120 protein-coding genes (1 of these 120 running past the window's edge) are annotated in these 115,343 nt (G+C 34.9%); 35 read left to right on the forward strand and 85 right to left on the reverse strand.

Translation table 11 applies throughout. From position 1 onward, the window contains the following. The 3 genes from DZ60_RS22820 to DZ60_RS0109700 form a co-directional block, all read left to right on the forward strand. Positions 1-1,277 (forward strand): RHS repeat-associated core domain-containing protein (locus DZ60_RS22820; protein ID WP_034229318.1); only part of this gene is annotated, 1,277 nt, incomplete at its 5' end. Further along, complete coding sequence (locus tag DZ60_RS0109695; protein WP_025741884.1) at positions 1,277-1,672, forward strand: hypothetical protein; 396 nt, start codon at positions 1,277-1,279, stop codon at positions 1,670-1,672. The genes DZ60_RS22820 and DZ60_RS0109695, both read left to right, overlap by 1 nt. A gap of 222 nt (positions 1,673-1,894) precedes the next feature. After that, a complete protein-coding gene (locus tag DZ60_RS0109700) occupies positions 1,895-2,449 on the forward strand; it encodes a Yip1 family protein (protein ID WP_025741885.1) in 555 nt (184 codons plus the stop codon). A gap of 25 nt (positions 2,450-2,474) precedes the next feature. On the opposite strand, the gene DZ60_RS0109705 is transcribed toward DZ60_RS0109700, so the two are convergent. From DZ60_RS0109705 to DZ60_RS0109930, 44 genes are all read right to left on the reverse strand, one after another. After that, entirely contained in the window at positions 2,475-2,984 is a 510-nt protein-coding gene (locus DZ60_RS0109705) for a hypothetical protein (protein WP_025741886.1), read from the reverse strand. Between the two features lie 130 nt (positions 2,985-3,114). Then, the gene (locus tag DZ60_RS0109710) at positions 3,115-4,047 is read right to left on the reverse strand and encodes an IPT/TIG domain-containing protein (protein ID WP_025741887.1); all 933 of its coding nucleotides are present in this window, start codon (positions 4,045-4,047) and stop codon (positions 3,115-3,117) included. After that, positions 4,044-4,484 carry a hypothetical protein gene (locus DZ60_RS0109715; RefSeq protein ID WP_025741888.1) on the reverse strand — a complete coding sequence of 147 codons (441 nt, stop codon included), beginning with the start codon at positions 4,482-4,484 and terminating at the stop codon, positions 4,044-4,046. The genes DZ60_RS0109710 and DZ60_RS0109715 overlap by 4 nt, the downstream gene beginning before the upstream one ends. Positions 4,485-4,496: 12 nt before the next feature. Further along, positions 4,497-4,967, reverse strand: a complete 471-nt coding sequence (locus DZ60_RS0109720; protein WP_081740455.1) for a D-Ala-D-Ala carboxypeptidase family metallohydrolase — start codon at positions 4,965-4,967, stop codon at positions 4,497-4,499. 13 nt (positions 4,968-4,980) lie between these two features. Next, positions 4,981-5,121 (reverse strand): hypothetical protein, encoded by a 141-nt coding sequence (locus tag DZ60_RS25105; protein ID WP_161634380.1) that lies wholly within the window; start codon positions 5,119-5,121, stop codon positions 4,981-4,983. Continuing rightward, entirely contained in the window at positions 5,118-5,417 is a 300-nt protein-coding gene (locus tag DZ60_RS0109730; RefSeq protein WP_025741890.1) for a hypothetical protein, read from the reverse strand. Before DZ60_RS0109730 ends, DZ60_RS25105 begins: the two co-directional genes overlap by 4 nt. Position 5,418: 1 nt before the next feature. Continuing rightward, positions 5,419-6,045, reverse strand: a complete 627-nt coding sequence (locus DZ60_RS22825) for a glycoside hydrolase family 73 protein (protein ID WP_025741891.1) — start codon at positions 6,043-6,045, stop codon at positions 5,419-5,421. 3 nt (positions 6,046-6,048) lie between these two features. Continuing rightward, the gene (locus DZ60_RS0109740) at positions 6,049-6,495 is read right to left on the reverse strand and encodes a hypothetical protein (protein ID WP_025741892.1); all 447 of its coding nucleotides are present in this window, start codon (positions 6,493-6,495) and stop codon (positions 6,049-6,051) included. A 56-nt stretch (positions 6,496-6,551) separates the two neighbouring features. Continuing rightward, on the reverse strand, positions 6,552-6,821 hold the full coding sequence (locus DZ60_RS22830; protein WP_025741893.1) for a hypothetical protein: 270 nt from the start codon (positions 6,819-6,821) through the stop codon (positions 6,552-6,554). Then, complete coding sequence (locus DZ60_RS0109750; RefSeq protein ID WP_025741894.1) at positions 6,818-7,168, reverse strand: hypothetical protein; 351 nt, start codon at positions 7,166-7,168, stop codon at positions 6,818-6,820. Before DZ60_RS0109750 ends, DZ60_RS22830 begins: the two co-directional genes overlap by 4 nt. A gap of 3 nt (positions 7,169-7,171) precedes the next feature. Continuing rightward, positions 7,172-7,414: a hypothetical protein gene (locus DZ60_RS0109755; RefSeq protein ID WP_025741895.1), complete on the reverse strand. Its 243-nt coding sequence runs from the start codon at positions 7,412-7,414 to the stop codon at positions 7,172-7,174. Next, positions 7,404-7,841 carry a peptidoglycan-binding domain-containing protein gene (locus DZ60_RS0109760; RefSeq protein ID WP_025741896.1) on the reverse strand — a complete coding sequence of 146 codons (438 nt, stop codon included), beginning with the start codon at positions 7,839-7,841 and terminating at the stop codon, positions 7,404-7,406. The genes DZ60_RS0109755 and DZ60_RS0109760 overlap by 11 nt, the downstream gene beginning before the upstream one ends. Continuing rightward, positions 7,838-8,311, reverse strand: a complete 474-nt coding sequence (locus DZ60_RS24165) for a hypothetical protein (RefSeq protein WP_025741897.1) — start codon at positions 8,309-8,311, stop codon at positions 7,838-7,840. The genes DZ60_RS0109760 and DZ60_RS24165 overlap by 4 nt, the downstream gene beginning before the upstream one ends. A gap of 22 nt (positions 8,312-8,333) precedes the next feature. Continuing rightward, the gene (locus DZ60_RS0109770; protein ID WP_025741898.1) at positions 8,334-8,843 is read right to left on the reverse strand and encodes a hypothetical protein; all 510 of its coding nucleotides are present in this window, start codon (positions 8,841-8,843) and stop codon (positions 8,334-8,336) included. 13 nt (positions 8,844-8,856) lie between these two features. After that, complete coding sequence (locus DZ60_RS0109775; protein ID WP_025741899.1) at positions 8,857-9,348, reverse strand: hypothetical protein; 492 nt, start codon at positions 9,346-9,348, stop codon at positions 8,857-8,859. Further along, the gene (locus DZ60_RS0109780) at positions 9,345-9,803 is read right to left on the reverse strand and encodes a hypothetical protein (RefSeq protein WP_025741900.1); all 459 of its coding nucleotides are present in this window, start codon (positions 9,801-9,803) and stop codon (positions 9,345-9,347) included. The genes DZ60_RS0109775 and DZ60_RS0109780 overlap by 4 nt, the downstream gene beginning before the upstream one ends. Before the next feature lie 6 nt (positions 9,804-9,809). Further along, a complete protein-coding gene (locus DZ60_RS25110) occupies positions 9,810-9,998 on the reverse strand; it encodes a hypothetical protein (protein ID WP_025741901.1) in 189 nt (62 codons plus the stop codon). A 4-nt stretch (positions 9,999-10,002) separates the two neighbouring features. Further along, positions 10,003-10,503 (reverse strand): hypothetical protein, encoded by a 501-nt coding sequence (locus DZ60_RS0109790; protein WP_025741902.1) that lies wholly within the window; start codon positions 10,501-10,503, stop codon positions 10,003-10,005. 39 nt (positions 10,504-10,542) lie between these two features. Next, positions 10,543-12,270 (reverse strand): YncE family protein, encoded by a 1,728-nt coding sequence (locus DZ60_RS0109795; RefSeq protein ID WP_025741903.1) that lies wholly within the window; start codon positions 12,268-12,270, stop codon positions 10,543-10,545. After that, positions 12,270-13,022 carry a hypothetical protein gene (locus tag DZ60_RS0109800; RefSeq protein WP_025741904.1) on the reverse strand — a complete coding sequence of 251 codons (753 nt, stop codon included), beginning with the start codon at positions 13,020-13,022 and terminating at the stop codon, positions 12,270-12,272. The genes DZ60_RS0109795 and DZ60_RS0109800 overlap by 1 nt, the downstream gene beginning before the upstream one ends. A gap of 8 nt (positions 13,023-13,030) precedes the next feature. Next, the gene (locus DZ60_RS0109805) at positions 13,031-13,486 is read right to left on the reverse strand and encodes a hypothetical protein (protein WP_025741905.1); all 456 of its coding nucleotides are present in this window, start codon (positions 13,484-13,486) and stop codon (positions 13,031-13,033) included. Positions 13,487-13,506: 20 nt separating this feature from the next. Next, positions 13,507-13,734, reverse strand: a complete 228-nt coding sequence (locus DZ60_RS0109810) for a hypothetical protein (RefSeq protein ID WP_025741906.1) — start codon at positions 13,732-13,734, stop codon at positions 13,507-13,509. Further along, positions 13,718-13,873: a hypothetical protein gene (locus DZ60_RS25115; RefSeq protein WP_161634381.1), complete on the reverse strand. Its 156-nt coding sequence runs from the start codon at positions 13,871-13,873 to the stop codon at positions 13,718-13,720. The genes DZ60_RS0109810 and DZ60_RS25115 overlap by 17 nt, the downstream gene beginning before the upstream one ends. A 19-nt stretch (positions 13,874-13,892) precedes the next feature. Beyond that, positions 13,893-14,615 (reverse strand): hypothetical protein, encoded by a 723-nt coding sequence (locus DZ60_RS0109820; RefSeq protein ID WP_025741907.1) that lies wholly within the window; start codon positions 14,613-14,615, stop codon positions 13,893-13,895. A 4-nt stretch (positions 14,616-14,619) separates the two neighbouring features. Beyond that, a complete protein-coding gene (locus DZ60_RS0109825) occupies positions 14,620-15,231 on the reverse strand; it encodes a hypothetical protein (protein WP_025741908.1) in 612 nt (203 codons plus the stop codon). 96 nt (positions 15,232-15,327) lie between these two features. Next, positions 15,328-16,257, reverse strand: coding sequence for a hypothetical protein (locus DZ60_RS0109830; RefSeq protein ID WP_025741909.1), 930 nt, complete (start codon positions 16,255-16,257; stop codon positions 15,328-15,330). 94 nt (positions 16,258-16,351) lie between these two features. After that, a complete protein-coding gene (locus tag DZ60_RS25120) occupies positions 16,352-16,516 on the reverse strand; it encodes a hypothetical protein (protein ID WP_161634382.1) in 165 nt (54 codons plus the stop codon). A 266-nt stretch (positions 16,517-16,782) separates the two neighbouring features. Continuing rightward, positions 16,783-17,364 (reverse strand): hypothetical protein, encoded by a 582-nt coding sequence (locus tag DZ60_RS0109840; protein WP_025741910.1) that lies wholly within the window; start codon positions 17,362-17,364, stop codon positions 16,783-16,785. 101 nt (positions 17,365-17,465) lie between these two features. Next, a complete protein-coding gene (locus DZ60_RS0109845; RefSeq protein WP_025741911.1) occupies positions 17,466-17,933 on the reverse strand; it encodes a hypothetical protein in 468 nt (155 codons plus the stop codon). A 4-nt stretch (positions 17,934-17,937) separates the two neighbouring features. After that, on the reverse strand, positions 17,938-18,273 hold the full coding sequence (locus DZ60_RS0109850; RefSeq protein ID WP_025741912.1) for a hypothetical protein: 336 nt from the start codon (positions 18,271-18,273) through the stop codon (positions 17,938-17,940). A 14-nt stretch (positions 18,274-18,287) separates the two neighbouring features. After that, positions 18,288-18,530 (reverse strand): hypothetical protein, encoded by a 243-nt coding sequence (locus DZ60_RS0109855; RefSeq protein ID WP_025741913.1) that lies wholly within the window; start codon positions 18,528-18,530, stop codon positions 18,288-18,290. A 38-nt stretch (positions 18,531-18,568) separates the two neighbouring features. Further along, complete coding sequence (locus tag DZ60_RS0109860; RefSeq protein WP_025741914.1) at positions 18,569-19,024, reverse strand: hypothetical protein; 456 nt, start codon at positions 19,022-19,024, stop codon at positions 18,569-18,571. 4 nt (positions 19,025-19,028) lie between these two features. After that, positions 19,029-19,457: a hypothetical protein gene (locus DZ60_RS0109865; protein ID WP_025741915.1), complete on the reverse strand. Its 429-nt coding sequence runs from the start codon at positions 19,455-19,457 to the stop codon at positions 19,029-19,031. Between the two features lie 10 nt (positions 19,458-19,467). Then, entirely contained in the window at positions 19,468-19,755 is a 288-nt protein-coding gene (locus DZ60_RS0109870; protein ID WP_025741916.1) for a hypothetical protein, read from the reverse strand. A gap of 4 nt (positions 19,756-19,759) precedes the next feature. Then, positions 19,760-19,918: a DUF1737 domain-containing protein gene (locus tag DZ60_RS24685; RefSeq protein WP_081740456.1), complete on the reverse strand. Its 159-nt coding sequence runs from the start codon at positions 19,916-19,918 to the stop codon at positions 19,760-19,762. 55 nt (positions 19,919-19,973) lie between these two features. Then, on the reverse strand, positions 19,974-20,198 hold the full coding sequence (locus tag DZ60_RS0109880) for a hypothetical protein (RefSeq protein ID WP_152537407.1): 225 nt from the start codon (positions 20,196-20,198) through the stop codon (positions 19,974-19,976). A 550-nt stretch (positions 20,199-20,748) separates the two neighbouring features. Continuing rightward, the gene (locus tag DZ60_RS0109890) at positions 20,749-21,117 is read right to left on the reverse strand and encodes a hypothetical protein (protein WP_025741919.1); all 369 of its coding nucleotides are present in this window, start codon (positions 21,115-21,117) and stop codon (positions 20,749-20,751) included. 52 nt (positions 21,118-21,169) lie between these two features. Further along, the gene (locus DZ60_RS0109895) at positions 21,170-21,496 is read right to left on the reverse strand and encodes a hypothetical protein (protein ID WP_161634383.1); all 327 of its coding nucleotides are present in this window, start codon (positions 21,494-21,496) and stop codon (positions 21,170-21,172) included. 222 nt (positions 21,497-21,718) lie between these two features. Next, the gene (locus DZ60_RS0109900; protein ID WP_025741921.1) at positions 21,719-22,663 is read right to left on the reverse strand and encodes a hypothetical protein; all 945 of its coding nucleotides are present in this window, start codon (positions 22,661-22,663) and stop codon (positions 21,719-21,721) included. Between the two features lie 102 nt (positions 22,664-22,765). Continuing rightward, complete coding sequence (locus tag DZ60_RS0109905) at positions 22,766-23,554, reverse strand: hypothetical protein (protein WP_025741922.1); 789 nt, start codon at positions 23,552-23,554, stop codon at positions 22,766-22,768. 14 nt (positions 23,555-23,568) lie between these two features. Next, positions 23,569-23,766, reverse strand: coding sequence for a hypothetical protein (locus tag DZ60_RS0109910; RefSeq protein ID WP_025741923.1), 198 nt, complete (start codon positions 23,764-23,766; stop codon positions 23,569-23,571). Between the two features lie 66 nt (positions 23,767-23,832). After that, on the reverse strand, positions 23,833-23,982 hold the full coding sequence (locus tag DZ60_RS25125) for a hypothetical protein (RefSeq protein WP_161634384.1): 150 nt from the start codon (positions 23,980-23,982) through the stop codon (positions 23,833-23,835). A gap of 414 nt (positions 23,983-24,396) precedes the next feature. Continuing rightward, a complete protein-coding gene (locus DZ60_RS22840) occupies positions 24,397-25,047 on the reverse strand; it encodes a recombinase family protein (protein ID WP_051477621.1) in 651 nt (216 codons plus the stop codon). Positions 25,048-25,400: 353 nt separating this feature from the next. Then, positions 25,401-25,619 carry a DNA cytosine methyltransferase gene (locus DZ60_RS0109930; protein ID WP_025741924.1) on the reverse strand — a complete coding sequence of 73 codons (219 nt, stop codon included), beginning with the start codon at positions 25,617-25,619 and terminating at the stop codon, positions 25,401-25,403. A gap of 176 nt (positions 25,620-25,795) precedes the next feature. Between DZ60_RS0109930 and DZ60_RS0109935 the strand changes: the two genes are divergently transcribed. Further along, positions 25,796-26,866, forward strand: a complete 1,071-nt coding sequence (locus DZ60_RS0109935; RefSeq protein ID WP_025741925.1) for an exodeoxyribonuclease VII large subunit — start codon at positions 25,796-25,798, stop codon at positions 26,864-26,866. An 18-nt stretch (positions 26,867-26,884) separates the two neighbouring features. After that, positions 26,885-27,811, forward strand: coding sequence for an AlbA family DNA-binding domain-containing protein (locus tag DZ60_RS0109940; RefSeq protein ID WP_025741926.1), 927 nt, complete (start codon positions 26,885-26,887; stop codon positions 27,809-27,811). A gap of 503 nt (positions 27,812-28,314) precedes the next feature. Here DZ60_RS0109940 and DZ60_RS0109945 read toward each other — a convergent pair. The 19 genes from DZ60_RS0109945 to DZ60_RS0110035 form a co-directional block, all read right to left on the reverse strand. Then, on the reverse strand, positions 28,315-29,244 hold the full coding sequence (locus DZ60_RS0109945; RefSeq protein WP_025741927.1) for a DEAD/DEAH box helicase family protein: 930 nt from the start codon (positions 29,242-29,244) through the stop codon (positions 28,315-28,317). 12 nt (positions 29,245-29,256) lie between these two features. Next, positions 29,257-30,135, reverse strand: coding sequence for a hypothetical protein (locus tag DZ60_RS0109950; protein WP_025741928.1), 879 nt, complete (start codon positions 30,133-30,135; stop codon positions 29,257-29,259). Between the two features lie 4 nt (positions 30,136-30,139). Then, positions 30,140-30,595 (reverse strand): hypothetical protein, encoded by a 456-nt coding sequence (locus DZ60_RS0109955; RefSeq protein ID WP_025741929.1) that lies wholly within the window; start codon positions 30,593-30,595, stop codon positions 30,140-30,142. A 4-nt stretch (positions 30,596-30,599) separates the two neighbouring features. Then, a complete protein-coding gene (locus tag DZ60_RS0109960; RefSeq protein ID WP_025741930.1) occupies positions 30,600-31,115 on the reverse strand; it encodes a hypothetical protein in 516 nt (171 codons plus the stop codon). 50 nt (positions 31,116-31,165) lie between these two features. Beyond that, the gene (locus tag DZ60_RS0109965; protein WP_025741931.1) at positions 31,166-31,651 is read right to left on the reverse strand and encodes a hypothetical protein; all 486 of its coding nucleotides are present in this window, start codon (positions 31,649-31,651) and stop codon (positions 31,166-31,168) included. A 14-nt stretch (positions 31,652-31,665) separates the two neighbouring features. Next, positions 31,666-31,917: a hypothetical protein gene (locus DZ60_RS0109970; RefSeq protein WP_025741932.1), complete on the reverse strand. Its 252-nt coding sequence runs from the start codon at positions 31,915-31,917 to the stop codon at positions 31,666-31,668. A gap of 15 nt (positions 31,918-31,932) precedes the next feature. Next, positions 31,933-32,586, reverse strand: coding sequence for a hypothetical protein (locus tag DZ60_RS24170; RefSeq protein ID WP_025741933.1), 654 nt, complete (start codon positions 32,584-32,586; stop codon positions 31,933-31,935). A gap of 14 nt (positions 32,587-32,600) precedes the next feature. Next, a complete protein-coding gene (locus DZ60_RS24175; protein ID WP_025741934.1) occupies positions 32,601-33,146 on the reverse strand; it encodes a hypothetical protein in 546 nt (181 codons plus the stop codon). Positions 33,147-33,149: 3 nt separating this feature from the next. Beyond that, positions 33,150-33,488, reverse strand: coding sequence for a hypothetical protein (locus tag DZ60_RS0109985; protein WP_025741935.1), 339 nt, complete (start codon positions 33,486-33,488; stop codon positions 33,150-33,152). 5 nt (positions 33,489-33,493) lie between these two features. After that, positions 33,494-34,501 (reverse strand): hypothetical protein, encoded by a 1,008-nt coding sequence (locus DZ60_RS0109990; RefSeq protein WP_025741936.1) that lies wholly within the window; start codon positions 34,499-34,501, stop codon positions 33,494-33,496. Beyond that, the gene (locus DZ60_RS0109995) at positions 34,498-35,466 is read right to left on the reverse strand and encodes an AAA family ATPase (protein WP_025741937.1); all 969 of its coding nucleotides are present in this window, start codon (positions 35,464-35,466) and stop codon (positions 34,498-34,500) included. The genes DZ60_RS0109990 and DZ60_RS0109995 overlap by 4 nt, the downstream gene beginning before the upstream one ends. A gap of 4 nt (positions 35,467-35,470) precedes the next feature. Next, the gene (locus tag DZ60_RS0110000; protein WP_025741938.1) at positions 35,471-39,742 is read right to left on the reverse strand and encodes a strawberry notch C-terminal domain-containing protein; all 4,272 of its coding nucleotides are present in this window, start codon (positions 39,740-39,742) and stop codon (positions 35,471-35,473) included. Positions 39,743-39,773: 31 nt separating this feature from the next. Then, the gene (locus DZ60_RS0110005; protein WP_025741939.1) at positions 39,774-40,193 is read right to left on the reverse strand and encodes a hypothetical protein; all 420 of its coding nucleotides are present in this window, start codon (positions 40,191-40,193) and stop codon (positions 39,774-39,776) included. After that, positions 40,180-42,873, reverse strand: coding sequence for an N-6 DNA methylase family protein (locus DZ60_RS0110010; RefSeq protein ID WP_025741940.1), 2,694 nt, complete (start codon positions 42,871-42,873; stop codon positions 40,180-40,182). The genes DZ60_RS0110005 and DZ60_RS0110010 overlap by 14 nt, the downstream gene beginning before the upstream one ends. 697 nt (positions 42,874-43,570) lie before the next feature. After that, positions 43,571-43,777 carry a hypothetical protein gene (locus tag DZ60_RS24870; RefSeq protein ID WP_152537408.1) on the reverse strand — a complete coding sequence of 69 codons (207 nt, stop codon included), beginning with the start codon at positions 43,775-43,777 and terminating at the stop codon, positions 43,571-43,573. A gap of 494 nt (positions 43,778-44,271) precedes the next feature. After that, complete coding sequence (locus tag DZ60_RS0110020; protein WP_161634385.1) at positions 44,272-45,360, reverse strand: glycosyltransferase; 1,089 nt, start codon at positions 45,358-45,360, stop codon at positions 44,272-44,274. Between the two features lie 142 nt (positions 45,361-45,502). Further along, the gene (locus DZ60_RS0110025; RefSeq protein ID WP_025741943.1) at positions 45,503-45,784 is read right to left on the reverse strand and encodes a hypothetical protein; all 282 of its coding nucleotides are present in this window, start codon (positions 45,782-45,784) and stop codon (positions 45,503-45,505) included. Further along, positions 45,781-46,257: a hypothetical protein gene (locus tag DZ60_RS0110030; protein WP_025741944.1), complete on the reverse strand. Its 477-nt coding sequence runs from the start codon at positions 46,255-46,257 to the stop codon at positions 45,781-45,783. Before DZ60_RS0110030 ends, DZ60_RS0110025 begins: the two co-directional genes overlap by 4 nt. A 20-nt stretch (positions 46,258-46,277) precedes the next feature. Continuing rightward, the gene (locus DZ60_RS0110035) at positions 46,278-47,549 is read right to left on the reverse strand and encodes a hypothetical protein (protein WP_025741945.1); all 1,272 of its coding nucleotides are present in this window, start codon (positions 47,547-47,549) and stop codon (positions 46,278-46,280) included. 106 nt (positions 47,550-47,655) lie between these two features. On the opposite strand from DZ60_RS0110035, the gene DZ60_RS24875 reads away from it, so the two are divergent. Further along, entirely contained in the window at positions 47,656-47,838 is a 183-nt protein-coding gene (locus DZ60_RS24875; RefSeq protein WP_152537409.1) for a hypothetical protein, read from the forward strand. Positions 47,839-47,845: 7 nt separating this feature from the next. Here the strand turns inward: DZ60_RS24875 and DZ60_RS0110040 are convergent, their stop codons facing one another. Further along, complete coding sequence (locus DZ60_RS0110040; protein WP_025741946.1) at positions 47,846-48,166, reverse strand: hypothetical protein; 321 nt, start codon at positions 48,164-48,166, stop codon at positions 47,846-47,848. A gap of 308 nt (positions 48,167-48,474) precedes the next feature. Here DZ60_RS0110040 and DZ60_RS0110045 point away from each other — a divergent pair, with 308 nt between their 5' ends. The 9 genes from DZ60_RS0110045 (at position 48,475) to DZ60_RS0110085 (ending at position 62,493) form a co-directional block, all read left to right on the forward strand. After that, complete coding sequence (locus DZ60_RS0110045) at positions 48,475-49,152, forward strand: hypothetical protein (RefSeq protein ID WP_025741947.1); 678 nt, start codon at positions 48,475-48,477, stop codon at positions 49,150-49,152. Positions 49,153-49,321: 169 nt separating this feature from the next. Then, entirely contained in the window at positions 49,322-50,071 is a 750-nt protein-coding gene (locus tag DZ60_RS0110050) for a hypothetical protein (RefSeq protein WP_025741948.1), read from the forward strand. 80 nt (positions 50,072-50,151) lie between these two features. Then, positions 50,152-50,511, forward strand: coding sequence for a hypothetical protein (locus tag DZ60_RS0110055; protein ID WP_034229331.1), 360 nt, complete (start codon positions 50,152-50,154; stop codon positions 50,509-50,511). Positions 50,512-50,536: 25 nt separating this feature from the next. Beyond that, complete coding sequence (locus tag DZ60_RS0110060; protein ID WP_025741950.1) at positions 50,537-51,868, forward strand: site-specific integrase; 1,332 nt, start codon at positions 50,537-50,539, stop codon at positions 51,866-51,868. Positions 51,869-52,058: 190 nt separating this feature from the next. Next, on the forward strand, positions 52,059-54,473 hold the full coding sequence (locus tag DZ60_RS0110065) for an ABC transporter permease (protein WP_025741951.1): 2,415 nt from the start codon (positions 52,059-52,061) through the stop codon (positions 54,471-54,473). 39 nt (positions 54,474-54,512) lie between these two features. After that, on the forward strand, positions 54,513-56,933 hold the full coding sequence (locus DZ60_RS0110070) for an ABC transporter permease (protein ID WP_025741952.1): 2,421 nt from the start codon (positions 54,513-54,515) through the stop codon (positions 56,931-56,933). 53 nt (positions 56,934-56,986) lie between these two features. Beyond that, positions 56,987-57,649, forward strand: a complete 663-nt coding sequence (locus tag DZ60_RS0110075; protein WP_025741953.1) for an ABC transporter ATP-binding protein — start codon at positions 56,987-56,989, stop codon at positions 57,647-57,649. A 58-nt stretch (positions 57,650-57,707) separates the two neighbouring features. Next, positions 57,708-58,910, forward strand: coding sequence for a serine hydrolase domain-containing protein (locus DZ60_RS0110080; protein WP_241448738.1), 1,203 nt, complete (start codon positions 57,708-57,710; stop codon positions 58,908-58,910). A 643-nt stretch (positions 58,911-59,553) separates the two neighbouring features. Then, positions 59,554-62,493 carry a PKD domain-containing protein gene (locus tag DZ60_RS0110085; protein WP_025741955.1) on the forward strand — a complete coding sequence of 980 codons (2,940 nt, stop codon included), beginning with the start codon at positions 59,554-59,556 and terminating at the stop codon, positions 62,491-62,493. A 280-nt stretch (positions 62,494-62,773) separates the two neighbouring features. On the opposite strand, the gene DZ60_RS0110090 is transcribed toward DZ60_RS0110085, so the two are convergent. The 6 genes from DZ60_RS0110090 to DZ60_RS0110115 form a co-directional block, all read right to left on the reverse strand. Continuing rightward, positions 62,774-64,285: a carboxypeptidase-like regulatory domain-containing protein gene (locus DZ60_RS0110090; RefSeq protein WP_025741956.1), complete on the reverse strand. Its 1,512-nt coding sequence runs from the start codon at positions 64,283-64,285 to the stop codon at positions 62,774-62,776. Between the two features lie 320 nt (positions 64,286-64,605). Continuing rightward, on the reverse strand, positions 64,606-64,761 hold the full coding sequence (locus DZ60_RS25130; RefSeq protein ID WP_161634386.1) for a hypothetical protein: 156 nt from the start codon (positions 64,759-64,761) through the stop codon (positions 64,606-64,608). A 159-nt stretch (positions 64,762-64,920) separates the two neighbouring features. Continuing rightward, positions 64,921-65,076: a hypothetical protein gene (locus DZ60_RS25135; RefSeq protein WP_161634387.1), complete on the reverse strand. Its 156-nt coding sequence runs from the start codon at positions 65,074-65,076 to the stop codon at positions 64,921-64,923. Positions 65,077-65,102: 26 nt separating this feature from the next. Next, positions 65,103-65,240, reverse strand: coding sequence for a hypothetical protein (locus tag DZ60_RS25140; protein ID WP_161634388.1), 138 nt, complete (start codon positions 65,238-65,240; stop codon positions 65,103-65,105). Positions 65,241-65,590: 350 nt separating this feature from the next. Then, complete coding sequence (locus DZ60_RS25145; protein WP_161634389.1) at positions 65,591-65,749, reverse strand: hypothetical protein; 159 nt, start codon at positions 65,747-65,749, stop codon at positions 65,591-65,593. A gap of 133 nt (positions 65,750-65,882) precedes the next feature. After that, positions 65,883-67,613 (reverse strand): helix-turn-helix domain-containing protein, encoded by a 1,731-nt coding sequence (locus tag DZ60_RS0110115; protein ID WP_081740458.1) that lies wholly within the window; start codon positions 67,611-67,613, stop codon positions 65,883-65,885. A 403-nt stretch (positions 67,614-68,016) separates the two neighbouring features. Between DZ60_RS0110115 and DZ60_RS0110120 the strand changes: the two genes are divergently transcribed. Then, positions 68,017-68,763, forward strand: a complete 747-nt coding sequence (locus tag DZ60_RS0110120; RefSeq protein WP_025741958.1) for a helix-turn-helix domain-containing protein — start codon at positions 68,017-68,019, stop codon at positions 68,761-68,763. A 200-nt stretch (positions 68,764-68,963) separates the two neighbouring features. Here DZ60_RS0110120 and DZ60_RS0110125 read toward each other — a convergent pair whose 3' ends face one another. Both DZ60_RS0110125 and DZ60_RS0110130 read right to left on the reverse strand, forming a co-directional pair. Next, on the reverse strand, positions 68,964-72,566 hold the full coding sequence (locus tag DZ60_RS0110125; protein ID WP_025741959.1) for an ABC transporter permease/M1 family aminopeptidase: 3,603 nt from the start codon (positions 72,564-72,566) through the stop codon (positions 68,964-68,966). Positions 72,567-72,568: 2 nt separating this feature from the next. Further along, complete coding sequence (locus tag DZ60_RS0110130) at positions 72,569-73,450, reverse strand: ABC transporter ATP-binding protein (protein ID WP_025741960.1); 882 nt, start codon at positions 73,448-73,450, stop codon at positions 72,569-72,571. A 293-nt stretch (positions 73,451-73,743) separates the two neighbouring features. Here DZ60_RS0110130 and hemB point away from each other — a divergent pair, with 293 nt between their 5' ends. The 3 genes from hemB to DZ60_RS0110145 are packed head-to-tail and all read left to right on the forward strand — an operon-like array spanning position 73,744 to position 75,546. Then, on the forward strand, positions 73,744-74,718 hold the full coding sequence (gene hemB, locus DZ60_RS0110135) for a porphobilinogen synthase (RefSeq protein WP_025741961.1): 975 nt from the start codon (positions 73,744-73,746) through the stop codon (positions 74,716-74,718). 19 nt (positions 74,719-74,737) lie between these two features. Then, positions 74,738-75,124 (forward strand): tellurite resistance TerB family protein, encoded by a 387-nt coding sequence (locus tag DZ60_RS0110140; RefSeq protein WP_025741962.1) that lies wholly within the window; start codon positions 74,738-74,740, stop codon positions 75,122-75,124. 17 nt (positions 75,125-75,141) lie between these two features. Next, positions 75,142-75,546: a c-type cytochrome gene (locus tag DZ60_RS0110145; RefSeq protein ID WP_025741963.1), complete on the forward strand. Its 405-nt coding sequence runs from the start codon at positions 75,142-75,144 to the stop codon at positions 75,544-75,546. A gap of 80 nt (positions 75,547-75,626) precedes the next feature. On the opposite strand, the gene DZ60_RS22855 is transcribed toward DZ60_RS0110145, so the two are convergent. After that, on the reverse strand, positions 75,627-76,313 hold the full coding sequence (locus DZ60_RS22855; RefSeq protein WP_025741964.1) for a lipocalin family protein: 687 nt from the start codon (positions 76,311-76,313) through the stop codon (positions 75,627-75,629). Positions 76,314-76,669: 356 nt separating this feature from the next. Here DZ60_RS22855 and DZ60_RS0110155 point away from each other — a divergent pair, with 356 nt between their 5' ends. Both DZ60_RS0110155 and DZ60_RS0110160 read left to right on the forward strand, forming a co-directional pair. Further along, entirely contained in the window at positions 76,670-77,755 is a 1,086-nt protein-coding gene (locus DZ60_RS0110155) for a CNNM domain-containing protein (RefSeq protein ID WP_025741965.1), read from the forward strand. Beyond that, the gene (locus DZ60_RS0110160; RefSeq protein ID WP_394332015.1) at positions 77,752-78,231 is read left to right on the forward strand and encodes a methylated-DNA--[protein]-cysteine S-methyltransferase; all 480 of its coding nucleotides are present in this window, start codon (positions 77,752-77,754) and stop codon (positions 78,229-78,231) included. The genes DZ60_RS0110155 and DZ60_RS0110160 overlap by 4 nt, the downstream gene beginning before the upstream one ends. A 528-nt stretch (positions 78,232-78,759) precedes the next feature. Here the strand turns inward: DZ60_RS0110160 and DZ60_RS25150 are convergent. From DZ60_RS25150 to DZ60_RS22860, 4 genes are all read right to left on the reverse strand, one after another. After that, positions 78,760-78,906, reverse strand: coding sequence for a hypothetical protein (locus DZ60_RS25150; RefSeq protein ID WP_161634390.1), 147 nt, complete (start codon positions 78,904-78,906; stop codon positions 78,760-78,762). Positions 78,907-79,182: 276 nt separating this feature from the next. Next, complete coding sequence (locus DZ60_RS0110170) at positions 79,183-80,040, reverse strand: DUF6503 family protein (protein WP_025741968.1); 858 nt, start codon at positions 80,038-80,040, stop codon at positions 79,183-79,185. Positions 80,041-80,122: 82 nt separating this feature from the next. Beyond that, positions 80,123-82,441, reverse strand: a complete 2,319-nt coding sequence (locus DZ60_RS0110175) for an outer membrane beta-barrel protein (protein ID WP_025741969.1) — start codon at positions 82,439-82,441, stop codon at positions 80,123-80,125. A 199-nt stretch (positions 82,442-82,640) separates the two neighbouring features. After that, a complete protein-coding gene (locus DZ60_RS22860; RefSeq protein ID WP_025741970.1) occupies positions 82,641-83,288 on the reverse strand; it encodes a YceI family protein in 648 nt (215 codons plus the stop codon). Between the two features lie 287 nt (positions 83,289-83,575). Here DZ60_RS22860 and DZ60_RS24180 point away from each other — a divergent pair, with 287 nt between their 5' ends. From DZ60_RS24180 to DZ60_RS0110205, 5 genes are all read left to right on the forward strand, one after another. Then, on the forward strand, positions 83,576-84,646 hold the full coding sequence (locus DZ60_RS24180) for a sensor histidine kinase (RefSeq protein ID WP_025741971.1): 1,071 nt from the start codon (positions 83,576-83,578) through the stop codon (positions 84,644-84,646). Further along, positions 84,643-85,365, forward strand: coding sequence for a LytR/AlgR family response regulator transcription factor (locus DZ60_RS0110190; protein WP_025741972.1), 723 nt, complete (start codon positions 84,643-84,645; stop codon positions 85,363-85,365). The genes DZ60_RS24180 and DZ60_RS0110190 overlap by 4 nt, the downstream gene beginning before the upstream one ends. Before the next feature lie 157 nt (positions 85,366-85,522). Continuing rightward, positions 85,523-86,689, forward strand: a complete 1,167-nt coding sequence (locus DZ60_RS0110195) for a serine hydrolase domain-containing protein (protein WP_051477623.1) — start codon at positions 85,523-85,525, stop codon at positions 86,687-86,689. Beyond that, positions 86,679-87,392 (forward strand): 3'-5' exonuclease, encoded by a 714-nt coding sequence (locus DZ60_RS0110200; protein WP_025741974.1) that lies wholly within the window; start codon positions 86,679-86,681, stop codon positions 87,390-87,392. Before DZ60_RS0110195 ends, DZ60_RS0110200 begins: the two co-directional genes overlap by 11 nt. Positions 87,393-87,727: 335 nt before the next feature. Continuing rightward, positions 87,728-89,083: a polysaccharide lyase family 7 protein gene (locus DZ60_RS0110205; RefSeq protein WP_025741975.1), complete on the forward strand. Its 1,356-nt coding sequence runs from the start codon at positions 87,728-87,730 to the stop codon at positions 89,081-89,083. 468 nt (positions 89,084-89,551) lie between these two features. Here the strand turns inward: DZ60_RS0110205 and DZ60_RS24185 are convergent, their stop codons facing one another. The 5 genes from DZ60_RS24185 to DZ60_RS0110230 form a co-directional block, all read right to left on the reverse strand. After that, positions 89,552-93,148: a S8 family serine peptidase gene (locus DZ60_RS24185; RefSeq protein ID WP_161634391.1), complete on the reverse strand. Its 3,597-nt coding sequence runs from the start codon at positions 93,146-93,148 to the stop codon at positions 89,552-89,554. 293 nt (positions 93,149-93,441) lie between these two features. Further along, a complete protein-coding gene (locus DZ60_RS0110215) occupies positions 93,442-97,107 on the reverse strand; it encodes a S8 family serine peptidase (protein WP_081740459.1) in 3,666 nt (1,221 codons plus the stop codon). A 291-nt stretch (positions 97,108-97,398) separates the two neighbouring features. Further along, the gene (locus DZ60_RS22875; RefSeq protein ID WP_025741978.1) at positions 97,399-100,317 is read right to left on the reverse strand and encodes a M4 family metallopeptidase; all 2,919 of its coding nucleotides are present in this window, start codon (positions 100,315-100,317) and stop codon (positions 97,399-97,401) included. Positions 100,318-100,504: 187 nt separating this feature from the next. Continuing rightward, a complete protein-coding gene (locus DZ60_RS0110225; protein ID WP_025741979.1) occupies positions 100,505-101,470 on the reverse strand; it encodes a YheT family hydrolase in 966 nt (321 codons plus the stop codon). Beyond that, the gene (locus tag DZ60_RS0110230; protein ID WP_025741980.1) at positions 101,470-102,471 is read right to left on the reverse strand and encodes a bestrophin family protein; all 1,002 of its coding nucleotides are present in this window, start codon (positions 102,469-102,471) and stop codon (positions 101,470-101,472) included. The genes DZ60_RS0110225 and DZ60_RS0110230 overlap by 1 nt, the downstream gene beginning before the upstream one ends. Positions 102,472-102,905: 434 nt before the next feature. On the opposite strand from DZ60_RS0110230, the gene DZ60_RS24190 reads away from it, so the two are divergent. Both DZ60_RS24190 and DZ60_RS0110240 read left to right on the forward strand, forming a co-directional pair. Next, positions 102,906-104,396 carry a DUF6973 domain-containing protein gene (locus DZ60_RS24190; protein WP_051477625.1) on the forward strand — a complete coding sequence of 497 codons (1,491 nt, stop codon included), beginning with the start codon at positions 102,906-102,908 and terminating at the stop codon, positions 104,394-104,396. 150 nt (positions 104,397-104,546) lie between these two features. After that, a complete protein-coding gene (locus DZ60_RS0110240) occupies positions 104,547-105,023 on the forward strand; it encodes an acyl-CoA thioesterase (RefSeq protein ID WP_025741982.1) in 477 nt (158 codons plus the stop codon). On the opposite strand, the gene DZ60_RS0110245 is transcribed toward DZ60_RS0110240, so the two are convergent. Both DZ60_RS0110245 and DZ60_RS0110250 read right to left on the reverse strand, forming a co-directional pair. Then, positions 105,020-105,910: a DMT family transporter gene (locus DZ60_RS0110245; RefSeq protein WP_025741983.1), complete on the reverse strand. Its 891-nt coding sequence runs from the start codon at positions 105,908-105,910 to the stop codon at positions 105,020-105,022. The two genes, DZ60_RS0110240 and DZ60_RS0110245, sit on opposite strands and share 4 nt — an antisense overlap. 6 nt (positions 105,911-105,916) lie before the next feature. Next, positions 105,917-106,264: an arsenate reductase family protein gene (locus DZ60_RS0110250; protein ID WP_025741984.1), complete on the reverse strand. Its 348-nt coding sequence runs from the start codon at positions 106,262-106,264 to the stop codon at positions 105,917-105,919. A gap of 143 nt (positions 106,265-106,407) precedes the next feature. Here DZ60_RS0110250 and DZ60_RS0110255 point away from each other — a divergent pair, with 143 nt between their 5' ends. Further along, positions 106,408-106,872 carry a DinB family protein gene (locus DZ60_RS0110255; protein WP_025741985.1) on the forward strand — a complete coding sequence of 155 codons (465 nt, stop codon included), beginning with the start codon at positions 106,408-106,410 and terminating at the stop codon, positions 106,870-106,872. 37 nt (positions 106,873-106,909) lie between these two features. On the opposite strand, the gene DZ60_RS22885 is transcribed toward DZ60_RS0110255, so the two are convergent. Beyond that, entirely contained in the window at positions 106,910-107,560 is a 651-nt protein-coding gene (locus DZ60_RS22885) for an RsiV family protein (protein ID WP_025741986.1), read from the reverse strand. Positions 107,561-108,354: 794 nt separating this feature from the next. On the opposite strand from DZ60_RS22885, the gene DZ60_RS0110265 reads away from it, so the two are divergent. The 6 genes from DZ60_RS0110265 to DZ60_RS0110290 form a co-directional block, all read left to right on the forward strand. After that, on the forward strand, positions 108,355-109,494 hold the full coding sequence (locus DZ60_RS0110265) for a cystathionine gamma-synthase (RefSeq protein WP_025741987.1): 1,140 nt from the start codon (positions 108,355-108,357) through the stop codon (positions 109,492-109,494). A 100-nt stretch (positions 109,495-109,594) separates the two neighbouring features. Continuing rightward, complete coding sequence (gene gdhA / locus DZ60_RS0110270) at positions 109,595-110,938, forward strand: NADP-specific glutamate dehydrogenase (RefSeq protein ID WP_025741988.1); 1,344 nt, start codon at positions 109,595-109,597, stop codon at positions 110,936-110,938. Positions 110,939-111,063: 125 nt separating this feature from the next. Then, a complete protein-coding gene (locus tag DZ60_RS0110275; RefSeq protein WP_025741989.1) occupies positions 111,064-111,603 on the forward strand; it encodes a DUF4136 domain-containing protein in 540 nt (179 codons plus the stop codon). A 36-nt stretch (positions 111,604-111,639) separates the two neighbouring features. Then, the gene (gene recO, locus DZ60_RS0110280) at positions 111,640-112,356 is read left to right on the forward strand and encodes a DNA repair protein RecO (RefSeq protein WP_025741990.1); all 717 of its coding nucleotides are present in this window, start codon (positions 111,640-111,642) and stop codon (positions 112,354-112,356) included. Between the two features lie 4 nt (positions 112,357-112,360). Beyond that, positions 112,361-114,766: a TonB-dependent receptor gene (locus DZ60_RS0110285; RefSeq protein ID WP_025741991.1), complete on the forward strand. Its 2,406-nt coding sequence runs from the start codon at positions 112,361-112,363 to the stop codon at positions 114,764-114,766. 137 nt (positions 114,767-114,903) lie between these two features. Further along, positions 114,904-115,343 carry the 5' portion of an Ig-like domain-containing protein gene (locus DZ60_RS0110290; protein WP_025741992.1) on the forward strand. It continues 661 nt past the right edge of the window, so the window shows 440 of its 1,101 coding nt (coding positions 1-440); the start codon lies at positions 114,904-114,906; the stop codon falls past the right edge of the window.

Below are 115,343 nucleotides of genomic sequence, written 5' to 3' on the forward strand. Positions count from 1 at the left end.
AAGTAGAATTGTTTGTAAGAGGGACAGGATTGAGTGCTACAGAAACCGCTCACTTTTTTATAGACAATGTAGATACCGTGTTTTATTCTGATGGAATAAAAATTGTGGAAGAGAAGAATTATTATCCGTTTGGATTACAACATAAAGGGTACAACGCTGCTATAACAGGCAGATCCCACACCCTTAAATACAACAATACAGAACTTGAAGAAGGACTAGGACTTAATTGGTACGAGATGCCACTACGTTCCTACGACCCTGCCATCGCACGATGGAATCGTATTGACCCGATAGTACATCATGGGTTATCTACCTATAATGCCTTTGATAATAATCCGATATTTTATAGTGATCCTTCTGGGGGTAATGCCGAAAATGAAACCACCAATGGCGAAGCATCAAAACCAATATCTGAACATGAAGAACGGTATCTAAATCATGATTTTGCTGTAAATGGGATACGTTCATCACCTTGGAGAGGTCCTAATACACGATCTAATAGAGGTAGAGATTATGCTTCAATGGCTTCTGCAGGAATGTTCGATAATAATGGAGCTAGAAATGGTGGACGTATTACCATAAATTGGGGAAGTATACCCGATGATCAAGGAGTAACATGGACAAGATCAACAAATCACACCACAGATCCTTACGATGCTAATTTTGCAGAAATGATGTTTGGTAGTAGTAGTGGCACTGGAGGCAGTATGGATACAATGTTAGAATTAGATCCTGTATATGTCAAAGAAGGAGATTTTGCTAGTTATGCAAACGCTGCTTTGGATATTTATGGAGATCTTGAACATCATTACACTGGGTGGAACGATATTTTACTCGGATCAGGTTTGACACAAGTTAGGAGTAGATATAATGGAGGCGGATATAAGTCTATTAATAGAAAATATTACAAAGTATACAAGACGATAAGAAATGCAGGTAGACAATTACCCAAGCCCGGAGTGCAACGACAAACTTTGAAAAGAATTCTTTCTACTAGTAAACTGTCTGCAAGCTCTAAACTTATAAGAAGGGCAGGAATTGTAGGGAGTGTTTTAACTGCTGGAAATATATATATAGATGGAATGGATGGTAGTATTAATACATCAAGTCTTGTGGATGCTGGAATATTAGTATTAGCAGGAGCAGCTTCTATTATAGGAGCTCCTGTCGCTGCTGTTGTTGGAGCTGGAATTTTAATATATGGAGTATTAGATTATTCATTTGATATTAGTGGGCAGTTAGATGCAAAATTTGGAGAACATAAAATATTTGATTGATGTTAATAATAAAATGGTTAAAAGTCTGCTATGCAGCAATGATGTTTTCTGAAAAGAGAAAAAGTCCTGAAGGTTGGCAAAATAGAATGGTTTATGTTTTTAATTATTATATATTCTTTATTTTCGCTTCAATTTTTAGTAATATTCTAATGCATTTTAAAGTTTTTTCAAAAGACGATAAACTTTATATATATGGAGTTATGGGAATTCTTGCGATAGTAATTTTTAATAGTAATAAAAAATGGATTCTTAATTATTTAAGAAAAAATGATGTTTCTAAAAATTATAAAAAAAATAAAACCAAGGAACTTTTTTGCCTGATACTATTTTTTCTGAGCTTCTTGCTATTTCTAGGTTTATTTATTTTTTCTCACAGAATACAGAATTATATTTAATCTCCCGTTGGAGTATAAGTTATTATAACTAGCCCGATGACTCCAGACTCGTACCGATTAAGAGTAATTGGTAAGCGTGATAAAATAGAATCCACACTGGTTGATATACTGGTGTGGTTTTTACAAAAATACAATAGCTCCATAGTAATTTGGGTGTTCTTGTTTCCTACATAATTTCTCCCATTTTTTCGAAACCATCAAAAAATAAACAAAACATCATTCATGAAATCAATACTATATACACTTTTTAGAACAAGAAAAGGCTTAGAACTTCTCGATGACGAATTCGAAGATGATCTGAGAAGAAAAAGCATGGTGATTTTTGCCCTCTATGGGATGGTGCTATTTCTTTTCTATTTCGACGAAAGTCAAGAAGCGAATACATTTATAATAAACCTAGTACAATTATGTATCTGTATGTTTTTTTGCATCTTGTTAGGTTTGTTTTATGCTTTTATACTCTTCAAAATTGGACAATGGATTGACGGCAAAGCTAATTATATAGAAGTATTCTCTTTGTTGGCATATGTCTTTATACCTCTTATCATTGGGCATATACTGGTTGCATTTTTACAACATCCTAACTTGTCTGGTTATGAATTCAATACCCACAATACACAAACTGCAATTATATACCTAGGTAGGTTTGTTGCTTTGAAAATTCTTATTCAGGGACTAATGAAATTTAATCAATATGGATTTAAAAAGCTACTAATTAACATAGCTCCATTACTCATATTTTTGATAGGAGGTATAGCTATCAAGGTTCTACAATAGTTTGCAAAACCCTATTTGATCTCCGCTACACCAACTGAGCATCCATCCACTTAATTGCTCTATAATAGGTTGATTTGGCGATTCCGAATTCGATACACGTTTTATCCCTATTCACATCCGGGTATTTTTCGATGTATTTTCGCATAAGAATGGCTTTCTGGATAGATTCCATTTTTGGCGCTGCAGGCCTTCCTTTAGGTTCTTTCTTTTCTACTTTTTCTTTTTTTAATTCCTCAAAATTAAAGATAGCATCATAGTTTTCTAAAAGGCGCATTTCGTTTGGGGTTTTTAATACACGAAATGTCATGGATAGAATTGAATTGTCCGTATGCATTTTGACATGGTTATACACATATATCAACACCTTTGGTTTTTTGAAATCCTGCACCAAAACGGAGCCCCTTACTAATCTAAGTACTATATTTTTTTCACTGCTCAGAAAACCTACCAGTTCTTTAATCTCGCTTTGAGTAGCCAGACGTTGTACAAAATCAAATTTACTTTTTAGACTTTCTTGTTTTTCCTGTTTTCTCATGAATATACTTTAGGTTCTATTGCTACAGTAAAATAGAACGCATCCATTTTCTCTACTTAATTGATAAAGCAAAAATACGTACAATGAATATCAGTTTTTGAAACTCCAACTATGAAATACTTTATAAATTTTATCCAATCTTAAAAGCCGTTAAAAATAAGTTACTGTTATTAACTGCCGACCAATATGGCATTAAAATAGGATCATCGGAAGGACAGCTAGACACCCATTCATACAAAAGTTGTATATCAACATCAAAATCATCAGGAGCTACCTCATATATACCAATGAGTGACCCTTCTATTCCAGAGCGATGAAATTTGAGTTTATAAAACTTTTCATCTTCAAAAGTTAGATCAATTCCGATATTTTGAATCCAATCCACATCCTGTCCTCCTCCATAAAGTTGGGCTGCCCCACCATTATCATAAAAGAGTTGAATTTCCCCTTTAAAATCTGATTGATTCTCCAGGGCAGATACATCGATATGAGACCCCCCGATACCAAACATACTGAAGCCAGATCCTAATCCGGTAAATACAAAATTAAATTCCAGTGCATCGGATCGTTTCCATGTATATTTTTTGAACTTTACACCTCGATTCCAGAATGACCCTTCCCCTCCTGCAAATAAGCCTCTATTAACATCCTGTAATACAAATACTCCTAATGTTTTATCTAATAATTCCGAATCACCAAGGTCAATAGTTCGAAGATCAATCCAGACACCATCTTTTACTTCGACAAGATCCTTACCACTGTCTCCTGAGTCCAAGTCATTATTACAAACCACCACAGTGAACAATCCTTCTACATCACAAGAGGTAATGACAATATCAATTTGCGTAGGGTTAATAAAGTTTACTTCCGCAATCTCTATACTTTGCTCAACTATTTTAACGGTTGATCCGGGATCAAAATGATGCCCCTTTATCGTTACGGTTTGTGTAGTGTTTTTGGGTAATCTTCCTCGTATAACTTCTGTTATATAGGGAGATAAAAACAATCCGCTCTGGGTATTTTGATTCCCTCTTATAAATCGTGCTGTTCTAATCGTTCTCATATTGATGATGCTGTTTGCGCTGTTGTATAAAATTGTACTCGTAAGAACTGGGTTAGCTCTGATTCTATGGCAATAACTTTAAAACGCTGTAAATTTTCGTATCCAACGAGTTCAAAAATATCATTATCCCCAAGTGCAAACCCTGAATCAGGAGTGGGGATGCCAAATTCCTTGAAGCGAACCACTCTAGTTGTGTTTTCCGAAGAAATATTAGCTTCTACCATTATTGTAGCAGAGGTTGCTGCTTCTGGAACTGCTAAACTTGCAAAAACAGAAGAAGTCACTTCAAGGTCTTGATATCCCTCCATTTCTTCAGGGATTGGTAGTAAACCCACCTCCTTTGCATTAATCAATATTAATTCCTCCAAATAATTTAAAATTGTGGCTGTATTTCCTCTGGGATAGGTACGTTTTTGAATCCGATCTAGATAACTCATGAACTGTTTTTTTTAGGTAAAAGGATTAATGGGTGGTTTGGTTCCAGAGGGATACCCCCAAGCTACATTTTGGGATTTAGTAGCATCGACATCAAGATGAACAAAGGTATTTGCGACACCAATCCGTTTAAAACCTACTAATTTGGCAGCAACTACTAATTTATTTCTAATGGCAAGGGTAGGTGCTTTGATATCTACCGCCATACATTTAGGTGTTTTATGAGCAGAATTCGACACTCCTCCAACTTTACGATTCCAAAATGGCGTTCTTGCCCCTGAATTGATCATCTCAAAAATGGGAAGTTTGGTGAGCTTTGCCAACTTGGTCAACATTTCAATCAATCTTTTGTCCATACATATTCCTGATCCCGGACTATCCGGACTATCAAATTTGGTAAGATCAATCTTTGAACGCAGTTTCATTCTTGAAAGCACAATTGCCCCAATCACCATACAAGAAACAACCCCCAAAGCGTAAAGCATATGTACTTTATTCTTAGTTACCACAACCACATTGTTTGTTATTATTTCTTCTTTTCTGCCAGTCGTAAATTGTGATCCCAGTACGTACCATACTTACCAACAAGAAGGCTCCAAAAATGATATTCATAGTTATATTTCCTTTGTCTGGCTTCATTGTTGTTGTTTTTGATATTTTTTTAATTCGGCTTCCAACACATTAATTTTTTCTCTTTGCTTCAAGATGATCTGGCGCATTTCTTTGTTATCTTTCTCTAACTCTTCTATCCTTTCCTCCATTTTATCTGACCACGTAATCCAATTAGAGATTACTTTGTCATTCGACTGCTCATTAAGATTACGGATTTCAGCTTTTTTAAATTTCTTGTTCAACTGATGTTGAAAAAGAAACTCAAGTCCCCTCCAGAATCCCGTTGCACAAAAAAGAGCTATGATTAATTTTAAATATTCCATTTTATTCAAACTTTTGTTGCATTACTACCGTCACAATAGCAAGTAGACTAACACCCATGATAAGGAGTGGTAGTATACTATTCGTATTTCCTTTATTTAGTTTTTTTAGAGCGATAATCTGTTCAATCTCTTTCATAAGCCTTTTAATTTTATCCGCATAATTTGGGTCAGTGGCATATCCAGCTTTTGCTACTTCTTCAGCGAAGCGATACGGGTTCTTTTTATGCTGCATGGCATATCGATAGCGCACATTATTAACCAACAATCCTGCCCAATCTAAAAAGGAGTAAAAGGGGGACGGATAGGCACGAAACACATCTTTAATCTTATACTTCCATTTCCCCTTATACTGAATAGGGTATCCTGGATATATAAAAGGATAGTTTTTTGCAGAAGAGGTTGAATATTCCGTTGTAGTAATTAACTGACTCTGGCCATGTGACCATCCTCCATAATCTCTACCTGAACCTTTTTTAATCCCAAACATCATATTTCCTTTGATAGACTTTCCCCAACCAGTCTCTAATGCGCATTGTGCTAGGGCAAAAACCACAGGAATTCCTGATTTTTTAGATGCCTTTTTTGCATGCGCATAATATTGAATTACAAACCGTTCCTTTATTGTCATAATCTAAGGGATATTAAAAGCAGGAACTGTCGCAAATTCCAGTGGAGTTTTTGCAATATAGCTCGGGAAATTCAACACGATTTCATCTAGATCAGAGGTCAACTGTCCCTCAATAACAACTATTCCGAAGCTACTCATTCGGCAATAGAATTGATTCCCCTCAGTGCTTTGGGTGGTCCATGAAACAAAACCACTTACGCCCTCAGGAGCAGGTAATTTTAAAATAGTTCCTCCTGTTCCAAGAGAACCAAACTCTCCAGCTCCACCAACTTTTCGCAATCGAATGTCGATACAAGTCACCAAATTCTCATTTACAATTGCATATACATTTTGATCATTGAGGTAAAAGACTTTTTCTAAATCAATATTCTGATCATCAATCGTAAGAACTTCTTGCTGGTTTCTGCTAACAACCGTGGGTGTTGCATTTTGATTACTTTGATATCCCATGATTTTTTAATTAGTATATATTCTAATAAATTATTGTATTTCTGGCAGTACCATAATTAATCCAACCATACTGATTTAGATTGATCTAAAGCGAAGTTTTGTTCTTCAATAATGAGGATCAAACTATCATTCTGGTGTTGTAAACTTTTCATTTTTGTATCCTGCACCTCATTAATCTCTAGTAACGCCTTTCTTTCTCTTTGCAACTCATCTATTTCAATTTGAAACATTCGCTCATTATCTTCTTTGGGAATTAAAAAGAAAAGTGTCATAAACAAGGTTAGGCATAAGAATACTGGTAGCGCCCATTGATATTTTCGTTTCATAAGATTTCGTCTTCTGGGTATTCTGCATCTTTTCGTTTTCTCCTTAAAAAAGGGTCAAACAGATTCTCTAATAACAATTTGTGGAATATCATAGCAAACACAAACGATTGAAACAAACGTTGTATTTCCAAAAATTCATAGCCATTGATAAAATAAGTGAGAATTCCATACAAGAAACCAATGACCACCACTTGATACCTTGTTTGTAAAGAAAAGCCTAATCCATGAGCAATAAACTCACTCACTTTGTAATGCGTAAGGGCATAACTGATTAGAATAAAAGTCAACATATACGACCAATCTAAGGCTAAGATATATTGCGAAATTGAATAAAAAACTGCTTGCATGCTTTATGATTTTAGGGTGTTATGAATACTACTAATTTGATTTTGAATTTTTTTTAATTCTTGGTTGGGAAACTGTTTTTTTACCAGTTGAGCAATCACCACCAAACCAATACCACAACCCATGGCTGCAAGAATAAGTTTGATCAAAGTTTGATCGGTCATGGTGATGGTTACCTCGGTTTTTATACCATCCTTATCCACTAGCGCGTCCAAATAGGTTTTTAAATTTTTCTTCTTAGTTTCCATAGGTTTGAGCTTTGATCTGTTCGTGGATAGGGACCCCCATTTTATACTTCTGGTAGGTTGTTTTATCAATTCCATTTTGCTTGAATACTTTTCGCACCAGACTCAGGGTTTGATCATCAAAAACTCCAGTAACTTCTCCTTTCCATCCATGATTACGTAGGAGCCAAATTTGTAGGCGTTCTACTTCCTTACCTGAGCTTCCTGAAGTCAAAAACCATGGGGTCTTTTTAAGGGGTGTAGTTATCGGTTTTTCTGGAGTATTCTTTGTCGTTACATAGGCAAATTCTTTTTGGGGTGTATTAGGTTCGGCATGCTCTTGAAACTTCTTTCTACTCTTGCCAATCTTGTAGCTTGCAAATGCCAATACCCCTATGCCTATAATACTTGCGCCAATAATCCATTCTTTTTTTATGTTGCTTATAGTCATCGTTTTATAATTTTATTTGCCATCTTCATACTTTCAATATCATTACGTGAAAAGGAGGTTTTTCCTAAGTATTTTTTAGCTGCTTTATTGGTTTTATTTCCGAACATCCCATCTACACCATTTTTATGGGGTCCCGAACGTCCCAAATCTGCCTGATGTACTTTTAGTAAATACTGTTGCAACATCTCCACATCTTTCATACATGTTCCGTATGCAAGTGGATAGTTTTTTCTATTGGTGCATCGAAAACGTCCACCCACAGTAGTAGGAGCCGTGGTTCTTTTTGTTAAAGTACTAGTCATTTGACCTAATTCTTTAGATAACAGATCTGTATCGTCCTGACCTCTTTTTTTTCGGTAATACCAATACCCTATACCTCCAAGAGCCAAAGCTGTTACTCCCAAATACACCCATGTGTACTTAGGATCTTTTATTGTATTTCCTTTTAAAAGCGTCTTTTTTGTGTTCATAGCTTTATTATTTTTGTAGTATTTATGCGAGTCTATACTTAGGAAGATTTCTCACAGGTTTTTTTACTAAATCAGTCATTTCTGAACTGCTTAAAAAGGATCTTAAATACTGATACAAGTCTTTTTTGTATTGCACATAAAAAACACGGGATAGATCTGCTACCTGTGTTTTATCCTGTAGTCTTTTGAATACTTGTGCTACAGCTTCTTCATCATCATTAAAGCTTCTTTTGGCTTCTTTGATTTGTTTAGCAAACTTTGTTGCCTGTAGTTGTGAAAGACGCACTATTGGTTTTCCTTGCAACCATTTTTTGACATCATTTACATAATTCATATCAAATGATGCATTCCAATTGGGTTCTACCAGTGCGGTGGCTCTGCCTCCTTGATTGATCTTTACAGGTTTTGCAGTACTCGACATACTTCCTAATGAAATATCCGCTTCCTTTTTAGAGTGTTTGAATAGGAAATATCCCCCTATGGCCAAACCTGCAATTCCAATCACCCATCTCATGTCTTTTGATATATTCATCCTTATATTGTGTTTATGTGATTCTATAGGAAGGCAGTGTCGCTATAATGCTTAAAGCCGTTTTGATTTCATCACCATCCAATCGATTTTGAAGCTGATCTTTAAGATTCAGTTGATAGCTTTTATGGTATGCTTTTGCGACCTGAGATACCTGTACTTTGTCTTTTAGATTCCGCAAAACAGCATAAATTTGATCTTCCTTATCTCCCCCGAAATACCATGCACGAAAAGCATCATGAATTCTTTTGGCATGATTCCGCGCCATCGCATCATTGAGAAAGAGTACGTTTCCATGTACTTGATTTAAGACCTTGTTCATATAGGCGATATCTAATGCTTCTTCGTTTTCAACTCCTTTTGTAGGGTTAAGTCTTTTTGATAATTCAGTATATAAATCAGAGGCGAGATGATCACGCTTTCTGTTTCTGATCGCCACAAAACCCGCACTTAAAAAAAGTACTCCTACCAGTCCTGCTGTGATTTTTAATCCGACTGTTTTTCTCATTTGCTTACTACGTTAGTCCCCAAGCTTATAGATCTTCCTACTGGAGTCAACATGGCTATATCTGCAACATCTACTTTTTTGGAAGTATTCCATAGAATGACTCCTATGCTTGCCAATATGAGTAAGAGTGTCGCTGGGATAGCCACCGAAGCTACTTTAGAGAGGTTTTTAGACATCCCCATAAAGTTGCTCCCGATTTCTGTCACATCTGCAATGGCTCTGGTAGCTGCACTAGACACGTCTATGCTATTTTTCTTCAACCATGTATTAAAATCACCATTGGTAGTGCAGGTAGATGCCCCATTGGATTTCCATGTCAACATCCACAACATGCGCGCATTGGTTATTCCAACAGACTTTTTTAGGCTATTGAAATACGCAACCCATACTTCGCAGGGGTCATTAGATTCCGGGACCAAAAATGATAGATTCTTTATTTTTACTTCAATAGGCATATCGGATCAGGGTTTTAAAATCGATGTACTTGTGATGGAGCTGTCACGCTCTGAAAGCCCTAAATCTTCTAAAGCATCCAACAATCGCTGTTGTATACGAGCTTCTCTATCAAGAGCTTCCTTTTTAGTATGATTTAAGTACATATATCGCCCCAATAAGAAGCCTAGCGCAAAGGGGAACACAAAAGTTTTCATAGGGTCAGTCTTTCAGTTTTTTGTAGATATTTTTTTCCTCTACTCCTATTTCTTCAAGATATATCGCTACATCAAAACCAGGGTTTTCACTGCCCGATTTATGAGGAGCTTCATCAAAACCTAAAACTTGGATATTCGGAAAGTTCAGGGTATAATACCCTATTAAAATTTCTAATGTTCGTAGTTGCTCATTGGTTCGGGTATCTTTAGATTTTGTTTCTTTTTCGGTCCTTCCACCCACAAATGCAATGGTCTTAAAAACACCATTGATCCCTTCTTTACCTTCCGAAAAACCCCATAAGTCCACATCTGTTATATTGGCATCCGAAATAAGCGTATCTATTGTTCCATCAGGCTGAATAAGGATGTCAATACCGGGACGATTCCAACCCATTCCTCCTTGCCTGAGATCACTTGTATGAACCATTACAATTTCCTGTGGAGTAACGGATATACCTTCCCCTGTTTCTGTGCTTTGAATGACTAAAAAATCTATCTTTTTCATGGTCTTATTTTGTTTTTTACGTGTTATACATTGTGTTTTTTAATGGCGTGAAACCCTACGAGACGTACTACCGAGTAGCTCTTTTTTATCAAGCTGCGTATAATAGGTCAGAATAGTAATGGTCTGATAGGCTCCAATTTTGAAAAACCATCCATGCTGCCCATCGATGAGTGATCCTTTCATTTCAAAAACTTCGGCAACATTGCTAAAATTCTGAGGATGGTAATAATTAGAAAATCCGATGGGGATACTTTCCTTAGTACCTGTACTGTTTTCTTTTTCTAGTTTTAGCACCGTTAATCGATGCTGCCCCGACATCACAAACTTCACATGTCGAATTCGTGCAGGGTTGTGCATAAAATCCTCGCGTTTTGCATGATACTCTTCATTGATTAAAACCGCACTGCTTTCTTCTGCATAACTGATTTGGGTGATATCAGACGATAAAGGATCAGTACTAAACACGGTATTGCTATCAGAATCTATGACAATTCCTGTTCCCACCTTGCCTAAAGACAAGGTATAAACCACTTGATCCTCGCTAGAGAGGATACTATAGGTGTTATCTCCGCGATTCCCAACATAAAGAAATTGGTTATTTGGGTGATATACGATTTGATCCGGTGTGTTCCCAACCGCTATTGCTGTTCGAACTGTATTGCTTCCAAGATCTATAGGAATAACTACATTTTCACTCGATGATACCACATATAAAGAATTATTCTCAGGGTGATAGGCTGCTGTTGTAAGACCACCTTCAGAAAGTACAATGGTATCTACAATGTCAAATTCATCGCTGATCACAGTGATACTGTTGTCTTTTGAATTTACAACATACGCAAAGCCTGTCTCTTCAATTGTGGTAATACTAGTGGGGGCTTTCCCCACCACCAATGTCGCATCCACAGTATGTGTTTCAATATCAATCACACTAATGGTATCATCCCCTATATTGGCAACATATAGTTTCTGAGTAAAGGAATTAAAAGCGATGGTAATGGGTCTTCGACCCACCTCAATGGTATCAACCACTTCTAAATCAGTATTAATAACCGTTACGGTATTACCTATACAATTCGCCACGTAGACCCAACCGTATTTGGGGGAATTGGCTAACGTAATGGGAACAAGATCTACGGGCGAATCCCCATAGGGGCTACTACTACTAGTAGTAGATATAGGTATGAAGGAAACTACTTTCGTCATATGCATCACAGTAATATTATGAGATAATTGGTTTGCGATATAGGTATATCCATTCAATGGGTTTACAATCACCCCTTGGGCATATACGCCTGTGCCTTGAACTGAGCTTGTCGAAATCGTGGTTATCGTAGCATCTTCTATATCTTCAGGTAGGGTTGGACTAATCGGAGGTTTTTTATTCCCTGCCCACAGTCTGATGTCTCGCTCAATACCCGATGTATTGGTCAATGTCACTTGGGTGGCTTCATACGACTGTTGTAATTTTTTATAAAATTGCTCTTGCGTTAATTTTGAAACCGTTTTATATCGGGTGGGTACGGATCTAGGTATTTTCAATGGTCTAGCCTTATGGACACTAGATAAAGAAGAAGGCTTCTTTATTTCCGCCGTGAAAAAGTCTGTAGTTTCATCGTCCATCACAAATGAATCTTCTCTAGTATCCGGAATGGTTTGTTTCTTCAGAGTTGCCTTTTTGGATGTATCGTACCAAAGCCACACAGACACTAGCGTCATACCAATGCTTGCAACTGCCATTACTGTTATTTCGGTACTTTTTTTCATTAGGCTGCTGTATATTGATCGATGAATTGAATAATATCTTTGGTGCGTTGCACTTGCGAAGCACCGACGAATTCTGGGTAACGGTTAAATATTTTTGTAGCTGCATATACCGCTTCAATTTTTGGAAAACCATAATCCAAATACTGTCGGATACCGCATAAATCGGCAGTTTTTTGACTACGGGTATTTAAAAACCAATGGCATCCTTCATGGGCAAGAATCACAACACGAATGGGAATCGAAAATGTTTTAAACATACGCTGTGAGATTTGAACTCTTGGCATCTGCCTATGCGTCCTCGCAGGGGTGATCAATTCTTTTCCATGTTCATTGGTAATGGTGGGCAGGTATTGAAATAGAAATTCTTCTTTTGGACTATCATAAAACCCAGGAGGAACATAGCCTGCTTTTTGTGCAAATTGAATGGCAAAATCCATAAAACGTTCTTGTTCTGGAGTTGCCCAAAATTGGGGAGCTGCCATTTTGATAACGTTAAAATCAATAATCTCTATCCCTTGATCACCTCCTGTTTTTTTATCATAGATGTCGATTTCTAATTCCTCTGGAGTAACGGGTAAGGAGATATAGATCTTCCTTTTTTGCCCGTCTTCTAAAAAAGCTTTCCTGCGGAAATAATGGGTATTGGGAACAAAGGGATCATATACCTTAATACCAATAGACATTGCCCAATCAACCTTGATCAGGATGGCAATGGTAAAGCGTTGTTTATTAGAGGGTATCGGAATCAGCATGATGACCTTTAGTTTTTCTGAATGGATATGTATTTGTTTTTTTGAGATTGGTAGATTAATGTTCCTACGCCCCCAACCACAAGTATTCCTATCACTCCATATAAAATCAGTGTGGTTGTACTTTTGCCTTTCTTTTGATCTTCTGGTTCTTTGGCACCGATCCCTACTGCATAATCTGAAGGGGTATTAACAGTAGGTTGACCTTGGATGGGGTCAGAAGTATTCAATAAAGTATCGACCGCACCTCCTATTGCTGTGGCACCACCCAAATCAGTAACGGCTTGCCCTATCTTTTGTAGGGTGTCTTTTCTTCTTTTTCGCCGTTCTATTCGCTTGGGAGCATTTCGCCGTAGGGCACGTTTTTCTTGTCTCGCTTTTTTTCGAGCGGCTCTTTTCTCTTTGTTGCCAAAAATGAAATCATCATATTCTTCATTTAAAAGCATTTCTGTTTCTCCTGCTATCATGGTAGTAGTTTTAAAAGTTATTAATAAACACACATTACATAGAGTGTAGAATCTTGTGGATCGAAGGGTTTCTCCGGGTAGGGTTTGCCCACAAACGGATAATCTTTTGCCTCCCCTGCCTCCAATTCAAGACCATTGACTATGGCAGTGGTCGTTCCCACATTTTTAACAGAAGCATATAAAAAACCCAAGGGGAATACGCCTGATTCTGTAAATTCTTGTTCAATTAATTCAGCCAATACGCTCATTTGCTTTCACTTGTTTGTTCATTAGATACATCACTCCTGTAATAGCCAAAACTGTGATCCCTACACCGATACCAATTTTCATCATCTTCGAGGTATCCTTGGGTTGGTTTTGTTCTTCTTTCATTTTTTTGGGTATCATAGAATTATTTTTTTAGGCATTAGGTTGCCATCATCGGTTGATTAGGCATATAGGTTACTTGAGAGGGTTTTGATCTACTGGTTAAATAAATGGTGCCTCCCACCAGAAAGGTTCCTAAAATCGCTGCTCCTATAATCATGGTCTTTTTGTTTTTCTGTTTTTCCTTTTCTAAAGCTTTCTTAGCTTGTGCCTGTTTCAGTTTATGTTCCTTTTCCATTTTCCTGCGTGCTGCCACGGCTGCCACCATTGCGCTACGATTTTTTTTCTCTAAAATTCGGATCTTGTTTTGTAAATCTTTACGAATCTGAGCTGTCTGAGCGATGGCTTTGGATACTGAATTTGATGAACCGGAAGAAGACTTCCTTCCTTTCTTCCTTCCCTTTCCAATTTTTTTTACACCCTTTTTAATGAGTCCACCAACAGCTTTCAACCCCACTTTAAGGAGTGAACCAAAAAACTCGTCCTCTCCGTTATCGTGATAGGTGATATAGCCGGATTGCTCCAAACTGATCAGCTCCTTACTTTTTTGCTGTGCATGAATCGTAATCTGATCCCCTAATTCTTCTATAAAAGCATCACTGGTTTTCATCAGGTGTAAGACCGATTCTACCAATTCATCATTACTAGGAATGGTCTGGTAGGTAATGCCATGTTTTGCTATTAATCGTGTGATCGCATCGGGTTTGGTTAGAATAATATGGCTTACCAGTTCAATGGTCACGTTATATTGTTGCTGTTGCATACGTTTACTTTTGAGTTATGCTTTTCATTCCAATAAGATACCCTGAGATAAAAGCCAAAGCAATCACCACATATTCTTCCTTAAATAAGTTGGTAAGCCTCCCTTGTACAGTAGGGGCTTGCTTTTCGGGAGTGGTTTGGACTAGTTTTCGTTGTCGTAATTCATTCCATACCATCTGCACCTCAGATGCCAATTTTTGATCATTCGGGTTAGTATTGGATTTTTTGACGACCTGATTGTAATAACTTTTCACTTCCTGATCAGATGCATCCGAAAACTGATCTAAAAAAGCATCTTCATCACCAGATCCATTGTAATTAGAATGACCACAGGTACCACAAAAATTATCTTCCTCGTTATACGTATCCTGATTACAGGAATTACATTTCTTTGTACTTTTAACAAGCCCTAAAATTGCTTTTTTATCTGGGTGAAGCTGTAATAGTTTAGGAAGTACTTCTTTCCCTTTTTGTCGAATTAATGCCTTGGTAAGGCTAACCAATTTATGAGGATTGACAGAAGTCTCACTACCGAAGTCATGGAGCATTTCCTGAACTTTTTTAGGATTGCTGTACACCATATAATCGATGCTATTCTGGGCAAAGTTATTTCTCATAGCTATTGTCTTTTAGAAAGAAACAGCCAAAGCTCAGAATGCTTTGCTTTGACTGTTTCATCAGGGAATTGGGGTTAAAGAGTAGGAATTATTATATTATCTATATCGTGAACGTCTTCTCCTACCGGCTAAAGACATTGGGTATCTTCGTACTCGCCCTCTGGTACTTCTTCTTCTGCGAGAGGAAGGTACTCGTCGTCTTACACTGCGCACTCTCCTTGGTTTTATTCCAAATGCAGATGGACGTTTCCGTCTTCTACGTAAGTCAATTTGAGGCAATCCGGTGGTTCTGGGAACTCTTGATAATTCCGCCACATTTCTTCCTTTTAGAAGATTCCCCATATTGGCTCTTGCCTTAATTGTGAACGTAAATACCGCAGTGACGCCAGCATTGATGGTTAGACGTATGGAATTCTGACCCGTAACATCCATCTCAAAACCTTCTGAATCTATTAATTGTTGTGTGAAGTTTTGAGGTGATGTAGCATTACGTGGCTGAAATACTCTTACTGTATTTGATCCCGCTGCGGTTCTGGTGGTTAACTTAAGAACATTATCAAATTGCAAGGGGTCACTCACCGAATATTTCATCCCCGAAATCATAAACGGGTTGGATTTCGATTCTTCCCGGACTTCCTTGTGCGAACTTTCCTCCACAGTAACCGTAACTCCTGTAGGTTGGGCTGCTTCTTCATTACCTCCAAAAACAATGGCTTCGGCTGATTCTCCTGAAGTGTTTTTAATCACCACCGTTAGGGTACGGTCATTTGGGTCAATTTTACCGACTGAGGTCGTTCTATAGTCATCATAGGCTTCTTCTGGGTACTCTTCGATATATTCATCTTCATATTCTTCGTCATAATCATCGTAGGCATCTTCATTGCCTTCGAAACCACTATCGAAATCGTCTTCATCCTCCTGATCATCGTAACCGTCATAGATTTCCATATCACCACTATCATAGTCATCAAAATGATCTTCTGCATCATTCTGATATCGCATTAATTCATCATTATAATCACTCATCTTGTTTTGTGTTTAACTGTTCAGGACAGTGTTTACCTCCAGATAACTGGCAGCTCACAACGTAAAGTGGTTTCAACCACACCTGTTCAAAGGGTTATGAGGTCTTACCGGATAGTTTATGTTTTGCAGATGCTAACTCTTGTTTTTTTCTAGCTTGCATTGGTGCTATTCCATAAGTGCCTAACATTGCTCCTATGAAAATACCCATCACTCCAACAGTGATCATGCCACCAAAACTGTAACCTTTGGATTTTACCATGTGTCCTATTTGTTTTAAAAATTAATATCAAAAGGTGTCTAAACCTCTGGCTAAATTCAGAAGGTATTTTTACAGTTTTTTGAGTTCTTGGAAGTGAAAAGTGACGTGGAAATCGTGTTAAAGCAAGGATAGAAGGGAATACGGAATGATTAAAAGGGTACGAATTTTTCCTGTACAAAATTCGCTAGGTAAAAAGCCAGATATAATACTCCCTATCCTTAGGAAAAGGCTTTACATAGAAGAAGTCAATGTTAGCTGTAGGTGTTTTATAAAGTTCCGTTTAACTTGTGGTATTCAGATATTGCATTGCTAACCTGAGTCAGTAGTCTAAATAACTTATTGTTGATTAGAACAACGTCTGCTGTTAAATCCATTATTTTTTCATCGTCAATTTCGAACACACTTTTTATTAAGATCTCAGTATTCTTTGTTTTATGTGCACCAAGTTCATTTCTAATATATTTAAAGGTATTAAGGTTTTCATTTTTAAAATCGCTGAATTCTTTATTGATAGATTTTGAGACTTCAGCAAGTTCAGTCATATCATTTTTAATAAGTTCCTTTCTTAACTTATTTCCAAGCAAATAATTTACGTCAGACAAATATTCAAATACAATAATGGCAGAAATTCGTGAATAAAATTTCTTTTCTATTTCCTCATCGGCAGATTTATAATTCAAAATCAGTAAGGATAAGTCACTTTGAACTATTTTAGAATGAATCGATAATTCTGCACTTGCTTTATATCTATCTGATTTTTTTGCCTCCAATCCTTTTAGCATAGCAAAATCAAGGATTAAAGACTCAGGGATTTGTTTGTTAATACTTTTCTTTAATTTATCTAACATTTATTTTCTATGTCTTATGGTGAACTTATAGCTAATAATGGAATAAAGAAAAAGAATATATGTGTTTTAAATTCCATATAACTAATCGTTTATTTGAACTTTTAATTATATTCTATTTGAATTCCATATGAATTTTCCATTTCGAGCATTGATTTGCTCAAATCTGAATAAATTCTGTTACTTTCTTTAGATATTTCAAGTTCTTTTTGCTTAATTTCTTCTTCACTATAAGTTGGCGCATAAGCTTGTGCCTCCATATTACTCATACCATAATGGAATCCTTTTGGGGGCTCTGTTTTATACACTTCATTTTTAACATGCTCATAAATGAGTTTTTTTATGTTATCGACGCTTACGATGATAGAAATCTTAATTGTCTGATTTTTTAAAAAGTACCCTAATCTATTATCAAATTCCAAGTAAGGTTGAATTTTTCTTGGTGAAAGAATTTTATTTATATCTGAAGTATAAGAAACATTGGGGTTGTCCATTTTTAGTTTATTAAGGATAGTACTTTTTATATCATCAATATCTAAAGCACTTATAATTTTAACTATAACTTCTTCCATCGTTTTATTGAACTTTATTTTTGTATTCCTGATCATAGTATTCGAAAAGTTCTTCTCTATAAATCCTTATTTTGTCTAAATCCTGGATTTTAAACGATTTTCTACTAACAATCTTAACATATTTAAGATAATACGTAATATAAGTCTCCAGAGGTCTAATAATAGTACCCGGTATATTACTATAAAGGTTAATTATTGCTTGGTATTCTTCTTTAGCCATTTCTAACGCCAATTTATTAGTCTCCCTTTTATTGATATATCTTTGGTTTATTAAATTGGTAAGCAAAGAAATCAGGCCTCCAATCACAACCCCTATAAGCAGATAATATTCCTTAGTCATCGTTTATTTATATTTTAATCTCTTTTGAAATAGTAATTTATATCACTTACTCTTTTTATTTGTTCAGTGATGTGAGCTTCAGAACAATTTCGTGAATTTAAATAGGCTCTATGCATATCTATAAATTCTTGTTTTCCTATTCCTAATTCATTACACTTTACCAAAGACTTTGCAGCTCTTTCGGTATCGTAAGAGTGTCCTGAAAAAATATGATCTGATTCACCGTAAGAGAGCCTTATTAAATTTTCTAATTTCATGACTTAAGTTCATCGTTTTATTGAACTTATAGAACTTGTTACTGTACTCGAAGGGTAGCTGGAAAATCAAGTTTTACGACTATTGGCTTTCCATTAAAACTGCCTTGGAAAATTTTTGGTAGTGTCGCAAGTACTCTTAGTGCTTCTTTTTCCAAACCTTCTAAATCTGATTCTGCATCATAGGCTAAGAGATTTCCTCTTTCATCCACGCTTATTGAATTATTAATAATATAAGTTCCTGAAAGTAACCCCAATTTAGAAATAACTTCAGTATTAAAAGTTAGATTAAAATGTCGTATTACAGCTTTTCTAGCACATTCTTTAGGAGAATCTTTTTTACGTTTACATTTAATCTCTTTTTCCAGTGAAATTTCAACATCACCAAAATTGTAGACTAAAGAATCCTTTTCTTTATTAGATACCTTTAAAGAGTCTTGACCAAATGCTCCAAGATGTAAAATTAGTAATATCAATAAAATTGTATATTTCTTCATTGTTTTATTGAACTTTGATTATTGGTCTAATGACCGCAATTAATGTAACAAAGAAATCTCTACATATTATATAAAGTATATCTGAATCATTATATAAATTCATTTCTTGTACGCTTGTTATTTTATCGTTGAGATTTTCATAGTTATTTTCTATAATTTCCTGAATAGATACAAATTCTTCTCCTATCAGTTCTGTATTGTTTATTTTGAATGAACTTTCTCTATTGTACCAAACTTTACATACCACGCCTTCAAAAAAGTCTATTCTCCATGGCTCACCATTAATTCCACTATATTCATTTTCTTTTTTGTCAACAGAGTTGTCTTTGATTAAACCAGAAGACAAAAGCTCTTTTTTGGAATCGCCTAACTGAACAATGGATTCTAATCTAGAAGAATCCCATTTATAAAAATACTTATCTATTTTACTCAATTGTTATCGTTTATTTAGACTTTGTTATTTTAAAATTAAATCGATTTAGGTGTTTTCTGAAATCATTTAGTTCATTGACAGCTCTAAGAACATCTACAGTTGTATAATTCCTTTTATTTTCTGTTAAAGGACCATGTATTTCATTTCTGTATAAAAAACACTCTATAAGATGGCATTCGTCATCATTACAATTGTCTTTAATTGTTACAAAACCGTTTGTGCCTTCCGTATATGAACCCTTATCCATTCTTAACCATTGCTGTGCTTCACTATATTCTAATCTATATTCTGTTTCCATCCTTTTATTGAACTTTAGTAATTGCTTGAAGAAAGATAATTCCATTAGGTGAATTACTATGAGAAACACCACCTTGTAAGTCCCAACCATCATTAATTAAATCATTTACTTCTTCATGGAATCTTGCTATATCTTTTTCCATTACCACACTATACTTGTTCATAATTTTAGGTTTTAAGATTATCGTTTATTTAGACTTTACGTATGTTTTATTTATTTTATTCATCTAGATAGTTTGCTATTAAAATATATGCTTGACTACCGATAAAAGACGCCTTTTGTTGATCTTCTAATATTACTGCTTTTGGTACCGAATTAATTGGGCATTCTATACTTAGTAAATCTTTTTTGAAAGACTGTAATTTGTTTACTATATCTATATTAGATATAATTTCATTAAGCTTTAAGGCTCCTTCAATTCCAACAAGTAAATTGTTTATCATATACCTACTATGTATATTTCTATTTGTTAACTTGTCTTTTATTTCAAACTTTTTCATCGTTTTATTGAGCTTTAGTTTTATAATTTCTTCCTTTCAACATTGACAAAATAATATTTATTATGAAAGCAATTTGTCCTGCGATTATGATTATAACACATATCCATATAGATGAATCAGGAACATAAGTGTTGACATAATAACTATTACCTAAAAAAAGATTTGTTAAAAGCCTTCTAATACTACTTGCCAATATAATACCAACAGTAAAAATAAGATGCAATGCATTTAGTGAAACTAAAGTGTTGAAATTAAAATTATCCAAGATCTTATAAATCAGTCCTGTGAACCCAAAAAATCCACTTAAGAGTCCTAGTATTTGTTTTTGGGAAATTACAAAATAAGTGTCATGTATATTAATGTCTATTGTTTGATCTTCCTGATAAAATGATAAAAGCAATAATAAAGGAACAAAACTCCAAAATACTACATATGGCTTTTTCAATAACTTTAATATCATCGTTTATTTAGACTTTTATTTTTTCTATTGAACTTAACGTAATAGCTTTTTATATGCTTTGTTAACAGTATCTAAATCTATTCCAAGTTCTTTTATTTGATTATCATCGTAATTTTCTGGACTAAGCCAATATTCTGATTTACCTTGACACCTTTCGGCAAGATCTATGTCGAAATGTCTTAGGGGTATTGCCGCTGCAGACCAATATTTTACTAACAGACTTTCTCTTTCATCGTTTCTATGGTTCCCTTTACCCAAGTCTCTATAATATAATTGAGTTTCATTAAGAGCCATAGATATAGCTCTTAAAGCCGTATCTTTTAATTCCCTTCGGTCTTTTGACAAAGTTGCAATCGGTCCTAATATTTTAGTTAGCCCTGATAATAAAAAGGATATATCCATTATATTTGTTTTAAGAGTTAATATAGAATCATTTTATTGAACTTTTTTATTTTTAGAATATCGTCCATGGATCAAATCCTGAGGCTTGAATCGCTGGTGCAAGTTCTTCTGCAATAAATTCTTTTTCTTCAGTATCCAATTCGTCCCATGGAAGTTCATCGACAATATTTGAAACTTGTTTGAGCTTAGTTTCTGAAGATTCCTTTGAATTATAAATCTTTTCAAGTTTTTTAAGGAAGTCATTCGTAGCTTTTCTGAGAATCAAAATTACTGATTGTTCAGACGGATTTAGTCCACGAGCTTTCCAATTATTTGGGTTTTCGTATATGTCTGAAGTTTTTATTTTTTTTATTATACTTTCAAAATTGCTGTCAGTCATATTAGTCTTTAAAGTTTTATTGGTCAATTTATCTTTTTCTACATTTTGTCCATTACAAGAGGTCAAAAAAAATGCTATTATAATTATGTGAAAGATGGATTTTATCATCGGTTTATTGAACTTTTAATTAAGTATAAATTGTTTTCTATCTTTCCATTCTTTTAACCCTTCTACAAATCGATATATTATAGAATGATAAAATTATAACTAAATTAAATTCTATCAAGATCTAACACGACGTCCTGTTCGTAATATTTCATCATAACGGCATACTACATAGTTTTCATAAACAGTAAATAAGTATGGAGTATCTTCTTTAGGCGGATCTCCCAGAAAGAAAATATATGCTTTCTTTTTAGTCTCTTCATCCTCATCATTTTTTTGTTCAATAGTTGCAAAGACAAGCTCATTGAGAATTTTCGTCTTTTTATGATTACTTAACTGAATCAAGTCAATTGAAATAGTATAATTATTTTTAGGCTCATTTCTTTCATCATTTTTAATCCACTTGTCAAATTCATAAAGTTGAATAAATAATCGATTCTCTCTTTCGATAACATTATCATCGCTCAAAGAAACTCTACCAAAATAAATTTTTCTCCCTTTATACTGCCCTTCACTTTTTCCCTTGATTCTTTTAAATAAAAATCGATATTCTGAATGTATATTCAAAATTTCCAGAGAATTGTCTCGGTTGTTTGGGAAATTTAGATAGAAATCAACAATTTGTCCCAAAGCAGTAACTACCCTATTTCTTTTTCTTTCTTCAGATTGAAGATTATCAATTACACCTCTAACATTCTTAATAATTCTAGGATTCAAATGATCATTCTCTTCTTTATTTGTTTTGATAGTTTTCCTCGAAGGCTTAACCAACTTACTTGGGTATGGAACAGGAAACAACCCGTTTACACTAACATCTATAATTCTAGATTGATTCTGAAGCTCCGTATATTGACTAAAAGTGCACTCAAGTGTATGAGTGACCCCTTGTTCAGTTTTAAAATACGGTCTTGGTTTATGATGTTTTTCAAAAGAACATGGTATTAATCGAATTCTACAATTCACATCAATACACTCATAATTTGCTTTCTCAACAGAAATTAGAAGTTTTAATTCCTCAGCTTCTATCTCTTCTCCTGTTAATTTATCTCTTGCAATATTCATCGTTTACTTAGACTTCAAAATTTCTTCTTAAGGTACTTGAATTATAAATCATACCATTTATGGTAGCAATTGCGGATTGAATTTGTTTGACTGTATGCATGGTTATGGCTTATTTGATTTATCTATTTTTATTTGCTGGTTTTGATATTTTTTTTCAAAGTCAAATATTTTATCATTATGATATACTTCCATCTTTCTTAGATCTTGTATATCTATGGGACCTACAACAAAATTAAAAGGCAAACTATCCGTTAAAGTTATAATTACTGTATATAATTGATACTTAGGTGAACCGTAATTAGTTGTCATCATTACCTGAAGTTTGCGAGTAAAGTTTTCATGAAAAAAAACTCCTGCTGTCTCATGAAAACTTTTTCTTTTGTACCCACTGATAGTTTGGCTGCTAATTTCTAAAACAATTTTTGAATTAAAACCATGTTCATATTTATCATCCACATATATATTAGAAAAATCTATAAACTCATTTGTTTCAATTGCTCCAAACGATTTTTTGAAAGGTTTTTGTGAGTTATCTTGTTGATGTATTCCATAATATCCGAATTTAAAAATACTATCAAATCCCTTGAAATTATTGCCGTTTTCTTGGAAGAATTTTCTGCTTTGAGCTTCGAAGTCCAGATTGTCTAATATTGGTCTTGATTCATTCAGCTTGTCTCCAATGTTCTGAATTATTTCCTTATTATTATTATCGTTATTATCTATAATTTTATCTGATAACGATTCTTGAGATTCTATTATTTTGTTAGAGGTTTTAAAAGAAGATTCTGTTCTAGATTTTTGTATATAATAGTTGCCAATAGCCCCAAAAACTGCCATTATTACAACGCCGACTGCAATTATTACGATTCCAAATATCATATTTTTATCCATCGTTTATTTAGACTTTAGTTAATAGCACCTTGATTAAGAAGTATGTATTTTTGTTTTTTCTCACTAAAAGGAGAAATCATTTCTTTTTCTTTTACTCTTATTTCTTTAAAGTAGACGGAAACGTCACTATTACTAGTATTGTTATTTAATAGCACATAATGATCTCTTGGCATTTTTTCTAACTCCTTAATTAGTTGTTCTACTGTTGTCATAATATCAATAGTTTATATGAATTTTGCTTATTATTGAATGGTTTATTTAGACTTTTACCAATTACTCTATTTCGTATTGATTCCAATTCTGATAGCATCTTCAATGACCATTTTTAAACAGTGTTCATCTTTGGGGTCTAACTTAACCGATAGTTTGTCTTTAATGGTTTCATTAAAAATCTTTTTAGCGGCATCTTTAATATTTGTATTAGTCATTCTTTTATCTTTTGAATCGTTTATTTAGACTTTAGTTTTTTATAAATAACTTTCATTATTGATTCCCTTTTCTGAAACTCCTTTCCGCATCCTTCACATAATAGAGGTAAAGGATCTGGTACCATTCCAAATTTTTCAGCAAATGATTTACAAAATAGAGCCATCATTTTATTGCAAATGACAAAATTCATATTCACTAAAATTCAACAAAAAAACCATACGGTTTTTACGGTTTTCCTCAGAAACAAATACTTTTCGATTAAATACAAAAAAAACTGGCGATTAACCTGATTTTCAACTAACAACACAAATGCTAAATAGAACCAATAATTTAATCTAATGGGAAAATCAATGGAGCCTTTTAGAATATTGTATTTTTGTAGTTCCATTTTCATAGTCTATAATAGACCCCAATTATTTTATGTGTCTTTTGCAATTAGCATTATCGACATCTTGATCGTTATCCCAAAACATCGCTTTGCAAACCTTACAATTCCTCCGACCTCGATGAGCTAAATATTTGTATAAAGTGGCTTTGGAATTAATATCGACTAATTTCATAATTTCAGTGATAGAAAGCTGATTTTTTTTGTCTCGGTAATCGTTTTCTGCTAAAATGGCTTGTGCTTCAGCTTTTTTACTTAGCCCTTTTCGTCTGCCAATTACAGCACCTCTTCTTCTGGCACTTTCCTGTCCAGCTAATGTTCTTTCTACAATAATATTGCGCTCCATTTCGGCAACTGCACTAAAAATAGTAAGCACAAATTTTCCATGAGCAGAGGTTGTATCAATAAATGGCTCTTGTAAACTTCTAAATCCTACTTCCAATTGTTCAAATTCATCTACAAGCTTTAGCATATGAGAAACACTTCGAGCGATTCGATCCATCTTCCAAACAATGACTACATCTTCTTCACGTAACTTACTTAAAAGTGAATCAAGGTTTTTTCTATTTGTTTTCGCGCCGGAAGAAACATCTTTATAAATATTCTTTTCTTTTACTCCTGCTTTTAACAAAGCATCAATTTGCAAATCAAACTTTTGGGAAGGTACTAATTCGTGCATATCCAAATAACATAATAGTTCATTTAAGTGTTAAATTATAAACTTATAAAATGAACCGTTTTATTGAACTCGGTAGGTTTTACTCTTCGGCTTTTAACTAATCGTTCAATTTAATGACCAGAATGGGAGTCAACATCCATAGAATATCCACAAGTTTGTGGATTATGAAAATATGATAAGTATCAATACGAGTTTAGACTCTTTCCATATCATCCTTAGTAATATCCTTAAATGTTATATTAATAATGGTTAAGTAAAGAAAAGATATTTGTGGTTTTTTTTCAAATGATTAATTGCTATCAAATTTATCAAGGCATCCAAAATGATTAAATTGCCTCATAGCGATTCTATAATTAAAAAGGATTTTCTTGATCTTCTTTTTCGTCAAAGTCTTCTAAAACAGTAAATTCATATGAATTCATTTTTTTGTAAAAAGTATATGAATAATTTGTAATGGCAAAGGAATCAATTTCGCTGAAGTAATGTTTTTTGAACCTAAATTCTGCTTGGGTTAATCCTTTTGCGAATCCTCCAATACCAGAAAACAGGCCTAATAATACGAGTTCCTTCATAATTTACTTTCTTCAGAATTGGGAGTAATTATAAGAATGCTATTTCTTCTGATTTCTTGTTGATTCGGTTTGGTTCTTTGTAATTATTATGAAGATAGATTGACAAAAGGGAATTTATGGTTTACATTTGAGTAGCCCTGTTTACATATAAATTCATAACAGATCAATCAAATCGTATGGCTATTACAAAACACTTACCAGATACAATTCAAACAAATATTCCTGAATTATTGGTCTTATTTAGGGATAGTCTAATTTCAAATTTGAACGGTCATACCTTTACATTTAATGGTATTTATGAAAGTGTAAGTTCTCAGGCATATCATAATAATATGTTTTATTATGACCGGGTTATTGATAAAGACACTCGGAAACATATTACTTTGTTTCTACACAAAAAATTCAAGAAACACCTTAAAAATAGGGAGCCTTATGAATTTACCGGAAAACTTCAATTGCATAGAGAAATCCGATCTGGTTCAATAGATATACTGTTGTATGTTTCCAATATTGATGTGAGCAAAGATGAAAAGCAGTTTATTACAGAGAGTGAGTATAATCTGGTTAAAACTAGATATGATAAAGGCTTTTTTGATGTTGAAGGGGATATAAGTAATAAATTGTATAACAATGTAAATCCTGTAATTCTAGTGTTAACAGGAAAAACAGCTAAAATTCAAGGGGATTACCAACAAGCTTTGCATCATCCGGAGTATTACCAGATAGAAACGGTAAAAACAAATTTTTCTAATAAGAACCAATTCTTTAAAACACTTGAAAATATTGATAGTTCTTACGATTACTTGGCTATTGTTCGTGGAGGAGGCAGTGGATTAGGTTTTTTTGACCAGGAAGATGTTTGTAAAAAAGTATTGGAAACTAACATTCCTTTCATAACCGCAATTGGTCATGAATCAGATAAAACAATGTTAGAAAAAGCTGCGGATAAAGCATACACAACACCCACGGCTTTTGGTAATGCATTGGAACAACTGGTGCAAAAAGATATGAGCTATAAAAGTCATATGATTGCTCTTGAAAATGAAATCACACAGAAAGGCAAAGAGTTTACTACCAAATTAAAAGAAGTGCATACGGACAATGAAAAACGATTGGCACAAGAACATAAAAGCTTTGAAGAAAAAATGAATGCCTTTAAACTTCGGAAAAGAAAAGAACAAAATATATTTATATCTGTTATTTTAGGGCTTCTCCTACTATTGATTATTTTTTACTTTATTAAATAATTTTAGAAGAATCAAAAGATGCGTTATTCAGAAAAGTTTTTCGGTAAACCACTAGAACAGGTTACATTCGATGATGTTGTTAGATTTTGTGACAAAGAACCAGAAGAAAGGTTACATCTAGAGTTTAAGAGTAGCACAAATAAAGTTAAGGATGATATTTCAAAATTAACCAAAGATGTTTGTGCTTTTTTAAACACTGAAGGAGGGTTGTTAATTTATGGTGCTCCAAGGGATAAAGATAATAAGCCTAAAGGCCCCTTTTTTTTTACTAAAATGATTGTTAATGATTTATCTAAAAGTTTATCCGATACATTAGACCCCTATCATATCGACATTCGATGTCATCAGATTGAAATTGAAGGAGGGAATGTTATTTTAATTGATGTGCCAAAAAGTGATGAACTTCATCAAATAGTAACTAAAGGATTTTATATAAGGGTAGGGGAACAAAGCAAGCCGGCATCTACTAAATTAATAGAATCCAGATTACAAAAAAACTTAATTCCAGATTTAGAAATTAAATATAAAATCACCAAAATACCATTCTATAATTTGTTGTCATTTGACAAGGGCTTTGAATTGAAAATAGAAATTCATAACCATTCGACAACTACTACAAAAAATCTTAGAATTCTGACTACTTTATTTAATATCTCCAGAAGTAAAATAGGAGATAGATTTATTCAACTGTCAGAGAAATATAAAAAGGCTAAGGTTTTTACACTTGATTATCCTTCCGGTGAAATATCAAAAGGGATGAAAAGTTATCATAATATAGAGTTTTCCTGTTCAAAAACTTGCTTGATTCATATAAAGGCCTTTACCCAAAATAATGGTCATGTTGAAAAACTTATTCTTTTTAATCCTAAACATCAAAAAACAATACAAGAGAAGGATAATGAAGGGCTGCTATACAGTAGATTTGAAGAGGTTTTGAACCTGTAGCTCATTCGCATAAAGAATAATAACTCATACAACTGATAAGTTGTTCTTACTCAAACAAATCTCCAGAAGCGTTTTTATTTTGAATATAACTAGTAACATCACTATTAGTTGGGTATGCTACTATTTTGCCTTTTTTAGTTCCTTTCTTACAATCGCAGTTTTAGAACAAAATCGCTTTGGAATATAATTTGAAGAAAAAAAAGAGGTCTGCAGCTCCTGTTCATAAGCTTCTAATTCTTTAATCCGATCTAGACAGAATTTCAAGATTTGTTTTACTTCTGTATGGCTCCATAACTTTTTGAGGCTATATGTTTTTTTAAAACCGTATTAACTATTTCCTCCTTATTAACATATTTAAATTCCTTATCTTTTTTTGAATAGTTTCAATGCGTCTTTGGGCTACACTAATTTTAGAATAAGGTGTTTCCCTGAGGATTCCTATGAAATTGACCCGGGTATTCCTGTTTAAATAGCGCATAGTAAAACAGTTCCCAAAAGCGTATTTATTTAGGTCCTTGCGTACGTCCATCATGATAGAGTGTATACTCGCAAATCATTTTAACGATGGCTGCATTTCGGTCTTTATAGGTATGATTTCCTTTAAAGTCTCTTTCCTGTAGTAACATTCTGATTTTTTTACCTTCTTCCTGATCGATATAGCGTTTGCACCCTCTTATAAATGCTGCCCGCGTACACCCCATAATTTTACGCTGTCTCATATTGACATAGACAAAGTAGCTTTTCCGAATTTTATATTCTTTCTCAGAAATTTCACCAAGCGCAAAGGCACGGGAACACAGGTCATATTGTTCATCAACGATTAGTTGTGCAATACGCACCATTTGATACTTCGGAATTCGATCGCGGTATCGGGTTACATCATCGACCTGATGATGCAATCGCAACCAAGTACAGTTTTGCCATTCTGAGGTGGTGATTTTAGCCACCGATTGATGCGTAAGCAGCACATCAATTCCTTTATGTCTGACGGTACATAAAGCACCGATCATTGATTGTCCTTTTGCACCTGCCATATAATGATCAATATCATCCAATACGATCATTCCATTTTTAAAATTCTTCAGGATTTTATCAACTACTTCTTTTTTGTCATTGTCATCCATAGCTGTGCCATCCGAATTAAAAGGACGAATGCGACGTGCAGCTACTTTGGAGAGTGCTCTTAAATAGTTCGGGTTTACGGTTTGAAATTCTGGATAATCATCATCATTGGTATCAAAGGCTAATACTTTACGCCCTTTCTTGCCTGATGGCATATGATCCGTCATATACCTATATATTTCAAGCTTGTTACGAAATGTTTTCCCAACTCCTGTTTCTCCACAAACAAGCATGATCATGGGCTGTCGTTCTGATGCTTCCTTTTGATAATTTATAGGTGTTCTTTGGGGAACTTTCTTTTTTGGTGCCATTTACATTGTAGATTAGGGGTTCATAGTCTCTGGAAGGTCAATGGGGTCATATTCATCGGTAAGTAGGCTGTCATTATCTTCAGGGGCGCTTGCAACATAGGAGTCCTGAGATTTTGTGAATTCCAGATCCCCGTCGTCATGTAAAATAGTAGCAACGGCGTCTTCTTTTTTGTCTGTTTGCTGTTCTTCTTCTCGAATAATATCCCGCATTCGCTCGGTTAAGAGCTGATTTTCTGCTCGAACTTCCATAACCACTTGTATTTTTTTCATTGCAATGGACATAATGGCTCCTGTTAATTGTTGCTCTGGAGTCAACTTTTTTGCTTTTTGCTTGAGTATGGCAACAATCAGAGGTTTCAGCATGGCTTTATCCTCTTTGTCTAATTTTAGCCGATCAACATTTTTTTGATTTTGTTGATCAATAAGTTCAATGATCTCTTCATATTTAAAGAACTCCTGATGCTTTCCAATTTTTATAAAATACCCACCCCCAACGGCTAATACATTATTGGTCATTCCCAGAATGGTATCAGCCGCCTGTTTTGCCGTTGCGGTAGGCAATTCAAATTCCGGTTCTTTTTCCACGGATTCTGTTGAGTTGTGCTGTTGCGAACCTACGTCCTGTTCCGGTGCATCGAGGGGTGGTACTTCCTTGAATTTTGGTGTTTGGGTTGTTGTTTCATCCTCAATCGTAGCGGTGGATTCACCAGCTTGCTCATGGATGGATTCCGGTTTCCAGGGATTCCAATTTGCAGGGTCATCCGCAGCATCTCCTTTCTCTATGACCGCTTGATTTAGAGGGCTAAATTCTTCAGGTTGCGGGGACTCAAAATCAACGTGCTGACGATCATTACTGAGCACATGAATTACTTCTTGTTCTATATCTTTCATGGTGTTACGCTTGTTTGGCTATAAAGTGTATGATGCTTTTCTCCAGTGCATTGAATCGTTGCATAAACTCCTTATAGTATTGGGGAACCGTAAGGAGTTCCTTGCATTTGTTATAATGGTGAATCACAGCTCTTTTGGATTGGCCAAAGGGTCTGCCCATTTTTTCATGACTCATTTTCTGATATTTTCGAATCATATAATAGGCAGCCATTCGAGCATCATTAAATTCTTTAGAGACTGGGATTTTACTGCCGATTTCCTCGCAAGAAAACTGGCGCTGACTCTCCGAGATGATGTAGGCTGTCAGCATCTGTGCTTTTTGTTTCCGATTGAGGGGTCGTTGCGCACTTTTAGCAAGTACACGGATCATCTGAATAGAGGAAGTCATCCCAAATTCTTGAATCAATGCCTGTATTTCTTCTTGCAGTTCTATATGAGGTATCTTATCAACATTTGCCATATAATCATCCTATGCGTTCTTGATCTTCTCTTTCCGGTGTTGGTTTCCCATTGGTAATTTTCATTTCTTTAGAAATCGGATCATATGTCAACTGTTTTCCTATGGGAACTATAAAGTAATGGGTGCCAAAATCATCAGGACGCACTAATTTTAATTTACCAAGTATGGTAGTGTTCCAAAATAAAGAGGCAGTCAGCCCCATGGCTCTTAATTCCTTTTGCTGTATATTTTTTGTCCATCGTACTTTTTTAAGCATGGCTAGAATTTCGATATCATCGGTCGCTTTACTTTTTACCTTTTCGATTAATACGCCTTTAATAGTACGTAGAAGTTGCTGGTCTTTATCCTCCAGACCTTTCCATTGGCTTGAATTTTGTTGTAGTTCCTTTGGGGTTTCCTGATACAAAAAAAAGGTTTGCCAATAGTGCGCAATTGATTTTTTTACCTCTTTAGGAAGATGATAGGTTACAATCTGGTTGGATTCTATAAATTTTTTAAATCTAATGCTGGTGGGTGTCATGTATTCCGTTCGTTTTTTGATGTATTGATGATTGACGTTGGGATGCTGTATTAGTGATCGTTTTGAGGAATAATATTATAGGTATAGTACCAAAAGGAGTTTTGAAGTACCGTATATTTCCCGATAGCTGTTCTCCTCCCCAAATCTTGTGTAAACCCAAGTTTTTGAAGCTCATCCCAAGAAATATTTCGAGTTCTTTTTATGGCTACCAGTTGATCCAGAATCTGTTCATCAGATTTCTTTGTTTCTTTTGCTTGATCTTTGATCACCTTTGGAATGGCTGGAGACTTGATTAGGGACTCCAGACGATCATTATTTTGAAGCTCATCCTCATATTCCTCTTCGATAGCTCCCAGAATTTCATAGTCCAACTGTTCTAACTGATCGAGGAGTTCTTGCCTATCTGAATCCTGAATATTTTGAAGAATATTATGGAGTTTCCAGAACAAGACCATCTTATCCAGAAGAGGTTTTGGCAGTTCAGACCTTTTAAGACGATTGGTTTTTAAAAATTGTTGAAACTTTATTTTCTTCATTGTTACATATTTGGTTAAGCAAGGGATAGGTTGGACACTGTTTTTTGATCTAACGTTTTCTCTATATAACTAGAGAGTTGTGCAGTGAGGATAGAAGTAAGCACCACCATCCCAAGTGTTTTTAGTGCTTCTGCACCTTTGGGTGTCTGAATTCTAAAATCATCACTCTTTTCATTTTTTCCGATATTGTAAAATACCAATGCTTCTGCTACTCCGATGGTAAATCCTGCTGCAGTGGTGATTAAAAATTTTTGTTTTGTCGTCATGGTTCAGGGTGGTTTTTAGGTGTCTAGTTTTTCTTCAATTTTTTTAAAGCCTTCTTCGATTTGTTTTTTCCCTCTATCTATTTCCCGTAGAGAGGTCATTTCAAAGTTTTCCAGAATTTCACGATGAAAGCGCATCAAGGTTTTCTTATTTTTTTTTTGCGCTTCGGGTTTGTTTTTAAGTCCGTTAGGAATCAGTTTACCAATGGCAATAATGTGTTTTCTAATTTTTGCATAGCGTGTTGGTGGTGGTTTTTGTGGAAGCACTTTTCTGCGTTCCGCTCGAAATGCTTTTAATTCCCGATCACATTTTTTTAATTCTTCATTCATTTCATAGGCATCTTCTTTAGTTTTGGTTTTTTCTTTTTTTGGAGTCTTCTTTTTAGGTGCCTTGGAAGGCGTGCGTTCTTTTTTTAGTACTGCCTTTGGTTTGGGAATTGCCTCTTTTTGATCCGAACAAGGGCTTTTCCCCTTTGAATTTTCAAATAGCTGCGCTTCATGTTCCTGTAGAAGCTCCCATAAGGAGTCCATAATGGGTTGAAATTCTTCAATAAAAAATTCCTTGTCCTGTGTCCCTTTGTAATCTTCAAGAGTTAATTCAATCTCCTTTTTAAGACTGGGGGTGTTGATCTTGTTAATGTCTAACTGTTGTAAATCCTGTATTGTAATCATAGTAGTGGTGGGTGTTATGCGCTTATTTTTTGTTTTTTTAAGGCAAGTTCTATCTTGATAAGTCGTAGTCTACTTTCTTGCTTTTTTCGTTTAATTTGTAAGGCTTCTTTGGATAAATTTCTAGAAGGGTCTCTCTTCTTTTTTACTTCTTTCTTTATGGCATCCGGAATTCCAAACAGTTCCCATTGCTCAAAATCTTCCTGTTGGGTAATGAGATGTTCGGTCTCTTCGGTGGTATTCAGGGCAAATACTTGCTCTTTTTTCTTAAAGCGCTTTTTTGCTTCTTTCTTTGACAGTACTGTAAAAGAAAAACCATCGGAAAAAACAATACGATTCTCCGTTTCAATTGGAGAAGCCTCGCCCTTATAGATTGCCCATAAATACGCATCTGCACGTTCTGCTTTGGCATTTGGGATGGTAAAATCTTTGGAGCGCTGTTTTATCAATTCATGGACGGCTACCAAATCTAATTCTCCTTGGGTATACTGACGAATATAGTCCTGATTATGAAGAGTGACATTCCGTAGTTCTTTATGCGTTAATTTTTTGGTTTTATACATAGTTTACAGTTTATGATCAATGGCGAATTCCTGAGTGTATACACTACTCAATCCCTTAAAAAATCTATTGGCTTCCTCTTGATTGGCGTAATGAATCGAACAGTGTTGGGGTCGCCCATCGCTATAAAAACATTCGTATCGATAATATTGTAATGGTCGATCCGGGTCACTAATATCTATAGAGGTCCATCGTAGGAGTAAGGTATCGGGATGACTGCCAGAGGTCATAATGTTAAAATCGACACACTGCTCTTTACAGTTTTTTTGAATTTCTACGGCTCTATCCATCATGTTATGAATCACCGTGGTTTCAATGGGAAGGTTTTCTTTGGCTGTTTTCATAGGCTTTATTGTTTTAGTTTTGTTGCATAGGTTTTAATAATTTGAGCGACTTCCTGAACAGCGGCATCCAGCGAATAGCTGTTTTCAAATACGAATCCTTTTGGATTTAGTACCTGAACAATCTCTTTTCCGATGTCTTTCACTTGAGTTCCTAGAGCTTGATCGATGGGTGTTTTGAAATAATTACTGAGTGCAATAATGCCCTGAAACCCTCGATACCTGAAATATCTTGGATCACAACTGATCAGTAAGAGTTGGTTTTTATCCAGTGGGTGATGGAAGGGTTTGACCGTAATGATTCCAACTCGGTAGCTCGTATCGTAAAACGTTTCTAAAATGACATTTACCTGAACAGGAATTCCTCGTACTTCCATAAATTCCACAAGGGCGGCGCACCCCAAGCCAACATATACCAGTTCATCTCCCTTTGTTTTTGCGTTGGCGCCTGCTACAATATATACTTGTAAAGAAGGGTGTGAGGCAGCGTGATTCGATCGATGACCATATACTTTTTTCGTTAGCGTACATTTATTTTCACGATCTAATTCAATTTTCATCTGGGAGATATGCTTTTGAATCGGAGGGGTTATAGCGGTAGGTTGCATTCGAAACAATCCGGTTGCCGCCCGATCAAATGAAAATACCCCCAAACCTTTATCGTTATACACTACGGTGGGTTTCTCAATAATTTGATCCTCTAGCATTCGTAGATATCCTTCCAGTGCCGTATTAATTTTTGACTGAACTTCCTGAAGGTATTGCATCCCTAAAAATTGCTGGTGTGCTACTAATTCATCGATTGTTTTGGGGGGCGGGGTTCCAAACCAATCAGAATGATTTCGTATACGATTTTCAGCCCGTTTATGAATTGCGGCCCTTATTTTTGCATGAGCAGGCGTTAATTTTTCCAATTGCAAATCCACGAATTCATGAAAAGCATGTACGCTATCAAAAAGGCTGTAATACACAGTTCCTGAGGGGACTGCTATGGTATGTATTTTTGGTGCGATCATCTGGTAGTACGTCCATTTCTTCGTAAATACTCCGTGATAAATTCATTTTTCATCTCCAACCCCCGATAATTATTCAAAAAGGTGGATACATCAGTTTCTTGTTTAATGTGTGTGGCTTTCTCGGTATTGATGACCAGAAAGTAGCTATCCATACAATCCTTGAGCGTTTTGCCGTTTTGAACCCTTTCCAGACGACGTCCTGCCTCATTCTTGATTCCTGTTTCTCGCAACATTTCCTGAAGATAGATACGTTGAAAATTCAGCATGGTTCGCAGGGTCATAATATCATCCATATCCGAAGTACTTTGATTTTTTCCTTCCCATGCCAATATGGAATTCCGGATTTTAATGCATTGATTCACCAGCGCAGGATACACCAGTGCGCGTTCCAGACGTTCATTAAAACCAATTTCATAAATGCTTCCACTAAAACGATCTAATAAGGAGCTGTCTTGTTTGTTATTTCCGATGTAATTACTACTCATGGCTTTTCCTGTAACATTCCCTGTTACGATGCACCCAAAGTCAGGATGCTTTACAATAGGCTCATTGCGTCCATTAAAAGTAATCGCCTCTTCTTTGGCAGTTTTTGCCAGCGGATCATTTAATAATCCTGCGGTATTGGGATCGAGCTTGGGGAGCTCATCAATGATTAAAATTTTTCCATCTCTCCAAGCCTCGATAAGCCCTCCTTCTTTGTAGCCACTCATCGTTTGTCCTCCTTTAATATCAATAGGAGAGGTATACTGATTACAGCTTATAATCACAAAAGGCAGTTCTTTTTTATCATTTTCTTTTCTTCCAAAATATGCATAGGCAACTTTTTCGGCAAGGGTTGTTTTTCCGGTTCCGGCAATGCCCTTTAAAAAAACATTGTTACCAACATGCAAATCATCCAATATTTTCATAAAATGTGGAATTTGAATGATCTCTGGAATGTCTAATGTAGGTGTATATCTATTCATGTATCTATGCGTTTGGTACTCGTGTATATGTTGTAGTTTTCAATTCCTGATAGAGTTGCATTCTATCCAGTAGTATGTCTATAGGTTCAATGGGGGTGATCATATCCTCGTATAAGGCTTCCCCAAATTCTTGTGGGGTATACCTTCCAAAGACAAATTCCGGATTCCCATTTTCATGTGGATGATTAAAGACAAAATAACCCAATCGTTCTATCGCTTTGTGGAGCGGTAAGGCGGCTACCTCTTTAAGGGTGTTTTTGAGTTCTTTTGCAATAGGACTGCTTTTAATGGCACTTTTCCACGCCAATACAGGGATGGCAATATTTTTAAAAACAGGGATTAGAGAAAAAGTATACTTTTCTTTATCGCGTAAAGACCGATTATAACTGACCCTTCCATAAGGAAAGGTGGCATCAGGTTCTTTATAATCAATAAATCCATCAACGGGATTACTACCATTTCCATAAGCACGCCCCAATTCATAGGTGTAGATAACCTCTTCTCCTCCAGTTCGTTTGTTCCAGTCGATCTGATTCTCAATTTCCCAATCCTCTAATTCTTCTGCTTTGCCTTGAATTTTGATTCCAAACCCATCTAATGCTTTCAAAAAGGCAAAAAGACGATCCATGGATAACACGGCAGTCATATCTCCACCATTTTGAATAAATTCAGCCAGTTCATCCGGGCTTTGTCCTTCTTGTTGTAAAATGAGTCTGCGCAAGGACGGTTCGATGGCTAACAAATAGTTTGATTTCTTATTGATGTATACTTGCAGGTGTTGTTCACCGATACGTTTAAATTTGATTTTGAGGGTATGATCTTCAAAAACAGTATCGGTTTCCAATGCTCTAATTTTTGTAATCCCCTCTGAAATAGGCACCAGTGCATAGTGCCCCCCTTCTTTTCCAAATTCCCGCGCCATCAGAATCCCATTCTTAAGAGTTCCTTGGGTCGTATTATATTTGATAAGCCTATTATGCGCATCTATTTCACCAGAGACAGCAAGTATATTCTCTGTTAAAATAAATCGTTTCTCCCGTTTTACACTGGCGTTTTTAATCAGGGCATTCCATGTAGTAGGAACCGTTTCCCGTTCTTGTTGGGTAATCTCTTTACTCTCGGCGTAAATGGTACTCAAATAATCGACCCCATTTTTTAGATCATACGTAATGGTTTTGCGCCCGTCAGCGACTGCAAAAATGAAGGATATATTACTCAAGGTATAAGGATTTGCACTCGCGCCCATTTTAAACCCTAAGAAAATACCCCAAGATGCTTCCATCATAGATCCAACAAAAGGAACCTTAACCACTTCACCCACGACCCAATATCCTGCATAGCGTTTGATCTTTTTATAAATGGATTCCAGTTCAAGAAGATAGGTGGTAAGGGAAACACGTTTTTGATCAATTCGGTCTTGCTGCCGTTCTCTAAAAAGCGCTATTTTTTCATTTTCCTCTTCCGAATCTGCAGCACCGATCTCCGGCATTTCCTCCAGTTCTTGGGTCATTTGCTCAATAACTCCCCTGCGTTTTTCTTTTCGTTGTGCTATGAGTTTGGGATATGCTTCTTCTAATGCTTCCAGAAATTGAGTTTTTATGACCTCTGGGGTTCCTTGTTCTAATGTTTTTTGAAGCCGCTCCTGAATTTGAGCCTGCGTAAAGGGACGATTTAGATTATTAATAATCGTCTGATCTCGTATGGCATCTCTTCCGAAGGGCGTTTTTCCACCCGTTCCTCGATACTGTAAAAAGCGTTTTTGAATGTCTGCATCAAGAGGGAGAAATTCGGTTTCTAAATCATAGGTGCCTTGTTGTTTTTCTAGGGTGATGCGATGCGTATAACGCGCTAACAAATCATTGAATAAAACATCCTGATCTTCCACTTTTAAAAGTCCTGCTCGTCCTGTTAATTGACGAATTGCTCCTTTTTTACTGTCTTTACGGACTAATTCTCCACCCCAGTTTCTCGAATAGGTAGGGTGTCCAAGCTTTTCCGTAAGCATCGGGTTTTCATCTACCCATTCAAAAGCTACCTGATCCCCGTATTTATTAAAAAGATCCGGGCTTTTAAAAGTAGTATCACTTGTATTTTGAGATCCCGTCGTATTAGCATCCAGAGATTTTAATTTTCCCTTTAGCATGGTCATTAAACGGACTTCCATCGGAATATCACTGGCGATATAGAGATAGGCAGGCAACTGTACTTGTCCGGTTCTATTGATGCGTCCAATCTTTTGAATTTCAATATTTATATCCAACTCAAACTGGTGGCTAATCATGATCCGTTGTCGTTGGTCTTTAAACTCCTTGGATGCGTGTGCTGAAGCTCCTGTGCTTCCGCTTTGATTGATTAACAACACATCAAAGGTTCCGTTGTTAAATAGACGAAAGGATTCCTCAGTATCGCTTTTAAATGCGCCAACCACGGCAGTATCTTCTTCAAAGTACAAGCGTTGTTTTCTTCCGGTAACTTCGGCAACCTTAAAAAAAGCACCATCATGCCCTCCCAAATGGGGAGGTTTGGTTTCTCCCTGAAGCAACCTTATGAGTTGATCAATAGGACTTATGGTAAGCCCTGTACTTTCTAACTCCATATTTTTTTTGATCCGTTTGTACTCTAACAATGCAGCTTTTGGTAAGCCATGCAGGTCCACTTTTCGATGACTCTTTTTCCCTGCTATGTCCGTGTAGGTATACCCCAGAATACTCTCCAATCCTTTAATTAGGGTACGACTGAAATCCAACTCCTTCTTTTCCAAGATATCCCCACTTGCCACATTCATATCTTTTAAAAAGGCACCCATCGTTGATTTAAAGGCAATGACTACTTTTTTGTCTTGTCGCAATAATTCAAGGGTCTTTTTAGCGACTTCTTCTACTTTGAGGGCAAACAATAATTGATCGATGATATTGAACACTCTCGAAAAATAGGGAGCCTGTTTCACCCCCAATCCCGAGGGTTTTTTGCTAATGGTTTCATCAACTTGTTGTGCTTCCCGATGTATCTCTTGTAACTCCGCTGTGATATAGTTTTTCTCAAAATCAACCACATCGTTCATTAGCCCTATAATGCGATTGACACGTTCCCGATTGCGACTACGGGCAGGTTCCTGATCAAGGATCATATAGTCTACTTGTACTCCTTTGTTTGAGCGTTGTCGCAGTACTAGCTGTCCAGATTCTGAAAGGTTGGGGGCAATAATTTCCTGAAGGGCTAAGCCTCCGTTTGTCATTGCATCTACCAATTCCTCATCACTGAGTCCTGCTTCCATCATGGCCGTCTTTTTAGCATAAAAGGGCATGACTTTCGGGTTTTTGGCAAAAGTGGCACTTAAGAAACAACAAGACTTGACATGGGGCAATACCCCTCGCATCCAAATCCCTATTTTGGAGTCATAGCCCCCAGCAATGTGAGATTCATCAAGAACGAATACTACTTTTTTATATTTTTTTGACCCTTCCACACCATTTTTAATGACCTTTTCCAGCCATGTTCTTTTGTAAGGGTGCGCACTTTGTATTTGAGAGTAGGTAGTAAAAATACAATCATAGTCATGTTGGAGATACTCCTTTGTTCTGATGATAGTGGTCTGTGGAACTTCCTCGGGATCTGGGTAGGGCAATCCCATCTCTTTATACCAGGCAATCGCCTCCGGACTTTCGGTTGGATATACCTCTGAATAGGTGAGCAGTTCATACTGCGCTTTGGCAGATAAAGGACGAAACACCACTTGTCCCTCTGTATCACGCACATCTGCATTGGTAGTATTGAGTATAAAGGGGTTGATATCGGTGGTCTGAATGGCTTTTAGATCCCGATACATATCGGTGTATAAATTTGCGGACTTGGTAAAAAATACAGGTAAATATCCCTGCATTTTTGCATGCCTGATAATGGCGGCTGCCTGTCTTCCTTTACCTATACCCGTTTGATCTGCGATAATGAGTCCCTGTCCGCGCTCAAATTGTTGTAAATACAATCCAATCCCATCTATTTGTTCTTTAGAGAATGCTTTCCATAAAATGGCAGTAGAAATATATTTTAACTCGTTTCGGACATAGTTATCTATAGTCCCTTTTTCCTTGACAAGCGCATTTAGGGATTTTTGCACCTCGAAAGCAATGTTTCGGGGAATCAAGGTATGCATCTGAAAGGTCGCCTGTGACTTGGGGAGATACGGGACTAATGCGGTTTGTTGGGCTGCCATTTTAGCCAGTTGGTCAGCATCTTGTGTGAATACTTCTTGTTCAGATATGATTGCTTGGTCTTCCATAGGTATCGTTTTGTAAGGGATTGAGAACTCCTTAGTGGCGTTGATCAAGCAATGCTTCTAAATAACTTCTCAGGGTGATCTCACTATATAATCGTGTTACGTCTTCTTTTGGGAGTCCCCCAAACATTTTTGAGTCGGCAGGCAGGCTTTGATCCATATCTTCCCAATAGTGCTGTAGTGCCCAAAGATTGTTGACCATAACATCTGTTTGTATCAGAAAAGAGGCGATTTCCTCTACACTGTCCCCATCGGTATAACTGATTTCTAAGTAGCCTTCAATAAGGGCAATGGGATCTTCTCCTTCTTCAAAAGCCTGTGCAATCAGTTGATGTAATTTGAGATATATTGCTGCCTCATGATCCTTGTATCTTGTAAAAGGTTCCGGATGGGTAACCATATACAATATGGCTTCTTGTGGACTGGTCATCAGTTGGTTGTTATAAAATATCATAGCCGAGTTCTAATTTTAATTGTTGAATACAGTGTTCTATCGGACTTTTTATGTGGGAGCGTACCCGTTGCCAAAGCCCTTCAAAGGAGTCAATGATTTGATCCAAAACACCCGCTTCTTTTCTTTGCGGTGCAATAGTCGTATTGGAAGGGTTGTGTCTTCTTCCACTGATAAGGACTAACATCAGTTTCGGAGTAGCGCCTTGTTTATTGTATAGCGTATATCCGTTTAGATTAATTATATCATCGACACGATAGTGCATATACAACCAGTTAAAGAAGGGACGATGCTTGGCGAATCGTCCCTGATCGTCAAAATACACATGCCCCATAAGAAGAAGTGCTGCTTTGCCATTGTCTTTTAAGGTGTGTAATGCAATACCGGACATCAAATGTTCCAACCGCAGACGGTTTTTGTCCAATCGACGGTACTTATTGAAATATTTCGCGACCATCCGTTTTTTATCAAAGGCATCCGCACTCCAACTGGCAAAAGGAGGATTGGTAACCATAACCTCAAAAGACCGATCTAATTCCTCAGGGATCGGTGCAGCAGCATTAAAATGCGTACGGGTCTTAAAACCTTGATAGGCTAAAGAAGCGCTTCTGTTTTTATCTATTTCATTGACATGTGTTTTTTCCGGATTGGCGCCTAGTACTAATAGCCCATTCCCTGCACTGGGTTCAAATACAGAATTGGCATTTTTCATATCGGTATACTCCGCAATAATAGCCGCAATGGGACAGGGGGTAGAATATTGTTTGTAAAGTTCCTTGCTACTATCAGAATACGCATATGTCGGTTGCACCGTCTTCCAAAATTGAATCATGATCCTTAACCGATTTTCAAAAGAATCATCAGCATCGTAAAACATTTTATACCAGAGGAGCCAACTTAATTCTACAGCCTCCCAAAGCATTCCCATGTTTGGAACGCCCGCTTCTTCTTTGATCTTTTCGATTTGTTTTCGCGACAAACGTCGGGCTTGCATATAGTGATCTTGCATAATAGCAATCACTTTACTCAGGTAGTCATTTGGGTTATTGGAGGGCAGCCGTAACGTTTCTGTATCACCAAAATGGTCTTCTATCACCATCTGAACAACCGTATTGAGGGGAATGCTTCGATGATTTTCGGTGAGATGTGTTCCAAAAATAGCATTTAGCACTTTTGATTTAAGCGCTTCTTGCCCAGACTTGGTAGGCTCATGCCCCTGTGCGATTGCTTTTTTTTCAACGATAGCCCAAAGCTCATTTTTAAAGCGTTGCTGTTCTTTCGCTACTAAAGCTGTTACTTCCTTGATGTCGGATTGAAACCTCGCTATTTGCTCTTTTCTGGAAAGGATATTTTTTTTGTTTTTAAGTTCCTTTCGTTCTTCTAATGTAGCAATCTCCAGTTCCAGAATTCCAATCCGCTTTTGATACTCATTTTTAATGAGTTCTTTAAGGCGTACTTCCATATGCCGGAATCGAATGATACAATCCTTACTGGTCAAATGCCTTTTGAACGCTTGCTCCGCAGTGAAGGAGGGCGTAAATCCATAGCTCAATAATTGTTCTCGGATTTCTTGCGGACTTGTTCCTTTTGCTAAAACAGGAGAAGGAATCAGGCTCGTATCCACTTCGGATTTATGCTGTAAATCGGAAGACTCAATACGATCAATCTCTTTCTTTTTATCAACGATTGTATCCGATGCACTCTTTTGATCGACAACAGGTTTTTCCTCCGACGATGTAGCAGTATGCTCCGCTAAAGAAAGTCCTTGATCCTTGGCGAATATCTTGATCGCTTCTAACGCCTTTTGTAGTTTACTGTCTTTTATCTTCTGATTGGAAAGTATGTTATCCGGGTTTTCAAGGTGTTTGTTTGTCTGAAGTATGACATTTTCCAGAGCCAAGCCTAACGCTTCCAAGCGAGAGGATGCCAGCGCACTGGAATGACTAATGGGTTGGGAACTACCACTATGATCTCCAAATTCCTTGGATACTGAAGTAGCATATCGATACTGATCATTTTCATCACGCACGATACGAATTTCAACGCTGTACTGTGCCGATGCGGGGATCGGAATGTTGATCTGCTCTAACCGATCTCCTGCGAATGCTTTGGTATATACCCCAAAGGCATTGGTCAACACCTGTTCTTGTAGTAAGGTTTGTTCCGAAGGTCCCTTTTTTTCAAGGGGCACTAAAGGAGGAATTACCTGTCCTTTTGCCAAGAGTTGCCGAGCAGCTCTTTTCTGCAATCGAGGCGCAGCTTCTACGGACTTTAATTGCTCCTTATACACCTCTTTACCATATTGAAACGCAATGGCTTCTGCGATTTTCTTATATTGATCAAAAACAACAAAATTCTTTTTTTCAATACCACTGGAAGTGGCATAGGTAATGGTGACATAACTAAATTTATTGTGTACAATATTGGCGACATCCGCAGTGTGTGAGGGTCGAATAGGAATATCGAGATACCTGCCGTTCTTTGCTAAACTTGCTTTTAAATCGAGTCCGAAAAATTGGTAAGCATCATGTTTTGGCGCATAAAATAACGCCAAATTCCTTGGGTGAAACCGAAACCCTAACGATTCCAAATAGTCCGACAAATCTTTATGGGGCGTACTGTCAAAGTGCAGTTCCCATCGATTTAATTCGGGATGTAAGCGTATCTGTAAACGATTTTGCATGCGTATTCATTTTTGATTAGAACCCAAGACATACGTCTTTTTCTTAGATAAATACCCCGATAGTGTGGCTTGTTTGCTGGTAGATAATGGGTAGCCATCGGCTTTGGTGAAAAAGCAGTCGTACTGACACAGGTATCGTACACTACCTGAGGAACTGCAATGTTCACGCGCCTTGTTACCACGATCAAAAAGTTCTTTGTTTAAAAGTCACTTTTTACTACACACCCACCTGGGTTTTCTAAAAGTTTTGTTGTTATGGTGTCTGCTTATTGGAGCAATGAGCAAATTAGATGGGTAGGTTCTTCCTTTTCAAAAGTCACCCATACCGTTGTGAGATGAATAAGCAAGTCGTAACGGTGAATATCTCAGGACTCTTTGGAGATGTAGTGTGTTGGTTCTTCCTTTTCGAAAGTCACCAGAGCCCGTATTATTGTATACTACAGAAGGGGTATCCCTAATTTTTGGTGTGTCTACCTGAAAAAAAGCAATCTAATTTCTGTAAATGATATCGTAAATGTACTACTATTTTTGGTACTTTTTAAAGGTAGATCCATCTAAAAAGGTACGTAATCGTATCGCGTATCAACACTACAAATATTTGAAATTAAGAACAATACACTACGTATTATTGAGTGTATGGGGTATTTGAAATAGGTACGAAATTAGATGAATATACCTATAGATCGAAATAGGGATACTAAGAAGCCATCATATATCCATGATCCGTAATGACCAGAGAATTAATAATACCGTTTTCTCCCACTTCCCAAGTACGTTGTTCTACCATCCAATAATGTTCTTTCTCTATCCATTCAAATACATTATAGGTGCGATCATTATAGGTAAACAGTTCCGAAGGATCGAACATAACATCTTTTAGGTCTACTAGCACATTGGTGCCCATAAATTTGGAGAGCTTCACAAAATCATTTACACTGGGTAAATCGGGGTAATTCCATTCAAGATTTTCGATACGACGCTCGCCTGAGTCGTACCACGGTGTCTCACCCCATTGGATTGTGACATTGATTTTCCTCATAAATTGGTTTAAATTTCTAGTTCATTCGTGATGTTTTTTAATATAGGGGTATGCAATTAATTGAATGCTATTGTACAGGGTGTGTTTCTGTGCTAAAATACATTATTGAAACCGTATTTTATGTACGGTTTAACCGTAAATGTTGTTTGAAACGACCATCCATTGATCAATACATTGATATTCATTTTGTTATAAATACAAATTTTCCTGTTTTTTTATGGGGATTTCAATTATTTAAAAAAAAATTCAGGAAAAATTTTAGGGATAGGTATTTTTTCATTGCTTAACTGTATAGTCAATAAATTATTGTATTCTTTTTCAAAAAATTACCTGTTTTAGGGGATTCATCTTGAAAAGGGTTATATAAAGACCTCTGCAAAGTAGTTTTTTTGTTCCTCTGTAAAACTATGAAATTCCCAGACCATTTTTGCCGCAGCTTCTCCTATTCGTTTTCGCTCCTCGGGTTTTTCAATATAGCGGCTGACCGCAGTCTCCCATTCCGTATCCGTATGGGCTAACACCCCTGTTTTGTTGTCTTCTATCACCTCGCTGTAGATGGAATCTTTAGCAGCCACTACAGGAATTCCGAGGGAGGCTGCTTCCAGATATGTTCGTTCCGATTGAAATGTATTGATGATACGGGATTGCAGAGGCAATAAAAGGATATCCAACTGTAGATCCACTAATTTTTGAAAATAGTGCATAATACCCACCTCTTTATGATATTCTATCGGGAGCCCTTCGAAAGGTTGGGTTCCATCACTCAATACACCATCCCATCCATAGACCACAAAAACAAGGGTGTCCTGATAAGTGGTGTGAATATGTTGTAACACAGGCAAGATACGGAGCATATCCGATGCCGTTCGTAAATTTCCTAATAAACCAATACGTACTGCGTGTGTATTTTCTGATTCAGGATAGACCAAGCCTTCGTATCCCAGATACGAGATGAGTAACGGAAGCATGACCAAAGAAGGAGTGAGCACCCCAAACTTTTTTTTGAGTGCTCGCTCATAGGCATCTAATATCCTTTCATTGTGAGACACAATAAGATCCGCATGATTCATGTTTTCCTCTAAATAAGTCAACATTTGAGGCGTGATTTTCTTTTTTAACGGATCATCGGTATCCAAATAATGAAAGACTTGCCGAATAAACATGACAATCTCAAGATCTGGATTGATAGTTTTAAGTGCCTTAAAAAAGTAGCTACACCGTTCAGTAATTTCAGGGAAAATTACATAGTCTGCCCATAATATCCATGAATCCAATAATGGGAATTTCGGAAGATCAAACGGCAGCGTAAAATTTTCCTTGGTGATCTCAAGCAAATGTATTGAAAATCGAGGATCGGTTGTCAATTCTAAATAAGGTAAGAACATACTATAATAGTCTGTAACATTTATTTTGGGAGCTATAAATAATAAATGAACGCTGGTATCCATCTCTTTGGAGGAAGCATTTAGAATCTGCGTTGCTGTGGTTGGATTCAAATTATCTTTTACAAGTTTTTCTAAAATTTGCATACTGTGCTATAGGTGTTTGTAAATAAAGTGTTTAAAATGTGTGTATTACAGGTGTTTCTTATCAAATAGACACTTGCCGTCCACGTATGTATTTCGCGATAAGTGTGTCTGAGGCTCTATGATACACCAAGACAGTTCGTGCCGTAACTCCCCATTCTTCAATCATTTTCTGATAATTGGTCATCCCAATGGAAGGGTGATAGTTGTGCTTGGCATAAGAAGAAGACCATTCCCGTGAATAGAAGGTTCTTTTTCGACCATCCTGAAAATATACACGCATGACATAGTTGGAATCACGAATCAATTTATAATGACCATAGTCCTTTTTTTTTGGGGTACTCATTGTGTAAAATGCTGTATTAATACGCGTAATGGAATGACTGCAACACATTGGGTCTGATAGCATCCTTGTATGGTCACGCTATTATGTTCTACAGAGATACAGATGTGCAGGGAAGCGATTGGAATGTGATGCTCCTGAGCAAAGGAAGTAAAGAAGGAGTGAATTCCATTTTTTACTTTGTCTTCAACTCCCGGAAGCGGATGGCTGTTGGTAAACAAAAGAATCAATTCCCGCATAGGGATCTCTCTAAATATACATCCTTGGTTGTAGATTCTTGCATGGATTTCATATTCAGAGGTAAAAATGCGTACCAGAATTTTTTCTTTATTCCAATGCATCGTTTTTGAAAGTTGTTCGAAATACCCTAAAATATTGGTGGTCGTTGTTTTCTCATATCCAAAAACATCTACGTGAAGGGTTTGGATGGCTTCTTTGATTTTTTGTCCTAATACCGGACGTTTTTTACGTTGCATACTGTGAATGATTTTCTAAATTAATGATGTAATATGTGATATACGGCTTTTGAAAATTGCTCCGTATATATTGGGTTCTGGAGCTGTTCAATGCGTTTTTTGCATTCCAATAGTACTTGAATTCGGGGTCTTGCAACTCCGGTGTCTAGTCGTTCATTTCGTTTGAACTTTTGAATTTGAGCATGTACAATGCGCTGAATGGCTACTGATTTTCGATGTTTTTTTTCTAGGGTATACCACTTTTTTGTGCCTCTAAAACCTGTTAGATTTTGTATATCGAAATAGATATGGGGTAGCGGAATAAATCTTTTTTCAGGGCATTTGCCAACATATTTTGCGGCCAGTAGTATCCGCTCTTTATATTCCTCATGTGCTTTTTTAAGGGATGTTGTGGCTACAGTATTGTACCACCCATAGAGCAATTGCGTAGCGATGGTGTGTTGATAGGGTGTCAGAAAGGTATCTTTATAGAGTTTTTTTCGCGCAAAATCCCACAGCTGATCTGCGTACGAACGCATGAAAGTATGGCGAGCAGACGTATCAGAGCAGGTTGATGCTTTGATACAAGGTATTTTGGAAGGCACTTTAATGTGCGCATTCCCCTCAATGTGCCTGCTCACCTCTTTCAATTGTGTACTATCAAGCGACGTATCGCACCTTTGAAGGTCTTTCAATTGTGTGTATCCTGCAAAATTACTGGAAGTCGTTTGCGGTAGCAAACTCCTTTGTTTTTTTGAAGTCTTAGGATGAAATCTTTCATTTTTGATGATGGGCTGTTGAGACTTATCAACAGCTATTAGTATATTATTTTTACTTTTAGCTAAGTTTCTAGCATCTTTAGGTGGACACTTTGACACTTTACTTTTTTTAAACATCTGATTTACAGTGTTTAAAAATTTAGAGGCTGCTTCCTCATTTTTCGGAGTTATTAACCCATTTATACACAATATATCAGGGTTTATCCACAGGTCAAAATTACGCTCTCGACCTCGAAATATCTTTTTGATAATAACCCCTGCTTCTTGCAATCGACACAGATGTCTTCGAATTGTACGTTCACTTAATTGGGTCAGTTTGGCCAGATACGGGTTATTAATCCGCAGCTGTGGAATGGTATCACGAGTCATTTTAGAGGCCTTGTGATGAAAGTTCTTTTTTCCATATACCCGGATGAGCTCTTTAGCAGTTAATAAGTGCGCTCCTCGGATTTTATGCGCCTTATCGACGCTTTTATTATAATTTGAAATGTAGGTGTCCAAAGAAAGAAGGGACACAGAATAATCGATAAACATATACTGTTCGTTTTTTGATGATGAAAAAAATGAGGGGTGTAATTTGTATCAGGAGTGATGAGTTCCTGTGAGACCAATGTTAGACAGGAGCTTGTTCTCCGGAAACATGAAAAATATACACGCTATGAACGGGTATGGAAGGAGGTTGTTTTTTAATAGATTGATGCTGGTCTATAGTGCTTTTAATAGTGGCAAGGACTTCTTTTGCCCGGGTTGTTTTTATAACAGTGAGTTTCATTTGATGATACGTGAGAATAAGGTGAATAAAAAGGATGTAATCGATGGATGAAAAAGTGCTATGGTGTTTTAGATTCAATGATACTATGGTATTTCTCCTCGATGGACCGCGCATCGGTATCAAACTGCTGTATGATATCCAGTGCGGCATTAAAAAGAAGTGCCTGATTCTCTTCTTTTATTGACTTCCCAATTAAAAATCGGTATACCGTAGTCCGGGATAAGCCTGTTTTCTTTTGTAATTTGATAGAAGGTTCGGGTACATTTTTCTTGAGTACCTCAATGGTTTTGGTGATGTGTTCTTTACTTGGCATAATTTTCCAATACTTTAATTTTATTAATTTTTCATACGAAATAGATATCCCCATATCTATTTGCATGCTTTAAAACAAACATAAATAAGGTTTAACCTTTGTTATTTTACGGTATTCCGTAAAAAAAGTAGGTGCAACCATACTTAGTTCTGTTTTTTTTAACTACTTTTGAATCAGTTCTGAAACATGTTGAAACGTTATAGAAACATCTGATAAACAGATATTTGATAACATTTACAAGTCAAAACTAAGTAAAATAATTTTAACTTTAAGCTATTTATTTTCATTTATTGCTTAAAAAATAAGTAATTTTACTGTAATTTATTGATACACAATAATTAATAGTTGCTAATAAAATTAAACTCCTACCCTTAATGAAAAGCAATCCTATATTAGAATGTATCGATCGGCAGCTTATTAGAGCGATTGATATCATTCGGGAAACGCATAGAAAACACAAAATAAAACCGCCTACTGATTCCAGTATAGGACGGATCATTTACACCAATAATTATCATGTGGTCTTGCAAGTGCGAGAAGGTAAAAAACACATTCCACATTTGGCAGTGGTTGCCTTTGCCAAACACTACCAAATCGATATGAATTATTTTTATAATGAAGATTTAGTATTTCATTTCGATCTGGAAGATGGCATGCCCTTAAGTACCGTCGGGCAAAAAAGCAGAGAACCCCTACGCCAACATATAGAAAAGAAACTCACTGCCTACATAGAAACCCTAGCGGATCATGGGGTGGTGCTCGATGATAAAAGTAGGCAACAACTGTTTTCAGGCAAAGATGAACTTATCAAAGTCCTTGAGGGGTTTATGATCAAGGATGCAAGAAAGATTCTCAATAACTGGTGTGATGTCCTCTTTGATTGTCTGAAAGGACAACATAACGCCTTTCCTGATGATAGGCAAAAAACGGAGATGCCACCCACTAATGTTGCATTATACGAATCGATTATTGAGGCAAACCGAATCGCAATTGAGGCGAAAGCTGCGGAGATTGAAACCTTAAAAAAGTACATTGCTCATCTGGAAAAATGAGAAACGCAGTACATAACACACTATAATATAGAGCGCTCCAATAAAAATAAGAGCGCTTCTTTTTAGGGATACTTATTAAAAACAACGTTAAATTACCGATAGCGAATTAAAATTATTTATATTTGAACCTATATTAATCAATATATTTTCAGATTTGGATATAAAAAAAATGGACGTTGCTACCTATCACGTCTTACTTAACGAAAAGTTATTTCAAGTAAAACATAACAAGAATATTACCATACGAGCCTTGCATAGTTGGCGGGCTAATGGATTATTAGAGGACAGCAGACAAGATACAGGTTCGGGTAATCGAAATTACTTTAGTGCTATAGATTTAGTATGGGTAAGTACCATTGCAGATATGCGCGACATGAAAGTGGAGAGAACACGAATTCAACAATTACGAGAAGGCATATTTCGTTCCATGGACATTGGACATTCCGAAAAATACCCAGCTATAGAATACTATATGATGCATATTTTTGAATGGAATATTCCCATTTTTATGCTTTTAACCGATAAAAATGAGGTGCTCTTACTTGATGACAAAGCCTATTTTGATCGATTGGCTTCTGGGGAATTACAGAATCATATTTGTATCTCATTAAACAAGCAAATCAAAGATACCCTTCATGAGATTTATCTCCCTCCTGATTTTCGGGAATTTTCAGGATTAACGGATCAGGAGAAACAAGTATTATTCACCCTACGTGCAAAGCGATTCAAATATGTAAACATCACCCTAACCAATGGAGAGATACGACGTTTAGAAGGAACAGAAGAAGTGCCTCTTGAGATGGATATAGGGAATTTACTCAAACAAGGGAATTATCAAAACATAGAAATCAAACAACACAACGGAAAAGTCATGTGTATCAATAGAACATTGAGAAAGAATTTTGGTAAGAAATCTTAATTTTTTTATACAAAATACTCAAAAGTACCGACTCGCAAAATGACTGCCGATGAAGCAGAATGGAGCACTTTTAATATTAAATGCAAAAACAATATGAAAAATTTATGGAGTTGTCAGAATTATGCAAACTGTTGCATGTAAAAGACACCAAGACGGCTCTTAAGTGGTGTAAAAAACACAAAATCCCAACCATACTAATTAGCAACAAATTAATGACGTATACATTTTTTGTGAATGCAGTGGTAGATCGTAAAGTGATCAGTACCCTCAAAGAACAAGACCCAACGCATTGGAGAGAACTGTATAAATACTATATGACCAATGATCGATATGGATACGTTGTAGCAACAGAGTGCGTAAAAGAAGAAGAACCTATTAAAATGACTTCGTATCGAAGACCGAAGTCAGACTTGGCAAAAAATTTTGCTAAAGGTTTATAATGTTTAACTTAAAAAACCAAGAATTATGAGAAGAAAAAAACTTCCCCAAAACAAGCACAAGGGAATGTTTATTTATTGTAGCCAGTGCTGTAAATATTTTTCTTACACACAAAAAAAGGTAGACGGCAAACCCGTAGAGCCTATATGTGGCGATAGTGGAAAGCGATATTCGACCTGTAAGTCCCCTGAAAAACAAAAATACAAGGTGCGAGTGCATATCCCGTTCAGTGGCAAGACAACCACCAGTAAAACTCTGGAGGCAGACAAATATGAAAATGCAGTGATCGAAGCTATAGAGTTTTCTGCTAACTTCAGTAGTGAGATCAAAGAGATGAATAAAGTTACAACAAATGAAAAACGAAGCATGTATTTGTTTGATGCGCAGTTAGATTACTTAGATTTTTATGCAGATATCGGTGTCCCTGAACATAAAAAAAAGAACATTTCTAAAGATCAGCAGCAAGCAGTAGCAAGAGCGTTAAAACTATTCAATGAGGCTTTGAAGGTAAATAATATTGATAAAGGATTGCTTAGGGTAGATCGTATAAACGATACGCATGTAGGGTATTTTCATAAGTATTTAGGTGATTATGCAGCCAATACCTATAATAGAATGATGTACGCTTTAGGTGGTTTTTATAAGTGGATATTACAAACATACCGCCTCAATAGCATAAATCCTTTTGAGTCTTTTGAGAAAAAAGTTACCGTATATAAAAAAGAAACGATCACTGAAGAAGAATTTGAAGGCTTGCTTAAACAAATTACTCCAGAAAACGGAAAGGCGGAAAAGATCACAAAAAGTAGAATCCAAAAATTAAACTGGTATACCCCGTATCTTAAAGATGCATTTAGGCTGGCTATACACACTGGAGGCAGACGCGAAGAGATTTATGCCTTAAAATGGAATATGATTAAAGAAAGTAATGGGGAACCGATATTTATTGAAATTCCAAACTTAAAAGTCATGCGAAATCCTAAATTTAAAAACAAAGTGGTCCCTCCCAAAATCATACCGATAACCAAAGGTTTCAATGATGTAATTGATCAATTGGGATATCAAGAGTATAAAGGATCGGACGAGTACCTTATTTTCCAAGATAGGAAAAAACCTATTTCGACTTGGATGAAAGAACGATTATCCGGCGGTTTTTCTCATTTCTATAAACAACTCAATACAGGCAAGGAGTTGGACTTTAAATGCCTTAGAAAAACACACCTTACCTATCTGAAAAAAGCGATGAAAGGGGATGCAAGGTTATTGTCTTCACACTCCACAAATGAAGTTTTAGATAAACACTATGTAGATCATAGAATAATAGATAAAGCAATTAAAGAGTTTCAGATTTTCTCTTAAATTCTATTACAATACCGTACTTTGGAACCGTACTTTACAGGTTTTTAAAGTACAATTCAAAAATTGAAATACTTCACAAATTACTCATATTGAGTTATTTAAACTTAATTTTCATGTCTTTAAAAGAAAAAACCCTACAGGCTTCTAAAACCTGACAGGTCTTGGTTAATCAATCAAAAAAGAAAGAGTTATGTTTAAGAACCATATCAAAATAGCATTAAGAAATTTAGTTAAAAATAAAGGTTTTACTTTTATTAATATTATTGGTCTTTCTGTTGCTTTTGGGGTTGCAATCCTTTTGAGCATGACTGCGTTTTTCGAATTGTCGTATGATCAATTTCATGAAAACAAAGGGTCAATTTATCAAATATATACGACTGAGCAAACTACCAAAGAACCTCAGGTAAGTCTTTCTAATCCAGTGCCTTTGGCGCCTAGTCTGCAAGAAGAAATACCCGGGATTGACAAAATATCGAGACAATTAGAAGAAAAAATAATACTTTCTTTTAATGATAAGCAATTCAATTTAGATATCAGCTGGGTGGATCAGGATTTCTTTTCTATTTTTTCATTTCCCATAGTAGAAGGCAACAAAAATCACCCTCTCAAAGAGTTGTCGTCTGTTGTTATTACCCAAGAGACAGCTAAGAATATTTTTGGAGCTCAGGATGCCATAGGTAAAACAGTACTGTTACAAATTAATCAAAAAGAAGAACCTTTTGTGATATCAGCAATTGCTGAAGACAATAAACCCAACAGTAGTATTGAGTTTGACATTGCAGTTAATTTTGTTAGACATAGTAAATATCAACAAAATAAAGACGCTTGGGATACCAAAAACCATCAAGTATATATTCAGTTAGACAAAGAAGTATCTGTTGCAAATTTTGAAAAAAGTACCGCAGCATTTACTAATCTTCACTATAAAGAAGAAATAGACAAACTAAAGCGTGATGGAGTACTACCTGATCAGAATAATCAATACATGCAATTACACCTTTTCCCGTTCGAGGATAATCATTTTTTGAGCTTTCCGGCTGGTAAGGCTAATGTTAGTAAAACCTTACCTTATTTGGTTTTGGGTGTTGCGTTTTTAATACTTCTTATTGCTTGTGTCAATTTTGTAAATATGAACATTGCTAAAAGCAGTACAAGATTAAAAGAAATAGGTATGCGAAAAACGCTAGGCGCTACCAAAAAACATGTGTTTTTTCAGTTTTGGTTCGAGAGTATTTTAATTTTTTTGACCACTATTATCATTGGGGTCGGTATGAGTGTTCTTTTACTAGATCCTTTTAAGACACTTTTTAATACCGAAGCCTCTTTGGGTTCAACAATAACGCCAGTAATAGGTTTTGGTTTTATTTTGGCTTTTTTTATGATAACTCTATTGGCGGGTGGATATCCAGCTTTACTTCTCAGTAAATTAGGAACCCTACAGGTACTTAAAGGGAAACTAAATGGTAAAGGGCGTAATCATGTACGTGATGTTCTTATCATCATACAATTTGCTATTGTTATTTTATTGACCAGTGGTGCTTTTGTTTTATGGGGTCAGTTAGATTATATGCGTAGTAAAGATTTAGGATTTAATAAAGAGCATGTAATTTCTTTTCCGCTTAACGGAAAACGAAATAGCTATGAGGCAATACAACTTATACGAGAAGAATTAGAGCGTCAGCCCAATATTGTTAGTGTCACAGGGTCTGATAATAATTTGGGAATAGGTAAAGACGGAAGTGTGTATCAAAGTATTTTAGGTTTTGATCATAAAGGAAAAGGAGTAAAAACTAATATGCTGGTTGTAGATTATGATTATCCAGAAACTTTGGATATTGAGCTTAAGGCAGGGCGAACTTTTAACAGAAGTTTTCCAAACGATAGTAAATCTATTTTGATCAATGAAGCTATGGCAAAGGAACTCGAAGAAAGTGACCCAATAAATAAGCAAATTATGATGGATGATTCGATTAAGTATACCATTATAGGAGTCATTAAGGATTATAATTTTAGAAAATTAAATAAAAAAATAGATCCTATTACCCTATTTATGGATACCGAGTGGGATTTGTACTACGGATACGTAAAAATCGCTCCCACAAATATTATAGAATCATACGATAATATAAAAAGTATATGGCAAAAAATAGAGCCTCAAGCAGCGTTTTTGGGTTCCTTTCTTGATGAAAATATTGATAGAACCTTCAGGAGTGAAAAGATTATGATTACGATTATCACTAGCGGAGCCATCGTTGCGGTAATCTTAAGTTGCATAGGCTTATTGGCAATTTCTCTCTTGGTAGTCAACCAAAGAACAAAAGAAATTGGTGTGCGTAAGGTGATTGGCGCAAGTGTATCTTCTATTACGATTTTGTTAGCCAAAGATTTTATAAAGCTTGTGCTTATTGCCTTTGCCTGCAGTGTACCTATAGCTTGGTGGTCAACTAGTAATTGGTTAGAAAACTATTCCTATCATATTGATCTAACGCTATGGTTTTTTGTGATATCAGGAATCCTAGCTATTTTGATTGCATTAGCTACAATAAGTGTAGGCACCATTAAGGCAGCAATGCAAAATCCAGTAAAAAGTTTGAGAACAGAATAAAATTAAACAGACCTGTTAGGTCTATAAAAACAAAAAGTTATGTTTAGGAACCATATCAAAATAGCGTTGCGTAACATTACAAAAGATAAAATGTTTACGGCCATCAAAATAGGTGGTTTTGCAATAGGTATTGCTGCATGTTTACTTATAACACTTTTTATAAGAGATGAATTGAGTTACGATACTCATTATAAAAATAAAGATAGAATTTATAGGGTAGTTGTTGAGTTTAATATCGAGGGAGAACGTATAAAAAATGTACATTTTCAGCTGCCGTTTGCTGAGGCGTTGGTATCAGATTTTCCAGAAATTATAAAATCCGGAAAATATAACTCAGGAGCACTTTTTGGAGCAGGAGATAAATCACTAAGACTAGAAGGAGAAACACAAAATAGACTTGAAAAAGGTTTTGTTTTTATGGATTCTGGGTTATTAGAAGTACTAGAGATTCCCTTAATACAAGGAAACCCCAAAAATGCATTAGATGAACCGAATAGTCTCATTATAACTAAAGAAAAGGCCGATCAATATTATCCTAATGGAGATGCGATGGGTAACGTATTGATCTTAGATAATAATACCGAAATGCCCTATCGAATTACAGGTGTTATGGATAATACAGGCCTAAAAACTCACTTTCAGTATGATTTTTTGATGGGTATTTCTGATCAAAATGCTAGTTGGATGAATAGCAATTATATGACCTATGTTTTGGTTGATGAACATACTGATATTGCGCTATTAGAAAAAAAAATGGCATCGGTTATAGAAAAATATATAGTTCCTGCATTGAAGGATGCAGGAAGAGATAGTGATTCCTTTAATACGCTTAGGAAGAGTACATTCGAGTTGCAACCTGTAGCCGATATTTATTTAAAAACCGACAACCAAATACAAGACCGATTATCCCATGGTGATATCCGTTTTGTTTGGCTGTTTGCAGCAATAGCACTGTTTATTTTAGGTTTGGCGGGAATTAACTTTATTAACCTATCAACAGCAAAATCTGCTAATCGAGCTAAAGAAGTAGGGTTAAGAAAAACAGTTGGTGCATTTAGACGTAACCTTATTTCTCAATTTTTAGCAGAGTCTATCATATTCAGTATATTATCATTTGTTTTAGGATTATTTTTTGCGTGGCTATTATTACCATATTTCAATGCTATTGCTGATAAAGCGGTGCTCTTTCCCTTGAATAGTTGGTGGTTTCTACCTCTTATTTTATTTTCAGCATTTTTAATTGGTATTATAGCAGGGATATACCCTGCATTTTACTTATCAGCATTTAAACCAATAAACGTGCTCAAAGGTAGATTGAGCATCGGAAGTAAAAGTGGTAAAATACGAAGTGGGTTGGTGGTTTTTCAATTTTCAATTTCTATTATTTTGATTATTGGTACCTTAATCATTTACAGACAAATGGATTATATCCTTACCAAGGATCTTGGGTATACCAAAGAACAGGTTATGCTTATAGAAGGTGCAAATGCATTGGGTAATAGAACGCAATCTTTTAAGAAACAAATACAGTACATGTCATCTGTGCAACAAGTTTCTGTAAGTGATTATTTGCCTATTGAAGGAAAAAAACGAAACGGTAATTCTTTTAAAAAAGCAGGAGAGGGTTATCAAATTGGAGGAGTTGGATTAGCGAGCCAGATTTGGAGAGTAGATTATGACTACAACAGGACATTAGGAATAAAAATAAAAGAAGGTCGAGATTTTTTTATAGAAAGAGCTTCTGATTCTATTAATTCAATCATCGTGAATGAAATGATGGTAAAGAAACTGGGGCTTAGCGAACCGATTGGCAAAAAGATATCCAATGGTTTTGATTGGACCATCATAGGAGTTGTTGAGGATTTTCATTTTAACTCCTTAAAAATAGGGATTGAGCCACTTGCTTTGGTAATAGGAAATAGCCCTGAGACTATTTCTGTAAAATTAAATTCTTCTGATATTAACAGTTCAATTGAAGCCATTAAGAAGATCTGGGATACAAGTGTACCAAATCAAGCATTTCAATATACCTTTTTGGATCAGGATTTTGCCATGATGCATAAAGATGTAAAGCGTATGGGAATTATTTTCAACAGCTTTGCCCTGTTTGCAATTCTTGTAGCGTGTCTTGGCCTATTTGCACTTTCTGCTTTTATGGTAGAACAACGAAAAAAGGAAATCAGTATCCGCTTAGTTTTGGGAGCTTCGTTTAAAAATATTTATAGACTTTTAACTATAAATTTTCTAAAATTAGTTCTTGTTTCTATTTGTATTGCCGTACCGATTGGCTGGTATATAATGCAACGTTGGTTAGAGGATTTTGCTTATCGTATAGAACTGAGCTGGCAGATATTTGTAATTGCGGGAATTCTGGCATTGGGAACAGCAATATTTACTATTAGTTATCAGTCTATTAGTGTTGCATTTATAAAGCCATTGAAGAATTTGCGAACAGAATAAATTTTTTTATAATACGCCCTAGGTATTGATCCGAAGGGCTGAAAAAAGTAAATATGTTACTACAACTAAAAAATGTATCAAAATGGGTCCAATCTGGTGGACAACGAGTATTTCTTTTAAAGGATATTAACTTTTGGGTAAATGAAGGCGATTTTATTTCGATTATGGGCCCATCGGGATCAGGAAAGTCAACGTTGCTTAATGGCATAGGGATGTTAGATGCTTTTAGCGCCGGAGAATATGCTTTTTTGGATCAACCAGTGCATACCATAAAAGAAAAGCAACGTGCAAAATTATATAAAGAACACATCGGATTTGTGTTTCAATCATATCATTTGATTGATGAACTAACCGTAAAAGAAAACCTTGAGATGCCATTGTTATATAAAAAGTATAAATCATCCCAAATTAAAGCCTTGGTTGCTGATACACTAGATCGTTTTAATATTGTGGGTAAAAAGGATCTTTTTCCCTCACAGTTAAGCGGTGGCCAGCAACAACTAGTTGGTATTGCAAGGGCGTTGATTGCAAGTCCAAAACTAATTCTTGCAGATGAACCTACTGGAAATCTGAATTCAAAACAAGGAGAAGAGATTATGGAAACCTTTACACAACTTAACAAAGTGGGAGTTACCATTATACAAGTAACACACTCAGAAAAAAATATGGCATACGGTTCTCGAGTAATTAATCTTTTAGACGGACATATTGTTTAATTCCTGTAGAACTTATTTCTAGAATAAACGTGTAATTTTGACTATCTATATGTTACGTATGAAAAAAATAACAGTATTGCTTTTCTGCCTTTTGTTATGTGACGCATTTGCTCAAACCAATGATTCGATTTCAAATATGCTTACTAAAGAATTAGAACATATCTATTCTCGAGGTCATATCAATGGGTTTTCTGTTGCAATCGTTAATGAATCAGGAGGTTTGTATACCAAGGGATTTGGGTACGCAAATGTTAATGAGAAAAAGAAGTACACAAAAAATACTATTCAAAATATAGGTTCTATATCAAAAACACTTATTGGGGTAGCATTACTAAAAGCTCAGGAGTTAGGAAAACTACATCTTGATGATCCCATAAATACATTTCTACCGTTTGAAATTAGCAATCCGAATTTTCCTGATAGTGATATTACAATAAGGCATTTGACGACGCATACATCATCAATTACTGATTCTCCTAAGTATTATAAAAATGGGTATGTTTTAAAGGCAAAAGAAAATCCAGGAGTTAAGGTGAATACTAATTTTCGTTCTCCAGATGAAATAATCTCACTTTCAGTTTTTTTTGAACGCATTCTAAGCAAACCAGGAGATTGGTATTGCAAAAAGGATTTCTTAAAAAAGAAACCAGGTACTTTTTTTAAATATTCTAACGTTGCTGCGGGATTAGCAGCATATATTTTGGAACAAGCAACAGGACAATCTTTTTCTACATTTACTAAAACACATATTTTTGATCCTCTAGAGATGTCTAATACAGGATGGTCATTTAGTGAGATTGATTTTTCTAAACATAGTAGACTTTATAGTGAGCCTACGAACGAATTGGCTTTTTATAAATTAGTAAATTATCCAGATGGGGGATTATTGACTTCTTCTGATGATTTACAGAAATATTTGTTTGAGTTGATCAAAGGATATGAAGGAAATGGAGGAATTTTAAAAAAGGAGAGTTTTGAAGAACTTTTTACCCCTCGATTAGAGGAGATCAACTTTGACAAAAGAAGTACAGGAAGTTTTAGTGATGATTATAATATGGGGGTGTTCATGGGGTTTTCTGCCAAAGGATATGTTGGTCATACAGGATCAGATCCAGGGATTGGATCTTTTATGTTTTTTGACCCTAAAACAAAGATTGGGAAGTTATTGATAGTGAATACCGAATTAAAAAAAGAAGGGGTTGCCGAGTTTAAGGATATATGGAAAAAACTTCAAGAGTATGAGCATAAACTTAAACTATAGAGGCAGGTTACTTTTGTGATCGATAAATTCTAAAATAATAGTAAAGAGTTAGGAACTTGTTTCTTGAAGATACTAAATAGTTTTTTTTACTTATTTTAGTGGCATTGTATACAATAGTGTTAATTTATAATTTTACCAACAGCTTATAAATTAAATAACATCTGACCTCATTTTCTAATTGATTTTGAAAATGTAATATCCTTTACAAAGAGGGATATTTAAATGTAATAGAATTTTTTTGTAATCTCTTAAACCTAAAGCAAACCTAAAACCACACCTAATCACGTATAATTCCCTGATTTTTTTTAGAATATCTCCGAAACTGAATTTTTGTTAGTTTAGATCGATATGGGCTATAAAATAATTAGAGGTTGTCTTTACTTTAAGATAATTTCTAGAATTTTTTATGATCAGTTTTTGAATAAGGGTTTAATTTTCAAAGACATTTTTTCGATTTTTCAGGTGCGGTTTACCGCATATAACAGGTAATTTTCTATCAACTATTATATCCGTCTTAATTTAACCATTGGCTCTTATAATATAAGTGTTTCTGAGATAATTATTGGCGGTCCATTTTATACGGGATTTCTTCTCTAAAAAACACTCTTAAAATCGTAATTACTAATCACTAAATTAATTTTTCATGGAAAATACCAACGTATCCAGAAAGAAAAGTGCATTTATAGCACTACAACTACCCTTTTTTTTATTTTTTTCACTCTTTTTTTGCAAAGCACAAGCTCAGGAGTATTATGAAGCCGGTAAATTAAGACTAAAGCTTACCGAAGAAATGGCAACAACCTTTGAGTCCTCACCTTTGCAGAAAACATCATCAGGGGCTATTAAAGTAGGTTCTACAGAGCTCAATACATTACATTCGAAGTATAATGCAACCAAATACAAAAGAGTTTTTCCATATGCAGGGAAATACGAAAAAAAACACCGCAAATACGGTCTTCATCTTTGGTATGAAATAGAGATGGGTACTAATCAAGATGTGATAGAAGCCGTTCAGGGGTATAACAATACTTCAGGAGTTCAACTAGCAGAGCCTATCTACAAAACCGAAAGTTTTGAAAATATTGAAAACCAACCAGAAAACTTAATGAGCTCTTCAAAGGCAAGTTCAAATGACACTTTTTTTAATCTTCAATGGGGAGCAGAAAATACCGGACAGTCTGGAGGTACAGCAGGAGCGGATATTAGCTTGCTAGAAGCTTGGGATATCCAAACAGGGAGTACTGATGTAGTCGTAGCAATACTTGATAGTGGTGTTGATTTTGATCATCAGGATCTGGCGGCTAATATGTGGACTAATACTGATGAAATCCCCGGTAATGGGATTGATGATGATGATAATGGGTATGTCGATGATGTATATGGATATAATTTTGCTGATGACACAGGTGCTATTTTTGTCGGGGATCATGGTACGCATGTAGCTGGTATTGTAGCAGCCGTTTCTAATAATAGTACAGGAATCGCTGGAATAGCCGGGGGTAATGGTTCTGGTGATGGGGTTCGACTTATGTCGTGTGCAGTATACGGCGACGGTTCGGCAAATGGTTTTTCGACAGGTTTTGTATATGCAGCCGATAATGGGGCTATAATTGCTCAGAGTAGCTGGGGGTATGGTTCTGGATTCTACCCTGAATTTGTTAAAGAGGCGATAGCATATTTTATAGCCGAAGCAGGATATGACGAAAATGGTAATGCAATAGGACCAATGCAAGGAGGATTGGCAGTTTTTTCTGCCGGTAATCAAGCAACTTTTTCACCTCAGTATCCAGCTGCAGATCCAGCCGTTATGGCCATTGGTTCTACAGATGATAACGATGACCCATCTGTATTTTCGAATAGAGGGGATTGGGTAGAGGTATCAGCTCCAGGGACTGCTATATTCAGTACATTTCCTGATAATACATATTCATATTGGAGCGGTACTTCTTTTTCTTGTCCTCAAGTTTCTGGTGTTGCTGCCTTGCTTGTTTCAGAATTTGCCGGAAATATAACTCCAGATGAGGTACGATCAAAAATTGTCGATAGTGCCGATCCATTAGAGGTTACTTATTTAGGTAGTGGTCGTCTTAATGCTTTTGCGGCATTGCAAGGAGATATTAATGTTAACACTCCTCCGATCGCGTTATTAACAGCTACTCCCATTTCTGGCGATGCACCACTAGAGGTTAGTTTTGATGCTTCTGGATCTACAGATGCAGATGGTGATACATTGTCATATAGTATTGATTATGGTGATGGCACTTCAGGAAGTAGTGCTGTATCGACACATACGTATGTAGCAGGAGAGTATACCGCTACGGTTACGGTTACCGATGGTAATGGTGGGTCTGATACTGCCTCTGTACTAATTACTGTCGATGAGGTTGATGTTAACACCCCTCCAGTAGCTGATTTAGTAGTGACTCCTATTTCTGGAAATGAACCACTAGAGGTTAGTTTTGATGCTTCTGGATCTACAGATGCAGATGGTGATGCATTATCATATTTTATTGATTATGGTGATGGTACGACAGGAACAGCTGCGATTTCAACACATACTTATTTGGCAGGGAATTATACAGTCACGCTTATGGTTACCGATGGTAATGGTGGATCTGATTCGGTTATGGTTTCGATTTCAGTAGAAGGAGATACCAATACCCTTCCAGTTGCTGATTTAGTAGTGACTCCTATTTCTGGTGATGCACCGCTAGAGGTTAGTTTTGATGCTTCTGGATCTACAGATGCAGATGGTGATGCATTGTCATATAGTATTGATTATGGTGATGGTACGACAGGAACAGAAGCTATCTCAACACATACTTATTTGGCAGGAGAGTATACAGTCACACTTATGGTTACCGATGGTAAAGGTGGATCTGATATTGCCTCCCAGGTTATCACAGTATCATCAGTTGGGGATAATGATTGTACATTTAACACACCGATAGAAACTGGTTTGTCTAGCACAGGATATATGCCTTATAAAAATATTCATGTTCTAGGAACTGGTGGACCTGATCTTAGTAATGTAACCGATTTTACAATAAATTGGGATCTTGCAAATAATGGTTTATACCAATTTTCTATGCTAACAAACAATGGTAGGCCAAGCTGGTGGAATAATTTATTATCTAAAGTAACACATACTTTTGGATCCGCACAACCAGCAGTTACAATTTCAGGATCTGGATTTACGGGCTTAGATGGTAGCTATTATGCTGCAAAAGATGGAGATAATTTTGTTTTAGTATCGATTGATGCAGATTTTACAATTTATTTTTCTAATAATTCTGTTCCTCCTAGTTGTGATAATTCTAAATCTCAAGAATTGGCAAAAGCTAGTCTCGAAGTAAAGCCTTTTTCTTTGCCCAATCCAGTAAAAAGTAAACTTACTTTGTTTAATTTAGGAGAAGTAAGTCAAATAACGATTACTGATATGCTAGGAAAAACGATTCTCACTGAAGAAAATCCTTTAGAAACCCAAGCCATTAATTTAGAGGGGTATAAATCAGGATTGTATGTAATTAGTTATTATAGAACTAATAAGGGTACCGTACGATCTACATTTATTAAAGAATAGATAGTATAAGATAATTTACCCTGTTTTGTGAAAAAGTAAAAACCTAATACGCAAAATGGGGTAAATTAAATTGCTTCAATAGTGTTTTTTTTGGCAGATAAGAATTATTGACGATTTTTTAGATTGTGACTTCCAATAAGTAGATAAATACTAATTAACTTTCCATTTTCTTGCTAATTTTTATGCAATATGCAGTTGTCGATTGAAAGCAAGGATAAAGGTATAAATAACGAACATTGATGTTTATTATTCAGAAATAGTAGAGTATATATACCTTAATTTACAATTCATTTTCCGAAGCAGCGGTAAACTCTCTTATGGCGGCATTGGGTTCTATAATAGAATATCCTTTCCAGAATTCGGGGTTATATCTCGACAAATATTCGGGTTCTATAGTTGTGTTCTCTTTTTGATTGGTATAGTCATTTTCTGGTAAGGACCTCGAATCAAAGATCACAACTTCATATGTACTGGTGCTATGTATTGCTGCATCAATATCCAGAGATAGTTCATTCTGTTTACGCTTTCCTTTAACATGTTTGTTTTTTTCGATCACCTTAAGAGGTCGGTCAATTCCAAAAGTATTTCCGATGTTATTTTTTAGATACTTTAATACATAAGAATTGTCTGAACCTTTTGTAAAAATCATCTTTCCCGAATATAGGTGTTCTTTATAAGTAAGCCCCAAAAGTTTAAAGTTTCTTAGTGGTTTTATATTCTTATAATCCATACGCATGATTGCAAAATCTTGTGTGTTTATATATAGGGTTCCCTCGAAGTCCTCTTTGTTTTTTGGTTTGAAAGTAATAATGTAAACACTTTGATCATCAATCTCTGTATAATCGACAAATTCAAAAAGGTATCTGCCGGATTTTCGAATCATGTTTAATTTGGACTTATCGTTAAAAAATAGGTTTTTAAAAAGCCAATTCAATGTCATTCGTCTATATTTTGAAAATTGGCTTTTTATATCTTTTTTTTGAGAAGCTAATTCGTCTTTGGCGGCAGACATTTCCTCATTATTTTCAAGTATAGAATCTACCTGTATCTTGGTGCCAAATATTCCTGACTTAATTTTTAAATAAGAATCGGGTTTCACATTTTCTGTAAATATTTTTTCTAAACGATCAGAAAGTGCATCCATAGAGCCCAAATTATTTTTGTCATATAATTCTGCTGCTTTGGTAATATAAATTTTGTTTTTTTCCTGATTTCCGTAATAATCACATAGGGTCTCAATGTAATATTCTGATTTTTTTGGGATTAAACGGGTGACACTATCTACGAATTTCTTGTTTAATTCTTTTATGGTCGATTTCTTAAAATCAACATTGAGTTTTTTTATAGATGTAAAGTCAGATTGTCTAAAAAACAAATTTTTTTGAGTCATATTAGACGTATAATTTTTATCAAGTTGCTCCTTGACTTTTTCTATAATTTCTGAAGCGGTCAAGTTCTCATCCGAAACAAAAACACTGGTAAGCTCTACCGTTTTCGGTTCGATAAAGATGATACTATCAATTCCTTTTTCAATAGAGAGTGCAATTTTTTGGTACCCCATAGATGAGATATAGATAGAATCATTACCATTTGATATTTTGTTTAGGTGAATACTAAACCTTCCTTCTTCATTAGCTATGACACCCTGATTTTGAGAAACCTGAATAGTTGAATAGGGTATAGGAGTATTGGTGTTTTTATCTACTACTATAGAGGTAACCGTCTGACCATAAACTGGCGCAATCAGTAAGTAGAATACAAAAAGAATACAAAAGCCGTGAATATATTTCATTAGTTAACTATTTAGAGAATCACTGTCTATACCCTATAGACTTTATTTTGTCTAAAGTGTTACCGAAGAATTCTTTGAAATAGTCTGAACGCTATTTTTTTAAATAAAATAGGTAGTGTTACTAACAGAAAAAACCGTCTTTGTAGACAGTCTTTTCTTTCTTTTTAGGGCAGTAAATTTATAGTATCTATGTTTAATAAAATTCTCGAGTTGTAATCAAAACATTTTATCTTTAACAATAGATAAGAGTTGTATTTTCTTCCTTAACTTTTGTCATTAGGATTTTTTATATGTCCTATTTAATGATAATAATTAAAACCTTAACGAGCATGATTTTCTTCCCAAAAGATAGTATAATCCCAGCACGTATAAGTTTCATATACGTACCCACCCATAATTTCTTCGGGATTCTTAATTTTTGAGATTTGTAACTTTTCTAAGTTCAACTTTTTACAAGCGTTTCCTTTTTTCTTCATGTTTTCCTTTTTGTTTTTCCAATACGGTTAAAAATAGTAAAATACGTAACCTAGAGATTTTTGATTTTTAAATTCTCAGTTTTATATCAACATATCACCTTTTTTGGTAGAAATTAGGTAAGTATATTTCTTCTAATTAGGTGATATAAAGCTAACAGGTTAACGCAAAATTTCAGTCCAATATATGGTAACGTTGTTATCAGATATAGGTGGTTTTTTTCCGCCAATAATTTCTTCAGGATTTGTAATTTTCGAGATTTGTAATTTTTCTAAGTTCAATTTTTTACCTGTGTTTCCTTTTTGATTTTTTTTCATTTCCCTTACTTGAAATATTATTTTAATTAATTTGGCCAAAAAATAGTAGTAGCGTCATCATCTTTTTTCCCGCCCATAATTACTTTGGGGTTTTTAATTTTTGAGATTTGAAACTTTTCTAAGTTCAATTTTTTGGTGGTGTCTACTTTTCTGTTTTTTTTCATTTTCCTGACTTTATGTTTATTAGTTCCATAAAAATAAGGAAAAGGGTTTTTTTCAAAGAATATAAATGGATAATATACTACGTTTTCAGGAATTCGTATTTATAAGTTACTGAAATACAAGTTTTAGCAATTATTCTTTTAGTACAGTTCACTTATAAGAAAGATGGGAAAAAAACTCCTTTTGTCTTTATTCGAAGTTTTGTAGAAAGCTTGTAGAATATTAAAACCTGATTCTAGATCAACAATTTTAACCACACAAACTTTTGTAATAAAAAAATAGAGACCTCAATTTTAATTTTCAGATCTCTATAGTTTTAATTATGTATTTCTTGAGGCTATAGTTGTTTAAACTATTCAGTAGCCGTTGCTGGTGGTTTAGTAGCTGTATTTGTATGAGTATCTGCCATCATTTTACCGCCCATAATTTTTCTAGGACTCTCAATTTTTGAGATTTGAAACTTTTCTAAATTCAATTTTTTACCAGTACTTACTTTTTGAAGTTTTTTCATTGTATCTAAAGATTTAATTTATACTGTCATAAAAGTAGAAAAAAGAAAGGCACAATAACTATTAGTAATCAATAGGGTCGTACGCTTTCAGGAATACGTTGTTATAAAAATCTGAAAAACAATTAATTATATCTTATTTTATCTTTTTTAATTCATTTATAAAGAAGGAAGGATGTACGCCTGTTTTTTTATAGAAAGATTTAGAATAGGCTTGTGGAGTATTAAAACCCGATTCTTGCGCGATAATTTTGATTTTATAATTTTTGAATTTAGAGTCAGATTTTAAGCGTTCGATCGAATCATTTATACGAAGGTCATTAACATAATTACTGAATGTTTTCTTTTTATACGTATTTATAATTTTTGACAAATATTTCGAATTGGTTTTAAACTCTTTTGCTAGCGTACTGACAGAAACTTTTCCATCTAGAAATTTTCTCTCTTCTTCAAATTTGTCTAATGATTCTAGGATAAACTCAATTACTTCTGTTGGTACATCTATGTCATCCTTAGATTGTAGCGGAATTGTTGAAGTCTCTGGGGTATTATTATTTTTCTCAATTATTTTGTTAAATCTTGTTTTATAGATGTTTTTCATTCTTAGATTCCAGCCAAAAAGGAGCACTATAACTAATAAGAAAAAACCTGCTAACCACAAATAAAGATCCTTAACTTCATTTTTATCTTGAAGTGTATTTATGAGATTTTCTTTTTGAGCTAAAAGCTCAGGAGTTTCGTATTTGGTATTAATTTCTTTTTGGAAGTGTTTGAAGTTAGCAGCTATAATACTATCAAATGAGATTAACTTGTTGATTTGTTCTAACTGTTTGCTTGTGTTCCCTGTTTTTTTATAATAATCGACTAACATGGTAAATATAGGGCGCTGATCGGGGAATAAATGCCCTTTAATTAAGGCTAGAGAATCGATTTTTTGTAAATAAGGTAAGGCATCATTAAATTTTCCGGCTTCATAATTTGCTTGCCCCAAAAACATGTCAGCCACAATAAAATTAATTGGTTTTATACTATCCTTGGCATACAAGTTTTTATATTTTTGAATACTGTCGATTGCTTTATCATATTCATTTTGTGAGAAACATGTAACACCAGTTGACAACAAGAAATGACTATAATTGGTAGTGTCTTTATGTTTTAGAGATAAAGATATTCCTTTGTTATTTATGTAATACGCAGAATCATATTTTTTGTTACGATTGTAAAAACCTCCGACAGCAAACAATACCCTTAGGTATTCTTTTCGATTTGCAAGATTTTCGTTTTCTAAAAGTTTTTTTTCACGAAAATTCATTACCGAGCGTAATATTTTAAGTCCTTCTTTTTCTTCCCCAATATCTCCTTTTAATACCCCGATATAATATTTTACCGCAAATTCTTGGTCTACGTTTTTCCTTTTTTTGGCATAAGAATTAGCTTTTAACAGTTCTTTCATGGCACTATCATAAGCTCCCTGGGCCCCATAAACGCTTGCCTTGCTAAGATGTGCTCTGGCAGGATAGTCAAAATCATTAAGTGCACTGGTTAACTTAATTATGGTATCAAAATGTTTTAACGCAGTAGTATTATCCAATTTTGCCAAAAAGTAATGGATGTCTGCTTGTTTTGTTGCATTTCTATTTTTTTTAGCCTTCTGAAGTAATTTGATAGCTACTACTTTATACTGCTCTGGTTTGCTTCTTAAACTAGCAAAAACTGCTTTTAGTTCATCAAATGACTTAGTATACGTTTTATTAATATCTACTTCTTCCTGAGCATGAACTTCTACATAACTATTTATCGTAAAAACAAAACAACAGACTAATTTTAGAAGTAACAGACGTAGTTTGGGCATAGTAATGAATGACATATAATTATTGCAAATAAACACTAAAATAATAATGGATTACAAGTTTAATGATAGAATACGGTTAAAAACGTATTAAATAAATTAATTAGGTATTTGAGAGTATATAATTATTTTTCTTAAGTTTTTGTATCGTAAACAAATTATAATCAAAGTTTTAAGTACAGTATTTTGTTAATATTTAGATCGAAAAAACAAATACGTTTTCAGGGAATACGTTCTACGAATTCGGGAATACAAAGATCTACTGTTTGTATTGCCCTTTCTTGAAGAATAGATTTGTTATTTCAAAAAGTAACTCAAGATAAGTTTAATTAAATATACAGTCAAAAACAAAGTGATAAAAAAATACATAAATTATTCTATGGATATATTGCTTTAGACCCTGACAGAAATACTACTGAATATGAGTTTAGAAAAAATATTGGAAGGTAATACCAAAGAGTTAGAAGGACTAGATGCGTTCAGATCTGAGTTTTTTAATAATTTATTTCAAGAAATAAGAACTCCTTTGTCTCTTGTAAATAGGCAAATTTCTGAATTAGAAGAACTGGCAGATGTAAGTCCTTCTATATCGGTTATTCAAACACGATTAAGAAAACAAATCAATTCAATTACAGAAATGGTTGATCGGGTTATGGAGTTGGATATGATAGAAGCTTCGTCCTTCAATCCACAATTAAAATCAGAAATAAGTAATTTTGCTACAGTACTATTAAAACAGAAGACTTCATTAACTAATACGAATCATAGTATTAAAAATAAAACGGCACAGAATTCTTACAACAAGCAAGATGGTGTTATTGCAATCAAATACCACGATGATTTTATAATTAGACTCAAACAGTATGTGTATGAAAAATCACAGGATACGGCGCTAAATCAAGATATTATTGCAGAGGCATTTAATCTTTCTAAAAGTTCCTTTTATAGAAAGGTAAAAAGAAGAACAGGCTTAAGTCCCAATAATTTTATCAAAGAAATTAGACTTCAAAAGGCTAGAGAAATTTTAGAAAAAAAGCCAGAAATCTTATTAAAACAAATTGCTCTGGAAGTAGGTTTTAGTCATTACGCTTATTTTTCTAAAATTTATACCAAGCGATTTGGTAGTAAGCCAACTAATAAAAATGGCACTCATAAATATAGTGCATAGCAAGAAACGTGCACATGTACAGTACAATATATGGATATATGTAAATTTAAAGAGGTATTCTACTTGCAAAGGATGTGTTGTTGAGAATAGCTATAAAAGTAACCTGAGGATACTTTAAAAAATTAAATGAGCTCACTATACTTAGTGAGCTCATTTAGTTTTTTAGAATTTCTATATTAAAACTAAAGAAGCAATATTAATTACTCTTCTTCAATAGGCTTTAGATTATCATTAGAATTTCGATCGATTAATTTATTATATGGATCGACACCTGCCTTAAGAGGTTTTTTATCCGTAATTATTGTGAATGTGTTTTCACCTGGTTTCAGCCATTTTCGTTGTAAATAATATGGGTTTTTAAGAGGGACTTCCTGATCATCCACAATATCCTCACCAAAAAGGCCGATTTCTATATAATTACTTTTGTTATCAGTGCGCTCTTCCTTACCGGTATCGTCGTAATATATTTTTTTAGAATCTACGGTAAATGTAGTTTCGAATGTACCGTTTTTGAGCGCCTTGGTTTTTCCTGATAGCACTCTGTTTTCGTACAGTACAATTTTTTTGAATCCATCCTCTACTGCGTATTTTAGAGAATCGGGAGCTACTCGGTAGATTACGTCATATAGATTTTCTGATGTGGGGTATACTCCTTTCTCAAAGTTTTTGTATTCATATAAAAAACTTTTTAGAGCACTGTTAATGCTATCTTCTCCTATTAAGTCTTGTAGTTCATACATAACCATAGAACCTTTTCTATACCAGATATGCTGACCAGTTTCAACATTGATAAGAGACCTTTCGGGTTTAAAACTCAGTGCACGCTTTCTCAAATAGGCATCTAAAGAATATTTTAAGAAGTTCTTGATACCATTCTCTCCATATTGAGCTTTCATGGTCATTAATGAGGAATATTCTGCGAGGGTTTCTGCAATAATATTGGCTCCCGTTGTTTTACTCGGAGAAACGATATGTCCCCACCATTGGTGCGCTACTTCATGAGCGGTAACTCTAAATGCGTAATTAAAGTCTTCTGCTTTATCAAAATTTGCGACAAATCCAAAATCTTCAGAATAAGGTATAGTAGTAACAAAAGATTGGGCAAAAGTAGCATGCGCAGGAAATTCTACAATTCGTATTACAGAATTAGGATACTCATAAAAATTACGAGAACAGTAATCCAGAGCAACCTTTGTTCCTTCTATAAAATGTGATAGGTTGCGTTTGTGTTTTGGTGAATGATATAACTCGATAGCCACTTTTTTTCCTGTAGGAGAGGTCCAAGTTGATTTTTCTACATCATAGGTTGCCGATACCACATTAAAAAAAAGATCTGTTTGAGATTCTAATTTATAATTGTAATAGGCCCGGTTATTTTTGTTCCATTGTTTAATTAATTTTCCTGGTGCCAGCGCAATTTGATCTTCAGAAGTACTTACTACGGCTTCAAAATTGATATAATTGGCATCTTCATTAAAAAGATTTTTCTTTAATGCCACAGAATCTGTTCTTGATGCAAGAATGTAATCTAATTTTTCTAAACCATATTTTGTTCGAACGCCATTATCAAATATCGCACGATCATAATGAAACCTTGGGAATATTGTACTATCGAAAAATGATCCATTATATAATACCTGCGTCTCTTTGGTATTAGCAAAACCTTTGGTCTCTGCAATAACCTCTAAGGTAAGATTAGCAGTCTCTTGGGGCTCTAATCCTTTGGGTAATTTATAAAAATACACGCGATACACCGAATCAGATACTACAGGAGTAAGTGAAGTACCATTATAAATGACATTTGCTAATTTGGTTTCGGCTGTTGGGTATTGTATTTCTAGATACAATGTGTCAATTACGGTGTCGTGCGGGTTTACAATTTTGAAATCCCCTTTTGCAGTAACACTTCTGTTTTTAGGAAACACATCAATATATGCTTTAAGATCAGTTACTACTGGATGTGGCTTACCAATATATTTACGATATTTTTTTTCTGCGTCTGCGGCTACTTTTTCGGTAAAATTACCATCCTCTATCGTATTGAGTATTTTAAGGTTGTAATAACTATATCCTGTAACGCCCAAAAAAGCGACCAATATGGTAACCAATGCAATACTGGTTTTGGTATTGAATCGTTGCTTAGCTAAAGAAAGTCGCTCATTGATACCGCTAAAAAATCCACGGATCCAAAAGACTTTTCCTAGAATCATTAATATAGCGGTCATGAGTACCCAATATAAATTTAGCAAAATGATTCCTGTTAAGTAATGCCCAAAACCATTAAGGTCACTAATAAAAAACGGAGTTGTATTTCCGAAGATTAACATAGGGTTACTGCTTTTGAAAGCAAAAGTAACGAGCAGAGGTAATCCTATGTAGAGTAATATTGCAATAAAATGACCTAAAAACTTATTGTTACACAGCACATGCACAAAGAAAGCTAACAAAATAGTCATAATGTATGACGGAAATATAATCACAAAATTATAGACCAGATACATGTCTAATTCGAATAGAAAATAACCATTAAATATTTGAAACAAAATACCAATAACAATATTTGCCAGGATAAGAACTATTGAAACAGCAAGTAAGGATATGATTTTTGAGAAATATAAACTTGAATTATTGATTGGCAATGCATCATAAAAAGTAAAAGTTTTGTTTTTGCGTGTACGATGTACCGCTTCACCAGAATATATGATCAGAATTATTGTAGAAAGCAAAGTAATTCCTCCAGAAATGTATTTTACCATATAACGAGTGATCGGCAGGTTAGGAGTACCATACGTTTTATTTGCCATAAAAACAGTAATTAGTGATATGATAATTCCTATTAGTAAAAGGATATTAAAAACAGGGTCTTTTACGATAGATAAAAATTCAATTTTACTTAATGACCATAAATTCTGACGTTCTGTTTTTTTAGAAAATACCTGTTGTATAGAGGTGATCAACGATGGCTTATAAATATCAGAACTCATTTTTCCTCCTTTTTTCTTCGAAAGCAAAAACTTTTTGTAGTTAAATCTAAAAAGTGTGATCAGAAAAAAGAAAACCCCAACAGTCAACCACAGCATTCTGTTGAGTAGAAATTTACCATAAATAGGTAGCTGGTTCGCATTTAATTCATTAATAGACCAATATTTTTTTACGAATGTAAAAGCTCGACTGCCAAAGGGATCTAAATAAATGCTCAACCATTGGTTCTCAAAATCCCCCAATAAGCTTCCGGCAATACTGTTTAATAAAAACAAGGTAATTCCTCCTAGATATATAATGGACATTTTTTTAAAAAAAGCCATCAAACAAAAGAATAAAGAACCTATTAAAAACGCATTGATCTGTAGTATAAATATGAACGGCAGGAGATAGGACGTGATATTAAAATCATCATAGGTCCCATAATCAGGACGATCTAGAAAATCTCCAATTCCGAAACCAATAATGGCCCCGAGTACGATAAAAAGATTTAATAAAGAAGTAATCGTAAAACTACCCAAAAAACGACCTAAAACATATGATTTTTGTTTGATCGGAAAGGTAAAGTATGTTTGAGCAGTTTTATGATCCTGATCCCGAAAAATAGGAACCCCCATTATGGCTGCATAAAAGAAAATTGAAATGACAGATATACCCGTGATAACGGTAACAATTGTACTAGGGCTATTGACAAATTGAGCCGTTCCGGATTTCTGAAAAACCGAAAATAAAATAGCAATTGTCAACCCTAGGGCCATATAGATCCAAGTGACAGGTCTTTTGAGACGATACTGTAGTTCGAATAAAAATATTTCTTTCATAGTTATGCCTCTTGATTTTGTTTTTGACCAATGCTGTAGAAGTAAAAATCTTCGAGGTTATTAGTCATTAATTCAAACCCTTCTCCTGGATTACTGGTACTATGAATATTGATATTTAATTTTCCTCCTCTCAAGTAATTGGTAAGCACTGTATAGTCTTTTTCATACTGCGCTAGTTCTGATTTTTGGATATGTTTTCTATAAATAGTTCCATTCAATCTATCTGATAATTCTTGGGGATGTCCTTGCACCAAAATTTTACCCTCATTAAAAACAGCCATATTTTGACATAAATTCGTCACATCATCGACAATATGGGTGCTAAGAATAACCACTGCATTTTCACCAAGTTCACTTAGTAAATTATGAAAACGATTACGTTCGAGAGGGTCTAATCCTGCCGTAGGTTCATCAACAATAATAAGTTTGGGATTGCCAATTAAGGCTTGAGCGATACCAAAACGTTGTCGCATACCCCCAGAGTAATCTCCCAAGTTTCGGTTTCTTACTTTATATAAGTTTACCTTATTTAATAAATCAGCGACATATCCTTTTCTCTCGGCTGCATTATGTATTCCCTTTACTTTGGCAATGTGATTAAGCATCATTTCTGCAGATACTTTTGGGTAAACACCAAAATCCTGAGGGAGATAGCCCAATATTTTCCTTAACTCTTCGGGTTGTTTAAATACATTAATACCATCAAATTCGATACTCCCCGAATCAGCAAGCTGTAGGCTTGCAATTGTTCTCATTAATGTAGATTTTCCCGCGCCATTAGGGCCTAAGAGACCAAACATACCATTTTCTAGTGTTAGATTTACAGTATTCAAGGCTTGAGTACCATTTGGGTATGTTTTGTTAAGGTCCTTTATTATAAGCATATGTTTAGAATTTGCCGATTAATTGTTTTTTAATGTTAGTACAGAATGTTAATAATTCGTTACACCAAAACAAAGAAAAAAAACTATATGATATAAATGGTACTCTTTATAAATACAAAATATAGAACGACACACTCTAGGTGTAGTAAAAAACTAAAAATAGAATATCGCTTTAGGATAGAAGTCAATTTTACTTTTTATTCCCACAATTGCAACCTTAAAGTGCCGAAAAAGGATATGTCAATAATAGATATATGAGTATCTTTACGATTATAAAATTTTATAAATCAGTAATGCAACAACTTCGTAGAAATAGAAGATTAAGAACGAATGAAGCTATTCGTTCGTTAGTGAGAGAACATACCATTACACCAAATGATTTTTTGGTGCCACTTTTTGTAGTAGAAGGCAAAGGGATAAAAGAAGAAATTATGTCTATGCCGGGGTATTACAGATACAGCTTAGATTTATTGGTTAAAGAAGTAAAAGAACTTTGGTCTCTGGGTGTTAAATCGGTTCTGCTTTTTGTAAAAGTACCCGATAATCTCAAGGATAATAAAGGAACAGAAGCATTAAATCCTGATGGACTTATGCAGCGTGCGATCAAAACAGTCAAAGAGGCGAGTCCTGAGATGCTGGTAATGACAGATGTTGCTTTAGACCCATTCTCATCGTATGGTCATGATGGTATTGTTGAGAACGGGTATATTGTAAATGATCAAACTTGCGATGTATTGGCACAAATGTCATTATCTCATGCACAAGCCGGAGCAGATTTTGTTGCACCAAGCGATATGATGGACGGTAGGGTCTTGGCAATTAGAGAACTTTTAGAAAAAGAGAATTATAAGAATACAGGTATTATGAGTTATAGTGCCAAGTACGCTTCTGCATTTTATGGTCCGTTTAGAGATGCGCTAGATTCTGCACCGGGGTTTGGGGATAAGAAGACATATCAAATGGATTTTGCAAATCGAGATGAAGCCATTAAAGAAACACTCATCGATATAGAGGAGGGAGCAGATATTGTGATGGTAAAACCCGGGTTATGTTATCTAGATCTCGTAAGGGATGTAAGAGATGCCGTCGATGTACCAGTTGCAGTATATCAGGTAAGCGGAGAATATGCGATGCTCAAGGCTGCTGCAGAAAAAGGATGGTTAGATCATGATGCCGTGATGCTAGAACAGATTATGGCTTTTAAGAGGGCAGGAGCCCATATAATTGCCAGTTATTTTGCTAAAGATGTAATTAAGCTTTTGAGTTAAGATCATAAAAATCACTCGTATGGTAAGTAAAGATAGGTTGTATCAAACATTTGGAGAATTATTGTACGTAATTGCAATGAGTGACGGGGTTATCAATAAGGAAGAGATTAATGTATTAGAAGAAATACTAAAATCACATCCTAGAGGGGAAGAAATAAAATGGTCATTCGATTACGAAAATGAGCATAGTACCGATATTGAAACCCTTTATAAAAAGGTCATCGAAGTATTTTCTGACCATGGACCAGATCACGAGTATGATTTTATGATTTTTGCCCTCACCAAAGTTGCCGAAGCAAGTGATGGAGTGCATGACAATGAAAAAAAAGTAATTACCAATTTCTCTAAGGATTTATTACAACGGTTTAAAAGTGATATCGAAAAAATTAAAGAAAAATATAATTAATCCTAATTTGTTATAAAATGCGAAATATATGTATGTTTTTGGCAGGAATAGGCATATTCTTGGTTAGTTGTCAATCCGAAAAGAAGGAAAAAGAAGAAATCACTATTGGCACAGAAAAGAAGGAAATAGCCCCTGTTGATTTAGGAAAAAAAATATTTAATACCAAAGGGAAATGTTACACTTGCCATAAAACTAATAAAAAATCAATAGGCCCATCAGTAGTAGATATTGTAAAGATATATAACGACCAAAATGCAGATTTAATCGCATTTTTAAAACAGGAAGCTGATCCAATAGTAGATCCAGAAAATTATGCGGTAATGAAAACTAATTTTGCATTAATAAAGAACTTCACTTTAGAAGAATTAGAAGCACTAAAAATATATATGGAAGAAATCGGAAGTGCTCCTGACACAAAATGAGTTCAAAAACCGAATCTCTTGATGAGATCCGGTTTTTTTGAAACATCAATTTTTTAAAACCTTTTGAAAATAGGTGTTTTTTATAATTCAGGATATTCGCAATCAGAATATTGTTCTGTAGCTACTAGATTTCTTATGTCATATCCTTGCTTAATAAGGTTGATTAAGATCCCCACAACCGCAATTTTTTGTTTGAAAGTTTCAATACGAGGAGTACGGCTAAGAATAAATAGTGTTTCTCTGCTAGGACCACTAACTACAGAAAAATCGTAAGGTGTTTCATTATTAAAAGATACCAAATCAATAATCCAATAGTCTGATGAGACAGGCCCAAGAAATAAGTCAAATTTTGCATTGCTTGTAGTATCTGCAACAAGAGCAGTACCATTAATAGAACTTGTATTTCCTGTCGTTGCCAAAATACAATTATTAAATACGCTAACTCCGCCTTCTATAGAGGTATAATCAGCAGTAGTACAGTTGCAATTTTGACTAAAAAAATTTGGAAAACTAGCAATCTCATACCAACGACCTGGGTAACGACTTAAGTCTACGTGGTCTACTGTTTCGACAGGCCCAAAAGTCTTAGAAGTTACTATGGGTTCTTTTTCTAAGGCTTCTTTAATCAAATCATCAAAACCATTTATTGTAGCCGTTAATTCATTTTGAGAAAGAGATTCGATGCTATCGTTTTCGTTTTCACAAGAAACGCTAAATAAGCAAATAATACCAATGGCCAATACCGACCAGATTTGTGTGTGTTTCATTAATTTTTGTTGAGTTTGTTAATAAATAATTACCTCTCAAATGTACTAGGATTTTGCAAAAAACAAATGGACGCAGCAAGATTATTGTGTAATAATAACATGACAATAACATAATTTTTTAACTCATTTAGTTGCATAAAATCATTTTTTTAATTAAAAAAAGAAATAATAATGAGTTATTCTTAGTAATTGTGATTTTGTAGTACCGGCAAGACAACCAAAGTTGCGAGATGTATTCGTAGGATACAAAAAGGATAGGGTCGATGTATCAAAAAAATAAAAGTATATATTATTCTTTTCATTCTTTCAGAAATGCATCCTAAAATCCGTATTTTAGTCCCACATAAAATTTCAAAATGACCTTATTAATTATTTACGCCGTATTGTCAATATTCTTTTCGTTTTTATGCTCGATACTTGAGGCAGTGCTACTAAGCGTTACACCAACTTATATTAATCTAAAGAAAAAAGAAAAAAAACCATACGCAAACACATTAGAAGAGTTAAAAAAAGACGTAGATCAACCTTTGATCGCCATTCTTACACTTAATACTATAGCCCATACAGTGGGAGCCATTTTGGTAGGGGTTCAGGCAGAGCAGTTACCATATAAATTTGAAATGTTTGGGATTAATGTTGTAGGGATTGTTTCTGCAATTATGACCTTATTAATCTTAGTGGTATCAGAGATTATTCCTAAAACCATAGGAGCTACCTATTGGAAACAATTAGGAAATTTTACTTCTAAAGCATTAATATTCCTAATTGCACCATTAAAGTATACCGGGATTCTATGGCTACTAAGACTAACTACAAAATTAATAGGAGGTAAAGGACATCATGGATCTGTTTTGAGCAGAGAAGATTTTACGGCCATGACTGATATCGCACAAGAAGAAGGTGTTTTTGAAGCTTCAGAATCTAAGGTAATAAAGAACCTTCTGAATTTTAAGGCAATTTTGGCCAAAAACATTATGACACCAAGAAGTGTTTTAAAAATTGAAAAAGAAGATCAAAGTGTTGCTGATTTTTTTGAGGCCAATAAGAAATTACGATTTTCGAGAATACCGCTCTTTACAGATAAACCTGATAATATCACAGGGTATGTTCTTAAAGATGAGGTGTATAAGGAAATGGCAGAAGATAATCACCAAAAGAAATTAGGAGACTTAAAAAGACCGATAATAGTAATAGATCGCAATATAGCGGTTCCCGATTTATTCGAAAAGTTTGTGGAGCAGCAAGAGCATTTGGCATTAGTAGTTGATGAATATGGATCGATAAGCGGGTTGGTTACTATGGAAGACGTAATAGAAACTTTGCTAGGTTTAGAAATTGTTGACGAGAGTGACACCGATACGAATATGCAGGATTTGGCTCGTAAGAATTGGGAACATAGAGCAAGAAGACTCGGTATATTAGAAGAAGGTGAGGGAGAATGATTGAATCCGTTTACATAGAAACGCCATTAGGAACAGCAACTATTGTAGGAGATGAAAATGGTATTTCTAGGGTTTCTGTCGCAGACATGGGAGCAGATAAGATTACGACCACAATTCCTATATATTTGCAAGATGCGGTATCTCAATTACAAGAATATTTCAGAGGAGAACGAACAGTTTTTGAACTTTCTATAAATCCGCCAGGCACTGATTTTCAGAAAAAAGTTTGGGCAGAATTAGTAAAGATACCTTTTGGTAAAACAGTTTCTTACCTTGATATTGCCAAAAGATTAGGAGACCCAAAGTCCATACGAGCTGCAGCTACCGCAAATGGAAAAAATCCGTTATGGATCATTGTTCCCTGTCATAGAGTAATCGGTAGTGATGGTTCTTTGACAGGATATGCTGGTGGTTTATGGAGGAAAAAATGGTTACTAGATCATGAAAGCTCCGCAAAGCAACAATCCTTGTTTTAAATAGAATTCTAAGACTTTTTTTAAAAAAAAAGGAATATAAAAAGTTACTAACGAGTACCCTAAGTTCGATGGTTAGAACAGATAAATTGGGTTCGGTTACCGTTTTCTGTTATCAATTCTTAGCCTTACTTATTTCTTCTGCCATCAATAATGCATTATAGGTGTTGACGATCTTACCCAATTTAGAGAGTTCTGAGAACATTTTAGATAGTAGTATTAACACTTTTTCAAAAGCGTCTAAATAATATAGAAACTGCAGAAAGCTTATAATAAAGAAAAACAGTGCTTTCTTTCCTTAGGGTCCTCTGGTTCAGAATAAATTTAATAAAAACTCCAACTTCGCGAAGTACTTGAATCGTTTTTTTAAGATATTGAATAGATATATTGGCACTGAGATTCGACATAAACTAAAATAAAAAACCTGCAAAGGTGTACTTTGCAGGTTTTTCGTTCGATAAGGGGGAAATTATCAATTTAATTTTGGGGCATTATTTATATTTTGGGGTAAATTTGGGGGCTATTTTTTCTCTAACTAAATAAAATCTTAAGACTAATTAAAAAATTAGTACATAATAACAGACCTATAAAAACTACAATTCCGTTCTCAAGAGCATTTCCTTTTAGTTTAGCTACTTTTACTTGATTGTTTCTGGTATTCATAAGATTCTTTTTCATAACAATTTTATTTGGAGTTAGATTAATGTGTGTTATACTGTGAAAGAATAACATTTCAAATATAAAGACATTTTTTGTATTACATCGTTAAAAAACACATATATTCGATGAAATACACAATACTTTAACATTTGCATATGTATAGTCCTATTTTTTACGTCCTTCATACACGTACACAACAGTATCCCCACAGTTGCTATTATTGTATTCCTATAACTTAGACGTTCGAATACTTTACATCTTACATTTTTTTAAAAAATTAAATGAGAATCGATATTATTTGGTTGTGTAGACGGGTGCCTTAAAAAGAGAATGATCAATATTAGTAGTAAATAGTATATTTTCGGAGACCTGCTCAATGAATGCTTCTCCTTTTTTGTTTCCATTCCAATCTGCTCTGGTAACTGATCTTTTTGCCATAATATAGATACCATTAACTATATCGTATTCTATATTCATTAAAAGAGGGTCCATAAAACCTCCTTCTCTAACAGTAAATAAAAATTGATCAACTAAGTGGGTTTGGGGATTTACATATAGCACATAATCATCCTGAACGTCGCCGATATTTTCTTCGAATGTGATCTTTACTATTTTGTATGTAATACCATTTAGTATACGATCTTCTAGCAATTCATATTTTAGTCCTGTATCTAATAGTTTTGACATCATTGTAAACCAATAGAAATTAGTTTTTCTTAGAAATTCTGAGCGATTAACTGCTTCTGGATCTGTAATCGATATACCCCCAAGAGTTGTCCAAGAGGTGTGGCCATCAAAACCTTGAATAACGGTTCCTTTTTGTGAAGGAAAAACATATATCTGATGGGTATTATATTGGGCCCATGATAGTTCTCCGTCAAATATATACCGTTCTTTAGAAATATCTTCTATCCCTTTTTCTGGCATTCTGAAGGTATATGTGTATTCAACATTTTTTAGATCTCTTAATTTTTGCATGGTTCCGACTTTATTAACCATTTTTGAGATGATACGCTTTGCGGCTATTGAGTCTGTATCTATTTCTTGTGATATTGTTGTTTTTTCTAAGCTTTTCGTCTGACTTTTATTTTGGTGCTGTATACAAGAAGTAAGTGTTATAACACAAATGAATATTTTGAAACCGTTTTTCATAATACTGTATTTTTATTAATTATTTTCTTTGGATTTTCTGTTGTATAAAGTTGGTCAAATAGACGATGTGCGAATTCTGGGGCTATAAAAATCCACTTCCTTTTTTCTCGTTTGTATCTCGTTTTTTTCTTTTTAGTGGTTTGTCCTTAGTGCTTCCAAAACCGTATGATAATCCCAGAAAAAGAGTGCGACTATCAAACTTAAAAATACCATCCTGTCGTAAGGGGCTTGTGGCTTCAAAAGCAAATTGTCGTGTATAAAAAATATCATTCATATTAATGCTAAAATTGGCTTTCCCGTCAAGAAAACGATAACGAGCCCCTACACTAATGAAGTACGTTTCTTTGGTTTCATATTGTAGGTTTTTATTAGGACCTCGATATAGCCCAACGATCTGAAATGTTAAGGCTTTTGTTGCCTTAATGGTATGATTCATTTTTAAGTTATATAATAGTGTATTGACCGTAACTAATACATCATTGTCAACACCTTTTTGTGTTTGGCTGTAGATATCGAAGCTGCCATTAAAACTCCACCAAGATGTAGGCTTGTAATTGCCTGATATTTCGAACCCCGTAGCAGTATTGTCTTCATAATTATTGTATGAAAACAAGATTTTCGAATTGTCTAGTGGGTCTTCGAATGCAAAGCGTGTAATCTCATCTGTTATTTTTCTAAAGAAGATAGCCGTAGTAAAACTTCCTTTTCTTAATTTTCTACTATAGTTAAACTCAATAGAGTTTGTAAATTGCGGAATCAAGTTTGGATTACCAACATTGGTAATTCGTGGAGATGCCCAAGTGCGTATCGGATTGATTTGATCAAGTCCAGGTCGATCAACTCGACGGCTAAAATTTATTTGGTAGGTATCTTTCTTATCTTCTTCATTAGGAGTATATCGAAGAAATGCAGACGGGTATGTACTAAAGATATTATCTTCAAAAGTATTTGCAATAGCTTCTTTTTGATAGAATTCTCCTAGTGCTTCATAATATTCGAGACGTACACCAATCTGATAGGACCATTTTTTTAGGTTTTGACTAAAATTGGCGTATGTACTGTAAATAGTACGATCATATTCATAAGTAGCGTTATACAAGTTTATGTTGGTGGTCATATAGCCTGTGTTAATATTCTGTGACCTTGATTGGACTCCCATTTCTAACGTTCCCGTGGTAGAGATTGGATTTGTGTAGTCAAGATGTATCGTTTTATTGGTTCGGTCTCTATATATGTCATCATTAGATAGTGTAGTTGTATCGGGATTGTAGAAAATAAAATCGGCGAGATCGGTGCCCGTAAAAGTTTCGAAGTCTGCATCTAATTCTAATATGTGATTAGTTTTTGAGAAGAGGTGCTTGTAACCAACATTATAGGTAGCTGTGTTATTGTCTCTAATATTACTGTATCCTTGACCAAAATTAGTAATAGGGTTCTCGAAAACAATATCGGTATCAGCCAAAATATTGGTGTTGTAAAGTCTCTGGTTAGTATATAGGGTTATCGTATTTTTTTGATTTATTACATAGTCTAATCCAATTTTGAAAACGTTGGATTTACTATTTCCCAAAGATTGCCAAAACTCATTAGAATTATCATCAGGTCTTACTATTTCACCCTCGATAATACTTTTTCCGATCATGTTCGCGTAGTTGCCATATAGGGTAAACTTTCCTTTTCTATGGTTAAGGTCAAGCGCACTATTAAATCGGGCATTTTTTCCTATCGTTAACCCCGTGGTAAGGGATCCATTAGTCCCCATTTTTGTGTTTTTATGAAGTATGATGTTAATGAGACCGCTCATACCGTCGGGATTGTATTTTGCTGAGGGATTGGTAATGAGTTCTATTTTTTTTATCGAAGTAGACGGGATTTGTTGTAGCATCTGACCTGCATCTACATTTGTTAATTTTCCATCAATGAGCACCCTAACATTTTGATTTCCTCTTAGTGATACGGTTCCGTTTTGATCGACATCTACAGATGGTAGGTTAACCATAATATCAGAAGCAGTGGTGCCCGAAGTGGCGAGGTCTTTTCCTATTGTAATTACTTTGCGATCCGTTTTTTGTTCAATAGATGATTGTTCAGAAATGATTGTTACTCCTTCTAGTGTCAGGGCTTCTTCTCCCAAAGAAACTATTCCTACGTCAAAATGGTTTTGCTTCCGCGAAAGCGTAATTGTCCTCTCAAAAGTAGCGTATCCGATCAATTGAATTTCAAGAATAAATACGCCTTCTTTAATATTAGTTAACTTAAAAATTCCCATTTCGTTAGTGATACCTCCTTTGATGATTTCCTTTTTCGTTTTTGACTTTAGGATGATCGTTGCATCAGAGATAGGATTTTTATTGCTTTTGTCAATAACAACTCCAGTAATGCTGCCGGAAAATATATTCATTTTTATTTCTGTTTGTCCTCTGACTTTAGAAACAAAAAGGTATAATGATATGATCAAAAATAAGGATAGTCTACAGGTCATAATATTTTATTAAAGAGGATGCTAGCTATACATATGAAACCATTGTGCGAAATCGCTTCATTTTATAAATTGAATAGTTTCGTACAAGTTTTGCGCAAGAAGTAGGATGGAATAGTTTTTATTTCTTTTCAGAAAATTGAATTTCTGCGATTAATTGAACATCTTTTCCTAGAGCCATGGCGGCGGGAGGGTAGTTAATTCCAATATTATGTTCTTCTCTAGGAATACTTCCTGTAATTTCGAATACATGTTTTAATTCTTTAAATCTCGGGTGCATAAAACTTCCTTTATAGAGTGCATTCAAAATGATGTTTTGGGTAATACCACCCATTGTAAATTGACCCTTAATGTGGTATTGATTATCAATTGTAGTTTTTGTAAAGGTTGTACTGTAAAATGTGATTTCGGGATATTTTTCTACATCAAAAAAATCTGTACCTCGCAAATGCTTGTCTCTACTTGATTGATTGGTGTTGATTGATGCTGCTTTGATTTTTATATTTATAGAAGCATCGATAAGGTCTTCGCTATTAGAGAGCAACGTAGCTTCGTATTGGTCAAAAGTTCCTTTGATAGTACTAATCTTGAAATATGATATTTCGAATCCAATTTTTGAATGTGCATTGTCTATTTCCCACTCTTTTTGTTGTGCATTTGTAGTAGTAGAAGCAGTATAAAATAGTAGTAATAATATAAATTTTAGAAAATAAATTTTAGAACGATTGAATATGATGGTTTTTGACGACGTTTTAATATTTTGTAACATAACTTTAATGTTTTTAATTAATCTTTTGTCAAAAGTATGGGGGATATGGATGCCTTTTTTAAAAAGTAGATAGAGAGCGAGTTAGCGCGTATAGAAATTTATTTTATATGATTATACAGTTTAGTCTGCGTTAGCATATTGTATGTCTACTCAAAACAAGGTTTTATCGACTTTATCTTATTCTGTCTAATAAGAGTTGTAGTTTTACAGTAATATAAAGTGCTCAAAGAAGAGTTTCTTAATATATTAACTGTAAAAGTTAGCAGGTAACAATAGTATTGATCATTATGCAGAGATTACATAGATTGTATTCCTATTTATACACACCGGTTACCGGGTTTATATTCTTTTGGGTTTTGGTATTTCTTTTTTCTGCGGGTTCATCTAGTTCTCATTATTCGAGTACCAGAGAGCTTTTTGAGACATATACGATACGTACTATTTTTCAGTGTATTACAGCGTCTTTATGTGTTTTTGTGTTTGTGCCCGTTTTTTTGAATAAGAATAAGAAAGGGGTTTTTGTTATCGCAATGATATTATTGTTGGCACTAATGTATATCTTCTGTAACTTGATACGAATTCATTACCTAGAGCCTACATATCCTTCTACATATGTCAATTATTTAAAGCGTTTTAGCGATACATCATTATGGGGACGTGTTTCTCATTTTCCTGAATTTATAAATGTATCCTTATTTTTATTGACTCCGACTTTTTTATTACTCGCCTTAAAATTTTATAGAAATCAGCAGCAGTTACTAAAACGAAATGAACAAAAGAAGACGGCAGAACTTAGTGCATTAAAAAATCAATTAAACCCACACTTTTTATTTAATACACTTAACAATCTATATGCTTTAGCACTAAAAAAATCAGATCAAACAGCTTCTGTCATAGCAAAACTATCAGATATTCTCGATTATATGTTGTATCGGTGTGATGATACCTTTGTTGCACTAGAAAAGGAAGTAGAATTAATAGAAAATTATTTAACCCTAGAAGAGGTACGTTATAGTGATAGGGTGCATATAGTTTTTGATAAACAAATTGTCAATCCTGTAAAAATAGCCCCTTTGCTATTGCTTACCTTTATAGAAAATGCTTTTAAGCATGGAGTGGTTCAAGAGATAAATACTGCAAAAATATGGATCAAAATAATACAAAATGAGAACTGTGTTGTTTTTCAGATTAAAAATACAATACCTAATCAAGTTCAAACAGTGACTACGAATACGCATGGTATTGGACTGCAAAATGTAAAACAACAACTAAATTTGTTATATCCTGATGCTCATGAATTAGATATACAAGAAGACGAACATTTTTATACCGTAGATTTAAGGATACAGACCATATGAAATATCAATGTATAATCGTAGATGATGAGCCGTTGGCAAGAGAATTATTAGAAACATATTTGGTGCAGTTGCCAGATTTTAATCTAGTAGCTTCCTGTGCTAGTGCTATCGAAGCAAGTACGATACTGCAAAAAAATAAAATTGATTTACTTTTTTTGGATATAGAAATGCCGGTACTCAAAGGGACTGATTTTTTTAAAAACCTACATAATAAACCTCAAGTGATATTTACTACCGCTTATAGAGATTATGCTGTCGATGGGTTTGAGTTAGATGCAATTGATTATTTACTAAAGCCTATTGTTTTTGAAAGGTTTTTTAAAGGAATTCAGAAATTTTTGTCTCAACAAGAACAAGAAAAAGAGATTTCTATTATTGATCAACCTATACCAGAAAAAAGAAAATTTCTTTTTGTAGGTAAAGGGAAGAAGCAAATTAAATTTTTTTTTGATGAGGTGCTGTATATCGAAAGCTTAAAAGATTACATAAAAGTGCATTTGATACAAGAAAACTTGATGCTGAAATCTAGTATTTCATCTTTTGAAAAAAAGTTAGATACACGTTTTGTTAGAGTACATCGTTCCTATATTGTAAATGTCGATAAAATTACTGCCTACACCAAAAATGATGTAGAAATAGGTCAATTAGAAATACCGATAGGAGGCAGTTATAGAGAAAATTTTTATGCAAAGGTCTCTATAAAAACTTCTGATTCTTAAGGGTACATATTCTTTTTAATCCTATTTTTTTATATTTTGACGTGAATCTAAAGAGGGATAACTTAGGTTTAAGACAAATTAATTTTCATACATTAGCAATAGAATTATATACTCTTTTTCTTAAGCTAATAAACCACCACCACAAACCCAGAATTAGATGATAAAACGACTACTCAAATTTTTTCTAAAAGCTATTTTTAGTAGTATCTTAATATGTATAGCGTTGCTATATGTTTTTGATTATGATTATATATTAAAAGGCGTTCGAGTTGTATATATGACAGGTCATAAAACGGCATATATAGATGATTATCCTCATTTTGATAATCGAACCGTACAAAAAGGAAATGCTACAATTGCTTGGCCAATTCATACAGATTATAATACTGTACAAAGTACAGAGAGGTTGAACGCTACCAATGAAAAATTAGGTACGGTTGCTTATATGATTGTAAAGAATGACAGTATTTGGTATGAGAATTATGAGGAGGGCTTTAGCGCCGAATCTAAAACTAATTCTTTTTCGATGGCAAAAAGTGTGGTTACGGCTCTTTTAGGAAAAGCAATCATGGATGGTCATATTAAAAGTCTTGACCAACCTGTAGCAGATTTTTTCCCTGAATTTTCTAAAGGATATGGAGCAAAAATGACAGTCGGAGATCTATCTTCAATGGCCTCTGGGCTTGACTGGACAGAACACTATACCAGTCCATTTTCGATCACTGCAAGAGCATATTACGATCCTAATATTAGAGATGTAATATTAGGTCTCGATATGGTTGAGGAACCCGGACAACAGTATAAATATCTTAGTGGTAATACACAACTACTAGCGATGGTAATAGAAAAAGCGACCAAGCAACGCCTGTCATCATATCTAAGTACAAGTTTCTGGAAACCTTTAGGTATGGAGCAAGATGCGTTGTGGCAATTAGATAGCGAAGAAAGTGGTATGGAAAAAGCCTATTGCTGTATTGCTAGTAACGCAAGGGATTTTGGGCGTTTCGGAATGTTGTTCAAAAACAAAGGAAACTTCGCCGGAGAGCAGATACTACCAGAAGAATTTGTGGAATTAGCAACAAAACCAAGATTCGATGATGGCCCCATGTATGGCTATGGTTTTTGGTTATCTAATCATATGGATAAGCGAATATTTGCTATGAGAGGTATTTTGGGACAATACGTAATATGTATCCCAGAAGACAATATTATTATCGTTAGGCTAGGTCATAGTCGTGGTGAATTTTTAAATGGAGCTTCTTTTACAGAGGACTTTTATATCTATATAGAAGAAGCATATAAAATGTTAGAGAATGCTTCATAGGTTGCAGCTTGAGCATATTTTGTTTTTGGATATAGAAACTGTTCCCGAGCAGAGAGGTTTTGATGATCTAAGTGAAGAAATGAAATATTTATGGGCTGATAAAACGAAGTACCAGCGCAAGGATGAATTTTCTGCTGAGGAGTTTTATGATCGCGCAGGAATATGGGCAGAATTTGGCAAAATAGTCTGTATTTCTGTAGGGTATTTTACATACAAAGGAGAAACTAGATCTTTTAGGACAACATCCTTTTATGGCGATGAGAAACAATTACTACTTGACTTTAAAAATTTACTCAACACACATTTTAATACACCACAACATCTACTTTGTGCACACAATGGCAAAGAGTTTGATTTTCCCTATATCGCACGAAGAATGATTATTCATGGGATTTCGTTACCCAATAAATTAGATCTTTTTGGTAAAAAACCTTGGGAGATAGCGCATTTGGATACATTGGACCTCTGGAAATTCGGAGATTATAAACATTATACATCTCTTAAACTGTTGACCCGTATTTTGGGAATACCCTCTCCCAAAGATGATATTGATGGAAGTCAAGTCAGAGATGTTTATTATGAGAAAAATGATATTGATCGAATCATTATTTACTGTGAAAAAGATACAGTAGCGGTTGCTCAGATTTTACTTCGTCTGCGACAAGAGGAATTATTGGAAGATAATGAGATAATTTCGGTATAATCTTTCCCTTTACTTTACTACATAAGTTCTAAAAGTGATTTTTAACAAAAGAGATTAGTGTTTAGGAGTTTTTTTTTCGAAAACGTAACCAAATTGTAAAAATTAAGGTCCTTAAGTGCTGTGAAAAATTCAAAAATTCACGCCATAACTGTTAAGTAAATAATTATTTTAACATAATAAGTGTTAAAATGTAAATATTATGGTAATTATTTAGGTGTTTTTATGATAGACTAATAATTAAAGTTATTAAATCGTTATTTTTGATAAATCAACAATTGGTTGACCAGTTTTTTGTGAATTACTCGCTTTTTTAACACATTTAAACACTAATTAACATGAAAAATTTAAAAACACAAAGAGGTAGAGCTCATTACACTACAACAAAACAGATGAGCAGAATCTTAACCATGATCTTGTTGTCGGCTTTTATTTTCAGTTGTGCGACTGAAGAATTTTCGGAAGCGGAAGAAGAAACTTTAGCCACTTCAAAATTATCATCCAAATCGGTAAATCTTAGTATTTCGGGAGTATCGGCTTCTACACAACAAAGTGCTAATCCTGCTTCAAATGCCATTGACGGTAACCCTGGTACCAGATGGTCTGGTTCGGGTACCGCAGTAGATTTCATCATTGATCTTGGGGAAACAAATGCGGTAGATTATATCAAAATTGCTTTCCACAAAGGTGATGATAGAACAAATAGTTTTGATGTTTATAAAGGAAGTTCTAGTTCCTGGACAAAAATTAATAGCAAAACAAGTAGTGGAAATACTGAATCACTTGAAATATTTGATTTGGTAAACTCTGATACGAGATACTTGAGATTGGTTTTCAAAGGAAATAGTCAGAGTAATAATAATTGGAACAGTGTTAACGAAATAGAAGTTTGGGGTACTGGTGACGGAAATGTTACTCCTCCAGGAGGTACTGATCCTTCAGATGTTTTGCCTGCGTTGCAGTATTTTAAAATTAATCTTCCTTTAGACAGTAGCGGTGATGATAATAGAAATATTTCTTGGAACGACCTAGATGATGATTATAAAAAGAGTTATGAAATCGATAACTTGGTGGGATATACTCCTTCAAGCCCGTATGCTTATTACTTCTTTGCAGATGGTAACGAAGTTGTTTTTAGAGCTCATTGTGCAGGAGCACTTACTAGCTCTGGATCATACCCAAGAAGCGAATTAAGAGAAACCCCTAACGGTGGTGATGATTTATGGGAGTTTGAAGATGCACATGAATTAAATGCTACTTTTAGAATTACACATTTACCAAATGAAAAAGAAGAGGTGTGTGTACTACAGATAAAAGGTAATGACAGTAATAATACCAGTGGTACAGAAGAAGCCTTTAGATTAGAATATCGCCAGGATGGTAATTCAGGCATGCATGTTACCATTAATGAGGATGATACAGATAATGATATCATGGATTATAGTTTAGGAGATACCGTTGAAGCCAGAATGTACGTTAATGATGGTAGAATTACTATAGAATTAGATAATACATCAAGTGGAGATTCTTGGAACTATAGTTATGATAGTGATTATTCTCATGGATATTTTAAAGCAGGATGTTACACTCAGTCATCTATTTATTCTGAGAAGAATGGAGTAGCTGATGAGCAAGCAGATGCCTACGGAGAAGTGAGATTTAGCAGATTAGAGGTGTCAGGAACTAACAATTAGAAATTGGACCATTTCTTTTATAAGGTGTTGTTAGATGGCGCTTTGTATATAGATGGTTGATAGTATATAAAACGAGGTAAAATCCAGATTTTACCTCGTTTTTTAATCTTATAAATGTATAGTTAATTCCTTTTCGTGAAGTATTTTTTTACTTTCGACTAAATACTGTGTACTACTAATTATTCATTATTTCGATTTCACTTCGTACTTTTATCATTTAGGAGATATAGTATAATTTTTTACGAATAATATATCTCTGCAAAATGATACCTTGTGTAAAAATACTTCGAATTTGTCACCTGGTTTACCTATTTTATTTAAGTAAAACACTAGTGTAATCAACAAGAACACGATATATAGACTACGTTTTTAGAAGGGTAATTTTAAGATTTACTATTGCTGCATAGCTTTTGCTATTATAAAGTATAAATGAGAACCTGAATTACTATCCAGGTCCCCTTATTTGTTTTATTGTTTTATAAATCTCTTACTTTCTTTATTAACAGTTAGTATATAGATTCCTGTCTTTAATTCTTGAACATCAATACTATTTATAAATACCCCGCTATCTACAAGTTGTCCTATAAGATTAAAAATATGATAGTCTTGTACACCAGATTTAGGGCTTTGTACATATATATTATTATCTACTGCTGGTACAGGGAATATTGTTAGTGCCTCACTATATAATGAATCATTAAAAGGAGGTGCTTGGGGATCTATTCCTGCAATTCTTTCGGCAGTACATGAGCCAAGATATGCCCACTCTGTTGCGGTTCTCTCAAAAGCATGCCCTTCATATATTACAATATCGCCTGGAGTATAATATGCTAGATTGTCAAATTTAATAGCATTTTGGCAAATGTTTTCAAATCCATACAATGAGATGTTATCTATAGCTATGTCAGCAAGGTCCGTTGCATTGGTAATTCTATTGAATCTTAGTTTTATGCTTTTTCCGGTATAAGAATCCAGATTAATTTTAGCCTCTAACCATGAAGATCCTTGATTTCCATTGGCTTCCCATATATTGGTCCAGTTGACTCCTTGATCCGTACTTATTTCTAATACTAAGCTGCCCAAAGTATCTGCCCCATACATATGATAATTAAAATTAAAAACCCCTGCACTTGATAACTTAGACAAATCAAAACATGGCGAGGTTAATAAAGTTTGATCTGGATTTGAAGGATTATTTGATGCCTCTGCATAGATATAATATGCACCTTCAGATGCATTAGAAGGACCTGTAGAAAAAGTTGGAGTTCCATTTGTATTTATAACCCAGTCTTGGTTGTCTGCAAAGGGTTGTTCCCAATTTCCGAAAGTATCTTCGAATCCTTGATTATAAGGAAAAGAAGTGACTATAAATGAACATTGGTTGTCTGATGTAGTGATTACAGAAATACCGCTAAAATCTGATTCATTGCCACATGCATCTTTTGCCCTTACATTAAAAGAGTATTTCGTATTTTCTGTTAATGAAGAAATAGTAATAGAGGTCTGTTTGGTTTTAAATAACAGCGTATTTTCCTGATAGACCTCGTATTTGGTAACTTCTTGGTTGTCATTTGATGGTTGCCATGATATGGTGGCAGCTGTTTTGGTAATATCAGATACAGTTAGTTCTGTGGGTGCTGTTGGCGCCTCAGTATCGGGATCAATGATTACAGTATAATCTTCTACTTCTCCAAAATTAAAAGTTTCACAAGAACCAGGAATCCCTCCATACTTCATGGAAACCCGCATTCTTGTTTGGCATTTTTTTGCTGTATCTGGTACAATAAAAGTTCCTGTTGCAGGAGAATCTATTGAGGGGGCTTGACTCCATACCAATTCTCCAGAATCGTCAAAACTTCCATTTTGGTTATAGTCAATCCACACGGCGTATGCTTCGTTAAAAGTTGAATTTGTCCATACTGGGGTGATAGAAATTGTATTGGTGTTTCCTGGAGTCAAATGAGTCGATAGCTCTGTAAAATCACTATATCCATTTTCTGCCCCTGATGTATTATTAATTTCACCCAAATGTACATTACCAATATACTCATCAGATGTGATTTCACCTTTTGAACTACAATAGGTATAGGTTAGTTCTGTTGTTGTAAATGTTATAGAGTTGCTGTAGGCAGATACTGTAGTATCATCACATGCACTTTTTACTTGTAACTCATAAGAGGTTTCGTCTAATAATTCAGAAATAGTGTAGTAATTTGAGTTTGCTTTTTTATTTGTCCATTCACTAGTACCAATCTGACGATATCTCAGTTCGTAGGAGGCTCCAGACACCCGTGTCCAGTTGACAGTGGCTTCGTTATAGTCAACATTTGCTATGCTAATATCTGATGGGGTTATAGCTTCTTCACACACTACAGATAGCCCTGTAACAACTAAGGAGTAATTTTGGAGTTCATTAAAAAGTGATCCTTTATGTGTGACTGTTATCGTGTAGGTGCCAGAAGCATTTGCAATATCAACTCTTTCGAAAGGATCTACTGCATTGTCTCCTGTTTCTATTGTAGTAAGACTGGTTAGTTTATAAGGTTTATAAGTGGTTGTGCCATTGCTTACTGTGATATCTAAGTCATTTACTAATGCTGGAGTTGATGAATTTGTTTCTGTATTTACAGCACCTGCAGGATCTGTCCAGGAAATAGATGCTAATAAGGGGTTAATTCCATCAGAATCTACTGTAAAGGAAAATGATTGTCCATTGGTTAGTACTAATTCTTCTACTAAAGATTCACTATTGTTAGTTGTTATGGTTTCTGCTGCAGACTTTGCATTAAGTAATCCCCAACCGAATATGGGATCGGGCCCAGGAACTCCCGCATCATCTGCTGTATGAAGTGCAAGACCTTTTAAGGTAGCGGCTCTCATAAAATCTCCATGAATATTTTCGTAATGTTGTTGTAATAATAGTAAGCTACCAGTAACATTGGGAGAGGCCATAGAAGTACCAGTAATACTTGCATATGCTGTGTCGCTATCGTCATAAGTAGAATATACATACGTTCCATTACCAGCTATATCTGGTTTAATACGGTAATCATCTGTTGGTCCTTGACTACTAGAACTGGCTATTGATACAGAAATAAGGTTTCCTTCATTGTCTATACTTGCATCTTGGGCATTAGCAATAACTAGGTTATTTTTAGAAACTGCATGTCCGGTTAATTTATCATAAAATGAGTTTCCTTCTAATGGGTTATCATTATAGTTAGAAGTTCCGTCATTTCCTGCTGCAACTACCATAAGATAATATGGCGCATTATACATTACTTCGTCCCAATTTTTTGAATTTTGAATATAGGCACCAAAATATTGATCAGGAACGTAAAGACTATAATACCCGTAGGAATGATTCGAGAGTAGCATGCCGTCAGCTGCTGCAATAGTTGCTTCAGATACATCGTTATTCCACATATAGGCATTGACTTTTGATTGAGGGGCCATTCCTTTTGCTGTAGCAATGACGCCAGATGCGGCAATGGTTCCTGTTACATGAGCTGCGTGGTAATGTAATTGTAATCCTCCTTCTGTGTTGGTATCTTTTATTGTAACTCGATCGTTTCCACCTGGTCCATCATATTCTTGGTGAGTTACTCTCGCGTGTCCGCCATCCCAAACATGTGCTGTCATATCCTGTCCATCAAGAGATAACCCAAGGATGCCTCCAGAATTCAGAAAATTTGTCCTTGTTGATACTGCGGCATCTGTATTAAATGTTTTGTAATACAAAAAGCTTTCTCCATCAGTGGCTAACTGCTGTAATTGCGCAAAACTACCGTCTTCTAATTGTATGGATGTTGGTACGCCGTTTTTTTTTGCTGTTTCTTCGGCAATACCTTTTTCTTTGGTAGCTTTTTGAAAATATTGAGCTTCGAGTTGATTTAATTTTGAGAGGTTACTTCTCGACTTAATTAATGATTTTTGCTCTGTATTTTGGGCAAATGTAAAGGTCGATACCATACATATGGTAAAGAGATTAAGGAAGTTGAGTTTTAGTAACTTTTTAAGCATAAAGTCAAATGCCCCCGTTGGGTTTGGGTAATTTTTTTCCATTCTCATTGATTCTGAGTTCGTATTTTACTTTTGTGAAAAATTTGTGGGGAAGGGCCGCAAAGGTGATGAATTTTTTTTGGTTCAAAAAAAAAATTCGATGAAGTGTATGAAAAGGGATATTACCGGTTTATGTACGGTAAAACAGTAATCTTTGTAAGAAGAAAACAACGTTTTAGTGTTAAGAAATGTTGTTTGTTTTTTTGAATTGAGGAATGATGGTATATAAAAAACCCTCTGTGACTATAAATCGCAGAGGGTTTTTTGCTAAAAAAAATATTTTTGAAGACTCTAAATTATAGCTTGATAAACTGTTTTGAAGCGTTATCTATCTTTAGGATATAAGATCCTGCTTCTAGCTCTTGTACATTTATAGTATCTATGAATGTTCCTTTTGCTACTGTTTGTCCTAAAATATTCAGTATAGAATATGTTTTTTCTCCAGATTTTTCAATCTCTACGGTAAGATTAGCACCTTTTAAAGGAACTGGGAAAATTTTAAATTCTGTACTTTTTAATGCTGCAATTGGTGGAGCTATAGCCTCATTTGATGTTGCAAGAGTTGCAAAAGAAAGTGAGTTAGTCGTTCCGCATTCACCTAAGTTTGTCCATCCGGTCGCTGTTCTTTCGTAAAGGAATCCATTATAAGTTACTTGATCTCCTACAGAATAACTAATACTGCTACTCCATTCATCTATGCCTTCGCATATGTCTGTGGATCCGCCATCTCCTGATTCTGATATTGAGATATCATCGATAGCAATATCTGCTTGCCAAGTAGAACCAGTAATTCTATTAAATCTAAGTTGTACGCTTCCTCCAGCATATGCCGAAAGATTGATATCTGCGGTTAACCAAGAGTTGCCTTGATTTCCACTTTGACTCCATACACTTGACCAGTTTGCTCCTTCATCAGTACTTGCCTCTACAGTAAAAGTTCCCATATCAGTATCACCATACATGTGGTATCCGAAAGAGAAAGTAGCTTCAGATAAATTTGATAAGTCAAAACATGGAGAAGTAAGAATTGCTTGGGCATCAGGATATCCTGTTCCGTTTACAGAAGCTTCTACATATAAATAGTAGGTGCCTTCGGTTGCAGAAGATGGTCCTGTAGAACTAGAAGGTGTTGTGCCAGAGTTAACTGTCCAGTCTATGTCATCACTTGATGATTGTGTCCAGTTTCCAAGTGTATTTTCAAATCCTTGATTATATGGGAAAGAAGAAATACCAGTTGTACATCCAGACCCTGTTCCTCCTCCTGTTGTTGTAACGCTAATAGCACTACTAAAACCAGATTCATTTCCTGCTGCATCTTTTGCTTTTACACTAAACTGATATGTAGTCCCTTCTGAAAGGCTAGTAATGTTTGCAGAAGTTCCTGAGGTTTCTCCTAATAGAGTGCTTCCTTGGTATACATCATACCCTGTAACGGCTACATTATCACTAGACGCATTCCAGGATATAGTTACAGAAGTGTCTGTTATATTCGAAGAAGACAATCCGGTCGGAACCGTAGGGGCTTCAGTATCAGCTGTACTACCACCGATAATAACGGTATAGTCCTCTACTTCTCCATAATCAAAAGTTTCACAAGAAGTTGGGATTGCATTGTACTTCATAGAAACACGCATTCTGGTTGCACCATCAGCGGCACTCGTTGGTACAGTAAATGAACCACTTACAGGTGTTGTTTGTGTAGCACTATTGCTCCAAACCAATTCACCCGAATCATCAAAACTTCCATTTTGGTTATAATCGATCCAAACAGCATATCCTTCGCTATACGTTGTTCCTGTCCAGGTTGGTGTAATAGATATTGTATAAGAGTCTCCACTTCCTAAACCTGTGGATATTGATGTATAGTCACTATATCCGCTTGTTGCACCAGTAGTATTGTTAATTGATCCAAGAGAGACATTACTAATATATTCATCTGCAATGCTATTTCCGCTTGAATCGCAATAGGTCAGACTAAACTCTGGAGTTGTAAATGTAATACTGCTGCTATATGAAGAAGTAGAACCATCTGAACAAATACTTCTTACTTGCGTTTCGTATGTTGTAGTAGCTGATAATCCAGAGATTGTATATGAATTTCCAGAAACTGCTTCTGTAGTCCAGCTAGATGTTCCGCTTACTCTGTATCTCAATTCATAAGAAGCTGAAGGAACTGCGTCCCAACCAATGGTAGCGCTATCATAAGTAACACTTGATGATCCGATTCCTGTAGGAGTAGTTGCGTTACAAACTACTGGAGTTCCTGTTAATCCTGTTACGATAAGAGAGTAATTTTGAGAACCACTAGAAAGAGACCCTTTATGCGTTACTGTAATCGTATAGGTACCAGATGCGTTAGCAACATCGACTCTTTCATAAGGATCAACGGTATTATCACCAGTTCCGTTGGTTGTGATACCTGTTAATCTATAAGGTCTGTACGTTGTTGATCCGTTCGAAACGGTAATGTCTAGATCATTAACTAATACAGGAGTATTGTCGTTTACTGTAGTTCTAACAGTTCCTGCAGGGTCTGTCCAAGATATAGATGCTAATAAAGGACTTACTCCATCAGAATCTACTGTGATAGTATATGATTGCCCATTTGCCAATGTAAGTTCTTCAATTTTTGATTCACTTCCTGCATTAGAAATTGTTTCTGCAGCAGCTTTTGCATTTAGTAATCCCCAACCGAATACAGCATCAGGTCCTGAGGAACCAGCATCATCTGCTGTATGAAGTGCTACACCTTTTAGAGTTGCAGCTCTCATTAAGTTACCATTTAGATTAGAGTAGTGTTGTTGAAGTAATAATAAAGAACCCGTAACATTTGGTGATGCCATTGATGTTCCTGTGATACTTGCGTATGCACTTGTGCCACTTACATAGGTTGAATAAACACCTGTTCCGTTTCCAGTAATATCTGGTTTGATACGGTAATCATCTGTTGGTCCTTCACTACTTGAGCTATTAATAGTTACAGAAACCAGATTTCCGTTAGAATCTATATTTGCATCATTGGCATTAGCAACAGCTAAACCATTTTTAGAACAGGTATGACCTGTTAATTTATCATAAGAAGAGTTGCCATCTAATGGGTTTGAATTATACCCGTTGTTGTTTCCATCATTTCCTGCAGCCATTACCATAAGGTAGTACGGTGCATTGTACATTACTTCATCCCAAGCTCTTGAGTCTTCGATATATCCACCGAAATAAAGAGGGAAATTAGTTAGTGCAGAACTATTATATCCATATGAGTGATTGGAAATAATCATTCCATTAGCAGCAGCAGCAGTTCCTTCAGCAATATCGTCATTCCACATATATCCATTCACTTTTGCTTGAGAAGCCATTCCTTTAGCAGCAGCTTGTACTCCTGATGCACAAATGGTTCCTGTTACGTGCCCGGCATGAAAATTAAGTTGAGTTCCTCCTTCTGAGGAAGCATCTTGAATAGTAACACGATTACTACCACCGGCACCATCATATTCTTGGTGAGATGCTAAGGCATGACCCCCATCCCAAACGTGAGCAGTCATGTTTTGCCCATCAAGAGATAATCCTAAAGATCCTCCTGAGTTTATATGATCCGTTCTGGTAGACTCAGCAGCATCCACATTGTATGTGGTGTAATATATTGGTGTTTTACCATCAATGGCTAGTTTTTGAAGTTGAGAAAAACTACCATCTGCGTTTTTCATAGAGGTTTGCCACCCATTTATTTTGGCAGCAGCATATGCGGCCATTCTATTTTGTGCCGCTTTTTCAGTATTTTGTATTTTTAGTTGATTTAGTTTAGAGATGTTACTCTTACTCTGAATAGAGGCTTTTTGAGCAGGACTCTGTGCAAATGTAATAGAGGTTAGAAAAAAAAGGGAAAAGAATGCTAAGCTATTAACTTTTTTAAGCATAGTGCCTAAAATGCAAACCCCACTGGGATTTTCATAATTTTTAGTCATTTTTGTTGAGTTTGAGTTTGTATTAAGTTGTTTTTCTTTGAAGAATTTTCAAGGAAAAGGCAAAATTGATGAATTATCTTCAATAAAAAAAGTTTTTTCGACCAAGTGTTAAAAAATTAGCATTATGCGTTCTTAGAATCCTGTTAAAAAAATTAACATGTAGGAAAATACATTCATTATTTGGGCTAGTTGTGTGATAACTACGGGATAACCGTAGTTTTTTGGAACCAAAAAATAGAAGCCCGCCATTGGTTGTTGTTTATGACGGGCTCGTAGGTATTTATGTGGTTTTTAGTTTTTGATAATGAATGGTTTGACGTCAGTACCAACTTTTAGAAAGTAAGATCCGTTATTCAATTTTTCAACATTTATAGTATTTGTAAATGTACCTTTATCCATTACCTGACCTAACATATTAAATATTGTATATGTTTGAATTCTAGTTTCTGATGATTCTACACTAAGTTCTGATCCTGATAAAGGAACAGGGTATACTCTAAATTCAGTAATTCTAAGGTTACCAACAGGAGGCGCTTTAGTATATGTGGTCGTAGACCCTGTAAAAGAGAAGGCTGCGTCACAAGGTCCAAGGTTTGTCCACCCAAAGAAAGTTCTTTCATATAGGTTTCCGTTATAGGTAACTTTGTCACCTACAGAATAACTTGCAGAACTATCCCATTCTTCTATACCATCACAAATGTCTACACCGCCATCCTCATCTTCTGTAGTGACACTAATAGAACTGCTAGAATTAGATTCATTACCGGCAGCATCCTTAGCTTTTACACTAAATTGATATGTGGTTCCTGAAGACAATGAATTAATAGTTGCAGTTGTATTCGAGGTTTCTCCTAGTAGTGAGGAATCCTGATAGATATCATATCCGATTACACCAACATTATCACTAGATGCATCCCAAGAAAGGGTTATAGAGGTATCTGTAATATTTGAAGCTACTAATCCGGTGGGTGCTGTTGGATTCTGGGTATCTGTGCCACCTCCGTCAGAATTGCCGATAATTACAGTGTAGTCTTCTACTTCACCATAATTAAACGTTTCGCAAGAGGAGGGGATACCATTGTATTTCATTGAAACACGCATTCTGGTTTCTCCATCAATTGCAGAGGAAGATATAGTAAATGATCCACTTACAGATGTGGACTGAGAAGCAGCATTGCTCCATACCAATTCACCAGCATCATCAAAACTATTATTTTGGTTATAATCGATCCAAACGGCATATCCCTCACTGTATACAGTTCCGGTCCATGTAGGTGTAATTGTAATGCTATATGTTTCTTCTTTTCCTAGGTTTGTAGAAATAGACGTATAATCTGTATAACCACTACTGGCTGAAGAAGAATTATTTATAGTTCCGATAGACACATTACTTATATATTCATCGGCTACACTATTACCTTCTGAGGTGCAATATGAGTCGCCGCTACCGCCACCACCATATTCGTCACCAACACCAACAGCATACCATGCATTGGTAACGGCAATTTCTTCTGTTCCTCCTGCTCCATATAAATCTATTGTAGATTGAATGGCACTAGCTCGAGCATCATCAAAATCAGAGCTCGATGTCAGGTATACATCCAGTGTTCTGAACGCTATTAATTCTGCTTTATTTATTCCAATTCCTGTAACAGAGAAAGAATCTCCATTGTCGTTTATACCATCTGTTGTGCTACTTCCTACGGTTACTAGGTAGAACCAATGATTAAGAACACTACTATTTGTATGAACACCACCATTATCACTACTTCCCCCATTCCAGTTAGTTCCTTGATAGGTGTCTGGATATCCCAAGGACTTAGGGTCGCTCATGGATCGTAATGCAGCAGATCCACTACGTCTATCGATTTCGTCACCTATTAGCCAAACGGCATCCGAAAAATTTCCATTTCCTTTTGCATAATATTCTACGGCAGCCCCCCAAATATCAGAGAACCCTTCATTTAAGGCTCCAGATTCATAACGATATACTAGGTTTGCTGTATTTGTGGTCACTGCATGACCTATTTCATGCGCAGCCACATCGAGGCTTGTCAAGGCATCAAAATTTCCATTTCCCTCATTGCCATTAGAAGATCCATCACCGTAGGTCATTACACTTCCGTTCCAGAAAGCATTATCATAATTGTCATCATAATGCACCCAGCTATTAATAGCAGCTCCTGAGCCATTAAAACTATTGCGATTATGCACAGATTGCCAATAATCATAGGTTTGTTCTGCTCCCCAATGTGCATCTAATGCAGCATTGTCTTTGGCCGAATTATCAAACTCTTCGGCTGTCCAGATATTATCGTTATCAGTGAAGTTTGTCGATGGATAACCAGTACTGGTTCCGCTATTATATGTATTAATACCGTTCCCTCTTGTATTATCTCGAAGTGCATATGTACTGCCAACGATTCGTGTTGTTATGGTTTGGGTACCGCTATATCGGGTTGCTGCGCTTCCTGATGCAAAAGGTAGGTACATTGTATTTTCGGTACTACAGTCATTATCTAGGGGTACTGTCTTAAGGTGCTTTGAAGAGTTACTATGAGCTCCTAGATGTTTTATAATTGCATTTTCTAGTTCAATAGCACCAGTTTCTGCATTTACGTAAATATAAGATCGACTTACTGGTGAAAGTGCATAAATATCAAACTTATAGGTCAAGCTTGCCTCAGAGGGATTCTGTAGATTAGGTAGTATAACTAACGCTGCTTTTTGACTATAATTCATTAATTTGGCATCTTGTGGAGTGTCCCAAATATATTTGGTTGCTCCAACATGTGCTAAAGCCTTTTGCAGTGCTTGAGCTTCAGAAAGTAGTGGTGCTGTTTTTAGGTTTCTAACATCAAAAGCTTTGCTTTGTAGTGTTCTAGGAATCCCGTTTTTTGATGAAATTGTAGCTTCACCAAACTCTACTTTTATACCGTTATAATATTGTTGGTGTTTAGCATGCGTAAAACCTAATTGATCAACCCTTTGTTTTATTTGAGAATATGTATTTCCTTCACTTAGGTTGAGGTTTTGTTTAAGAATATCTTGAGAGCTTTTTGTTTGTGAGGCTACTTTATCCAGAATAATTAGACCAGGAGGTTGTAGGAAATTTTCACTTTTTTTTTGGTTTTTTTCTTGTGCTATCGCAAAGAAACATGACAGCCCAAGTCCTGCCAGAAGACTGAGTCTTTTGTAACTTTTTTTCATTTTTGTTGAGTTTGAGTTTGTGTATTATGTTATTAAATGAAAGGTATTTAAAAAAAATGCAAAAAAGATATATTGTTGATATCTATATTTTTTTTTCGATTAAGTGACAAAAAAAGGAATTTAAAAGAAACTTAATAAAGTGTTAACTTTTGTTAAAGTAGGAAAAATCCCTTATTTAACCGTAAGTTTATTCTTGAGACATAAAAAAATCCAAGGTTTTAACTTCGTTGTAGTATGCTTCTCCAGTAGTGTAGAATCCCACATGACCACCATATTTCGGAATCTCTAAAAATATTTTTGAATTTTGTTGTGCCTCGATTATCGGATAACATGAGTTTCCTAAAAAAGAATCGTTTTTGGCATTTAGAATGAGTGAAGGGATTCTAATGTTTTTTAGATATTGTAAACTACTACATTTTGTATAATAATCCATTGCATTTATATACCCATGCGCTTTACTTGTGTATAAATTATCAATATCCATCAGAGATTTACAGTCTTTAATATCTGCAATACTGATTTGATCAGGAAATATAGTTTGCCGCTCGTAAAGTTTAGTTTTTAGATGACGTATAAAGCGTTGTTGATAGATATAATTTTGTGGTTTATTAATTTCTAAAAGAGAATTGTAGAGATCACACGGAACAGAAACTCCTATTGCAGCTTTTATTTCTTTGGGTATCGTTCTGTCTTCTCCTAAATATTTAAGTACTATATTCCCTCCTAGACTAAATCCACATAAACCTATTTGGGGATAAGAATTTCGATTGATAATATGATGGATACATTGTTCGATATCTTCACTCGCTCCAGCGTGATAGGATTTATATAGGCGATTATTTTCTCCGCTACAACTACGTAAATTAATTGCAACTGCATCCCAACCATTTTTGTTAAGGTGTTTTGCTGTGCCAAGTATGTATTGCCTTTGTCCATTACCCTCTAGACCGTGAATAATTATTACTAACTTTTTAGACGAATGTGTATGGCAATAACTCCAGTCAAGATCAATAAAATCTCCATCTGATAGGTTAATCCGTTCTCTTTTTTGATGTACTCCTTGTACATACCTTCTAATATTAGGATAAATTGTAGCAACATGGCCATTTCTAAATAAAAATGGCGGTCTGTACTCTGAAGAAACGATTGGCATTAATACAGAATATTATCTTTTGGTTTTTCTTTTTCTGGTAGATTTTCTTCATCTAGCATATCACGTAAATCAATTTCTATTGTTTTACAAAGAGCGGTCATGGGCACATCGTTAATTCTACCTTCAAAGGGGTCTTCACTATTGCTTCCAACTTTTTCCATAGTCGTAAAAATCCAAGAAACTAATACTGATAACGGAATCATCATAAAAATAAACCATTGTTTTATTTCATGAGACATCTCATTGAGTTCGTTTTCAAAGACATTGAGCAATCCAAAAGGAAGTAACAATACAAATATCCACGTAAAAACAGTACTGAAATAGGCATATTGACGAGGAAAAGGGGTGTTTTTTATACGTTCACATTTTCCCTGAAGGTTGTATAATTCTTCTAACACACCATGAAATAGTTGCTTGTCAAACTCAGTAATTTTATCTTTTTCTAGCAATTCTTTAAGGTGCAACCCTTGGTTTTTTACTAAATGAGTTGCAGGGTTTTTTCGTTTTAATAGATCCTGATATTCTTTATCTGACAAAAAATTCCTGGTGCTGGTACATGCAGGATTTTGTTCTCCATGTTTTTTAAAAAGTCGTTCTACAGAAGCATTTTCTTTTATAGAAAAAGAGTTGGGTTGTCTTAACTGTACCCTAAGTGCATTAATCCATGCAATGTGTCGATAGATCAATACTTTTTTGGTTTCATGATTTTCGTTGACTAAACTCAGTACTTGATTTGCCCATGTTCTACTATAATTTACAATGCCACCCCATATTTTTCGACCCTCCCAAAATCGATCATAGCTTTGACTATTTTTAAATCCTATGTAAAACGCAACCGCAATACCTATCAGACTAAGAGGTTGAAAAGGGATATCTATAAATTTCCAATCTAAAAAATGGTATACTGAGAAAATACCCGCGGTATAGAGCGTAAAGAAGACAATATTTCTCCAAGCAAACCGTAAGATTATTTTCCAACTAATATTGCGTTTAATATACATAGGCCATTTTTGCTTAAAAATAAGAATACCTAGAAGTTTTGGCAACACTGTGTGGGTTAAAATTAGTTTTTTACTGAGTTTACGCTCACGTACTAGTATTCTTGATGTTTTCAAGCATCTTTATTTACCCTCCTATTTATTTGTTTAAGTGAATACACGATTCTTTATTTATGTAGCTGCTATTTTATACTAGATCATGCTAATAATCTAGAAAGTTAAAAATGACATTTTTGTATAATCAATTATTTTTTTAGTGCACCTTTTTATTTGATTTCTAGTTGCTTGCGGTGGATTTGGGGTGTGTAAATTCAAAATGATCTGTTAAAAAAATAAAAACTGCATTATACATATACAAGGGGATTGAGACTTTGTATACTGTTATTCAGTATAGATTCTCAGAAAAATTAATTAAAAATAAAAGAATTACAATCAAAATGAATTTTAGAAAAACATGCAAACCTTTATTTTTAGTAGTGTCTTTGGCGCTATTTGTTTCTTGTGAAAAAGAAATAGAAAATAATGAAGTCGGTGACATTGAAACTTTTGAAAATACTATTAAAGTTCAGTATTTTAAAGGAATACCTGTAAATCATAGGTTTTCTGCTTCTATAGAGGAATTAGAATCAGAAGATATCGAAGAATCTTTGCTCAATTTTTATAATACCGAAAAATCAAAGGCAAACAAAAGTTTAGGAGTTTCTGAAAAAGAAGTTGCTTCTACACTGCCAGATACAGACATGATTGCCGAAAGTGCTCTTGAGGTATATGATGAGTTTCCTTTTCAGAAAAACGAATCTGAGAATAATATGGATAGCTTACTAAAAGAGAAGTTAAGACAGGATCAACTTATTCCCGAAGTAAGAGAAGAATTATTAAGGCTTGGATATATAGAGGACGTTGATGCATTAATCGAAGAAGCCATTGCAATAGCCGACAGCGAAATTGAAAAAAGCGAACAAGATAATTGGGAAATGATACGCAGTGATTTTTCTACACTTAGTGAAGAAGAGATTGCCAAAAATATTGAGCTTATTAATGAATACTACCTTCTTAATTTTGAGTACGTTGTTTTAGAAAATATAGCTTATAATGAAGAGCGTATTGTAAACAAAATCAAAGAAACACAATTAAAAAATGCAAGTCAAAAAGCCCTTGAAGGATACGATGGACCGTATTATGATAAGGCATGTACATATGCAAAAGTTAAATTAAAAGGATATACGTCAGCTGTGCATACAGTGGCTATGGGGACTGCAGCGTTGACAGCACAATCTTCCTCAAAAGAAATGTTTAGTGAGGCAGAGGGTGGATCTTCGAACACTAGAGAGGACGCATACAGGCATATGTTATTTAATGCATTGTTGGCTAATTATTATCCATCAGTAAGCTCAAAAGTTTCTTCTGTAAATTTTGCCAAAGCCGTTGGAGATTCTTATGAAGAATGTGGTACAAATCCTTTGGATAGTAAGGAAATGGATTATCATAATAATAAAATCGGTAGAGATGTTTGGGTGAGTAAGACTTCATATAGAAAAGTATTATGGGCTACGGTTGGGCTTAATAGACCGTCAACCTCAAGTCTTAAATCAGCAATTTATACCTATGTAAATGAAAAAAGTTGTTTTATTGTTAAAACTAAAAGTAGTGCGTTTCCAAACAATTTATTAAGTAGAGATCAAGTCCCTTTTGAAATATGGAATAGAATCCGAAATACCAGCGATAACATCGTGGTATATTTTAGTGGTACAATAGCTCCAGATGTTGCATTGCCAGAAGGTGAATATGATGACTCTGAGTGTATTGCTAATAATTTGGAGCCATATACTATTATTTGGGTCAGTCCGAATAATTTGATCAAAATACCTATTTCAATACCAAATAGCTGTTTGATAACATCAGGACCTGCTTGTTATAATATAGACTAAAAGGATCGTCTTCTTCTTATTCGTATGAAGCGAATAAGAAGAAGATTTACCATTATATACTGTGTTTATTTTTTTTGAATTTTTCATCTATATATGTTGTGCATGCATAATATATGTTTCGTATTTTTATAGATCTAGAAACTATAGGATATGTATATAAAAGAATTTGAAATAAGATGGAATGATATTGATGCGAATCGCCACTTGGCTAATAAAGCATATATAGAGTTTGCAGCCCATACCAGAATGTCTTTTTTGGGTGAGAATGGATTTAATCATAAAACATTTGGTAAGTACAATCTCGGTCCGGTAGTGTTCTACGAACATATTTATTATTTTAAGGAAGTTTTTGCTGGGAAACCACTTAGAGTTTCTTTGGAGCTAGTGGGTTTGAGCGAGGATGGGATGTTTTTCTCTTTTGAGCATAATTACTATGACTATAAAGGTCGTAATGTGGCACGTTGCGAAATGATGGGTGCCTGGATTGATTTAGGGTCTCGAAAACTCATCGGATTACCTGAAGAAATGCTATCAATCTTAGATACGATAGAACGTCCTAAAAACTTTAAAATATTAACAAAAGAAGATACGCGAAAGTTTGCTAAAATCCCCGTTGACCTTACCTAAGGTTTTTTAGGTATTTTGGTTACTAAATATACACCCGTAAAAATTAGTATTGCCCCACCGATTTTGATAAAATCTAATGTGTCTTTGCCGAACCCAATTGCAAACATTGAAGTTAGTAAGGGTTGAACATATATAAATACAGCGACTGTTGTTGGTTTAAGTTCTTTGATAGCAAAAATATTTAGAATGTATGTACCAAAAGTGGCAAATACCAGAACATAGCCTATTTTTAAATACCCAGATATAGGAATTGTATGTACTTGCATTTCCGTAAGTTGATTATAACCAAATGGTAACACAAATAATAACCCCAAAGTATACATCCATTTGATAAAAGTCAAGGGGTGGTATTTTTGTGTAATAGTTTTAATCAAAATAATATAGATGGCATAAGATGCGGCATTTACAAAAACTAGTAGATTTCCCAACAGGGGATTAGGAGCAGTAGTACTATTCCCTTTGCCATAAACTATGATAAGCAAAGCTCCAGAAAGCCCAATAAGAATTCCTATAATTTTAAGAGTTCTTAATTTTTCTTTTAGAAATATGGTTGACAAAATCAATACACAGATAGGTACTGTGGTCATTATAACCGAGGCACTTATAGGAGTAGTTAAATTAAGCCCTTCAAAAAAGCAAAGCATGTTGATACCAACACCAAATATGGCGGCTCCGAATATGCGTAGGTAATCTTTTTTTTCTATTTTTTCCTTGGGTCCCCAAAAACTTACCAACCAAAACAATGAACCTGCTCCCAGAACTCTCAATACAATAAAACCGAAAGGTTGCACAAAATGGGGCATCACATCTTTGGCGATACTATAATTTGCAGCATAGAAAACTGCCGCAAGACTCGCGGCACAAAAAGCAAGACTTCGTTTACTCATTATATATTATAAGATCGCTTTTGCTGCTTCGATCGTTTTTTTAGCATTACCAATAAAAATTTGATCTTCGATGATTAATACAGGACGTTTTAAGAAAGTATAATGCTCTAGAATTAATTTTTTATAGTCTTCTTCTGTAAGTTGTTGATCTTTTAAACCACGTTCTTTATACAATCGGGCACGTTTACTAAAAAGTGCCTCATAACTCCCAGAAAGTCTTTGCATTTCATGAATTTGATCATCCGTAATCTCTTCAGTTTTGATGTCTTGTAAAGTAAAATCAGAAGAGAGATTAAGTTCTTTAATGATACGTTTACAGGTATCGCAGGTAGATAGATGATATATTTTTTTCATAAGTAATTGTTTATAGAGTGTTTTTTTAAAAAAGGGAATCTAATAAATTGAGTTAAGCTTTAGGCACAAAGTGTAAAAATCATCACAAAGGAAATCCATTTTAGCATTAAAAGATATATTTTTAGCTAAAAATTAAGAATACAATGCAAGATCCAATAACAATCACACGTATTAACAGAAAAGGGCTAGAGAAGATACTAGATGGCTATTCATTAGAACAACTGAATGAAGTTCCTGAAGGCTTTAATAATAATTTATTCTGGAATATTGCTCATGTAATTGTTACGCAGCAATTACTGATGTATAAGTTGAGTGGATTGCCTATGATGATCGATGATGAGATGGTTGTTTTATATCGAAAAGGAACAAAAACTGAAAAAAATGCAACGGCAGAGGAGGTAGCTAATGTAAAAGAACTTTTGTTGACTACTATTGATCAAACAGAAGAAGATCTAAAGAAGGGTGTTTTTATAAATTATAAGGCATATGAAACAAGTCCAGGGTTTATTATACGATCTGTAGAGGATGCTATCAATTTTAATAACTTTCATGAAGGGATTCATTTGGGGTATATTCTCGCACTTAGAAAATCATTAAATATGTCTTAAAAACTCATTCTGGATAAATAAGGGCAATTGGACGTACTTATTTAATGTCATAAGCAAAAAAATGAGCAACTTTTTCTTTGTTTAGAGTTAACTCTACAGCTCCTTCTGTATAAGAACTTATTTCGTATTGATTGTAGTAGAGTAGTACATCTTCTTTTGTAAACCCAATTGCAGAAGGTAATGCAAATGTATCCTTTTCAAAAAAGAACCCAGTACTATTAATAGATTCGTTTTCTGGGATTTTGTATTCTTTCCTGAATACATTTTCTGCATAGTTTTTGAAAGCTTCAACCTCTTTTAGTAAGTCCAAATTCGAAATCTTTTCTCCTGTTCTTGTATCTATATTAATGTATGAAATATTTGCATAGCCATGAGCACCACCGCTAAAGAGATACGACTGTAGTTCAATGCAAGCGAGGTTTTCATTCTGAAAACTTACGAACCCATCTATAGACGCTTCGTATTGAGAGGTCTCTTCGGGAAATTCGTTTTTGATATTATGGTATTCGATATCAAAATCTTGAACTACTTTTTCTAAAGAAATAGCTGTAGAGTTATCATCACTTAACGCTCTAGAAGCACTGCTCTCGATAACATTATTGATGTTTTTGGTAAGTTCGTGATTACTAAGGATACTGGGTAAACTAATCTCCACCAAAGCACATTCAACTTCATTACAATTCTTCATCGATTTTGTATTGATCTCAACGATCTCAAAATACAGTGATTCCTTTTTGGAACAACCTAATGAGAAAAGTAAAATGAATGACTGTAATAACAGTAGTATTATTGATGTTTTATTTTTAGTGTTGATCATATGCCAAATATATAGATACCATAACAAACTTAAAGGGTGATGTCAAATATCTATAAGTTATTTCTAAACAGCTATAGTTTACCTGAAAAAAGGGGGGTGTTTTTACGGGAAACAGGGTAGTATACATTCGATTTATGATGTTACTTTGCCATGATTATTTTAGTTGAAGGGCGAAATATATACGTCTCTAAAGTAATTTTTAAAAGTAAGTTGAAGTTTTATAAGTACATAGTAGTTATAAGGTGAATAATGTGTTTGAGAACCCTGCGAGATATCGTGGGGTTTTTGTATATAAAACACTTTCATTTTTAATTTATTGAATAAACAGTAACAATAGCGATGCTTGTTTTTTTGAATAAATTTAAGATAAAACAGGTATGAAATTGTAATGTATTGGGAGAAGAATTTTACTTGTTTACCCATTTTGAATCATATTCAAAATACAGATATGTTTGCCCTACATGAAAACAGGATTCTGCGTTATTCTTAAGAGCATATGATTAGAAAGAATTTAATCCTAAATTTGTTGTGTACTATTTGTGTTCTTAAAAATTAATTAAACTCCTTTAAAAAAAAGTTTGCACGTTAATAAACTCATAATAAAATGATGATTTATGTTATAAATCGCGAAGTTTGACGACGGACTTGATAATATTATAAAGTATATGAAATTTAATACCAAAACAATTCACGGGGGTCAAAAACATGATCCCGCATACGGAGCGGTGATGCCACCAATATATCAAACCTCTACCTATGCACAAACGACACCAGGAGGGCATAAAGGGTTTGAATATAGTAGGACTCATAATCCTACCAGAAAAGCACTAGAAGATTCTTTTGCTAGTATCGAAAATGGAACTTTTGGCTTAGCTTTTGGATCAGGATTAGCAGCAATCGATGCAGTAATTAAGTTGTTAAAACCTGGAGATGAGGTGATTTCTACTAATGATTTATACGGTGGAACCTATAGATTATTTACTAAGATATTTGAAGATTTCGGAATCAAGTTTCATTTCATAGGAATGGAAAATGCAGATAAGGTAGCCCAATACATTACGAAAAACACACGGTTAATCTGGGTAGAAACTCCCACAAATCCAATGATGAATATTGTTGATATTAAAGCAATTGCCGAAGTGTCAAAGAAAAACAATTTGCTATTGGCCGTAGATAATACATTTGCTACCCCATATTTGCAAAGACCGTTGGATCTTGGTGCAGATATAGTAATGCATAGCGCGACAAAGTATTTAGGCGGACATAGTGATGTTGTTATGGGAGCTTTGGTGGTAAAAGACGAAAAAATTGCAGAACGATTATATTTTATACAAAATGCAAGCGGTGCTATTTGTGGACCACAAGATAGTTTTTTAGTACTTAGAGGAATTAAAACTTTGCACATACGAATGCAACGTCATTGCGAAAATGGTAGGGCAATAGCGACCTATCTTAAAAATCATCCCAAAATAGAAAAAGTATATTGGCCAGGTTTCGAAGATCACCCAAATCATCAGATCGCAAAAGAACAAATGGATGATTATGGAGGTATGATCTCATTTGTTACCAAAGGAAGTGATTTTGAAAGTGCAATTAAAATTGTCGAAAATTTAAAGATTTTTACCTTGGCAGAGTCTTTAGGAGGAGTAGAAAGTCTTGCAGGACATCCTGCTAGTATGACACATGCCTCTATACCCAAAGAAGAACGAGAAAAAACAGGAGTCGTAGATGCCTTAATACGGTTAAGCGTAGGGATTGAGGATATAGATGATTTAATAGAGGATTTAGAACAAGCTATTGGTTAAATGTTATTAAATTCAAAAAAATAAATTCTTTTTTTAAGAATATCATATATTTGAGAAAGTAATCTAAGTAGTTATTAAGAATTTAATAATCAATTCGCGTATGCAGGCAAAAATAAATACCTTTATGGAAGAAGTGCGGGCTCGTAACACTCACGAACCTGAATTTTTACAAGCAGTTCAGGAAGTTGCCGAGACTGTCATCCCTTACATAGCTTCAAACGAAATTTATAATGGTAAGAATATTCTGTTAAGAATGGTTGAACCAGAAAGAGCAATTATGTTTAGAGTTGCTTGGGTAGATGATAAAGGTGAAATTCATGTTAACAGAGGATATCGAATTCAGATGAATTCTGCTATAGGACCTTATAAAGGTGGATTGCGTTTTCATCCCTCTGTAAATATTAGTATTCTTAAATTTTTGGCTTTTGAACAAGTGTTTAAGAATAGTTTGACAACGTTACCAATGGGCGGTGGTAAAGGAGGGTCAGATTTTGATCCAAAAGGTAAATCCGATGATGAGATTATGCGTTTTTGTCATAGTTTTATGAGTGAATTGTATAGACATATTGGGCCAAATACGGATATCCCAGCTGGAGATATCGGAGTAGGAGGTCGAGAAATAGGATTCTTATTTGGGATGTATCGCAAAATGAAAAATGAATTTACCGGTGTACTTACAGGTAAAGGGCTTACTTGGGGAGGTTCACTTATTCGACCAGAAGCTACAGGGTACGGTACTGTTTATTTTGCCCAAAATATGCTAGCTACCCAAGGCGATTCTTTTGAAAACAAAACAGTAGTGATCTCTGGTTCAGGAAACGTAGCTCAGTATGCAGCAGAAAAAGCAATTCAGATAGGTGCAAAAGTAGTCACATTATCAGATTCTTCAGGATATATTTATGATGAACAAGGAATTGATGAAGAAAAGCTAGCGTATGTGATGGAGCTTAAAAATGAAAAAAGAGGACGTATCAAAGAGTACGTAGAGAAATATCCTGATGCAAAATTTTTTAAAGGCCAAACCCCATGGGGTGTTCAATGTGATATAGCATTACCTTGTGCAACACAAAATGAACTAACAGGCGATGACGCGAAGAAATTAGTAGCAAATGGATGTATCTGTGTCAGTGAAGGAGCTAATATGCCAAGTACTCCAGAAGCCATTACATACTTTCATAAGTCCAAAATTTTCTTTGCCCCTGGTAAAGCCTCTAATGCAGGAGGAGTTGCTACCTCTGGATTAGAAATGACCCAAAATTCGTTGCGCTATAAATGGACTCGAGAAGAAGTTGATGATAAACTTAAGCAAATTATGGAAGATATTCATAAAGCCTGTCTCAAGTACGGAACCAATAGTGATGGATATATCGATTATGTAAAAGGTGCAAATATTGCTGGTTTTGTAAAAGTTGCAGATGCAATGTTAGCACAAGGAGTGATATAACAAAATAGATCAAAATAAATTATAGACCGTTTAGAAAATATCTAAACGGTTTTTTTGATAGAGAAATGGATAAGAATAGATTATTTAGGTTTTGTTCCATATTTTTATAGAAATTAATTTTTAGAATGAAATACATATCTTTTTTGCTATTTCTAATTATATGTATCTCATGCGGAGTAACAAGTGCGGTACATGATTTTGATGAGCATCAAGATTTTTCTGTATACAAAACCTATAATTTTTATCCCGAAATGGTTTCTGGATTAAGTGAATTAAATCATAATAGGTTACTTGAAGTTATGGATACTATCATGATTACAAAAGGATTCGAAAAATCAGAAACACCTGATATTTACATAAATTTTAAAAGTACCATTATCAAAGAACCCTCTCAGAATCGAATAGGAGTAGGAGTTGGAAGTGGCGGTGGCGGAATAGCAATAGGTATTGGAGGCGACATAGCCATTGGAGGGCCAGCAACTTTTTTAGAATTAACTACGGATCTTATAGATGTCACTAAAAACGAATTGGTTTGGCAGTCTATTACAGAAAGAAGATTTAACCCTAATGGAGCACCCAATTCACAAACGATTATTTTTCAAAAAATAATAAAAAAGTCTTTGGCAAAGTACCCCCCACAGTCTAAGAAAAGTAATAGAAATTAATGCCTTGGGGTTTGATTTAATTATTTTTGCAATATTATGATAATTAATTCACCGGCCATTGTTGTTCACTCGCTGCGATATGCAGAATCAGACTTAATCGTTACGCTATTTACCAGAACCAGTGGTTTACGATCGTATTTGGTTCGCGGTGTTCTTAAGTCAAAACGGGGAAAACTTCGAGCGTCTTTGTTTCAACCACTTACCATATTAGAGATTCAGGCATTTCATAAAGATAAAGGAACCTTAGAAAGAATTAAGGAAGCAAAAGTACTGACTGTATATAAAACCTTGTATGCAGATCCAGTAAAAAGTGGATTGGTTTTTTTTATTTCTGAGATGATCAAAAATTCGATTCAGGAAGAAGAAGAAAATAAGGCCCTTTATGAGTTCTTAGAATCTTCATTGATTTGGTTAGATACCAATACCACTATTGGTAATTTTCATATTACGTTCTTAACAAAACTTACACAGTACCTCGGCTTTTACCCTGATATATCCCATATACAGCTGCCTTATTTTAATATGCTAGAAGGAGGTTTTCAGTCAATAAGTAGCACATATTGTGTAGAAGGAGAACATATCACTCAATTTAAGAAGTTTTTAGGCACAACATTTGAGGCATGTATGAATATTAGGCTTTCGAAGAGTGTACGAAGTGATATCCTAACTATGCTATTAGTATATTTTGAGTTACATTTGCACGGTTTTAGAAAACCAAAATCACTTTCGGTTTTGAACGAAATTTTTAATTAGAATAATGCGGTTATTTATCTTACTTTTTTTTTCAGTATTCTTTATGCTTCCTGCAGAGGCACAAAAAATAACGGTATATAGCGCATCTAATAATAAGCCCATTCCTAATGTGGCAATTTACAATAAAGGAAAAACGATAATTACCGAAACAGATTTTGATGGAATTGCTGATGTTTCTGACTTTTCTGATGACGAAATTTTATATTTTGCCCATATTTCTCATACAACTACAAATATTGCGAAGACCAAAGTTGTAGCAGTACGAAAAGTATATTTAGAACCCGATGAGAATCAACTTTCTGAAGTCGTTCTTTCTGTTTCAAAATGGGAACAAGATAAGAAAGACATTTCGCAGAAAATTGTCAGTATTTCTGCAAATGATATTGCATTATCGGCGCCTCAAACGTCTGCAGATATTTTGCAAAGTAGTGGACAGGTGTTTGTACAAAAAAGTCAATTAGGAGGTGGGAGCCCGATTATAAGAGGTTTTTCAACAAATAGATTGTTACTCACAGTTGACGGAGTGCGTATGAATACCGCTATTTTTAGGAGTGGAAATGTACAAAATGTGATATCTATAGATCCTTTTACTGTCGATAGAACAGAAGTTATTTTGGGACCAGGCTCTGTAGTATATGGTAGTGATGCTGTAGGAGGAGTTATGAATTTCTATACTGCCCAACCCAAGTTTGCAATAACAGGTAAACATGCTCTAGAAGGAAATGTTATTGCAAGATATGCAACCGCTAGTAACGAAAGGACGGGACATGTAGATCTTAATTTAGGGTTTGAAAAATGGGCCCTCTTAACAAGTGCAAGTTATACCGATTTTGATGATTTAGAAATGGGAAGTCATGGGTCTGATGATTACCTTAGAAATGAATATGTTGAAACTGTTGATGGAGTCGATGTAATTGTTCAAAATGAAAATCCAGAAGAACAAAAATTTACAGGCTATAGCCAAATCAATTTGTTACAGAAAGTACGATTTATGCCTAGCGAAAATTGGGACTTTAATGCAAGCCTATTATATACCACTACCTCAGATTATCCTAGGTATGATCGCTTAATTCGATATAGTGATGAAGTATTGCGTTCTGCCGAATGGTATTATGGACCTCAGCGGTGGTTCATGAGTAATGTACATGTAACACATAAAGCCAAATCAGGAATTTATGATAAAATGAAGATTACTGCTGCCTATCAATACTTTGAAGAAAGTAGGAATGATAGAGACTTTCAGAGTACTACATTATCACGAACACAAGAACAGGTAGATGCCTATTCTATGAATATCGACTTTGAAAAAAAGTTCAGTGAAAAAACCACCTTGTACTACGGATTAGAATATGTACTTAATCATGTCTTTTCTGATGGTACAGAACTTGATATAGATACTAATGAAGTTGTTGATGCTCCGTCAAGATATCCAGATGGTTCTACATGGCAATCTGCAGCAATATACTCTAGTATAAAACATGAACTAAGCGAAAAGTTAAGATTTCAGGGAGGATTAAGATACAATCGTATTATACTTTATTCTCAATTTGATGATGAGTTTTTTGATTTCCCGTTTACAGAGGCAAATATCGATACTGATGCCGTTACAGGAACTGCAGGTTTAAGTTGGTTGCCCAACGATATATTGCAATGGAAATTTAATTTTTCTACTGCGTTTAGAGCACCAAATATAGATGATGTAGGGAAGATTTTTGATTCTGAAGAAGGATCTGTGGTGGTTCCTAATCCCGATTTGAAACCAGAATATGCATATAGCGGAGAACTAGGATTGACAGCAAGTTTTGGTAAGCAGTTTTCTGTAGAATTAGCAACGTATTATACGCACTTAGATAATGCATTGGTAAGAAGAGATTTTGACCTCAATGGTGATACAGAAATAGAATATAATGGGGTTTTGAGTAATGTGCAAGCAATTCAGAATGCAGCCAATGCCTTTATTTATGGATTCGAGGCAGGAGTTAACTATAATTTTTCTAAGAACTGTACACTTGCTTCTCAATATACGTTTACCGGAGGAGAAGAAGAATTAGATGATGGTACAATTGCACCGTCAAGACATGTGTCTCCTCAATTTGGGACAACACGTTTTACCTATAAATTACCTAAGTGGACTTTTGATGCATCTGCCGTTTATAATGGGGCTTTTAGTTATGAAGATTTGGCACCATCACAACAAAGCAACGATTTTCTGTATGCCAAAGACGAAAACGGGAATCCTTATGCACCATCTTGGTACACACTTAATTTAAGGACACAGTATCAGGTGACCAAGAAGTTAAATGCCATTCTCTCTTTAGAAAATATTACGGATCAGCGTTACCGTCCATATTCTTCAGGAATTTCTGGAGCCGGAAGAAATTTTGTCCTTTCTCTTAAATATGCGTTATAGACGGAATTTCTATCTGAACTTATTGAGAAATATATTGTATTTTACGATTTTTGCAGTACTATTATGTGGCGATTTCTTTAGGATAATTTCAATATGCTCCCTAAGCCAATCTATTAACAAGAATAATATTCTACTTCATGAATAAAATTAACCTAAATCTACTTTTAATTATATTAGTAATATTTCTGAGTTGCGAAAAAGACAATGCAGCTCCACAAGAAGAAATTAATCAACCATCTATAGATGAAACCCGTTTAATTGAAATTGATGGTAATAAAGATGATATCAATTTTCAAAATGTGGTGAAATTAATAAGTGCAAAGGATTCTATTTTAATATTTAATAAAGGAAATTCTATTTTAGAAATTACTGACATTTCTCTACCAAATGGTTTTTCAGCCAATTGGTTAAATGCAGAAATTTCACCTAATGGCTCTAAGTATTTAACTATTACTTTCTCTCCAGTTGAAGAAGTAGAGTACTCTGGTAATATTGAGTTTTCTAGTAATACCACTGGTGTTTCACCATCGATTTCTCTTAATGGTAAAGGAGTTAGCAATATTTATGAAGGAGATGT

The organism is Aquimarina pacifica (assembly GCF_000520955.1).
GTDB classification, from domain to species: domain Bacteria; phylum Bacteroidota; class Bacteroidia; order Flavobacteriales; family Flavobacteriaceae; genus Aquimarina; species Aquimarina pacifica.

What these genes read in the sequence shown, in the direction of transcription:
- DZ60_RS0109695 (WP_025741884.1), top strand. Translation starts at nt 1,277, where the DNA reads ATGTTAATAATAAAATGGTTAAAAGTCTGCTATGCAGCAATGATGTTT.
- DZ60_RS0109700 (WP_025741885.1), top strand. Translation starts at nt 1,895, where the DNA reads ATGAAATCAATACTATATACACTTTTTAGAACAAGAAAAGGCTTAGAA.
- DZ60_RS0109705 (WP_025741886.1), bottom strand. Translation starts at nt 2,984, where the DNA reads ATGAGAAAACAGGAAAAACAAGAAAGTCTAAAAAGTAAATTTGATTTT.
- DZ60_RS0109710 (WP_025741887.1), bottom strand. Translation starts at nt 4,047, where the DNA reads ATGAGAACGATTAGAACAGCACGATTTATAAGAGGGAATCAAAATACC.
- DZ60_RS0109715 (WP_025741888.1), bottom strand. Translation starts at nt 4,484, where the DNA reads ATGAGTTATCTAGATCGGATTCAAAAACGTACCTATCCCAGAGGAAAT.
- DZ60_RS0109720 (WP_081740455.1), bottom strand. Translation starts at nt 4,967, where the DNA reads ATGCTTTACGCTTTGGGGGTTGTTTCTTGTATGGTGATTGGGGCAATT.
- DZ60_RS25105 (WP_161634380.1), bottom strand. Translation starts at nt 5,121, where the DNA reads ATGAAGCCAGACAAAGGAAATATAACTATGAATATCATTTTTGGAGCC.
- DZ60_RS0109730 (WP_025741890.1), bottom strand. Translation starts at nt 5,417, where the DNA reads ATGGAATATTTAAAATTAATCATAGCTCTTTTTTGTGCAACGGGATTC.
- DZ60_RS22825 (WP_025741891.1), bottom strand. Translation starts at nt 6,045, where the DNA reads ATGACAATAAAGGAACGGTTTGTAATTCAATATTATGCGCATGCAAAA.
- DZ60_RS0109740 (WP_025741892.1), bottom strand. Translation starts at nt 6,495, where the DNA reads ATGGGATATCAAAGTAATCAAAATGCAACACCCACGGTTGTTAGCAGA.
- DZ60_RS22830 (WP_025741893.1), bottom strand. Translation starts at nt 6,821, where the DNA reads ATGAAACGAAAATATCAATGGGCGCTACCAGTATTCTTATGCCTAACC.
- DZ60_RS0109750 (WP_025741894.1), bottom strand. Translation starts at nt 7,168, where the DNA reads ATGCAAGCAGTTTTTTATTCAATTTCGCAATATATCTTAGCCTTAGAT.
- DZ60_RS0109755 (WP_025741895.1), bottom strand. Translation starts at nt 7,414, where the DNA reads ATGGAAACTAAGAAGAAAAATTTAAAAACCTATTTGGACGCGCTAGTG.
- DZ60_RS0109760 (WP_025741896.1), bottom strand. Translation starts at nt 7,841, where the DNA reads ATGACTATAAGCAACATAAAAAAAGAATGGATTATTGGCGCAAGTATT.
- DZ60_RS24165 (WP_025741897.1), bottom strand. Translation starts at nt 8,311, where the DNA reads ATGAACACAAAAAAGACGCTTTTAAAAGGAAATACAATAAAAGATCCT.
- DZ60_RS0109770 (WP_025741898.1), bottom strand. Translation starts at nt 8,843, where the DNA reads ATGAATATATCAAAAGACATGAGATGGGTGATTGGAATTGCAGGTTTG.
- DZ60_RS0109775 (WP_025741899.1), bottom strand. Translation starts at nt 9,348, where the DNA reads ATGAGAAAAACAGTCGGATTAAAAATCACAGCAGGACTGGTAGGAGTA.
- DZ60_RS0109780 (WP_025741900.1), bottom strand. Translation starts at nt 9,803, where the DNA reads ATGCCTATTGAAGTAAAAATAAAGAATCTATCATTTTTGGTCCCGGAA.
- DZ60_RS25110 (WP_025741901.1), bottom strand. Translation starts at nt 9,998, where the DNA reads ATGAAAACTTTTGTGTTCCCCTTTGCGCTAGGCTTCTTATTGGGGCGA.
- DZ60_RS0109790 (WP_025741902.1), bottom strand. Translation starts at nt 10,503, where the DNA reads ATGAAAAAGATAGATTTTTTAGTCATTCAAAGCACAGAAACAGGGGAA.
- DZ60_RS0109795 (WP_025741903.1), bottom strand. Translation starts at nt 12,270, where the DNA reads ATGAAAAAAAGTACCGAAATAACAGTAATGGCAGTTGCAAGCATTGGT.
- DZ60_RS0109800 (WP_025741904.1), bottom strand. Translation starts at nt 13,022, where the DNA reads ATGCTGATTCCGATACCCTCTAATAAACAACGCTTTACCATTGCCATC.
- DZ60_RS0109805 (WP_025741905.1), bottom strand. Translation starts at nt 13,486, where the DNA reads ATGATAGCAGGAGAAACAGAAATGCTTTTAAATGAAGAATATGATGAT.
- DZ60_RS0109810 (WP_025741906.1), bottom strand. Translation starts at nt 13,734, where the DNA reads ATGAGCGTATTGGCTGAATTAATTGAACAAGAATTTACAGAATCAGGC.
- DZ60_RS25115 (WP_161634381.1), bottom strand. Translation starts at nt 13,873, where the DNA reads ATGATACCCAAAAAAATGAAAGAAGAACAAAACCAACCCAAGGATACC.
- DZ60_RS0109820 (WP_025741907.1), bottom strand. Translation starts at nt 14,615, where the DNA reads ATGCAACAGCAACAATATAACGTGACCATTGAACTGGTAAGCCATATT.
- DZ60_RS0109825 (WP_025741908.1), bottom strand. Translation starts at nt 15,231, where the DNA reads ATGAGAAATAACTTTGCCCAGAATAGCATCGATTATATGGTGTACAGC.
- DZ60_RS0109830 (WP_025741909.1), bottom strand. Translation starts at nt 16,257, where the DNA reads ATGAGTGATTATAATGATGAATTAATGCGATATCAGAATGATGCAGAA.
- DZ60_RS25120 (WP_161634382.1), bottom strand. Translation starts at nt 16,516, where the DNA reads ATGGTAAAATCCAAAGGTTACAGTTTTGGTGGCATGATCACTGTTGGA.
- DZ60_RS0109840 (WP_025741910.1), bottom strand. Translation starts at nt 17,364, where the DNA reads ATGTTAGATAAATTAAAGAAAAGTATTAACAAACAAATCCCTGAGTCT.
- DZ60_RS0109845 (WP_025741911.1), bottom strand. Translation starts at nt 17,933, where the DNA reads ATGGAAGAAGTTATAGTTAAAATTATAAGTGCTTTAGATATTGATGAT.
- DZ60_RS0109850 (WP_025741912.1), bottom strand. Translation starts at nt 18,273, where the DNA reads ATGACTAAGGAATATTATCTGCTTATAGGGGTTGTGATTGGAGGCCTG.
- DZ60_RS0109855 (WP_025741913.1), bottom strand. Translation starts at nt 18,530, where the DNA reads ATGAAATTAGAAAATTTAATAAGGCTCTCTTACGGTGAATCAGATCAT.
- DZ60_RS0109860 (WP_025741914.1), bottom strand. Translation starts at nt 19,024, where the DNA reads ATGAAGAAATATACAATTTTATTGATATTACTAATTTTACATCTTGGA.
- DZ60_RS0109870 (WP_025741916.1), bottom strand. Translation starts at nt 19,755, where the DNA reads ATGGAAACAGAATATAGATTAGAATATAGTGAAGCACAGCAATGGTTA.
- DZ60_RS24685 (WP_081740456.1), bottom strand. Translation starts at nt 19,918, where the DNA reads ATGAACAAGTATAGTGTGGTAATGGAAAAAGATATAGCAAGATTCCAT.
- DZ60_RS0109880 (WP_152537407.1), bottom strand. Translation starts at nt 20,198, where the DNA reads ATGATAAACAATTTACTTGTTGGAATTGAAGGAGCCTTAAAGCTTAAT.
- DZ60_RS0109890 (WP_025741919.1), bottom strand. Translation starts at nt 21,117, where the DNA reads ATGGATATATCCTTTTTATTATCAGGGCTAACTAAAATATTAGGACCG.
- DZ60_RS0109895 (WP_161634383.1), bottom strand. Translation starts at nt 21,496, where the DNA reads ATGACTGACAGCAATTTTGAAAGTATAATAAAAAAAATAAAAACTTCA.
- DZ60_RS0109900 (WP_025741921.1), bottom strand. Translation starts at nt 22,663, where the DNA reads ATGAATATTGCAAGAGATAAATTAACAGGAGAAGAGATAGAAGCTGAG.
- DZ60_RS0109905 (WP_025741922.1), bottom strand. Translation starts at nt 23,554, where the DNA reads ATGGATAAAAATATGATATTTGGAATCGTAATAATTGCAGTCGGCGTT.
- DZ60_RS0109910 (WP_025741923.1), bottom strand. Translation starts at nt 23,766, where the DNA reads ATGACAACAGTAGAACAACTAATTAAGGAGTTAGAAAAAATGCCAAGA.
- DZ60_RS25125 (WP_161634384.1), bottom strand. Translation starts at nt 23,982, where the DNA reads ATGACTAATACAAATATTAAAGATGCCGCTAAAAAGATTTTTAATGAA.
- DZ60_RS22840 (WP_051477621.1), bottom strand. Translation starts at nt 25,047, where the DNA reads ATGCACGAATTAGTACCTTCCCAAAAGTTTGATTTGCAAATTGATGCT.
- DZ60_RS0109930 (WP_025741924.1), bottom strand. Translation starts at nt 25,619, where the DNA reads ATGAAGGAACTCGTATTATTAGGCCTGTTTTCTGGTATTGGAGGATTC.
- DZ60_RS0109935 (WP_025741925.1), top strand. Translation starts at nt 25,796, where the DNA reads ATGGCTATTACAAAACACTTACCAGATACAATTCAAACAAATATTCCT.
- DZ60_RS0109940 (WP_025741926.1), top strand. Translation starts at nt 26,885, where the DNA reads ATGCGTTATTCAGAAAAGTTTTTCGGTAAACCACTAGAACAGGTTACA.
- DZ60_RS0109945 (WP_025741927.1), bottom strand. Translation starts at nt 29,244, where the DNA reads ATGGCACCAAAAAAGAAAGTTCCCCAAAGAACACCTATAAATTATCAA.
- DZ60_RS0109950 (WP_025741928.1), bottom strand. Translation starts at nt 30,135, where the DNA reads ATGAAAGATATAGAACAAGAAGTAATTCATGTGCTCAGTAATGATCGT.
- DZ60_RS0109955 (WP_025741929.1), bottom strand. Translation starts at nt 30,595, where the DNA reads ATGGCAAATGTTGATAAGATACCTCATATAGAACTGCAAGAAGAAATA.
- DZ60_RS0109960 (WP_025741930.1), bottom strand. Translation starts at nt 31,115, where the DNA reads ATGACACCCACCAGCATTAGATTTAAAAAATTTATAGAATCCAACCAG.
- DZ60_RS0109965 (WP_025741931.1), bottom strand. Translation starts at nt 31,651, where the DNA reads ATGAAGAAAATAAAGTTTCAACAATTTTTAAAAACCAATCGTCTTAAA.
- DZ60_RS0109970 (WP_025741932.1), bottom strand. Translation starts at nt 31,917, where the DNA reads ATGACGACAAAACAAAAATTTTTAATCACCACTGCAGCAGGATTTACC.
- DZ60_RS24170 (WP_025741933.1), bottom strand. Translation starts at nt 32,586, where the DNA reads ATGATTACAATACAGGATTTACAACAGTTAGACATTAACAAGATCAAC.
- DZ60_RS24175 (WP_025741934.1), bottom strand. Translation starts at nt 33,146, where the DNA reads ATGTATAAAACCAAAAAATTAACGCATAAAGAACTACGGAATGTCACT.
- DZ60_RS0109985 (WP_025741935.1), bottom strand. Translation starts at nt 33,488, where the DNA reads ATGAAAACAGCCAAAGAAAACCTTCCCATTGAAACCACGGTGATTCAT.
- DZ60_RS0109990 (WP_025741936.1), bottom strand. Translation starts at nt 34,501, where the DNA reads ATGATCGCACCAAAAATACATACCATAGCAGTCCCCTCAGGAACTGTG.
- DZ60_RS0109995 (WP_025741937.1), bottom strand. Translation starts at nt 35,466, where the DNA reads ATGAATAGATATACACCTACATTAGACATTCCAGAGATCATTCAAATT.
- DZ60_RS0110000 (WP_025741938.1), bottom strand. Translation starts at nt 39,742, where the DNA reads ATGGAAGACCAAGCAATCATATCTGAACAAGAAGTATTCACACAAGAT.
- DZ60_RS0110005 (WP_025741939.1), bottom strand. Translation starts at nt 40,193, where the DNA reads ATGATATTTTATAACAACCAACTGATGACCAGTCCACAAGAAGCCATA.
- DZ60_RS0110010 (WP_025741940.1), bottom strand. Translation starts at nt 42,873, where the DNA reads ATGCAAAATCGTTTACAGATACGCTTACATCCCGAATTAAATCGATGG.
- DZ60_RS24870 (WP_152537408.1), bottom strand. Translation starts at nt 43,777, where the DNA reads ATGGGCACCAATGTGCTAGTAGACCTAAAAGATGTTATGTTCGATCCT.
- DZ60_RS0110020 (WP_161634385.1), bottom strand. Translation starts at nt 45,360, where the DNA reads ATGGATACCAGCGTTCATTTATTATTTATAGCTCCCAAAATAAATGTT.
- DZ60_RS0110025 (WP_025741943.1), bottom strand. Translation starts at nt 45,784, where the DNA reads ATGAGTACCCCAAAAAAAAAGGACTATGGTCATTATAAATTGATTCGT.
- DZ60_RS0110030 (WP_025741944.1), bottom strand. Translation starts at nt 46,257, where the DNA reads ATGCAACGTAAAAAACGTCCGGTATTAGGACAAAAAATCAAAGAAGCC.
- DZ60_RS0110035 (WP_025741945.1), bottom strand. Translation starts at nt 47,549, where the DNA reads ATGTTTATCGATTATTCTGTGTCCCTTCTTTCTTTGGACACCTACATT.
- DZ60_RS24875 (WP_152537409.1), top strand. Translation starts at nt 47,656, where the DNA reads ATGAAAAATATACACGCTATGAACGGGTATGGAAGGAGGTTGTTTTTT.
- DZ60_RS0110040 (WP_025741946.1), bottom strand. Translation starts at nt 48,166, where the DNA reads ATGCAAATAGATATGGGGATATCTATTTCGTATGAAAAATTAATAAAA.
- DZ60_RS0110045 (WP_025741947.1), top strand. Translation starts at nt 48,475, where the DNA reads ATGAAAAGCAATCCTATATTAGAATGTATCGATCGGCAGCTTATTAGA.
- DZ60_RS0110050 (WP_025741948.1), top strand. Translation starts at nt 49,322, where the DNA reads ATGGACGTTGCTACCTATCACGTCTTACTTAACGAAAAGTTATTTCAA.
- DZ60_RS0110055 (WP_034229331.1), top strand. Translation starts at nt 50,152, where the DNA reads ATGCAAAAACAATATGAAAAATTTATGGAGTTGTCAGAATTATGCAAA.
- DZ60_RS0110060 (WP_025741950.1), top strand. Translation starts at nt 50,537, where the DNA reads ATGAGAAGAAAAAAACTTCCCCAAAACAAGCACAAGGGAATGTTTATT.
- DZ60_RS0110065 (WP_025741951.1), top strand. Translation starts at nt 52,059, where the DNA reads ATGTTTAAGAACCATATCAAAATAGCATTAAGAAATTTAGTTAAAAAT.
- DZ60_RS0110070 (WP_025741952.1), top strand. Translation starts at nt 54,513, where the DNA reads ATGTTTAGGAACCATATCAAAATAGCGTTGCGTAACATTACAAAAGAT.
- DZ60_RS0110075 (WP_025741953.1), top strand. Translation starts at nt 56,987, where the DNA reads ATGTTACTACAACTAAAAAATGTATCAAAATGGGTCCAATCTGGTGGA.
- DZ60_RS0110080 (WP_241448738.1), top strand. Translation starts at nt 57,708, where the DNA reads ATGAAAAAAATAACAGTATTGCTTTTCTGCCTTTTGTTATGTGACGCA.
- DZ60_RS0110085 (WP_025741955.1), top strand. Translation starts at nt 59,554, where the DNA reads ATGGAAAATACCAACGTATCCAGAAAGAAAAGTGCATTTATAGCACTA.
- DZ60_RS0110090 (WP_025741956.1), bottom strand. Translation starts at nt 64,285, where the DNA reads ATGAAATATATTCACGGCTTTTGTATTCTTTTTGTATTCTACTTACTG.
- DZ60_RS25130 (WP_161634386.1), bottom strand. Translation starts at nt 64,761, where the DNA reads ATGAAGAAAAAAGGAAACGCTTGTAAAAAGTTGAACTTAGAAAAGTTA.
- DZ60_RS25135 (WP_161634387.1), bottom strand. Translation starts at nt 65,076, where the DNA reads ATGAAAAAAAATCAAAAAGGAAACACAGGTAAAAAATTGAACTTAGAA.
- DZ60_RS25140 (WP_161634388.1), bottom strand. Translation starts at nt 65,240, where the DNA reads ATGAAAAAAAACAGAAAAGTAGACACCACCAAAAAATTGAACTTAGAA.
- DZ60_RS25145 (WP_161634389.1), bottom strand. Translation starts at nt 65,749, where the DNA reads ATGAAAAAACTTCAAAAAGTAAGTACTGGTAAAAAATTGAATTTAGAA.
- DZ60_RS0110115 (WP_081740458.1), bottom strand. Translation starts at nt 67,613, where the DNA reads ATGTCATTCATTACTATGCCCAAACTACGTCTGTTACTTCTAAAATTA.
- DZ60_RS0110120 (WP_025741958.1), top strand. Translation starts at nt 68,017, where the DNA reads ATGAGTTTAGAAAAAATATTGGAAGGTAATACCAAAGAGTTAGAAGGA.
- DZ60_RS0110125 (WP_025741959.1), bottom strand. Translation starts at nt 72,566, where the DNA reads ATGAAAGAAATATTTTTATTCGAACTACAGTATCGTCTCAAAAGACCT.
- DZ60_RS0110130 (WP_025741960.1), bottom strand. Translation starts at nt 73,450, where the DNA reads ATGCTTATAATAAAGGACCTTAACAAAACATACCCAAATGGTACTCAA.
- hemB (WP_025741961.1), top strand. Translation starts at nt 73,744, where the DNA reads ATGCAACAACTTCGTAGAAATAGAAGATTAAGAACGAATGAAGCTATT.
- DZ60_RS0110140 (WP_025741962.1), top strand. Translation starts at nt 74,738, where the DNA reads ATGGTAAGTAAAGATAGGTTGTATCAAACATTTGGAGAATTATTGTAC.
- DZ60_RS0110145 (WP_025741963.1), top strand. Translation starts at nt 75,142, where the DNA reads ATGCGAAATATATGTATGTTTTTGGCAGGAATAGGCATATTCTTGGTT.
- DZ60_RS22855 (WP_025741964.1), bottom strand. Translation starts at nt 76,313, where the DNA reads ATGAAACACACACAAATCTGGTCGGTATTGGCCATTGGTATTATTTGC.
- DZ60_RS0110155 (WP_025741965.1), top strand. Translation starts at nt 76,670, where the DNA reads ATGACCTTATTAATTATTTACGCCGTATTGTCAATATTCTTTTCGTTT.
- DZ60_RS0110160 (WP_394332015.1), top strand. Translation starts at nt 77,752, where the DNA reads ATGATTGAATCCGTTTACATAGAAACGCCATTAGGAACAGCAACTATT.
- DZ60_RS25150 (WP_161634390.1), bottom strand. Translation starts at nt 78,906, where the DNA reads ATGAAAAAGAATCTTATGAATACCAGAAACAATCAAGTAAAAGTAGCT.
- DZ60_RS0110170 (WP_025741968.1), bottom strand. Translation starts at nt 80,040, where the DNA reads ATGAAAAACGGTTTCAAAATATTCATTTGTGTTATAACACTTACTTCT.
- DZ60_RS0110175 (WP_025741969.1), bottom strand. Translation starts at nt 82,441, where the DNA reads ATGAATATATTTTCCGGCAGCATTACTGGAGTTGTTATTGACAAAAGC.
- DZ60_RS22860 (WP_025741970.1), bottom strand. Translation starts at nt 83,288, where the DNA reads ATGTTACAAAATATTAAAACGTCGTCAAAAACCATCATATTCAATCGT.
- DZ60_RS24180 (WP_025741971.1), top strand. Translation starts at nt 83,576, where the DNA reads ATGCAGAGATTACATAGATTGTATTCCTATTTATACACACCGGTTACC.
- DZ60_RS0110190 (WP_025741972.1), top strand. Translation starts at nt 84,643, where the DNA reads ATGAAATATCAATGTATAATCGTAGATGATGAGCCGTTGGCAAGAGAA.
- DZ60_RS0110195 (WP_051477623.1), top strand. Translation starts at nt 85,523, where the DNA reads ATGATAAAACGACTACTCAAATTTTTTCTAAAAGCTATTTTTAGTAGT.
- DZ60_RS0110200 (WP_025741974.1), top strand. Translation starts at nt 86,679, where the DNA reads ATGCTTCATAGGTTGCAGCTTGAGCATATTTTGTTTTTGGATATAGAA.
- DZ60_RS0110205 (WP_025741975.1), top strand. Translation starts at nt 87,728, where the DNA reads ATGAAAAATTTAAAAACACAAAGAGGTAGAGCTCATTACACTACAACA.
- DZ60_RS24185 (WP_161634391.1), bottom strand. Translation starts at nt 93,148, where the DNA reads ATGGAAAAAAATTACCCAAACCCAACGGGGGCATTTGACTTTATGCTT.
- DZ60_RS0110215 (WP_081740459.1), bottom strand. Translation starts at nt 97,107, where the DNA reads ATGACTAAAAATTATGAAAATCCCAGTGGGGTTTGCATTTTAGGCACT.
- DZ60_RS22875 (WP_025741978.1), bottom strand. Translation starts at nt 100,317, where the DNA reads ATGAAAAAAAGTTACAAAAGACTCAGTCTTCTGGCAGGACTTGGGCTG.
- DZ60_RS0110225 (WP_025741979.1), bottom strand. Translation starts at nt 101,470, where the DNA reads ATGCCAATCGTTTCTTCAGAGTACAGACCGCCATTTTTATTTAGAAAT.
- DZ60_RS0110230 (WP_025741980.1), bottom strand. Translation starts at nt 102,471, where the DNA reads ATGTATATTAAACGCAATATTAGTTGGAAAATAATCTTACGGTTTGCT.
- DZ60_RS24190 (WP_051477625.1), top strand. Translation starts at nt 102,906, where the DNA reads ATGAATTTTAGAAAAACATGCAAACCTTTATTTTTAGTAGTGTCTTTG.
- DZ60_RS0110240 (WP_025741982.1), top strand. Translation starts at nt 104,547, where the DNA reads ATGTATATAAAAGAATTTGAAATAAGATGGAATGATATTGATGCGAAT.
- DZ60_RS0110245 (WP_025741983.1), bottom strand. Translation starts at nt 105,910, where the DNA reads ATGAGTAAACGAAGTCTTGCTTTTTGTGCCGCGAGTCTTGCGGCAGTT.
- DZ60_RS0110250 (WP_025741984.1), bottom strand. Translation starts at nt 106,264, where the DNA reads ATGAAAAAAATATATCATCTATCTACCTGCGATACCTGTAAACGTATC.
- DZ60_RS0110255 (WP_025741985.1), top strand. Translation starts at nt 106,408, where the DNA reads ATGCAAGATCCAATAACAATCACACGTATTAACAGAAAAGGGCTAGAG.
- DZ60_RS22885 (WP_025741986.1), bottom strand. Translation starts at nt 107,560, where the DNA reads ATGAAGAATTGTAATGAAGTTGAATGTGCTTTGGTGGAGATTAGTTTA.
- DZ60_RS0110265 (WP_025741987.1), top strand. Translation starts at nt 108,355, where the DNA reads ATGAAATTTAATACCAAAACAATTCACGGGGGTCAAAAACATGATCCC.
- gdhA (WP_025741988.1), top strand. Translation starts at nt 109,595, where the DNA reads ATGCAGGCAAAAATAAATACCTTTATGGAAGAAGTGCGGGCTCGTAAC.
- DZ60_RS0110275 (WP_025741989.1), top strand. Translation starts at nt 111,064, where the DNA reads ATGAAATACATATCTTTTTTGCTATTTCTAATTATATGTATCTCATGC.
- recO (WP_025741990.1), top strand. Translation starts at nt 111,640, where the DNA reads ATGATAATTAATTCACCGGCCATTGTTGTTCACTCGCTGCGATATGCA.
- DZ60_RS0110285 (WP_025741991.1), top strand. Translation starts at nt 112,361, where the DNA reads ATGCGGTTATTTATCTTACTTTTTTTTTCAGTATTCTTTATGCTTCCT.